The sequence below is a fragment of the Psychrobacter sp. AOP7-B1-25 genome, from assembly GCF_052376195.1.
Taxonomy (GTDB): domain Bacteria; phylum Pseudomonadota; class Gammaproteobacteria; order Pseudomonadales; family Moraxellaceae; genus Psychrobacter.
In genome coordinates this window covers 115343-230685 of sequence record NZ_JBQSVK010000003.1, presented here as the reverse complement: position 1 = coordinate 230685, position 115343 = coordinate 115343, and the positions used below count along the sequence as shown (strand labels likewise).

At 42.0% G+C, this 115343-nt stretch carries 102 protein-coding genes, 1 tRNA gene and 2 pseudogenes (2 of these 105 running past the window's edge); 59 read left to right on the top strand and 46 right to left on the bottom strand.

The window, feature by feature from the left end; translation table 11 throughout:
- A protein-coding gene (locus ACT3QR_RS05050) for an NUDIX hydrolase (protein ID WP_444520295.1) crosses the window boundary here: on the bottom strand, nucleotides 1–171 show its start. Its footprint begins 393 nt before the window's first position; 171 of the gene's 564 nt are visible here — the first part of the coding sequence; its start codon is at nucleotides 169–171; the stop codon falls past the left edge of the window.
- Between the two features lie 587 nt (nucleotides 172–758).
- On the opposite strand from ACT3QR_RS05050, the gene ACT3QR_RS05045 reads away from it, so the two are divergent.
- The gene (locus ACT3QR_RS05045) at nucleotides 759–1493 is read left to right on the top strand and encodes an NUDIX hydrolase (RefSeq protein ID WP_444520294.1); all 735 of its coding nucleotides are present in this window, start codon (nucleotides 759–761) and stop codon (nucleotides 1491–1493) included.
- A gap of 27 nt (nucleotides 1494–1520) precedes the next feature.
- Here the strand turns inward: ACT3QR_RS05045 and ACT3QR_RS05040 are convergent, their stop codons facing one another.
- From ACT3QR_RS05040 to nhaA, 3 genes are all read right to left on the bottom strand, one after another.
- A complete protein-coding gene (locus ACT3QR_RS05040; protein WP_444520293.1) occupies nucleotides 1521–2888 on the bottom strand; it encodes an oxygenase MpaB family protein in 1368 nt (455 codons plus the stop codon).
- A 77-nt stretch (nucleotides 2889–2965) separates the two neighbouring features.
- Nucleotides 2966–3568, bottom strand: a complete 603-nt coding sequence (locus tag ACT3QR_RS05035) for a DUF2799 domain-containing protein (RefSeq protein WP_444520292.1) — start codon at nucleotides 3566–3568, stop codon at nucleotides 2966–2968.
- Between the two features lie 191 nt (nucleotides 3569–3759).
- Nucleotides 3760–4962 carry a Na+/H+ antiporter NhaA gene (gene nhaA, locus ACT3QR_RS05030; RefSeq protein ID WP_444520291.1) on the bottom strand — a complete coding sequence of 401 codons (1203 nt, stop codon included), beginning with the start codon at nucleotides 4960–4962 and terminating at the stop codon, nucleotides 3760–3762.
- Nucleotides 4963–5426: 464 nt separating this feature from the next.
- Between nhaA and ACT3QR_RS05025 the strand changes: the two genes are divergently transcribed.
- A complete protein-coding gene (locus ACT3QR_RS05025) occupies nucleotides 5427–6182 on the top strand; it encodes a TSUP family transporter (protein ID WP_444520290.1) in 756 nt (251 codons plus the stop codon).
- 139 nt (nucleotides 6183–6321) lie between these two features.
- Here the strand turns inward: ACT3QR_RS05025 and ACT3QR_RS05020 are convergent, their stop codons facing one another.
- From ACT3QR_RS05020 to radC, 3 genes are all read right to left on the bottom strand, one after another.
- Nucleotides 6322–7698: a dicarboxylate/amino acid:cation symporter gene (locus ACT3QR_RS05020; protein ID WP_444520289.1), complete on the bottom strand. Its 1377-nt coding sequence runs from the start codon at nucleotides 7696–7698 to the stop codon at nucleotides 6322–6324.
- A gap of 523 nt (nucleotides 7699–8221) precedes the next feature.
- A complete protein-coding gene (locus tag ACT3QR_RS05015; protein ID WP_444520288.1) occupies nucleotides 8222–11137 on the bottom strand; it encodes an acyl-CoA dehydrogenase in 2916 nt (971 codons plus the stop codon).
- 365 nt (nucleotides 11138–11502) lie between these two features.
- Nucleotides 11503–12186 (bottom strand): RadC family protein, encoded by a 684-nt coding sequence (gene radC, locus ACT3QR_RS05010; RefSeq protein ID WP_444520287.1) that lies wholly within the window; start codon nucleotides 12184–12186, stop codon nucleotides 11503–11505.
- A 127-nt stretch (nucleotides 12187–12313) separates the two neighbouring features.
- Here radC and coaBC point away from each other — a divergent pair, with 127 nt between their 5' ends.
- Together coaBC and ACT3QR_RS05000 are read left to right on the top strand one after the other, a co-directional pair.
- Nucleotides 12314–13720, top strand: a complete 1407-nt coding sequence (coaBC, locus tag ACT3QR_RS05005; protein WP_444520286.1) for a bifunctional phosphopantothenoylcysteine decarboxylase/phosphopantothenate--cysteine ligase CoaBC — start codon at nucleotides 12314–12316, stop codon at nucleotides 13718–13720.
- Nucleotides 13721–13772: 52 nt separating this feature from the next.
- The gene (locus ACT3QR_RS05000) at nucleotides 13773–14555 is read left to right on the top strand and encodes a TSUP family transporter (RefSeq protein WP_444520285.1); all 783 of its coding nucleotides are present in this window, start codon (nucleotides 13773–13775) and stop codon (nucleotides 14553–14555) included.
- Nucleotides 14556–14614: 59 nt separating this feature from the next.
- On the opposite strand, the gene ACT3QR_RS04995 is transcribed toward ACT3QR_RS05000, so the two are convergent.
- From ACT3QR_RS04995 to ACT3QR_RS04985, 3 genes are all read right to left on the bottom strand, one after another.
- Nucleotides 14615–15529 carry a histone deacetylase family protein gene (locus ACT3QR_RS04995; RefSeq protein ID WP_444520284.1) on the bottom strand — a complete coding sequence of 305 codons (915 nt, stop codon included), beginning with the start codon at nucleotides 15527–15529 and terminating at the stop codon, nucleotides 14615–14617.
- A gap of 111 nt (nucleotides 15530–15640) precedes the next feature.
- Nucleotides 15641–16468 (bottom strand): hypothetical protein, encoded by an 828-nt coding sequence (locus ACT3QR_RS04990; RefSeq protein ID WP_444520283.1) that lies wholly within the window; start codon nucleotides 16466–16468, stop codon nucleotides 15641–15643.
- 30 nt (nucleotides 16469–16498) lie between these two features.
- Nucleotides 16499–17593: a hypothetical protein gene (locus ACT3QR_RS04985; protein ID WP_444520282.1), complete on the bottom strand. Its 1095-nt coding sequence runs from the start codon at nucleotides 17591–17593 to the stop codon at nucleotides 16499–16501.
- Between the two features lie 178 nt (nucleotides 17594–17771).
- Here ACT3QR_RS04985 and ccmA point away from each other — a divergent pair, with 178 nt between their 5' ends.
- The 5 genes from ccmA to ccmE all read left to right on the top strand — a co-directional run bounded on the left by ccmA (nucleotide 17772) and on the right by ccmE (nucleotide 21222).
- Nucleotides 17772–18401 (top strand): heme ABC exporter ATP-binding protein CcmA, encoded by a 630-nt coding sequence (gene ccmA, locus ACT3QR_RS04980; RefSeq protein ID WP_444520281.1) that lies wholly within the window; start codon nucleotides 17772–17774, stop codon nucleotides 18399–18401.
- A gap of 135 nt (nucleotides 18402–18536) precedes the next feature.
- Complete coding sequence (locus ACT3QR_RS04975) at nucleotides 18537–19193, top strand: heme exporter protein CcmB (RefSeq protein WP_444520358.1); 657 nt, start codon at nucleotides 18537–18539, stop codon at nucleotides 19191–19193.
- Nucleotides 19194–19450: 257 nt separating this feature from the next.
- Nucleotides 19451–20239 carry a heme ABC transporter permease CcmC gene (gene ccmC, locus ACT3QR_RS04970; protein WP_444520280.1) on the top strand — a complete coding sequence of 263 codons (789 nt, stop codon included), beginning with the start codon at nucleotides 19451–19453 and terminating at the stop codon, nucleotides 20237–20239.
- Nucleotides 20240–20255: 16 nt separating this feature from the next.
- The gene (ccmD, locus tag ACT3QR_RS04965; protein ID WP_444520279.1) at nucleotides 20256–20477 is read left to right on the top strand and encodes a heme exporter protein CcmD; all 222 of its coding nucleotides are present in this window, start codon (nucleotides 20256–20258) and stop codon (nucleotides 20475–20477) included.
- 244 nt (nucleotides 20478–20721) lie between these two features.
- Nucleotides 20722–21222 carry a cytochrome c maturation protein CcmE gene (ccmE, locus tag ACT3QR_RS04960; RefSeq protein ID WP_444520278.1) on the top strand — a complete coding sequence of 167 codons (501 nt, stop codon included), beginning with the start codon at nucleotides 20722–20724 and terminating at the stop codon, nucleotides 21220–21222.
- A 94-nt stretch (nucleotides 21223–21316) separates the two neighbouring features.
- Here ccmE and ACT3QR_RS04955 read toward each other — a convergent pair whose 3' ends face one another.
- The 7 genes from ACT3QR_RS04955 to ACT3QR_RS04925 all read right to left on the bottom strand — a co-directional run bounded on the left by ACT3QR_RS04955 (nucleotide 21317) and on the right by ACT3QR_RS04925 (nucleotide 29785).
- Nucleotides 21317–22165 (bottom strand): aldo/keto reductase, encoded by an 849-nt coding sequence (locus tag ACT3QR_RS04955; RefSeq protein WP_444520277.1) that lies wholly within the window; start codon nucleotides 22163–22165, stop codon nucleotides 21317–21319.
- Nucleotides 22166–22491: 326 nt separating this feature from the next.
- Nucleotides 22492–23469 carry a MetQ/NlpA family ABC transporter substrate-binding protein gene (locus ACT3QR_RS04950; protein WP_444520276.1) on the bottom strand — a complete coding sequence of 326 codons (978 nt, stop codon included), beginning with the start codon at nucleotides 23467–23469 and terminating at the stop codon, nucleotides 22492–22494.
- A gap of 169 nt (nucleotides 23470–23638) precedes the next feature.
- Entirely contained in the window at nucleotides 23639–24325 is a 687-nt protein-coding gene (locus tag ACT3QR_RS04945; protein WP_444520275.1) for a methionine ABC transporter permease, read from the bottom strand.
- A gap of 19 nt (nucleotides 24326–24344) precedes the next feature.
- The gene (locus ACT3QR_RS04940) at nucleotides 24345–25115 is read right to left on the bottom strand and encodes a methionine ABC transporter ATP-binding protein (protein ID WP_444520274.1); all 771 of its coding nucleotides are present in this window, start codon (nucleotides 25113–25115) and stop codon (nucleotides 24345–24347) included.
- Nucleotides 25116–25371: 256 nt separating this feature from the next.
- A complete protein-coding gene (locus ACT3QR_RS04935) occupies nucleotides 25372–27501 on the bottom strand; it encodes an ATP-binding protein (protein WP_444520273.1) in 2130 nt (709 codons plus the stop codon).
- Nucleotides 27502–27586: 85 nt separating this feature from the next.
- On the bottom strand, nucleotides 27587–28309 hold the full coding sequence (locus ACT3QR_RS04930) for a response regulator transcription factor (RefSeq protein WP_444520272.1): 723 nt from the start codon (nucleotides 28307–28309) through the stop codon (nucleotides 27587–27589).
- 243 nt (nucleotides 28310–28552) lie between these two features.
- Complete coding sequence (locus ACT3QR_RS04925; RefSeq protein ID WP_444520271.1) at nucleotides 28553–29785, bottom strand: efflux RND transporter periplasmic adaptor subunit; 1233 nt, start codon at nucleotides 29783–29785, stop codon at nucleotides 28553–28555.
- A gap of 696 nt (nucleotides 29786–30481) precedes the next feature.
- On the opposite strand from ACT3QR_RS04925, the gene pilG reads away from it, so the two are divergent.
- The 9 genes and pseudogenes from pilG (at nucleotide 30482) to ACT3QR_RS04880 (ending at nucleotide 43621) form a co-directional block, all read left to right on the top strand.
- Nucleotides 30482–30859 carry a twitching motility response regulator PilG gene (gene pilG, locus ACT3QR_RS04920; protein WP_444520270.1) on the top strand — a complete coding sequence of 126 codons (378 nt, stop codon included), beginning with the start codon at nucleotides 30482–30484 and terminating at the stop codon, nucleotides 30857–30859.
- Nucleotides 30860–31038: 179 nt separating this feature from the next.
- Entirely contained in the window at nucleotides 31039–31401 is a 363-nt protein-coding gene (locus ACT3QR_RS04915; protein WP_444520269.1) for a response regulator, read from the top strand.
- A gap of 3 nt (nucleotides 31402–31404) precedes the next feature.
- Entirely contained in the window at nucleotides 31405–31935 is a 531-nt protein-coding gene (locus ACT3QR_RS04910; RefSeq protein ID WP_444520268.1) for a chemotaxis protein CheW, read from the top strand.
- Nucleotides 31936–32214: 279 nt separating this feature from the next.
- Nucleotides 32215–33501: pseudogene (locus ACT3QR_RS04905) on the top strand (methyl-accepting chemotaxis protein); the annotation flags it as partial.
- 183 nt (nucleotides 33502–33684) lie between these two features.
- Complete coding sequence (locus ACT3QR_RS04900; protein WP_444520267.1) at nucleotides 33685–34542, top strand: CheR family methyltransferase; 858 nt, start codon at nucleotides 33685–33687, stop codon at nucleotides 34540–34542.
- A 30-nt stretch (nucleotides 34543–34572) separates the two neighbouring features.
- A complete protein-coding gene (locus ACT3QR_RS04895; RefSeq protein WP_444520266.1) occupies nucleotides 34573–41451 on the top strand; it encodes an Hpt domain-containing protein in 6879 nt (2292 codons plus the stop codon).
- Nucleotides 41444–42439, top strand: a complete 996-nt coding sequence (locus ACT3QR_RS04890) for a chemotaxis protein CheB (RefSeq protein WP_444520265.1) — start codon at nucleotides 41444–41446, stop codon at nucleotides 42437–42439. Before ACT3QR_RS04895 ends, ACT3QR_RS04890 begins: the two co-directional genes overlap by 8 nt.
- A gap of 17 nt (nucleotides 42440–42456) precedes the next feature.
- Entirely contained in the window at nucleotides 42457–42954 is a 498-nt protein-coding gene (locus tag ACT3QR_RS04885) for a hypothetical protein (protein ID WP_444520264.1), read from the top strand.
- 139 nt (nucleotides 42955–43093) lie between these two features.
- Nucleotides 43094–43621: a cytochrome b gene (locus ACT3QR_RS04880; RefSeq protein ID WP_444520263.1), complete on the top strand. Its 528-nt coding sequence runs from the start codon at nucleotides 43094–43096 to the stop codon at nucleotides 43619–43621.
- Nucleotides 43622–43718: 97 nt separating this feature from the next.
- On the opposite strand, the gene minE is transcribed toward ACT3QR_RS04880, so the two are convergent.
- The 5 genes from minE to ACT3QR_RS04855 all read right to left on the bottom strand — a co-directional run bounded on the left by minE (nucleotide 43719) and on the right by ACT3QR_RS04855 (nucleotide 48462).
- On the bottom strand, nucleotides 43719–44009 hold the full coding sequence (minE, locus tag ACT3QR_RS04875; protein ID WP_444520357.1) for a cell division topological specificity factor MinE: 291 nt from the start codon (nucleotides 44007–44009) through the stop codon (nucleotides 43719–43721).
- Between the two features lie 2 nt (nucleotides 44010–44011).
- Entirely contained in the window at nucleotides 44012–44824 is an 813-nt protein-coding gene (gene minD / locus ACT3QR_RS04870) for a septum site-determining protein MinD (protein ID WP_444520262.1), read from the bottom strand.
- Between the two features lie 292 nt (nucleotides 44825–45116).
- Nucleotides 45117–45935, bottom strand: a complete 819-nt coding sequence (gene minC, locus ACT3QR_RS04865; RefSeq protein WP_444520261.1) for a septum site-determining protein MinC — start codon at nucleotides 45933–45935, stop codon at nucleotides 45117–45119.
- A gap of 71 nt (nucleotides 45936–46006) precedes the next feature.
- On the bottom strand, nucleotides 46007–47098 hold the full coding sequence (locus ACT3QR_RS04860; protein WP_444520260.1) for a hypothetical protein: 1092 nt from the start codon (nucleotides 47096–47098) through the stop codon (nucleotides 46007–46009).
- 401 nt (nucleotides 47099–47499) lie between these two features.
- Nucleotides 47500–48462, bottom strand: coding sequence for an acyltransferase (locus tag ACT3QR_RS04855; RefSeq protein ID WP_444520259.1), 963 nt, complete (start codon nucleotides 48460–48462; stop codon nucleotides 47500–47502).
- Between the two features lie 533 nt (nucleotides 48463–48995).
- Between ACT3QR_RS04855 and ACT3QR_RS04850 the strand changes: the two genes are divergently transcribed.
- From ACT3QR_RS04850 to ACT3QR_RS04820, 7 genes are all read left to right on the top strand, one after another.
- Complete coding sequence (locus tag ACT3QR_RS04850) at nucleotides 48996–49652, top strand: OmpA family protein (RefSeq protein WP_444520258.1); 657 nt, start codon at nucleotides 48996–48998, stop codon at nucleotides 49650–49652.
- 339 nt (nucleotides 49653–49991) lie between these two features.
- Nucleotides 49992–51452 (top strand): imelysin family protein, encoded by a 1461-nt coding sequence (locus ACT3QR_RS04845; protein WP_444520257.1) that lies wholly within the window; start codon nucleotides 49992–49994, stop codon nucleotides 51450–51452.
- A 285-nt stretch (nucleotides 51453–51737) separates the two neighbouring features.
- The gene (locus ACT3QR_RS04840) at nucleotides 51738–53414 is read left to right on the top strand and encodes a di-heme oxidoreductase family protein (protein ID WP_444520256.1); all 1677 of its coding nucleotides are present in this window, start codon (nucleotides 51738–51740) and stop codon (nucleotides 53412–53414) included.
- Between the two features lie 54 nt (nucleotides 53415–53468).
- Nucleotides 53469–54620, top strand: a complete 1152-nt coding sequence (locus ACT3QR_RS04835) for an imelysin family protein (protein WP_444520255.1) — start codon at nucleotides 53469–53471, stop codon at nucleotides 54618–54620.
- A 3-nt stretch (nucleotides 54621–54623) separates the two neighbouring features.
- On the top strand, nucleotides 54624–56183 hold the full coding sequence (locus tag ACT3QR_RS04830; protein WP_444520254.1) for a DUF1513 domain-containing protein: 1560 nt from the start codon (nucleotides 54624–54626) through the stop codon (nucleotides 56181–56183).
- Nucleotides 56184–56414: 231 nt separating this feature from the next.
- Nucleotides 56415–56933, top strand: a complete 519-nt coding sequence (locus ACT3QR_RS04825; protein WP_444520253.1) for a M48 family metallopeptidase — start codon at nucleotides 56415–56417, stop codon at nucleotides 56931–56933.
- Nucleotides 56934–57145: 212 nt separating this feature from the next.
- Nucleotides 57146–57760 (top strand): methyltransferase domain-containing protein, encoded by a 615-nt coding sequence (locus ACT3QR_RS04820; RefSeq protein ID WP_444520252.1) that lies wholly within the window; start codon nucleotides 57146–57148, stop codon nucleotides 57758–57760.
- Here ACT3QR_RS04820 and ACT3QR_RS04815 read toward each other — a convergent pair.
- Together ACT3QR_RS04815 and ACT3QR_RS04810 are read right to left on the bottom strand one after the other, a co-directional pair.
- Nucleotides 57726–58397: an HD domain-containing protein gene (locus tag ACT3QR_RS04815; RefSeq protein ID WP_444520251.1), complete on the bottom strand. Its 672-nt coding sequence runs from the start codon at nucleotides 58395–58397 to the stop codon at nucleotides 57726–57728. The two genes, ACT3QR_RS04820 and ACT3QR_RS04815, sit on opposite strands and share 35 nt — an antisense overlap.
- A 39-nt stretch (nucleotides 58398–58436) precedes the next feature.
- Entirely contained in the window at nucleotides 58437–59348 is a 912-nt protein-coding gene (locus ACT3QR_RS04810; RefSeq protein ID WP_444520250.1) for a hydrogen peroxide-inducible genes activator, read from the bottom strand.
- Between the two features lie 267 nt (nucleotides 59349–59615).
- Between ACT3QR_RS04810 and ahpC the strand changes: the two genes are divergently transcribed.
- On the top strand, nucleotides 59616–60182 hold the full coding sequence (gene ahpC, locus ACT3QR_RS04805) for an alkyl hydroperoxide reductase subunit C (protein ID WP_444520249.1): 567 nt from the start codon (nucleotides 59616–59618) through the stop codon (nucleotides 60180–60182).
- Nucleotides 60183–60352: 170 nt separating this feature from the next.
- Here the strand turns inward: ahpC and ACT3QR_RS04800 are convergent, their stop codons facing one another.
- Entirely contained in the window at nucleotides 60353–60601 is a 249-nt protein-coding gene (locus tag ACT3QR_RS04800) for a YdcH family protein (protein WP_444520248.1), read from the bottom strand.
- Nucleotides 60602–61036: 435 nt separating this feature from the next.
- Here ACT3QR_RS04800 and ahpF point away from each other — a divergent pair, with 435 nt between their 5' ends.
- Nucleotides 61037–62614, top strand: a complete 1578-nt coding sequence (gene ahpF / locus ACT3QR_RS04795; protein ID WP_444520247.1) for an alkyl hydroperoxide reductase subunit F — start codon at nucleotides 61037–61039, stop codon at nucleotides 62612–62614.
- 259 nt (nucleotides 62615–62873) lie between these two features.
- Nucleotides 62874–64322 carry an alanine/glycine:cation symporter family protein gene (locus ACT3QR_RS04790; protein WP_444520246.1) on the top strand — a complete coding sequence of 483 codons (1449 nt, stop codon included), beginning with the start codon at nucleotides 62874–62876 and terminating at the stop codon, nucleotides 64320–64322.
- A 98-nt stretch (nucleotides 64323–64420) separates the two neighbouring features.
- Here ACT3QR_RS04790 and ACT3QR_RS04785 read toward each other — a convergent pair whose 3' ends face one another.
- The 5 genes from ACT3QR_RS04785 to ACT3QR_RS04765 form a co-directional block, all read right to left on the bottom strand.
- Complete coding sequence (locus ACT3QR_RS04785; RefSeq protein WP_444520245.1) at nucleotides 64421–65278, bottom strand: bile acid:sodium symporter family protein; 858 nt, start codon at nucleotides 65276–65278, stop codon at nucleotides 64421–64423.
- A gap of 371 nt (nucleotides 65279–65649) precedes the next feature.
- Nucleotides 65650–65982 carry a TIGR01244 family sulfur transferase gene (locus tag ACT3QR_RS04780; protein WP_057761521.1) on the bottom strand — a complete coding sequence of 111 codons (333 nt, stop codon included), beginning with the start codon at nucleotides 65980–65982 and terminating at the stop codon, nucleotides 65650–65652.
- A gap of 62 nt (nucleotides 65983–66044) precedes the next feature.
- Nucleotides 66045–66371, bottom strand: coding sequence for a beta-lactamase hydrolase domain-containing protein (locus ACT3QR_RS04775; protein ID WP_444520244.1), 327 nt, complete (start codon nucleotides 66369–66371; stop codon nucleotides 66045–66047).
- Between the two features lie 237 nt (nucleotides 66372–66608).
- Entirely contained in the window at nucleotides 66609–68312 is a 1704-nt protein-coding gene (locus ACT3QR_RS04770) for a SulP family inorganic anion transporter (RefSeq protein ID WP_444520243.1), read from the bottom strand.
- Between the two features lie 50 nt (nucleotides 68313–68362).
- On the bottom strand, nucleotides 68363–68650 hold the full coding sequence (locus ACT3QR_RS04765; RefSeq protein WP_444520242.1) for an ArsR/SmtB family transcription factor: 288 nt from the start codon (nucleotides 68648–68650) through the stop codon (nucleotides 68363–68365).
- A 364-nt stretch (nucleotides 68651–69014) separates the two neighbouring features.
- Between ACT3QR_RS04765 and ACT3QR_RS04760 the strand changes: the two genes are divergently transcribed.
- From ACT3QR_RS04760 to trxC, 4 genes and pseudogenes are all read left to right on the top strand, one after another.
- On the top strand, nucleotides 69015–69881 hold the full coding sequence (locus tag ACT3QR_RS04760; RefSeq protein ID WP_444520241.1) for an MBL fold metallo-hydrolase: 867 nt from the start codon (nucleotides 69015–69017) through the stop codon (nucleotides 69879–69881).
- Between the two features lie 115 nt (nucleotides 69882–69996).
- Nucleotides 69997–70185 (top strand): annotated as a pseudogene (locus ACT3QR_RS04755) (YgaP family membrane protein).
- A gap of 75 nt (nucleotides 70186–70260) precedes the next feature.
- Complete coding sequence (locus ACT3QR_RS04750; RefSeq protein WP_444520240.1) at nucleotides 70261–70881, top strand: class I SAM-dependent methyltransferase; 621 nt, start codon at nucleotides 70261–70263, stop codon at nucleotides 70879–70881.
- Between the two features lie 166 nt (nucleotides 70882–71047).
- Nucleotides 71048–71485, top strand: a complete 438-nt coding sequence (gene trxC, locus ACT3QR_RS04745; protein WP_444520239.1) for a thioredoxin TrxC — start codon at nucleotides 71048–71050, stop codon at nucleotides 71483–71485.
- Between the two features lie 148 nt (nucleotides 71486–71633).
- Here the strand turns inward: trxC and ACT3QR_RS04740 are convergent, their stop codons facing one another.
- The 4 genes from ACT3QR_RS04740 to ACT3QR_RS04725 all read right to left on the bottom strand — a co-directional run bounded on the left by ACT3QR_RS04740 (nucleotide 71634) and on the right by ACT3QR_RS04725 (nucleotide 74023).
- Nucleotides 71634–72029, bottom strand: coding sequence for a hypothetical protein (locus ACT3QR_RS04740; RefSeq protein WP_444520238.1), 396 nt, complete (start codon nucleotides 72027–72029; stop codon nucleotides 71634–71636).
- A 166-nt stretch (nucleotides 72030–72195) separates the two neighbouring features.
- Nucleotides 72196–72555 carry a SirB2 family protein gene (locus ACT3QR_RS04735; RefSeq protein ID WP_444520237.1) on the bottom strand — a complete coding sequence of 120 codons (360 nt, stop codon included), beginning with the start codon at nucleotides 72553–72555 and terminating at the stop codon, nucleotides 72196–72198.
- Nucleotides 72556–72629: 74 nt separating this feature from the next.
- On the bottom strand, nucleotides 72630–72950 hold the full coding sequence (locus ACT3QR_RS04730) for a BolA family protein (RefSeq protein WP_444520236.1): 321 nt from the start codon (nucleotides 72948–72950) through the stop codon (nucleotides 72630–72632).
- 260 nt (nucleotides 72951–73210) lie between these two features.
- Entirely contained in the window at nucleotides 73211–74023 is an 813-nt protein-coding gene (locus tag ACT3QR_RS04725) for a M48 family metallopeptidase (RefSeq protein ID WP_444520235.1), read from the bottom strand.
- Between the two features lie 526 nt (nucleotides 74024–74549).
- On the opposite strand from ACT3QR_RS04725, the gene ACT3QR_RS04720 reads away from it, so the two are divergent.
- From ACT3QR_RS04720 to ACT3QR_RS04695, 6 genes are all read left to right on the top strand, one after another.
- A tRNA-Gly gene (locus tag ACT3QR_RS04720) sits at nucleotides 74550–74624 on the top strand.
- A gap of 211 nt (nucleotides 74625–74835) precedes the next feature.
- Nucleotides 74836–76239: a Na+/H+ antiporter NhaC family protein gene (locus ACT3QR_RS04715; protein ID WP_444520234.1), complete on the top strand. Its 1404-nt coding sequence runs from the start codon at nucleotides 74836–74838 to the stop codon at nucleotides 76237–76239.
- A gap of 769 nt (nucleotides 76240–77008) precedes the next feature.
- Entirely contained in the window at nucleotides 77009–77368 is a 360-nt protein-coding gene (locus ACT3QR_RS04710) for a roadblock/LC7 domain-containing protein (protein WP_444520233.1), read from the top strand.
- A 182-nt stretch (nucleotides 77369–77550) separates the two neighbouring features.
- Nucleotides 77551–78279: a BLUF domain-containing protein gene (locus ACT3QR_RS04705; RefSeq protein WP_444520232.1), complete on the top strand. Its 729-nt coding sequence runs from the start codon at nucleotides 77551–77553 to the stop codon at nucleotides 78277–78279.
- Nucleotides 78280–78283: 4 nt separating this feature from the next.
- Nucleotides 78284–78817, top strand: a complete 534-nt coding sequence (locus ACT3QR_RS04700; protein ID WP_444520231.1) for a GTP-binding protein — start codon at nucleotides 78284–78286, stop codon at nucleotides 78815–78817.
- Between the two features lie 8 nt (nucleotides 78818–78825).
- Nucleotides 78826–79230: a roadblock/LC7 domain-containing protein gene (locus ACT3QR_RS04695; RefSeq protein WP_444520230.1), complete on the top strand. Its 405-nt coding sequence runs from the start codon at nucleotides 78826–78828 to the stop codon at nucleotides 79228–79230.
- Nucleotides 79231–79336: 106 nt separating this feature from the next.
- On the opposite strand, the gene ACT3QR_RS04690 is transcribed toward ACT3QR_RS04695, so the two are convergent.
- Nucleotides 79337–80242, bottom strand: a complete 906-nt coding sequence (locus ACT3QR_RS04690; protein WP_444520229.1) for a LysR family transcriptional regulator — start codon at nucleotides 80240–80242, stop codon at nucleotides 79337–79339.
- 497 nt (nucleotides 80243–80739) lie between these two features.
- On the opposite strand from ACT3QR_RS04690, the gene ACT3QR_RS04685 reads away from it, so the two are divergent.
- The gene (locus ACT3QR_RS04685; RefSeq protein ID WP_444520228.1) at nucleotides 80740–81453 is read left to right on the top strand and encodes a pirin family protein; all 714 of its coding nucleotides are present in this window, start codon (nucleotides 80740–80742) and stop codon (nucleotides 81451–81453) included.
- 110 nt (nucleotides 81454–81563) lie between these two features.
- The gene (locus tag ACT3QR_RS04680; RefSeq protein ID WP_444520227.1) at nucleotides 81564–82175 is read left to right on the top strand and encodes a nitroreductase family protein; all 612 of its coding nucleotides are present in this window, start codon (nucleotides 81564–81566) and stop codon (nucleotides 82173–82175) included.
- Between the two features lie 199 nt (nucleotides 82176–82374).
- Here ACT3QR_RS04680 and ACT3QR_RS04675 read toward each other — a convergent pair whose 3' ends face one another.
- From ACT3QR_RS04675 to nadR, 3 genes are all read right to left on the bottom strand, one after another.
- Nucleotides 82375–82809 (bottom strand): Mpo1 family 2-hydroxy fatty acid dioxygenase, encoded by a 435-nt coding sequence (locus ACT3QR_RS04675; protein WP_444520226.1) that lies wholly within the window; start codon nucleotides 82807–82809, stop codon nucleotides 82375–82377.
- Between the two features lie 214 nt (nucleotides 82810–83023).
- The gene (pnuC, locus tag ACT3QR_RS04670) at nucleotides 83024–83755 is read right to left on the bottom strand and encodes a nicotinamide riboside transporter PnuC (protein WP_444520225.1); all 732 of its coding nucleotides are present in this window, start codon (nucleotides 83753–83755) and stop codon (nucleotides 83024–83026) included.
- A 108-nt stretch (nucleotides 83756–83863) separates the two neighbouring features.
- Nucleotides 83864–84922: a multifunctional transcriptional regulator/nicotinamide-nucleotide adenylyltransferase/ribosylnicotinamide kinase NadR gene (gene nadR / locus ACT3QR_RS04665; protein WP_444520224.1), complete on the bottom strand. Its 1059-nt coding sequence runs from the start codon at nucleotides 84920–84922 to the stop codon at nucleotides 83864–83866.
- Between the two features lie 725 nt (nucleotides 84923–85647).
- Here nadR and ACT3QR_RS04660 point away from each other — a divergent pair.
- The 4 genes from ACT3QR_RS04660 to ACT3QR_RS04645 all read left to right on the top strand — a co-directional run bounded on the left by ACT3QR_RS04660 (nucleotide 85648) and on the right by ACT3QR_RS04645 (nucleotide 89999).
- Nucleotides 85648–85860: a PspC domain-containing protein gene (locus ACT3QR_RS04660; protein ID WP_444520223.1), complete on the top strand. Its 213-nt coding sequence runs from the start codon at nucleotides 85648–85650 to the stop codon at nucleotides 85858–85860.
- 461 nt (nucleotides 85861–86321) lie between these two features.
- Nucleotides 86322–87308: a glycine--tRNA ligase subunit alpha gene (gene glyQ / locus ACT3QR_RS04655; RefSeq protein ID WP_444520356.1), complete on the top strand. Its 987-nt coding sequence runs from the start codon at nucleotides 86322–86324 to the stop codon at nucleotides 87306–87308.
- A 9-nt stretch (nucleotides 87309–87317) separates the two neighbouring features.
- Nucleotides 87318–89411, top strand: a complete 2094-nt coding sequence (gene glyS / locus ACT3QR_RS04650) for a glycine--tRNA ligase subunit beta (RefSeq protein ID WP_444520222.1) — start codon at nucleotides 87318–87320, stop codon at nucleotides 89409–89411.
- Between the two features lie 339 nt (nucleotides 89412–89750).
- The gene (locus ACT3QR_RS04645) at nucleotides 89751–89999 is read left to right on the top strand and encodes a hypothetical protein (RefSeq protein WP_444520355.1); all 249 of its coding nucleotides are present in this window, start codon (nucleotides 89751–89753) and stop codon (nucleotides 89997–89999) included.
- 78 nt (nucleotides 90000–90077) lie between these two features.
- On the opposite strand, the gene ACT3QR_RS04640 is transcribed toward ACT3QR_RS04645, so the two are convergent.
- Together ACT3QR_RS04640 and ACT3QR_RS04635 are read right to left on the bottom strand one after the other, a co-directional pair.
- Nucleotides 90078–90515, bottom strand: coding sequence for a cell division protein ZapA (locus ACT3QR_RS04640; protein ID WP_444520221.1), 438 nt, complete (start codon nucleotides 90513–90515; stop codon nucleotides 90078–90080).
- Between the two features lie 105 nt (nucleotides 90516–90620).
- The gene (locus tag ACT3QR_RS04635; RefSeq protein WP_444520220.1) at nucleotides 90621–91061 is read right to left on the bottom strand and encodes a hypothetical protein; all 441 of its coding nucleotides are present in this window, start codon (nucleotides 91059–91061) and stop codon (nucleotides 90621–90623) included.
- Nucleotides 91062–91273: 212 nt separating this feature from the next.
- Between ACT3QR_RS04635 and ACT3QR_RS04630 the strand changes: the two genes are divergently transcribed.
- The 7 genes from ACT3QR_RS04630 (at nucleotide 91274) to ACT3QR_RS04600 (ending at nucleotide 98511) form a co-directional block, all read left to right on the top strand.
- Nucleotides 91274–91927 (top strand): UPF0149 family protein, encoded by a 654-nt coding sequence (locus ACT3QR_RS04630; protein WP_444520219.1) that lies wholly within the window; start codon nucleotides 91274–91276, stop codon nucleotides 91925–91927.
- A 49-nt stretch (nucleotides 91928–91976) separates the two neighbouring features.
- A complete protein-coding gene (argE, locus tag ACT3QR_RS04625; RefSeq protein ID WP_444520218.1) occupies nucleotides 91977–93245 on the top strand; it encodes an acetylornithine deacetylase in 1269 nt (422 codons plus the stop codon).
- Between the two features lie 164 nt (nucleotides 93246–93409).
- Nucleotides 93410–94135 carry a LysE family translocator gene (locus ACT3QR_RS04620; RefSeq protein ID WP_444520217.1) on the top strand — a complete coding sequence of 242 codons (726 nt, stop codon included), beginning with the start codon at nucleotides 93410–93412 and terminating at the stop codon, nucleotides 94133–94135.
- 773 nt (nucleotides 94136–94908) lie between these two features.
- Nucleotides 94909–96123, top strand: coding sequence for an RtcB family protein (locus tag ACT3QR_RS04615; protein ID WP_444520216.1), 1215 nt, complete (start codon nucleotides 94909–94911; stop codon nucleotides 96121–96123).
- Between the two features lie 73 nt (nucleotides 96124–96196).
- The gene (locus ACT3QR_RS04610) at nucleotides 96197–96748 is read left to right on the top strand and encodes a DUF6756 family protein (protein WP_444520215.1); all 552 of its coding nucleotides are present in this window, start codon (nucleotides 96197–96199) and stop codon (nucleotides 96746–96748) included.
- Nucleotides 96749–96752: 4 nt separating this feature from the next.
- The gene (locus ACT3QR_RS04605; protein WP_444520214.1) at nucleotides 96753–96989 is read left to right on the top strand and encodes a hypothetical protein; all 237 of its coding nucleotides are present in this window, start codon (nucleotides 96753–96755) and stop codon (nucleotides 96987–96989) included.
- Between the two features lie 229 nt (nucleotides 96990–97218).
- Nucleotides 97219–98511 (top strand): DUF711 family protein, encoded by a 1293-nt coding sequence (locus ACT3QR_RS04600; protein ID WP_444520213.1) that lies wholly within the window; start codon nucleotides 97219–97221, stop codon nucleotides 98509–98511.
- 174 nt (nucleotides 98512–98685) lie between these two features.
- Here ACT3QR_RS04600 and miaB read toward each other — a convergent pair whose 3' ends face one another.
- Nucleotides 98686–100179, bottom strand: a complete 1494-nt coding sequence (miaB, locus tag ACT3QR_RS04595) for a tRNA (N6-isopentenyl adenosine(37)-C2)-methylthiotransferase MiaB (protein ID WP_444520212.1) — start codon at nucleotides 100177–100179, stop codon at nucleotides 98686–98688.
- Between the two features lie 348 nt (nucleotides 100180–100527).
- On the opposite strand from miaB, the gene ACT3QR_RS04590 reads away from it, so the two are divergent.
- The 4 genes from ACT3QR_RS04590 to ACT3QR_RS04575 all read left to right on the top strand — a co-directional run bounded on the left by ACT3QR_RS04590 (nucleotide 100528) and on the right by ACT3QR_RS04575 (nucleotide 105680).
- Nucleotides 100528–102660 carry a transglycosylase SLT domain-containing protein gene (locus ACT3QR_RS04590; RefSeq protein WP_444520211.1) on the top strand — a complete coding sequence of 711 codons (2133 nt, stop codon included), beginning with the start codon at nucleotides 100528–100530 and terminating at the stop codon, nucleotides 102658–102660.
- Nucleotides 102661–103102: 442 nt separating this feature from the next.
- A complete protein-coding gene (locus ACT3QR_RS04585; RefSeq protein WP_444520210.1) occupies nucleotides 103103–103807 on the top strand; it encodes a ribonuclease T2 in 705 nt (234 codons plus the stop codon).
- Nucleotides 103808–104173: 366 nt separating this feature from the next.
- Complete coding sequence (locus tag ACT3QR_RS04580) at nucleotides 104174–105163, top strand: malate dehydrogenase (protein WP_444520209.1); 990 nt, start codon at nucleotides 104174–104176, stop codon at nucleotides 105161–105163.
- Nucleotides 105164–105440: 277 nt separating this feature from the next.
- Nucleotides 105441–105680 (top strand): DUF2789 domain-containing protein, encoded by a 240-nt coding sequence (locus ACT3QR_RS04575; protein WP_444520208.1) that lies wholly within the window; start codon nucleotides 105441–105443, stop codon nucleotides 105678–105680.
- A gap of 77 nt (nucleotides 105681–105757) precedes the next feature.
- On the opposite strand, the gene ribF is transcribed toward ACT3QR_RS04575, so the two are convergent.
- Nucleotides 105758–106852, bottom strand: a complete 1095-nt coding sequence (gene ribF / locus ACT3QR_RS04570; RefSeq protein ID WP_444520207.1) for a riboflavin biosynthesis protein RibF — start codon at nucleotides 106850–106852, stop codon at nucleotides 105758–105760.
- Nucleotides 106853–107009: 157 nt separating this feature from the next.
- Here ribF and ACT3QR_RS04565 point away from each other — a divergent pair, with 157 nt between their 5' ends.
- Entirely contained in the window at nucleotides 107010–107675 is a 666-nt protein-coding gene (locus ACT3QR_RS04565; RefSeq protein ID WP_444520206.1) for a GNAT family N-acetyltransferase, read from the top strand.
- On the opposite strand, the gene ACT3QR_RS04560 is transcribed toward ACT3QR_RS04565, so the two are convergent.
- The 4 genes from ACT3QR_RS04560 to ampD form a co-directional block, all read right to left on the bottom strand.
- On the bottom strand, nucleotides 107672–108295 hold the full coding sequence (locus tag ACT3QR_RS04560; RefSeq protein WP_444520205.1) for a hypothetical protein: 624 nt from the start codon (nucleotides 108293–108295) through the stop codon (nucleotides 107672–107674). The two genes, ACT3QR_RS04565 and ACT3QR_RS04560, sit on opposite strands and share 4 nt — an antisense overlap.
- Nucleotides 108296–108425: 130 nt before the next feature.
- A complete protein-coding gene (gene murJ, locus ACT3QR_RS04555) occupies nucleotides 108426–109976 on the bottom strand; it encodes a murein biosynthesis integral membrane protein MurJ (RefSeq protein ID WP_444520204.1) in 1551 nt (516 codons plus the stop codon).
- A gap of 142 nt (nucleotides 109977–110118) precedes the next feature.
- A complete protein-coding gene (locus ACT3QR_RS04550; protein ID WP_444520203.1) occupies nucleotides 110119–110637 on the bottom strand; it encodes a hypothetical protein in 519 nt (172 codons plus the stop codon).
- Nucleotides 110638–110673: 36 nt separating this feature from the next.
- Nucleotides 110674–111282 carry a 1,6-anhydro-N-acetylmuramyl-L-alanine amidase AmpD gene (gene ampD, locus ACT3QR_RS04545; RefSeq protein ID WP_444520202.1) on the bottom strand — a complete coding sequence of 203 codons (609 nt, stop codon included), beginning with the start codon at nucleotides 111280–111282 and terminating at the stop codon, nucleotides 110674–110676.
- A gap of 151 nt (nucleotides 111283–111433) precedes the next feature.
- Here ampD and ACT3QR_RS04540 point away from each other — a divergent pair, with 151 nt between their 5' ends.
- From ACT3QR_RS04540 to ACT3QR_RS04530, 3 genes are all read left to right on the top strand, one after another.
- A complete protein-coding gene (locus tag ACT3QR_RS04540) occupies nucleotides 111434–113575 on the top strand; it encodes an Lnb N-terminal periplasmic domain-containing protein (RefSeq protein WP_444520201.1) in 2142 nt (713 codons plus the stop codon).
- A gap of 87 nt (nucleotides 113576–113662) precedes the next feature.
- The gene (locus ACT3QR_RS04535) at nucleotides 113663–114502 is read left to right on the top strand and encodes an SDR family oxidoreductase (protein WP_444520200.1); all 840 of its coding nucleotides are present in this window, start codon (nucleotides 113663–113665) and stop codon (nucleotides 114500–114502) included.
- A gap of 87 nt (nucleotides 114503–114589) precedes the next feature.
- Nucleotides 114590–115343 carry the 5' portion of a hypothetical protein gene (locus ACT3QR_RS04530; RefSeq protein WP_444520199.1) on the top strand. It continues 269 nt past the right edge of the window, so only the first 754 of its 1023 coding nucleotides appear in the window; the start codon lies at nucleotides 114590–114592; the stop codon falls past the right edge of the window.

Below are 115343 nucleotides of genomic sequence, written 5' to 3'. Positions count from 1 at the left end.
AGCACGGCGACAGAGTAATACTTTATTTTCATGGACGACTAGCGATCCACAGATAACTTTTGGGTTTTCGTAGTGAATATAGTTGCAATTTGGACATACCAAACGCGGCATATTATCCGTAGGTGGGATTTTTCGTTCTGCTTCATGACCGCATTGGAGGCAATAGTGCATATTAACTACCTTGTTATAAAAGTTATTGTGTATGATGTTTTTTATAGACTATAAGACCTATATTTTGAGGTGTCAGTGTCGTTGTTTTAGGTTAAGTCAGATTTAAGAGTGATGAAACAAATACTGTACGCAGTAGATTAATCAAACCTGACAATGTAACTCATTTAAACATGCCTAATTTAAACGTATCTAATGTAGATGTACCTGACTTATATGAGCTCAACTATATAATATATTATTCTAAAAAACAGCCATCGTCTTAAGATAGCACATATTATCGACGGACAGAATCACGATAACAGTAACGTATCATTTTACAGAGAGGCTGGCTATAATTTATTAAAAGTGCCGTTATTGAGCATTGATAAGCAATGAGTCAGTCACATAAATAGCATGCAGCTACTATTATATTGCGCTAGTCTAGTGAGTGGTCAGTAGTTATTGAGACCATAGCTACTAAAAAATCATATAGCTAAGAAAGATAGATATATCGTTGATTTTGTTTGGTAGTCGTATTTTTAATGAACAAAGACAAGAACGATGCTATTGATACCATTTAATAATGATAAAAACATAGGGCAATTATAATGTTATCCCCTTCGGAGGCTGTGAGTTTCGATAATCTATCAGTCGCTGTACCTAGTTTTATTCGACATCCGACGCTTCGTCAGTTAGCTGAACGAGTGCAACATGAGACTCTAAATACGCTGACCAGTCCAGCGATGTATGAGGCCCGGAACACCTCTCATAGTAGCCGTGTTTTAGACAGTCTGTATCAGACACCGATTGCCGATGCCTCAATATTAGTCGCCATTACCCATGAGCGTAGGCCTAAACTACTACTGACACGCCGCGCCGCCCATATGAACAGTCATGCTGGCGAGGTATCTTGTGCTGGTGGTAAGTATGAGATAGGGGATGGCAATAACGTCGTGACTGCATTGCGTGAAGCCTGTGAGGAGACAGCGTTACCACCTAACAAAGTCCAATTACTTGGTCAATTGCCTATTCAAACTTCAAAAAGTGGTTTGAGCGTACGTCCAATCGTGGCACTCATCGCTCCTGGTCTAATACTCGTACCTGAAGTTGGAGAAATATCACGTATTTTTTGGGCTGATTTTGAGTCACTAGTTACTCAACCAACTGTAGAGTATGAAGTTGAGTATAAAATGCAAGAAGAAATCGCGACCCTCCTAACACCTAGCTGGCAGGTCGAGGGTGAGACGGTTTGGGGACTAACAGGACGTGTGATTGCAAACCTACTAGAAACAGGCTTTGATCGACAGCTAGAGTGGTATTACCGCGTAGCAAATAAACGCTGATAGATGTTATCTACTTAACACCGTTATCTACTTATAATAATCATCATTTTTCTTAAGCCACCAGTTCATATTATCTTGGCGTCTGGCGCGGAATGCCTCTAGCTTATGAGCAACGGACGCATTACGCTGACGTGCAGTATCGAGCGCAAAAAGAATTGGCACTGAGGACAACACACCAAAGCGTATCTTTGATTTTGGTAAGTCTAGCCCATCGCCAATATCATCACCGACCAAGGTGCGAGTGACACTTGCGTTGACCATTTCCACAAAACGCCCACGGCGATTGTCTTCACCCATTAGCTGGCGAGGTAAATCATGCAATGCTTTTGCCAATGGTTGACCCATCTTAAAATCTAGCTGCTGTATTGATAGATACGTATAGAGCCACTCCCAACACGCGGCTTCATTTTTTGGTAAACGATCTAGATCAACACCCATCCAATAACTGGCAAGATTCCATAGGTGTAAGATACCTTCGGCTTCTTCTGTACTAATACGCGCGCCTAGCAATCGTAGGCCACGCATAATCAGTAATGAGAATTGCAAATGGGTGGCAATCATATCGGTTTGATTGATAGGGATGCCCCAATAGTCGGTATTCCAACTACCGTCAGGGTTATGATGTTGCTCGGCATTTGGTATCACGCCTGTAGCAGCATTACCCTTTCCTTTGAGTAGTTTTTGCCGTACTAAGGTGTGTATCTGACGCACCTGAATAGATTGACGCCAGCCCTCAGAACCGATAGCTAGCACTTGCTCGATAGGTTTGTGTTGGTTACGTGTGTTTGTATCGGATGAAGGGTGTTCAGACACGGCTAAGATATAGGCATAAGTACGCATCAATCGAGGTAGTGCATCGTGCATCAGTGCGCCCGTCTGAATGAGCGGTAGAGAAAGAGCAGGAATGCTATAGCCTGCCATCAGGGCCACATTACGCAGTAGCCAAATGAGCATTAATGGATAGCGGCGGTAGGCAACCGCGCCTATCTGAGCAAGCTTGGGGTCGAACCAGTCGGGATGGCTGCTAAATTGCTCAGTGAGCGCGCTAAATGAGAGATTGGTTATAAGGTCGTTATTTAGACTATTACTTAAATTGTCACTTAAACGGTTACCGAGAATATTATGTTGTAAAGGCTTTGCAAATTTTATATTTTGAGCAGCTAACGCGTCTGCGAGTGGGTCACCAGTATCATAACCTGCCACGATTTCATCAAGTAGAGCAGGTGAGATCGTAAAGTCTTTTGGTAATAGATAACGCTTAATTCGCTTTAAAACTTGTAAGTCGCTATGGTCATTGATATCAGTGGTACGTCCATGACGCTGATAGGCATTCGATGACTGGAGGTCAGGTTTGTCAGTTGGAGTACTTGCCGTATTGATGATTTTTTTATCCATAGTTATCAAGTACCATTTTCAGAGTGAAAGCGCGCTTTAGAGTGTAAAACTTGCATTACTATAGCTGTTCATCATAATCATTCATAAAAATTATTGGACTGATTCAACAAGTTCAATTGCTGTCGCGTCGCTTGAATACGGCGTTTAGTATTACGAATCTCATCAGACAGCGATAGTAGCCTTGCACGGGCTTCTTTTTCATTAGTAAAATCGAGCATTTCGCCATTTTCTAACTTATCGAATTCTGATTGATAAGTATCTAAAAGGCGATTATCTTCGTCCAACTGACTGTCTAAAGCGTAGTAATCTAGACCTTTTCGATTAGCTGATCGTAATGTATCGACCATAGTGATTGGGCAAACGTTGTTTAACTGACGACCACGTCTGCCAATATTGTAGGCATTACTGATAGTACAGTATTGCTGTAGACCAAGCTTGCGACCACGTTCCCACGCTTGATAGTTAGGTGTGACACTGGCTTTAGCGCAGGCTTTGGTATGGGACGCTAAGCGGTCCGAATGGTAACCTGCGACGCCATCGTTATAACCGATAGTTTGCCAGTCACCGACGAGACATTCTTGCTTTGATAGTGTTGCGCAGCCTGCTAACAGATAAATGCTACCGAAAACAGACAATCCTAATGCCAGATGACGTACAACGCGGTGTATAGGTCGGTACACGATCAGCTCCGATAGCTATGACAATTATGAACGCAAATAAATGATGCTAGCAATCAACTACATTATGCAGCTTTGTGATTGATTGCTAAGTCACTTGTAGATATCTCGATAACGCACACATGAACAAAATAAAGTAACTTATAAGCGGTATTGCGATTCAGCAGTACTACTATAAGCTACTCTCAACTCCATTAATGCGGACGAGTCAAATCGACTGATGTACTGCTAATATTGTCTTTCAAGCTTACTTTCAGCATGATGTAACCCGCGATACCAGAGACGATTGAACCCATGATAATGCCCAAGCGCTCATCAAACATAGTGGTTTCGCCAGCGAAAGCCAAGCCACCGATGAACAAACTCATGGTGAAACCAACACCGCATAATAATGCTGCGCCATATATTTGCTTATAGTCCATCCCTTTTGGCATAGTAGATAGACCAAGTTTAAAGATTAACCAGCACATGACCATAACGCCTACCTGTTTACCGATGAATAGGCCTGCAGCGATACCTAGCGGAACTGAGTGGAATAGCTCGGCAAGCCCTGCACCTTCAAGTGAGATACCCGAATTGGCAAAAGCAAATATTGGTAAAATACCAAAGGCGACAGAGTTATGGAGATCGTGCTCTAGCTCCTCTAGCGGAGAGTGCTCAGGATCAGTGCGGTCAAACATAGGAATAAATAATGCTAATACCACACCTGCCAATGTTGCATGGATACCTGATTTGAGTACCGCAATCCACATGACGATACCGATCAGCAGATAAGGCGTGATATTGGTCACATTGCGACGATTGAGCAGGTATAAGAATGGCAGACATAGACCAGCTACTGCTAACGATTCTAATGACAACTCACTGGTATAAAATAGAGCAATGATCAAAATCGCACCAATATCATCAAAAATAGCGATAGAGACCAAGAAGACTTTTAGGGAGTTGGGTACGCGGCTACCTAACAGGCTTAAAATACCAAGTGCGAAGGCGATATCGGTTGCAGCAGGAATTGCCCAGCCCTTCCAATACTCAGGCTCATTGAGATTAAAAAGTATATATACAATCGCTGGCATAATCATGCCGCCCAATGCTGCACCAGCTGGTAGGATGATTTGTTTGACGTTGGACAGCTCACCAATTAATACTTCGCGCTTAAGCTCTAATCCAACCAAGAAAAAGAACACTGCCATCAGACCATCATTGATCCAGTGGTGAGCATCTTTGGCAATAGCAAAGTCACCAATCTGAATCGCAACTGGTGCGTGGATAAAACTTTCGTACCACACATTAAGAGGGGAGTTGGCAATGATCATTGCAGCAACGGCAGCCAATGCTAAGACGATTCCGCCTGCTGCCTCAAATTCAAAAAATGCCTTAATCCTTCGTATTGCCATATCATCCTCATTCGCTAAGTGCAATTTACTAAATAACCTCAAATATCCATCAATGTCTGCGCTACCTATAATGTGAAGGTAGCAAATAGACAGAAACAGTTTCTCATACTCTTATCAATATAGACAACAAAATACGTCGAGCCAGTGCCAACGGTCTACTTTTTTATATTCACAATAGCAATATTATAAAGAGGATTTGACGAGCACAATAGTTGTAAGTCGTTACATCTTTTTAATAAGTCGCTATTTGACTGAGCATATTCGGAACGTTATTAGACAAATTTAGCAGACTTTGTTACGTTTTTGGCTTTTTTTACGGTTTTATCTTTATAATGAGCAGCGCTGTGCGACGTGTCATTATTTCTTTTGCTAGCACTGGTAAGCTGTCAGCTTATCGATAACGATATTTTAGCCTTATCTTAAAACGCCTTTTCTCTTCTTATCATATTTTGCAGGTCAGTGTCATGGACTTAACTTTCTCGTTAGAGATTATTTTAATGCTTACTGCGGTAGCTGCATTGGCAGGATTTATTGATGCTATTGCGGGCGGCGGCGGGCTATTGACCATCCCTGCCATGCTACTGGCCAATATTCCACCAGTATTGACATTAGGAACTAATAAGCTGCAAGCTGCATCAGGCGCGCTAGCTGCGTCTGTCACTATGATTAGAAAAGGGGTGGTCAAACCACAACGTATCAAAGTAGCTATCATTGCCGCTTTTATTGGTTCCGTTATCGGCACTATTGCTGTACAGATGTCACCACCTGACTTGCTCGAAAAAGTGATTCCATTTTTGATCGCGGCTATCGGTATCTATACATTATTTGCTCCTAGATTGGGTGAAGTAGAAGCAGCGCCGCGTATCACAGAGAGTAAATGGCAAAAAGTAGTAGCGCCATTGATTGGTTTTTATGATGGTTATATTGGTCCAGGTACTGGTATGTTCTTTGCGCTTGGTAATGTAGCATTACGTGGTCGTCAAATTATCGAAGCGACAGGCGCAGCTAAAGTATTGAATTTATCGACCAACATTGGCTCGTTAATTTTCTTTATTTTAGGCGGTAATGTACTGTGGAAAGTGGGGCTGGCGATGATGGTTGGACAAACCATCGGTGCTTATTTTGGCTCACATATGGTAGTCAAAGGCGGTAGCAAATTGATTCGCCCAGTGATTGTATTGGTCTGTTTGGCGATGCTGACTAAGTATGTGTTTGGCTAATTGGCTGTTAGCTAAATAGTATCAACTATTACTATTTGCTGATTATTGATTATTGATTATTGATTATTGACCATAAAAAAACCTCAGCCAATTTGACTGAGGTTTTTTATTTTATGCACTTTCATCTAGTAAGATTGGATTAGTGGCGACGATCAACATCATCGTATTCACTACCCATGATGCCATCACTAAAGACTTCAGAGAATTCACGTCCATTGTCTTCATCGATGTGACCATCAAATACGTCTTTTGCACCAGCGTTAGGATCGTTGTAAATAGCCAGATCCATTTTGTTTTCTGATTTTGCCACGATAGTGGTAACAGCAGCGTCACCGCCCACGTTTACAGCAGTACGTAACATATCAAGAATACGATCCACACCCAAGATTAGACCGATACCTTCGATTGGTAGACCTACTTGAGCAAATACCATAGACAGCATGATGAGACCAACACCAGGCACACCAGCCGTACCAACAGAGGCCAGTACTGACATCAAGATAACGGTTAAGTATTCGGTTATGCCCAAATCAATACCATAAATATTGGCAATAAAGATGGTCGCAGTACCCTGCATAATGGCCGTACCATCCATGTTAATGGTCGCACCAAAAGGAACAGTGAACGACGCAACTGAGTTATTTACACCCATACGCTTGGTCACAGTACGCAACGTAATAGGAATCGTCGCGTTCGAGCTTGACGTACTAAAAGCAAAGATCTGTACTTCACGCATTTTTGCCAGGAACGTCTTGATAGATAGTCCTGATGCGATCTTAAGTACAATCATCATGGTAATAAAGAAGTGGAAGGCCAATGAACCGACCAATACCGCGACATAGCCAAGTAGTGACCAGATCAGGTCTAAACCTAACTCTGCCATTGCTTTGGTCAATAGAGCAAATACACCATATGGTGCAAGGTTCATGATGATCGTCACCATCTTTAAGATGACTTCATTGATCAACTCTAGACTTTGCACTAAGCCTTTAGCAGGTTTACCTACCATCAAGATACTGACACCGATCAAGATAGCAAAGAAGATGATCGACAACATATCGCCATTTGCCATCGCGCTGATGGGGTTCGATGGGACAATGTTAGAGAACACATCAAGTAGAGGCGGCGCTGACGCTGCTTCAAACTCAGCTTCAGATGCGATATTCATGCCTTTACCGATACCGAATAGCGAACCAAGGCCAATCGCAGTTGCAATAGCAAGCGCAGTAGTGAACATATAAATAATGAATGTTTTGGTACCAATACGTCCAAGTAAGCGAATATCACCAATACCGCATACACCGCAAATCAGTGAGATAAGCACCAAAGGTACGACCAACATTTTTAGCGAGTTGACAAATAGCTTACCGATAATGGCGAGGAAGCCATTAGTAATATAGGTATCAACAAAACTACCTTCGCCGTTTAGTCCTGAGTAGTTTAGAAATAGGCCCAGTCCAATACCGAGCACCATGGCAACAATGATCTTGCCCGTCAGTCCCAAATTCTTCCACATAATTCATATCCTTTGTGTGCACAACAGCTTTATAGTAAGTATTTATTAGCCAACGTGATTTTACTTATCAGCCTTACTGCAAAGCTTGTTATGGCTATTAAGTTCCTGTGATTGTCGCTCGATGTCACATTTTCGTGGACAATATAAAAGAATAGCTAAGGGCACTGCAAGATTTTTTTCTCATTTTATTCTAAATGTACATTTCTCGTTATAACTATGTGCCCATAATACAGTTAATATTTATTCTAAACGGTTTGTTTTCCATATGAAACAAAATATTTATGAAAGAGCGCTTAGGATAAGTGAATATATTAAACTACTGATATAGAGCCATTAATTTTAGATTATTAAAATGGAAAGAGAAGTGTAGTATTTATACGATTGATTGGGTCCAATCTTTTGGTAGAACTAAAAAAGCCAGACTATCGTTTATAGATAGTCTGGCTGATAGGTAGTGAAAATCTTACTACAAGTTATAATCAAACTCAGTGTTTAATCATAATATTAAAAACAGAGTAGACCATTAAATCTTATCATCCTCTTCACGCGCCGAAGGTGACTGACGCTCTAATGGTTTAATGTCATTATCACTCGCTTCAGTATTCATTTCGTCAGATGGTGCAATGTGACGGTTATGATTGTTACCCATGCGCTCGTTAAGATGTGATTCAGCATCACGATGGCGATGATCTAGCGCCTCTACTTCAGGTTTTGATTCTTCAAAATCTGTCTGAGAATTGACTTCTTCGACAGTATCTTGTTCACTGACCAACTCTACATCGCCATCACTCTCGTAACCATGAGTAGGATTGGCGTCGCCAGTATGGTTGTCTGCATCTACAGTACTGCCTATCTTATTAGTGGCTAGTTCATCAACGGCAGATGCATCGCTATCCGCAGCGATACCGTTTCTGCTCTGAGCTTGTCTTTTTAGCTCTGCATAGTCAGTCAATTGGTGAACTGCATTTTCAAGAGCATGTGGATTGTCACGTTCTAGCGCTTCTGATAGGTGCGCATCAAATGTATCAGTCAATAATGAATCAAAACGCATGGCATTATATTGAATGAGCACTTCTGCTTCTTCTTCGGTAATGCCACCATTTTGACTGGCGTGTACCACGTGGTCTTCAAAGGTTAACCCTTCAAAGCTGTCTTTATGCTCCGCCTTTTTAAACTTCTGCCATAATGGTTCAATCTCGACTAGAGTCTGATAAGCATGTTCCATACGACCAGTCACGTCATCTACATCAGTATTGTAATGAACCATGGTTTTGAGGTAGTCGCGGAACGGATTGGCTGCAAAGTCATCCATGAAAGTATCACCCAATTGGCGTTTGAGCTCATCGCTTGCAGGGGTAAAGATACGTCCACTTGGGAAAGTTACGAAGCTAACCACATTGGCTGCCATACGATTAGGAAAATTGGCAAAGAAAGAAACAAAGGCTTCTTGAATCGTATATAAGCTAGTCTGTAGCGCAACTTCAGCATGCAAGCGTTCAGATTCAGACTTGCTGCCGTGCTCATAGAATTGCAAAATAGCAGTCGCAATAAACAGATGGCTGTGGATATCTGCTAAACGACCAGAGAGCATTTCTTTACGCTTTAAATCGCCTGCTAATAGACCTAATGCCATATCAGCAGTCAAGGCAAAGCTCGCGCTTAATCGGTTAATGTGTTTGTAGTAAGGACGGGTAAATGCATCAGCGAAATTTGGTGCATCATTACTACCACCAACGTAACCTGCTACAAATGCTTTTGCCCCACGGTTAAATGTGTAACCTAAATGCTTAAAGAAAAGGGTATCGAATTTTTTAGTAGCAGCAGCCTTATCTTCGCTTTGTAGTAATTGAAGCTCGTCAAACAGGTAAGGGTGGCAACGCATCGCACCTTGACCAAATATCATGAGTGAGCGCGTCAGAATATTTGCGCCTTCAACGGTGATAGAGACAGGAATCGCTTGATAAGGCGTGGCCAAGAAGTTGCGTGGACCCATTTGTACAGCACGTCCGCCAACCACATCCATACCATCGTTAACAACGCTACGCATGGTTTCAGTCGCGTAGTATTTTGCCATGGCCGTCATCACAGATGGCGTACCACCTTGATTCAGTCCGCAAGTGACTAAATGACGGAACGCCTCTAACATATAGGTGTTACTCGCCATACGGCTAGTGGCGCCTTTTACACCTTCAAACTTACCTACTGATATCTTGAACTGTTCACGAACTTTTGCAAATGCACCGACAGACAGATAGGTCATTTCACTGGCTGATGTTGACAGAGCGGGTAAAGAAATACCTCGGCCAACGCCTAAGCATTCCATCAGCATACGCCAACCGCGACCAGCGTTTTCAACGCCACCAATGATGTAATCTAATGGGATGAAGACATCCTTACCATCGACCGTACCATTCATAAATGGCGAACCGATTGGGTTGTGACGCGGCCCTGTTATGACGCCTTCATGATCAGCGGGAACAAGGGCACAAGTAATGCCATAGTCGGTTTTTTCAGGATTCCCAAGCAAACCTTCTGGATCGTGCATTTTGAATGCTAAACCAACGACAGTAGCGATAGGGGCCAAAGTAATCCAACGCTTTGAGAAATTCATACGTAGGCCGAGCACTTGCTCGCCTTCATGCACACCGTAGCAGACTACACCTGTATCAGGAATTGCACCTGCATCAGAGCCAGCTTCGGGCCCGGTCAAACCAAAACAGGGCACTTCATCACCCTTTGCAAGACCTGGTAACCAGCGCTGTTTTTGCTCTTCTGTGCCATAGTGCATCAATAGCTCACCAGGACCGAGCGAGTTGGGAACCATGCAGGTTACAGCAGCCGTTGGCGAGCGCGAAGCAATCTTGCTCATTACACGACTTTGCGCATAAGAGCTAAACTCTAAGCCGCCAAACTCTTTTGGAATGATTAAACCTAAGAAACCATTACTCTTGATAAATTGCCATGCCTCAGGCGATAGATCTTTATCTTTATGTTGAATCTGCCACTCATCAAGCATGACACATAAGGTTTCTACTTCGTTATCAATGAAACTTTGCTCTTCTTCTGAAAGCTGCGGATAAGGATAGTTAGCAAAGGTATCCCAGTTCGGCGCGCCCATGAACAGCTCTTTTTCCCACCAACTAGTACCCGCATCAAGCGCTTCACGCTCCGTATCACTCATACTCGGCATCGCGCCGCCCAATGCCTTATAGACAGGCTTAGTAATCAGTGATTGACGCAACGGTGATATCAGTAGCACTAAGCACAGTAGTGCTAGTGGTATACCCAAAATGAGCGACCATGGACTGATCATTGCGGTGACGATAACCGTAACTAGGGCGACGATGCTACCCGTGACCCGTGATAAGGACAACAAAAAGATGGCCAAGACCACGGCTAACTGTATGACGACTGCCAAAATAAATAAGCCAATTGCCATGACTATCTCCTTTAAAATGCTGAATAAAAACTGCGAAAAGTAAGTGAGTGAAAAGCTAACTATAATTATTTTGCGTCTTGCCACTCACTGTCTTATAAGTATGTCGAATGATTTGTTAATCACTAAAGGTTCAATTCTACGCCTTTTGAGTACTAGTATTAACGGTCTAGCAAGTAATTGACAAATAAATGACAAGAATGGCTACTAATATGAAACAGTTGTCTATAACTATCAAGAGCCAAAATGCTACGCTCTGTCGATGATATGTATCAAACATGATGGTTTGAAGGTTTGACAAGCAGCTACGTAGATTACATAGCCAGCTGTCATCTATAACTAGCCATTATCTATAATTAACCAATAAGCTAGCCAAAAGGGGCAGTACAGCTTTCGGCATAAGACAAAGTGTCGTTACGGCCAACGATAATGTGATCGACAAGCGAGATATCTAACAAATCACAGGCCTTTTTTAATTCATAGGTCAGTAAGTTATCTGCCGTCGACGGCTTGGCATCGGTATGAGGATGATTGTGGGCGATAATAAGTTGGCTAGCAGCGTGACTTAATGCATGGCGCAGTACGTGCTTGATACAGACTGAACATGATGAGATGCCACCAGTAAATAGTATTTCAAAGTTTAAAAGGTTGAGAGCGTTATCCAGACAGAGTACCGCGAATACTTCACGACGCTCACCCCGCAGCTGGGTACTGATATAATCTTTGACCGCTTGTGAGCGGCCGAGCGACTGCCCAGTTTTGAGTTGACTGTCTAGATAGCGCGTACCCATCTCAAGGGAGGCTAATATTTGGGCATATTTTGCAGGGCCAATACCATGGCAGGCAAGTACTGTCTTTTGAGGGGCGGCCAATAGTTCGGCCAAGCTACCAAACTGATCGATCAAATGCCGCGCTAACTCAATCGCTGACTGTGACCGCGTACCTGTACGTAAAAATATGGCCAGTATCTCTGCATCAGACAAATGAGCTGCACCAAATTTTAAAAGTTTTTCGCGTGGCCTGTCATCCTCATGCCAGTCTTTGATCGCCATTGTCACTCCTTGAAAATGGGTTGATACTCGTTATCGAGATAGATACGGAAAATCTTACCCAATTTATCTCATAATTGTTACTATAAGCGCAATTTTATCTTTTTACTTTTTTATTGAAGTCACGCTTATGTCCAATATTGTGCTTGCTATTACTGGCGGTATCGCCGCTTATAAATCTGCTATATTTGCCCGCTTGTTAGTTAAGGCAGGCTTTGATGTGCGCGTTATCATGACGAAAGGTGCACAAGCATTTATTACACCACTGACGCTACAAGCATTGACGGGTAACGAGGTGCATGTCTCATTGCTCGATGAGCAGGCAGAGGCAGGTATGGGGCATATTGAGCTGGCTAAGTGGGCCGATTTAATCGTGATTGCACCTGCATCTGCCAATACGCTTGCGCGTCTGGCTATGGGTATGGCTGATGATCTATTGACCACAGTGTGCCTTGCTACTACTGCGCCTATTATTATCGCTCCTGCTATGAACCAGCAGATGTGGGCGCATCCAGCAGTTGACCTAAACGTGCAAACATTGCGCGATATGAATTATCAAATTATCCAGCCAGCTAGCGGTGAGCAAGCGTGCGGTGATGTCGGAGCAGGGCGCTTGCCTGAGCCTGAGCAATTGTTGGATGAGGTATTACTGTTCATCGCGATGAATACAACGCCGCAACTGCTGGCAGGCAAAAGAGTGGTCATTACCGCAGGTCCAACAGTAGAAGCGATTGACCCTGTACGTTATTTGTCTAACCACTCTTCGGGGAAAATGGGCTTTGCATTGGCGCGTGCCTGTGTCGCTGCTGGTGCAGACGTTGTCTTAATCGCTGGTGGTAAAGTTGCATTGCCTACACCGCTTAATGTCACACGGATCGACGTATTGTCTGCCGAAGATATGCTGACAGCGGCGCAGCAATGTGTGGATGGCACGCATAGCGAGCTGCAATTGGTCTATGAAGATGAGCACAATCATTCTCATCCCCATGAACACCATCATGGCGACTGTGGTTGCGGTGATGACGATGTAAACGACCATAACAGCAACCATGACTCATTACAGCCTCATGATGACAGCCAATATGTGAAAGCAGATATCTTTATTGCGACCGCAGCCGTGGCAGATTATCGTACGGAAGAAGCCGCACCGCAAAAAATCAAAAAAACACAAGATGCCATGACGCTCAGTCTGGTTAAAAACCCTGATATTCTAGCGACGATTTCTCTTGCACATCCAAAATTGTTTGTTGTCGGTTTTGCAGCAGAGACACAAGATGTCGAGCGTTATGCTCGTGGTAAGTTGGTCGCAAAAGATTTAGATATGATTGCCTGTAATGATGTCTCACGTGCAGATATTGGTTTTGCCAGTGATGACAATGCTATGCAGGTGTTTTTCTCTGAGTGCTACGAGCGTGACGCGGTAGCACTTGAAAAGACCAGTAAAGACAAAATTGCTGAGCAGTTAGCTAGCATCATCGGTGAAACAATCGGTCAACGTAAAAATATTAAAGATACAGGCGCTAAGTCTGATAGCTAGCATGTAGATAGTGTATAGATACAGACGCTGAGCCTGAAATGGTGTGACCGATATGATGAATATAGCTGGTAACGATAGCACTCAGATGCTAGTGCTGACGGTCATTTTTGCGCTTGCCTCACTGCTACACGGTATTAGTGGACTGGGTGCAACGCTAGTGACGACCACTGCGCTTGCTAGCATGTACCCACTACAACACTCCATTGTATTAGTAATTTTCCCTTCGCTAGTAGTCAATGCCATGACTTGGCTAGTCGGCGGTGAGCGCACCATTTGGCAAAACTTTATCTACTACGGCAGACGCTATTGGTTACTTGCGCTTACCAGCTTACTAGGTAGCATTTTAGGTGCGAAGCTGTTGCTATGGGTCGATAGCGCTTATATTCTCTTGTTGTTGGCCGCGGTCATTGCCTTCTACGTTGTGAGTAGCTTACTGGGCAAGCAAATCCGTTTACCAAATACTAAGCCTATGTTGATAGCCGTTGGCTTTGGTGCAGGTGTTATTGGCGGCTCGACCAACGCCATGTCGACGATATTGATGATGTATCTGCTGTCTGCCAGTGACGATAAAAACACCATCGCCAAAGTTGGCAATATGTGCTACTTTTTAGGAAAGACTGCCCAAATTATGGTGTTACGTGAGCCCATCATGGCATTGAGCAGTGGTGAGTGGCAGCTGATTGCCTTTTTGAGTGTGCTGTCTATAGTCACACTGCTAGTTGGAATCCGCTTGCGTCGCTATTTACCACAAGCACGTTTCCGTCAGCTTATTTTATTAATCTTGATCGTGCTTGGGATACGCGTTGGCTGGCAAGGTATTACCGCATTGTTATAGATAAACTATACAAGCCATTTCAGTTCAGAAATCATCTTTACCTTGTCAGCGATATTTTATTAGACCAATTCTTCAAAAAATATCTGCTGTGCCAAACGAAAGGTATTGCAGTGCGCTTCGACCACATCTTCGATATCTTCTGAGTAGCCGCCGCCCATCACGATAGCAACAGGAATATTAGCGGCTTTTGCTTGCTGCAGGACATATTCATCACGTGCCTTACAACCTGCTTGTGTCAAGCCAAGTTTGCCTAGCTTGTCGGTCGCGAGTACGTCGACAGCAGATTGATAAAAAATTATATCTGGTACAACTTCAGAGATTAATCGTGGCAGCGTATCTTCTAATATCTGTAAATACTCAGCATCGCCTGTATCATTGTCTAGCTCAATATCTAAGTCTGATACTTGTTTACGAAACGGATAGTTCTTTGCACCATGCATGCTAAAGACAAAGACGCGTGGCTCATCTGTCATAATGCTGGCGTTGCCGTTGCCCTGATGAACATCCAAATCGATAACTAAAATCTTTTGTGCTTGTCCACGATTTAATAGTAGATTGCTAGCGATACAGACATCATTGAAAACGCAAAAACCTTCTCCATGACCAGCAAAAGAGTGATGCGTACCGCCTGCGACATTCATGGCCACGCCATACTGCTGAGCATATAGCGCGCACTCATACGTTGCATGGGCAATATAACGTCCGCGCTCGACCAATTGAGGCGTCATCTCAAATCCGATCGTACGAGCAGCCTTGCGTGGTAATGTTTGGGTTTTAAGCTGATGCCAGTACTCGGCGGTATGAGTGGTCAAAATCTCATCTTCGCTTAAGCGAGCAGGAGCAAAGAAGTTATCTTGGCTGATAGTCCCTTCTGCTACTAGACGCTCAGGAATCATGATGTACTTTTGCATGGGAAAGCGGTGCTTTTCTGGTACGGAGTAGCGAAAGACGTCAGAGTAGGCAATTTTTAGCATAAGAATTCTAGCTTAGTATTGATGATGTTTTGGATAGAAAAGTAAAGAGATAAGTATCAGCTATCGCGGATTATGGCTTGATTAAAAAAGCAGTTTATCGAACAAACTGAGTTATTGAACAAACTGAGTCGGCAAAAAGAATGTCCGTGCGTCTGTCTGTTGGCGTAACTCCAAGAGTAGCGTCTGCATATCTTCAGCAGGATCTTGATTATTAATCAAATCCACAAACAGCTCGTTGGCGACAGTGGTCATCGCAACCACGCTTTGTAGTAAATGCTCGATAATCTCATTATCAATGCCAACTGCTTCGACATCGATAGCATTTTTGTAGCGTATCTCACCATCGTTGACATCCATCTCTAGATTGCCGATTAGCATGTCATAGTTGATTTGGGTAATGAGCAGCATCGCGGCACTTTGATGACTTTCTGGTATTAAAAATGGCAAGATACCGTAGACGGCCAGTAGCTTATTTTTTTCTTGCACTCGAAACAGATAACTACAGTTTATTTGCTTATGACGCATTTTCAGGGATAAATGATGAGATTGTTGGCTGTCGTTAGTTTTTGGTCGATAATGCGTATAGTGCCACTGTTTGTCATTGAAGTATTGTTTTAAGCAGTCGACGATAGGGGTGTGACTTTGGTTTTGGGGTTCTGCATCTGCGCTATCGGTTTCTAAGCTATCGGTTTTGAGTTGAGATGCATTTGCTTGAGCGTTATGCTGTTCGCTGCCTTGCTTTGCCTCTAATTCATGAGAGATATTAGAGACAGTACTATCAGTAGCTTGAGAACTGATATTAGCTGTATTATCGGTCACGTCCTCAGCAAGTGATGCACGCCCTTGCTCGCTTGCACTATCGCCGACTGAATGCTGTGCGGAAGCAGTCAGTAACCGTTTGATCTTTTGCCATAAGCTGAGTTTATTGCGTTGACTCATAATAGTATGCTGACAAATAGGGGTTATAAATTAATCGTGATTAAATGCTAAACCTTCTTTGATAGCAGGCTGTGCATAAAACGCTTCTAGCATTTCACGGATATGAGCTGTCAACCAAGGCGTCTCAAGAACATCGTACATTATAGGCAGTAGAGCAGTACTACACTGTTTCATAGCTGCGTCATCAATGTGCAAACTCGCAGCGATGGTCGCCATCGTGTCAGACTGATGATTGGCATACCAAGTGTCGATGCTTGATGTTACTAAGCTATGCAGATACGGTGACAGTCGCAGACGGTTGTAGCTTTGCTGGATACTGGCTTCGATATGGTCAATGTTACTGTTGCCAGGCTCATCGCTTAAGTAGGTTTGTAGTTCACTGATCGGTTGATCTTTGATGCGATCCCAGCCCATGACCATCAAGCGTGCAACTTCTTCGTTGGATAGGTGCTCTTGTGCATTAGCTTCAGCTTTGCGCGTCAAATCTTTGATATTGCGATGCAGGTACGTTTGTAGTTTCTCATCAAGGTTTCTGTTGGTCGCCTTTTCAAAAGAGCTACGACCAAGCTTCATCAATTTACCAACGCCACCTGCTTTATCAAGCGTACTTTCCATAAAATCATTGATAGCGTGATAGAGTGTTTGGGTCAATAAATCTGCAAAGGTTTCGTTACCGACCAGCGTATGAATCAGTATGTTACGCTGCTGCTCATGGCTGCCGACATAGTTGGCCAAAGTTTCAACTTGAGTATCGTCGACCAGTTCAGACAAAGGTACGTTGTCATTGACTGGATGATAAATAATAGTGTGCAAAATATCACGGATATCAGTACGCATTACTTCAGTCATTGGCTGACTTAACAGCCAGTCCTTCACCAGCTGCTGTAAGTGATCGCAGGTGATATATTTGCTAAAAGGCTGTGCACCAAACCATTGCCAAGCCTTCATCGCTAGTGGCTCAGCTTGATTGTGCAGCCACTGCTGTATAAAGTTGACTTGAGCATCGATTAAGCTATCAACTGTTAAACGACTGCTTAATAGTTCTTTCGACAAGCTGGGGTCTGCGTTGTCATTTTTAGTTTCTGCAGCAGTATGAGGTTTTTGGCTATCTAGTGAAGTCGGCATAGGTTTTGAAATCATATTTTAAAGTTGTATTTTTTTTGAGGTCGTACTTTTTGAAGTCAGAGTAATCGACAATTTGTTATACTGTGTGTTTGTAGCGAGCATAGGGTATTATGCCACGAACATTGCCTTTTTTTGTGATGAATATTGATTGCTGCTTAATAAATAGCCAGAGGTTTTGATGACGGTTTGGGATACGCCTTTACTTACACTTGATGAGCTGACGGTTCAGCGCGGTGAGATACCGCTGTGTGAAGGAGTTACGTTGCAGCTATCTGCTGGTAGTGTTTGCCATCTAATCGGGGCAAATGGGACGGGAAAGACCACACTGCTGATGCAGTTGGCAGGACTGTTACCTGTTTTGTCAGGTAAGGTTACTTATCAAGGACAGTCGGGTTTGCCAGTTCAGCCTTTATATGTCTCGCATCAGTTAGGTATTCATCCGAATCTGACAGTGGCGCAAAACCTGACATTTCTACTGAATTTATATGGTATCACGCCAAGCGCTACCGATATTGATGACGCACTCACATGGGTTGGGCTACAAGGGTTTGAAACGATTAGCTCAAGCCATCTGTCTGCTGGTCAAACGCGGCGTATTACACTGGCGCGATTGTACCTACTAACTCCTGATGTGACACCAATCTGGTTACTTGATGAGCCTTTCACGGCGTTAGATGTCGATATGGTGGCACGTATGGAAGAGCGGTTATGCGAGTTTGCACAGGCTGGTGGGTCGATACTAATGACCAGTCATCAGGCAGTCGGTGTTGCCAATCAAGTGCTCGATTTGTCAGATCACATGGTATGAGTTTGCTTGCTATCAGTACCATTAGTATATGTGCAAGGACAAATGATGACAGACAGACCAATACAAGTAGGATCAGTAGCCGCTATGAATGAAAAACCAAATGCTATTGCCACAGTGCCTCGCAGTATTGGGTTTATGCAGCTCTGGCGCCGTGAATGGCAAGTTAAGCAGCAAGGAGCGGTGCAATGGTTGTATCCATTGGTTCTGTTCTTAGTGATTATTACTTTGTTTCCGCTAGCAGTCGGTAGTGAGCCTGCGCTATTGCAGCGTCTGGGCGTATCAGCAGTGTGGATTGCTGCGTTGCTGTCACTGGTAATGGGCGTTGATGGATTATTCAAACCTGCGCTTGATAATGGTACGCTGGCGCAATTGGTCGTGGCTAAAGCGTCACTACCGTTATGGGTGCTGATTAGACTGGTCATTCATTGGGTTTTTAGTAGTGGTATTGTGGCTGCCCTTAGCTTGCTTGCCGTGCCGTTATTTCAGCTCAGTTGGTTTGAAGCATGGATATTGATGGCCTCTATCGTGACAGGTAGTCCAATGCTTCTAATGCTATCCGCAGTCGCAAGTAGCTTGACGCTATCGTTAAAGAATGGGGCAGTATTGGTGCCTTTGATTGCTTTACCGATGCAGTTGCCAGTATTAATTTTTGCTACGGGTGCGGTTGATTTATTTGCCTCTGGGCTTAATGGTTTACCTATTTTAGCCTTATTGCTAGCAGGAAGTATTGTTTCTGTTTTGGTCATGCCTTGGGTGATTGCTACCACTTTAAAGATGTCATGGCTGAATTAAATGATTTGCTTACTGTAATCCTAAAGTTCAGTTATCGAGATTCGATTATCTAAACTTAGCCATCTAAATCTAGTTATCTAAACCCATGTATTAACACCGTGGTGAAAACTGGCAATTTTGCTATAATAGTCAATTGAATACGTAAACAGCTCTTTGTAGATTATATCCAGTGTTTAACGCCAGCAGGTGAGTTGATCGTGGTGCTTGTGTAGACCGCATTATTTATCGCCAGTAAGCTGTGTAATAGGTTTTTTCCCATGCCCAACCTGAATAACGTCTCATCCCCTAACCTGTGGCAGCGCATTTGGCAGGGTTTCTTGACCACTGTGGGTACCAAGCAGTTTTTTCGTATCTTTAGCCCTTGGGTTAAGTGGTTAGCGATATTGGCCAGTCTTTGTTTGCTCATTGGTAGCGTATGGGGCCTTGCTTTTGCGCCGCCTGATTATCTTCAGGGCAATAGCTATCGCATTATCTTTATCCATGTTCCAGCGGCTAGTATTGCCATTTCTATCTATTTTGCCCTTGCTGTCTTAGGGATGATTTATTTGGTATGGAAGATCAAGACGGCCAGTTTGGTCGCGCAGGCACTTGCCCCGATGGGGTTTTTACTATGTGTCATCAGTTTGCTTACAGGTTCTATTTGGGCAAAGCCAACATGGGGTACTTACTGGGTATGGGACGCACGCCTTACGTCAATGCTGATATTGGCGTTTCTATACGCAGGCGTGATGGCACTGTTTGCCGCTTTTGAGCATACGGCCAATCGTGGTAAAGCGGCAGCTATTTTATCTATCGTGGGTGCAGTGAATCTGCCTATTATCAAGTACTCAGTAGAGTGGTGGAATACGTTGCACCAAGGCGCAACCTTTAGTTTGACCGCAGCACCGAAGATGTCGGCAGATATGTGGATGCCTTTGCTATTGATGATTATCGGCAGCTATTTACTGGTTGCGACATTAGCGATTTATCGTACCAACACGCTAATTCTATACCGTGATCAAGGCAAAGCGTGGGTTAAAGAATACATTCGTGGTCAACACAAATAACGGCTAGGAAAATACTATGCAGCCTTACTTTTATAGCGTATCTGAGTTCATCGCCATGGGTAAGCATGGGGTTTTTGTATGGTCATGCTGGGCGATAACGATCGGAGTGATGTTGGCATTTATTATTTATAGCCGCAAACAACGACAGTCACTCATCAAACAGCTGACTATCCAGCAAGCGCGTCAAGCACAGCGAACCACTAAAACCTCAACACCTGTGACCAAACAAGCTAAATGAAAAATCATTTTAATATCATAGTTTTAGCGTAAGAAACTGTATCCTTACACCGACAAAAATATGACTTTGCAGGTAGCGATGGTGCTTATTGGGTTGTCTGAAAAATGCTACCATATAGCGATTAGAAGAGTACGATTAGAAAGACATTTTTAGAACGTTTTTCTAATGGTAGTTTCTTCAAAATTTTCTGTTTTGTAAATGGATTATGGTTTATAAGACAGTGACTCATTAATGGGGTAGTGGTATGAATGCAGTTCGTCGGAAAAAACTGACGTGGGTTATGTTTACGCTGGTAGGTGCGGCAGTAGCAGTAATGTTGGTTATCTATGCCATCGGGCAGCAAACTGATTACTACTTTGATGCAACCGCTATTGCTCAAGGTGAAGCGCCTCAAGACAAACGTATTCGTGCTGGTGGTATGGTGGTCTCAGGTAGTGTACAGCGTGCAGCAGATAATCCATTGAATGTTGAATTTGCGATTACTGATTTTCAATCAACAGTGCCAGTGACATACCAAGGTATTCTGCCAGACTTATTTGCTGAAAATTCAGGCGTTGTTGCCACAGGTAAAATGCAGGGCGATACTTTTGTCGCAGGTGAAGTGTTGGCTAAGCATGACGAAAACTATATGCCACCTGAAGTCGCTAAATCTATGAAAGAAAACAATCGCAGCGGTGCAATACCGTCTTCTGAACAGTATAATCCTGCTGAAAAGGTTCATGAGACTGAAACGCTACAACAATAAACATCATGAGTTTTCCTACCATATAAAAAAGCCACCGACTATCGGTGGCTTTTTATTGAACTGTGATTAGCTAATCAACTATTTATTAACTCTATTAGTCATCCCATACTGGGCTATAGTCAGGATGCTCAATTTTACGACCATCAGAGCTTGCTAAATTACTGATTTTTTCTAACTCATCTGCAGTTAGCTCGACCTTAGTAGCATCTAGATTACCTTGCAGATGGTCAGGGTTAGATGTCTTTGGAATAGCCACACGATGCTTGTCTGATAAGATCCATGCCAGTGAGATTTGTGCTGGCGTTACGTCGTGTTTATCTGCAATCTCTTTGATCACCTCATTGTCAAACACATCGCCACGCGCTAATGGCGAGTATGCTTCTAGTAAAATGTGATGATTATTCAAAAATGTCTGTAACGTATTTTGCTTGATAAGCGGATGAAACTCTACTTGGTTAACGACGATAGGTACATCAGCATATTTCTTAGCTTCAGTGATATTAGCAATGTTGAAGTTCGAGACACCAATATGACGAGTCAAACCTTGTTTTTGAAGCTCACACAATGCAGGAATGGTTTCAGATAATGGTACGCGATCATCAGGCCAGTGTAGTAGCAACAGATCAACATAATCTGTACCCAAATTTTCCAAAGAACGCTTCGCTGCTGCGACCAATTTTTCTGGCTCAAACTTCATATCATCTGGGAAAATCTTGGTAGTCAAAAAGAACTTGTCACGAGCGACGCCTGATTGTCTGATACCTTCGCCAACTTCTTTTTCGTTATCATAAGCTTGAGCAGTATCGATATGCTCATAACCCATCTCTAATGCTTTTTTGACTACGTCCACACAGTCTTGTCCAGTTGACTGCCAAGTACCTAGACCTAGTATTGGAATATTTGCTTGTCCAGCAGTACGAATATTATAGTTTTTAGCACTCATATTATTATCCTTATTGTTTGTATCTTATAATTTTCATTACTCTTAAATGTCATGAATAGTAAGACTTAGCTAACAATTCAACATTAAGCTTGTCCACTATAAGAAAAACAAAAGATAAGTGGAAGAGTGAGTGACGGTTTCCTACAAAGGGCAAACAGGCTGTAACGTGATTTTTATTGGTTATTCAATAGTTAGTAAGCGCTCTATTGACTATCTAGAAGGCTATACTCCTAAAATCAAAGCCAAAAAAACGCCCATCACTGTCAAGTAATGGGCATTTATATTAATCATCACACCTTAAAACTAGGTATTTCTGACCTAAAGTCTTACTGAGCAGCTGCTTCTGTAGTTTCTGAAGCGTCAACACTTTCAGTTTCAGCAGCAGTCTCCATGTGTGCGCTATGATCAGTACCCCAGATTTTTGGGTATTTGTAGCCAGGGAACGTTTCATGAGCGTATTTTTTGAAAGATTCTGAGTTATAAGCGTTAGTTACATCTTCAACCCATTTCTTACCAGTATCAGCAGATTTGATTGCTGACCAGTTTACGTAAGCAAAGCTTGGCTCTTGGAACAACGCTTCGGTCAACTCGATACCAGAGTCGGTAGCATAGTTACCGTTGATTACTGCGAAGTCAACTTCATCACGCGCGCGTGGCAATTGAGCTGCCTCTAGTTCAACGATTTCGATATCGTATTTGCTGTTGTCAGCGATATCCGCTTTTGATGCGTTCAATGGATCGATGTCGTCTTTTAGCTTAATCCAGCCAAGATCATCCATCATCACCAAAGCACGAGCAAAGTTACTTGGGTCGTTTGGTGCAGAAACACTCATACCTTTGAATGCAGCGTCAAGGCTAGTCTTCTTACCTGAGTAGATGCCAAGTGGTGCAGTTGGTACTTGGAATACTTCAACCAAATCAAGGTTGTTTTCTTTTTTGAAGGTATCAAGATAAGGCTTATGCTGGAAAATATTGATATCCAAATCACCTTCAGCCAATGCAAGGTTGGGGCGGACATAGTCAGTAAAAGCAATCAACTCAACTTCATAACCTTGATCTTCAAGCGTACCTTTTACTTGGTTACGAACCATATCAGCAAAATCACCTTCAGTCGTACCGATAACGATTTTGGTATGATCAGGATCGATATCGCTAGCAGCAGTTTCTGCAGTTGCACCTTCAGTTACTGGCTCTTGAGATGCTTCTGGCGCTGATGAATTGCTGCAACCAACTAAGACTAGACCTGATACACCAACGGCAGCAAATGCGCTGGCTAACTGACGGCTGATATCTGTTAATTTCATAATATGTCCTTAATAATGAATGGGATTGAGTAAAACGTTTATCGTCTGAACATTAAAAAAGCAACATTATAAATAGTAATGCTGCTTTTGTGTAAGGGCTGAGATAAGGGTTAGGTATTGCCAAAAATAAACCTAGTCGCTCGTAAAGTCAAGTATTCTCTAAAGCGGTTTAACGTTTGTCTAAACGATTGGCGAGCCAGTTACCAGAGGCTTGAATCGAGATGACCATGAGCGATAGGACAATCACGATAAAAATCATTACCTCGGTTTGATAGCGGTAGTAGCCATAACGAATAGCTAAATCGCCCAAACCGCCGCCACCAATCATACCAGCCGCTGCTGAATAAGAGAGCAAGCTGATACAAAGAATAGTGACTGACAATACCAAACCTGAGCGAGCTTCATTGAGTAATACTTTAATAATGGTAAAAGGTCGTGCACCCATCGACTCCGTTGCTTCGATAATACCGCGCGGTACTTCACGCAGATTTTGCTCGACCAAACGTGCAAAATAAAATGAACCAGCGATAGCAAGTACGAGTGATGCCGCGATCGGTCCAATACCTGTACCAACGATGGCTTTGGTAAATGGGCTCATCGCAATCATCAAAATCACAAAAGGAAAAGCACGCATAAAGTTGGTAATACCGCCAAGCACAGCGTACAGTGTTTTGTTTTGCAAAAACTGCCGATCGCTAGACAAAAACAAAAATACGCCAAATAGCCCACCGATGACAATTGCTACCGTGGTTGAAATACCGAGCATTACAAACGTATCAATAAACGCGCTCACGATCTCTTTGCGTAACACAAGTAGCTTATCTATAGAGGCGGATAATTCAGTACCAGTTAACATATCTATTTCTCCTGCCTCATTAGTCCTCGACGACTAGGCCTTTACCAATCGGGGTGGTTGCTTGAATTAGACCATCTCGCACATCTGCAACTTCTAACAGTTGTCCTTGATGTAATAACGCTGCGCGATCACAAAGTCTACGAATAACACTCATCTCATGGGTCACGATGACGATAGTTACGCCAAGTTGTTCATTGATATCACGCAGACAAGTTAGCAAGCTGCGGGTCGTTGCAGGATCAAGTGCACTGGTTGGCTCATCGGCCAACAATACTTTTGGACTAGGAGCAATCGCGCGAGCAATACCCACACGCTGTTTTTGCCCACCTGATAACTGTGCAGGATAATGACCAGCACGATCGGTCAAATCAACAATCGCAAGACAATCCATGACACGTTTATGAATGTCGCGACTTGGATAACCAGAGATTTTCAAGTTAAATGCCACGTTATCAAAAACAGTTTGATTAGACATCAAATTAAATTGCTGAAAAATCATACCGATATTATGGCGGGCAATACGTAGGTTACTGGCAGACAACGTGGTTAAGTCAGTACCATCTATCACGACTTGCCCCGAATCTGGACGCTCAAGCATATTAATTAGGCGCAATAAGGTAGATTTACCTGCGCCTGAATAACCCATTAAACCAAAGATTTCGCCTTGTTTGATAGTTAGAGATGTCGGCTCAACAGCGGTAAACCAATGTGGTTTGCCGTCTTTGTCTTTGATTGATCGGTCGCTTAAAAAACTTTTGGTCACATCGTTTAAGACAATCATGTCATTCATGGAGGGCTCAAAATTTAATAAATTTTTTAATGGTTAGAATTACGTCATCAGGCCTCTTTCAATATTTAAGAAGCTCGTCAAAGTGACAACAGTCAATAACCGTATAATAAGGGGCGGTAATATAGCATATTATCAGATACTTTGGATATGCACATACGTGTACTGCTTATGATTAATAGCTATTAATCATAAGCAGTTAAAACGGTAAATATGAGAGCGATAGCGCAATAGCTATCTGTATAAGGATGGGAGTGAGTTACTCATGATAGTTGTAATGAGGGTCGTGATGAACTGGGATGGTCACTAAGAATCTAGTATGGCCATTTAGCGTATCTGTAATAATGCGTCCTTGATGTGCGGTAACGATTTGTGAGACTAAAGATAACCCTAATCCGGAGCCTTTATTTTTCTGCTGTAAACGTACAAAGGGGCTAAAGACTTCTTCTCGTTTGCCTTCAGGGATACCAGTTCCTTCATCGATTACGGCTAGTACAACATATTTTGGCAAAGGACATTCAGGTTCAGTTTTGGCTTTTTTCATATGCTTAGCAAACAAGCCTTCTTTACGCACTACTGCGCCTGAGTTCTCATCGTTTGAGCTGTTAGATTTACCGTCAACTTTTGTATTGCTTGAACTATTATTTTTTATAGCTTTATCAGTAATAGGTTGATCGGAATTTTCAACATCACCATTCTTAATAGTGTCAGCACGATCGCTATCTATGTTGTTTGTAGAATTTTTTGACGCTACTTCAGCTAAGCTAGCGTGGTTAGTATTATCAGTGTCGTTGGCAGGTTCCATAGAGTCTGGAACAGCCTTCCAAATAACCTTCTTGATTTTGTCGGTTACCTCACTGGTAAAGCGATAATAATCAGCAAGTAGTGATGACTCAATAGTAGTAGATTGGGGCTTGCTAGCACTGTCTATTGTGCTTCCATCTGCAAGACCGCTATCAATACTGGCATCATCGTTGCTCTCGTCATTTTCATTGTTGGCAGCCATGTCTTCCCCGTTTCTATAGATAGTCGGTGTCGGTAGCTTTACTGTAGAGTCGGTCGTTGCTGTTTTGCTTTTATCAGTCGAACTCGTCACGTCGTTTCTAGCAGCTTGGTGCTCAACTACCTTGGCATCAGTGTTTTCTTCATAATCGTCGAAGTCTAAACAGTTGTAATCAACAAAACTACTGCATAGCACTGTTTGTAGTAAATAGTCAGGCACAGTTCCAGCTTCTTCTAAGCTCTGAACACCATATAGTAGTACAGTCACAGGTGGCACGCCATGTAGCATCGCATTATTGAGTAAATTACGAATTAAATGAGTCAGCATTGATGACTGACCATCTATCACAATGTGTTCACCAATCAACGTGGCTTCAGGGTAATGCTGACGTTCTTGGTTTACTAAATCATATAGATCTAAGGTTTCAACTTGCTGTAAGGCATGACCTGCATCCAACCTACTAACCAACAATATGCTTTCTACTAAGTCGTTAAGGCCTGATAAGTCTCGGTTAATAGCTTGTGCACGTTTGTCAAATTTTGCTTTAGTATCAGTTGGCAGCGAACCAGCTAGCATATCCATCATCTCAATCTGCAGACGAATGCGCGTAATAGGTGTACGTAGCTCATGAGAGGCATGTGCTAGTAGCAAATTATTGGCATCAATTAAGTGCTCAATTTTTTGTGCTGCCTGATTGAATCCACGTGCTAGTGCGGCGATTTCATCATTACCCCGCGCATTCACTCGGACAGTAAAATCCCCGTCACCCAATTGAGTCATTTGCTGACTTAACTGGTCAATACGCCATGTCATCGTCCGTGCAATCAGCCACAGCACACCTGCCATAATGAACAAGAGTAGCAAAGTACCAGTGAACAAGTTCAGTGCCGCAGATAAAACAGGCTTTTTGGGCGTCAAACGTGACTCGTACAGCAATGTATAACCTGTACTGCTATATACTTGAGCTTGTTTGGTAGGTGATGTATCGGCAAGCGACGGGAAAACACGCGAAAACAAAGACGGGGTAGGAGGCAGTTCTAAGGGCAGATCGCTGTTGTCAGTTTGCATGAGCAGTCGACCCTCACTGTCATACAACCCCATTTTTGCTTGTAATGATTCATCAAAAATATCGAAGCTTTTTTTAACGACAGCTAGCATAAAGCGTGACTGTAAACGATTATCCTTGCTGATAGAGATATTTAATTCATGTAAAAATGGATCGATTTGCCCTAAGATCTGCGTCGCTAATATCTCTGATCGAATACCTGCGTCTTTATCATGGACAAGTTGGGTCAACAGCACCATTGCCACAGCGAATAAAGTAAGTGCCAGCATAACGCTGGCAAATAGCTTAGCAAATACGGAACGAAAACCCAATTGCTGCATTAAACGATCTCTATTATTAAGCGCTTGTATCGACCCATAGTATAGAGTTTACACTATGAGCCAGCTAACTAGGTATCCTTTACGATTAGACCTGATCAGTAGCAAACTGATAGCCGACGCCGCGTACGGTAATAATGCGTTTTGGTTGGCGTGGATTATCCTCAATCAAAGCACGTAGACGTGAAATATGTACATCAATCGCACGGTCAATATTGTCTGAACTGTCATCGTTTGGCATTGCTTGCCACAGTTGCTCACGGTTCAAAACCTTGCCAGAATGAGTGGCAAAGTAATGTAGTAACTGAAATTGGTGCGTGGTTAGACGTACCGGCTGATCATCAATAGTGACTTCATGGCTATCAGGGAATACACTTAAACGACCGAAAGTTAAGCTATCTGATTGACTATCGGCCTGATTTGGTTGCTCGTGACGGCGGATAACAGCACGAATACGTGCTAGAAGCTCACGTGGCTCAAAAGGCTTGGCAATATAGTCATCAGCACCCATTTCTAGACCCAACACACGATCAGTTGTATCACCTTTTGCGGTCAGCATGATGATAGGTACTTTGTTGGTCATGTTGTTTTTGTTACCACGAATCTTTTGACACACTTGCATACCGTCCATATCAGGTAGCATAAGATCCAACACAACCAAGTCGATATCACGGTCTTTTGTATCTAAGAGATCGAGTCCTTCTTGGCCAAGGCCAGCGTGATGTACATCGTAATAATTCATAGTCAAATAGTCGCTGATCAGCTCAGCTAAATCTGGATCATCTTCAATCAATAAAATTTGCTTACTCATGGAATTTCCTTTAATTGTTGTTATGGTCTATAAAAAGTATAACGTTTTCAGTAATGACAAATAATTAAACTGTTGAGCCTCTACATTTTCAAATATACAGAATAGCGCATAATTAGATATAGATAGTATCTTAATACTCGGTTAGTGCTATATATAATAGGTCCATATTGCCTAATTTTGCTGTTACAAAACAAGAGAAGCTTTGTTAATGTTTCTACGCAATGTAACTGTCAACATAAGCGATTATGACACAATTACCTTTTTACCTTTAGAATCAATAGGTAAGTCAGCCAAACAAATCAAGCTATCATTGCTCACACCTGCTATCAAATACTGCTGCGTGGTAGGATTGTACTCGACTACCTCGATAGGTTGGCGTGTCAAACGTTGATCTTGCCCAATTATCCAAACATTTGCAGTCAATGGTTGAAGTGGCATATAAGGAGGTGTTTGTAGTTCTGTCAGATCAACATCATGTAGCGCGCGCTCAGGTACGATAGTACCTACATCTATTTGACCATAATTGACGCGCCCTGTGACTTTCATATTTGGCTTTAATGTATCGCGACTAGCTTCGTTATCGATTACATTAACATAGACCAAGAGCTTTTTAGGCTGACTGGTCGACACCAGCTTGCTGACTTGTCCTGTAAATTTATCCGAGAGACCTTCTACAGTAAAGTTAACGGTTTGACCTACTGAAAGCTGCGGTTTTGCCTGTATAGGAAGAGTGGCCATAAAATGTAGTTTGGTCTCATCACTGATTTGTAGTAGGGAGTCGCGAGCCGCTAATTTTTGTCCTGCAATAGCGGATAAACTCTCTACTCGACCTGAGAAGCTAGCATGAATGGTAATCAAATTATACTGTGCATCCTGCTTAACGGTATTAATATCTATATTCTGATTAGTAGGGTTCTTGCTATCCGTATCTATCGCAGAGTTTGATTCTGACGCTTTGTCATTAACATCATCAGTCTTTCTAACAACCGCAATATCTGTGTTTGGCGCAGCTTGTGCGGCTAGAGCAGGGGGTTTAGCATCGGGATTTTCTGAGTTGATTTGATTAGCACCCTCTGATTCTAGAATCTCTTGCGTAGATTTTTTCAATTCTTCAACTTTACTGGCAGTACCCACACGCCTAAAAGTAACTAATGGGCTCCCTTTTTCTACCCACTGACCTTCACTAACCAATGTCTCTTCTATCGTAATTGGATGTACCGCAACAAATGTGGTCTGCTGGATAGGTTCGATATTACCTTGTAATCCAAGGCTTGGTTGATATCTTGAAGTTTTAATACTTAGTATGTGTTCAGGCGTCATTGTGACGCTGTCACTTGTGATAACAAGTGGCGTATCAGCACTCTCTTCTTTAGCATCCGTAACTACTGATTCATTTACAGGTGACGGCTGACAGGCAGCAACAAATAGCATGCTGAATAAGTAGAGGCTTTTTCTTAAATATCGAGAAGCTATCATAGCAGTCACCATTGTAGTCGTCATATCATTATATAGTGAATTGCAACGCGGTGAAATGACAGTAAGACATTTGCTAACTTCGAGAGAACTGCCTATTAAGACATAAAAAATTTAAAATTATGCTTTTAGATAATAAGTACAGCTGTTTGTAATACCGATGAGTTTGGATATAGTTTTGTTATTCACTGGAAAAGAAATAATAGCTATGCTAAAACAAACACTATAAAATATATTGATACACTTTTATTACAAATGAAAATTATCCAGTAAGGTTTTCATTGAATATATACAATAGGCAAGCATAAGAAGAGCTTCTTTCTTCAAACTAAGCTCCCCTTTATATAAAAACTAATATATTTGCAGTAGTCTTAGCAAGATTTGAATAAATATCATATATGTATTATTTCATTATATATTTGAAGGGTAAGTCAGCCAATTAAGAGTATTCAAATAACGTTAGATTCCATGAGACTAATAACTACAAAATGCGTATAGTACGCTATATTGATACCGAAATTGGTTGATAAGTATCAATCTGCAAAGAGTCGCTATCAACACAAATTTCAACGTAAACAATGCAAGCGTAGGCAATTATATCTATCTGACAATGAATGATATAAAAGCTAAAATAGCCAAGAAAATTTTGTATTGCTAGATAGCGTTACGAACAAATAGTCGTTTTATAGGATAATGAGAATGGAAAATGATTTTAATGGTTTAAAAGTAATGGTAATTGATGACTCAAAAACCATCCGCCGTACGGCAGAGACTTTATTACAAAAAGTGGGCTGTGAAGTAGTGACCGCTATAGATGGCTTTGATGCATTAGCCAAGATTGTAGATAACAATCCAGATATTATTTTTGTCGACATTATGATGCCACGTTTAGATGGTTATCAGACCTGTGCGTTGATAAAAAACAACCCTGATTATGCGAACACGCCTGTGATCATGTTGTCATCTAAAGATGGCCTATTTGACAAGGCACGCGGTCGTATTGTGGGCTCTGATGAATATCTGACTAAACCATTTAGCAAAGATGAGCTTTTTGATGCTATCAATCAGTACCGTTAATCGAATAAATATAGACTTAAAGTTAGTGGTTGATATTATCGCACCAGAATATTCAATACAGAATGATCACGATTGAAAAATTGTTACCAATAGATTTATCCGTAACATTTTTATTCATTTTATCTGAACCATAGATCAATATATTTTCATAGATATTTTAGAACATAAAGGAATTTGCTATGACTACTGTTTTAGTCATTGACGACTCGCCATCAGAAATGGCGAAATTTCGCGATATGCTTGCCAAAAACAACTTTCAAGTGTTGGAAGCGTCCAATGGTGAGCAAGGCTGCCAAATGGCAGCTGAACATCTACCAGATGTAATTTTAATGGATGTGGTAATGCCTGAAATGAATGGTTTTCAGGCCACACGTAAGATTACACGCGGTAAAACCACTGCGCACATTCCTATCATCATGATTAGTACCAAAAACCAAGAGACAGATAGAGTGTGGGGCAAGCGCCAAGGTGCCAAAGAATATATGAACAAACCAGTTGATGAAAGTGGGTTGGTCAATATGATTCGTAAAGTGATGGAGTAATTTGTGGCTTCTAGAGGATTTATCGAGCTTCTGCGTTTAGCAGATTTGGCACGTGCGCGCAAAAGTGGTCGCCGCGGTGGTCAAGAGTTTGATTGGCAAGGTGTGGTATTTGAAGTCGGTGGGCAGCGATTGGTTGCCCCTATGGGTCAGGTATCAGAGGTGTTGTCTATGCCAGAGTACACTAGCCTACCTCTAGTAAAGCCATGGATGCTAGGTATTGCTAATGTTCGAGGGCGATTGTTGCCTTTAACAGATTTGTCACATTTTTTGCAAGTACCAAGTCGTGTAACACAAATGAGCCAACGAAAAGTGATTGTCATTGATTATGATAAGAATTTTTCAGGATTATTAGTCGATCAAGTGCTTGGCATCGAACAGTTCACGCAAGAACAATATCGTCCAGAGGCCATTGACCCAGAGTCGCCATTTGCGCCTTACAACCATGGTAAGTTTTTTAAAAGCGAGCAAGACTGGTATGTGTTTATGCCAAGCTTGCTCGCACAGGACCCTCAGTATTCAGATGCTGCGATATAGCTATTAATTATATGACACCTGCCTGTCGAGTAATGACAGAATAATAGCGGCTGGCATAATAAAGCTTGATGTCAGCAATTATACAGGCTTTGCTAATCATTGTTTAGATAACAATAAGATTGTCAAAGTCAGCCACAATTAGACTTTGATGACTGTTTGAAAGGAAGACGCAAGATGAGTGATGTTATAAAAAAACCTGTAGATGGCAAAAATGCTGATAATACTTGGAAGCTTTTATTGGGGTTTTTTGTTCTATTAAGTTTGGCTTGTCTGATTTGGCTAGTTAACTCGCTATCATTGGTAAGTCAATATTTTGATAGTTTTAACCAATCGGTTGTTTTACCGGCAGCTGTATTTGCAATCGGAGCATTAGGAATCCTGTTTGCCTTGTATCAGCTACTGAAACAACGTGGTGGATCAGAGCGATTGCTTATTGAAAAAGAAACCTTGCGTCGCCGTCAAGAAGCAGAGGCTGAATCCGAGCGAGCTCGTCAAATTCAAGAAGAAAATGAACGTAACCAGATCGCTATCTTACGTTTACTTGATGAGTTGGGTGATTTGGCAGAGGGTGACTTGACTGTCAATGCGACTGTATCAGAAGATTTTACAGGGGCGATTGCTGACTCAGTCAACTTTGCAATTGACCAATTAAGACAGTTGGTACTTGTTATTAACAGTACTGCTGACCGAGTATCGCAGTCTTCAGATCAAACGCAGATGAATGCTGTTGAATTAGCCGAAGCTTCCGAACACCAAGCACAAGAAATTGCTGGTGTATCAGCGGCTATTAATGAAATGACAGTTTCAATTGACCAAGTCTCGAACAATGCTGCAGAATCTGCAACGGTTGCCCAGCGTTCAGTTGCTATCTCTCACAATGGAGCAGAAGTCGTACAACGCTCTATTGAAGGTATGAACGTTATTCGTGATCAGATTCAAGAAACATCAAAACGTATCAAACGCCTTGGTGAGTCTTCTCAAGAGATTGGTGATATCGTTGGACTGATTAACGATATTGCTGACCAAACTAACGTTTTGGCATTGAATGCCGCTATTCAGGCATCGATGGCAGGGGAAGCGGGTCGAGGTTTCGCGGTTGTTGCTGATGAGGTTCAGCGTCTGGCTGAGCGCTCAGCGAATGCTACTAAGCAGATTGAAACATTGGTAAAGACTATTCAGACCGATACTAACGAAGCGGTTATGTCAATGGAATCAACAACTTCTGAAGTTGTACGCGGGGCACGCTTGGCAAAAGATGCAGGTGAAGCACTAGAAGAAGTACAGAGCGTTTCTAACACCTTAGCCGATTTGATTCAAAACATCTCAAACGCTGCATTACAGCAGGCTGAGTCCGCGGGTCACATCTCTCATACCATGAATATCATTCAGGATATTACCTCACAAACTTCTTCTGGAACGATGGCAACGGCCCGTTCTATTGGTGAGCTAAGTGAAATGGCAGCAGCCCTTCAAGAATCGGTAACTGGTTTTAAAGTAACTAACGATGATGAACTATTAGATTATGAAGCGTTGGATGCTGACAGTGCTTTAAGAGAAAGTGTTTAATAAGTAGCTATTATTTTCGAACCAGACTGGCAGCATGTATGATTTTTCATATGTAACAAAGTTGCTGTCGTGAGAGTGATCGAAGAAGCTGTATTTATAGTAGGTGGTATATTTAGCTCAGATAATATTAGTGAGTTAAATTATCTACTTAATATAGCTAGGCTGATGTTAGGTAATATTTTGATGAAAGTTGATAGTTTAGATGTACATCGATGGCAAAGGTACATAGAGCAAGAGACTGGATTTGTGCTGCCAGATATACAACTGCAGTGGTTGGCTAATGCAGTCGACTGTACAGCATTATCAAATGGATTGAGCATTCAGCAATTATGGTATCGATTATCAGAAAATGATGAGTTGCGTCAGCAAGTATTAGATAAAGTGCTCATTCATGAGAGTCGTTTTTTTCGACACAAGCCCTCTATCGACTTTATCGCAGATTATGCATTGCAACATCATAAAACGGACAAAGTTGATAGTTTGTTTCGTATTTGGAGTGTTGGTTGCGCAAGTGGACAAGAAGCTTGGTCATTGGCTATGAGCTTAGCAGCACAGCACTGTCGAGACTATACAATATTAGGGACAGATGTCAGCGAAGAGGCTATTAAAAGCGCGCGGCTAGGGCAGTACGATAACAGGCAGCAGTCCTTGATCCCGCAATCGTGTCAACCATTTATTCAGTCGCTGCCAGCTAAAAGTGCGTTAAGCAGATTAAACGCTGCCGCGTCAAAAATGGCTAATAAGATACAAGATAATTGGCAAATAGCTCCTATATTGCAGCCACATGTCAATTTTTCTGTACATAACATTTTGGAAAAAAAACCACCCACTACGCACCTTCAGCACGTTATTATTTGCCAAAACATGCTGCTATATTTTAGAAAATTTGATCAGCGTGATATTTTGGCACGGTTATCAGAGCAGTGTGCGTTAGAGGGATATATTATATTGGCTCCAGGTGAGGCGTTGTTCTGGCGTCCTTCAAATATGCGCCGTATTGCGCACCCACAGGTTAATGTGTGGCAAAAAATTAGTGCCTAAATTAGTGCATAGAAGAGTTAGGATAAACCTATGAAAAACCAGCCCAATGACATAGTGACGTTTGAGTGGTTGCTACCATTATTCAATCAGCAGTTATCACAGGTAACTGACGGTTGGCAATTAGGTGAATCTAGCATCGATTATGAGCAGCTAACATCAAGCTATCATCAGATTAGTGGTGCGCTCACCATGCTCAACTTGCCGTTGCTAGCAAGTATTGCTAGCAAATTGAGTCAACTTGCAGAAGTAGAAAGTTACGATGAGTTTTCTACTAAAGAGCGCCGTATAGGTCAATTAGCTCATCGATTGTTAAAACGTGAGATTAATCAGTATGCGCGTACAGACATCTATCATATAGAGCTAATAAGTAGGGTAGTTGATGAGCTGGCCCAAGCCCTGTCTCAACGAGGAATAGAAACTGAAACTCTTATCAACGTTAGTGATATTCAGCATGAGTACGTAGATGATCATGCTAATTACGAAAATATCATCAATAGTATTAGAGCGGCTGTTCCGTCAAATCCAGCAACTACTAACCTAACGAGCGAACAGTGCCAGCAGTTGTTACTCGTATGGCGCCAGCAAGTGCAAGCATTACTGAGCACCAATAAAAACCAGCCATCAGTACTCAGTACCTTGGAGAAAGCTAGCCAGTATTTATGGCAAACAACACAAGATAGTGACTTACAAAAACTATGGTACTTGACCAAATTACTGCTCAGCGACTTGGCCCATAACGAGACGCCGCTTCCTGAGCGTTATGCAACACTATTAGGTCAGCTTGATCAAGTTATAGAGTCTTGTGCCCAGTCAAATAGAGTGCCTTCAAATATCGTTGTAAAATTGACCATAGCAATCTATGTCGAATTAAGTTATCTAGCACACAGTAGCAAACGTACCCAGTCTATTTTAGATGAGGTATTGCAGAGCACCACGATAGCGCCACGTTTTTTATCGCAATTATTAACTCAGCTTGAGGCGCTTATCTTTAAGCTAGATGAGCCTGATACTTTGGTAGCACCTTTACAACATATCAAAGAACAACTTAGAAACCGAGGCTGGACTTATTATGTGTCTCAAGTGGAATCAATCCTTACAGATCTAAAGCAGTCTCTTATATCAGAAACAAGCTTTACACAGGCACAATGGCAAATTGAGCGCAAGCTGCAAGTGCTATATAACGCTATTTATAGTACTGAGCAGACCATTTCACTTAAAATTGGTGATGCGACTTCTTTCGCTACTATGCCTGAAGTGACTGGTAGTCACGAGACAGAGTTGACAGGTAAGCATGAAACTATTCCTACCGATGACGGTCTACGTGAGCTGCGAATAGCAGTAGAATGGATAAAGCAAAGTTTCAACGAGTATATACAACACCAAGATATTGGATTGTTGCCAGCGACTACTGATTTTACCAGTGTTGGTCAAGCCTTTGATGATATGGAGTTGCCAGAAATTCGTCATACAGTGGATGATATAGGTAGCCTGTTTGCGCAGTTAACTACTCGTAATATCACCACTCCAAGCTGGAGTTTGGTGCAAGCGTTGGCTGAGAGCTTAACCTCTGTTGAGCTGTTACTTGATTATCTTGCACAGCAGGTTTTTGATCAGCAGTTGCTCACTTTAGCAAACGAACATACGGCCAGAGCAACGCAACTTCTTAATACTTATATCACATCACCAGAAATGACTAACGAGACTGCAGTCACCCAGAAATTAGCTGCGACAAATGTTGTACGTTACGATGATAGTGGCGAAATTAGCCCTGTTATCAATATAGGCGATGAAAGTGTAGTTGAACAAGATAGTGTGAGTCTGTCCAATAATACTGAAAGTGATGCACTAAAGCAGGCTCGTGAACACGTAAAGCCTGATAATTTTGACAACTTTGAGACGGATGAAGATGTACACGATGTCTTTATCGAAGAAGTGACAGAAATTATTACTGATCTTGAGGCTTTTCTTCCTATTTGGGCACAAGACTCGCAGGATCTAACACCGTTGACTGAAGTGCGTAGAGGTTTTCACACCCTAAAGGGCTCAGGCCGTATGGTTGGCGCCTTTAGTATCAGCGAGATAGCATGGTCAATCGAAAACCTACTCAATCGTTTATTAGATAAAACATTGTCAGTAACAGATGGTGTTGTAAATCTAGTGGTTGAGACAACAAAAATTCTACCAGCATTGGTAGCAGATTTTTCAGCGCAGCGCCTACCAAGCTTTGATCCTGCGATTGTTATCTTACAAAGTAGCAATCTTATGAGTCAGCAGCCGGTCAACACTGGACTGACGCTAGCTGAACTTGCTCCCAAAGAAGTTATTTCAGATGATGCAGAATTAGAAAAATCGCTACTAGAAATTGATGATGCTGATAACGATTCTAATAACGATAGTACCGAGTTGGTTACTGACTCAAATAACAAGGAAGTGAATATCAATGAATATCTATCTACATTGGATATTCCAGATAGTCTTGCACCTTTTATTAAAGATACTAATCAACTACCAGTTGATGCTAATGACGCAGACCCTGACATCAGAGAGATATTTATAGAAGAAGCCAATGAAGTACTGGCAGAAATCGTGCCTTTATATGAAAGCTGGCAGAAAGCACCGACCGACTTAGAAGGCCTAAAAGAGATTCGCCGTGGATTTCATACTTTAAAAGGTTCAGGCCGTATGGTAGGCGCTAACTATACAGCTGAACTGGCATGGTCTATAGAAAACATGCTTAACCGCGTTTTAGATAGTAGTATCGTTATTTCAGCTGATATGCGTCAACTGATTACAGATGTACTAGCGGCTTATCCTAAAATGCTAACAGCATTTGAATTTAATACTCAAGACTATCCAGCTATTGTCCCAATGTGGATTGCGTGTGCTAATGCGTATAGTAAACAGAAGGGTAATGAATTTAGCTATGTTGATTTGTTTGCACAATCAGTAGATAGTCCTACAAATGAGATAAATGAAGAGGCGACATCGTGGCCTGATATGGTTGAGACTGGCGCTGCTTATGATGATAGTGAAGCAATAGACTCGACCTTGCAGACTTTTCATTCAGTCAATGAAAGAATGGCAGAAGCAACGATTGTCCTTAGCCCTCAAACTGAGGAAGAGAAAGCATTTTGTAAGATATTTATTGATGAAGCAGAAGAGCTGCTTGATTGTATCGAGCAGTTTGTCAAAGATAATAGAAACCAAAATCATATAGAAATCACAGATGAAATCGTACGCGCATTCCATACTTTGCGCGGCGCTTCTGGCTCTAGTGCTTTGGCTGCTATCAGTGAGGTCAGCGCAACCATCGAGCATAGCTTAGAGCTCTTGCAACAACAAGACAGAGGGATGAATGCTCAACACTTGGAAGCATTAGCTCAGTCAGCCACATTAATAAATGGCTATCTAAATAACTACAAGCAAAATATAGAACGGCATAATGACTTGGTAGAGAATAATGGTTCGCAGAGTCAAAGTGATATAGCGTCATTGCAAGCCATGCTTGGTGAGCAACACGTGGTTGATGACACTACCACTATGACGAATAAGCAACCGACGATAGAAGAGTTATTAGACAGTAATATTGATACGTTGCTTGATGCTGAGTGGGAATTAGATGATGCATTGAATCATACTGATGTAGAGCATGTCCAAGATTATATAGATCAGCAAGTGTCACAAATAACTTCCCTCATGGAGAGGGCGCAAGCATTTCCAAAGTTTGCCAAAATTCTTGATGAACTTGGCAATGCGTACGGTTATTTGAGCAATAATCTTGATAAAGCCCAAGACAAAGATATTCAAGCAATACTGCATGCAGGTCATGCTCAACTGATAGGTTTGTTTGATGCTTTAGCTGGAAGTACGTCTTTAAAAGTAGATAAACAAGTCATCGACGAGCTACAGAGTATCTATCAAGAAAGTGACGATAACGAAGACGTTGGTTTCGTTGTTAGAGCGGTTCCAGCACCTGACCTACAGTTTGAGACCATTGACACTGATGCTGAGTTATTAGAAATATTTTTAGAAGAGGCGCAAGAGCTTGATACTGCACTAGATGAAAGCTTCAATAAATGGCGTGTCGATATCACAAATATAAATGCATTGAAGGTTTTACAGCGTCACCTGCACACAATTAAAGGTGGTGCACGGATGGCGGGTATTCGTAGCATTGGTGATTTGACCCATGAAGCAGAAAGTGTCTATGAAGCATTTGTCGAGAATCGAAGAGTACCAACAGCGCAGTGGCTTGAAATCATGCAAATGGTGCAAGACACGATGTCACAGCAAATAATGCATATTGTGAATCATAAACAATCTTTCTTTACTCCAGAGCTTATTGAGCAGTTGCAAAAGTTTGAAAAAACGAAAACGTTGCCAGAGGCGATTAATTTAGTCATACCAGTACCGAAAAGTCATTTCGAACCTACAGAGAGTAGCCTTGCGAACGATATTGCTGACAAGAGCAATGAGTTATTGAGTACCCTAAGTCTAGATAGCATGATTAAACAATCGTGGGCTAATGGATTGCCTGACCCTGACATATTAGCGGTATTTTTAGAAGAAGCAGAAGAGCTTACCAATCGTAATAAGTATCTGCAATTGTTCTTGAAAGACACAGGTAATACCACAGCATTACAAGCACTCCAGCGTGATTTGCACACCATAAAAGGTGGGGCGCGAATGGTTACTGCCTCCGGTATTGCTGACTTGGCGCATGAGATAGAGTCAGTCTACACTGATTTTGTCAGTAATCGACGTCCAGCTACCAAAAAAGCATTAGAGTTGCTGGTTGCAAGTCATGACTGGCTAGCTGACGCGGTATTTATTCTTCAACAACAGGTTAATCCGCCGACACCGACGTTATTGATTGAGGCATTAGAGCAGTTTAGCAAAAATCCTGATAGTCTAAAAACCATACCTAAAGAGTCCTTACAAACGCAGCGTGAAGCAGTCTTAATTGCCAAAGCAAACCAAGACTCACAGTATCTTGCAAAAGATATCAGTGAAATGCCATCTATGCTTAGAGATACTCACGAAGAAGAACAGAGCACTAGTAGTAATGAAATGATTCGTATCTCAGGTGGTTTGATCGAGCATATGATTAATCTATCTGGTGAGTCAGCGATTAACCGTGCTCGTATTGATATGGGTATCAGTAGTTTGACAAACAGTATTGAAGAGATGGGTACAACGGTACAGCGTTTGGCAGATCAGTTACGTCGTATGGAAACTGAACTAGAAGCACAGATTTTGTCTCAAATAGATGATGAGCTCATTCATAACGAAGACTTTGACCCTCTAGAAATGGATCAATATTCTTCCTTGAATCAGTTATCCAAGTCATTGACAGAATCGGCCTCAGATTTGGTTGATATTAACCATACATTGTTAGAAAAGACACGCGACAGTGAGAGTTTGCTACTACAGTTGTCTCGTACCCAGACTGAACTGCAAGATGGGCTGATGAACTCACGTATGGTGCCATTTACGCGATTGACACCACGTCTTGAACGTATCGTACGTCAAACAGCCAATGAGCTTAATAAGTCTGTTGACTTGACTATCATCAATGCTGACGACGAGATGGATAGAACCATTCTAGAGCGAATTACTTCACCACTTGAGCATATGTTACGTAATGCTGTTGATCATGGTATTGAAACCACGTCAACCCGTCTGAAGTCAGGCAAAGAGCGTAGTGGACGTATTACTCTTGAGGTAAATCGTGAAGGTAGTGAAATCATCATCAAGCTAACAGATGACGGCCGTGGTATTGACGTTGAGGCAGTACGTAGTAAGGCCGTCTCTCAAGGTCTGATTGATGAAGACGATGATAGTTTGTCAGACCTTGATATTATGCAATATGTCTTTAATGCTGGATTAAGTACTAGTCAACAAGTGACTCAGATTTCTGGACGCGGCGTTGGTATGGACGTTGTTATTAGTGAAATTCGTCAGCTAGGTGGGGCGGCATCTGTTGTTTCAGAATCTGGCAAAGGCTCAAGTTTCACAATGCGTCTACCATTAACGGTAGCTGTGTCTGATGCATTGGTAGTTCGTGCTGCAGATCGCTACTATGCAATTCCATTGGTACAGATTGAGCGTGTGGTTCGGGTTAATCCAGAGAAACTTTATGACTATTATCAATCAAATGATGCCACGCTAAATATTGAAGATACTGAGTATCGAGTACGCTATCTAAATGAGATTCTATCAGGTAATAAATTAAATGAGTTGGTTGTAAATACCAATACTAGCTTACCGCTTATCATTATTAAAAACCGAACTGGACAGAATATTGCTTTGCAAGTGGATCAGATTGCAGGCTCGCGCATAGAAGTCGTCGTCAAACCTTTAGGTCAGCAATTATCAAATATTCCAGGGGTTTCAGCTGCTACTATTATGGGCGATGGCTCAGTGATGCTCATTTTAGATTTGATTGCTCTCATGCGTAATGCGCAGTTGGTCAAAAACATTACGAAAGCTGTTGACACCAAAAAAGGGCGCATAGAGTCCAAACCTAATATTCTAGTCGTCGATGACTCCGTGACGGTGCGTAAAGTAACCTCACGTTTCTTAGAGCGTCAAGGGTTCAATGTGGCAGTCGCTAAAGACGGTATTGATGCGATCGAGATACTGCAAGACGTCACTCCAGATATGATATTACTTGATATCGAGATGCCTCGTATGGATGGCTTCGAAGTGGCGACTCAAGTCAGACATAGTAGTCGTCTGAAACAAATTCCAATTATTATGATAACGTCACGTACTGGTGAAAAGCATCGTGAGCGTGCCCTAGAGATTGGCGTAAATGATTATATGGGCAAACCATTCCAAGAAAAAGAGTTGCTTAATAAAATGCAAAAATTACTAGGTGAAGGGGTTAGCCTGACTAATGAATGATAATGCACGTGTTTTAGCGCTGCGAAAAAAAAATAAAAACGATATTAAGGTGATGGTGGTGGCAGAAGATCACCGCCAGCGCATGGCTTTTTCAGATACGGTACGTGGTTTTGGTTTTACGCTGGTCGGCTGCGTTTCACGAGCACAGTGGCAGGAGACACATGCATTGTCTCATGAAGCTATTGATATTTGGCTAATAGACAGTGATTATGATGACAATGTGGCAGTCGCGACTGTAGCATCCAGACCAGCAGCAGTATTGGTAGGCTTCAGTCCGGCTCCATATCTAAATGAATCCCATGAATACGCAAAATGGCAACGTAAATTGAAGCGTAAGTTTGCCCAATTGCTTGACTTGCCAATATTGGCAGATGCTCCAGTTTATAAGAGCAATGATAATGATTGGTGTTATGTCGTATTCTTGGGCGCCTCTATGGGTGGTCCTAGTGCGGTAAAAGAGTTTTTAGATAATGTACCAGCCACATTACCAGTATGTATTTTATTGGCACATCACTTCAATCAGGCTATGATTGGTACGTTACCCCGTATACTTAACCGCCATAATGACTGGTGCTGTAAAGTGATTGCCTCTTCACAGCGATTGCGAGCAGGGCAGTGTTTGATAGTCCCTATTGATAAGCAGGTTGTCTGTGATTCGACAGGTCGCGTGATACTATTGGATCAAGAGTGGCGTGGTGAATACAAACCTGCAATTGGACAATTACTCAAAAATACCAGTGATGTTCATGGTAGCGAGCTTATCAATATTATATTCTCAGGTATGGGTAACGACGGCTCTCAGTATTTAGATTTAGTCCAAGACAATAATAGTCAATTGTGGGCGCAAGATCCAAGCTTGAGTGCATGTCCAAGTCAACCTCAGGCTATTATTGATTCAGGGTACTGTAGCTTTGTTGGCAGCCCTACTGAATTAGCAAGAAAACTAATCGATTACATTAGTGAAAGGGCAGCTAGCCATTTACATTAACTCGTTGCGAGCGACGTATGAAACAAATTTCGAAACATTCGTTTGAAGCTGTCAGTCTGTTGACTACCAACAACGGTATGCTTGATGTCACCATTGTTCCAGCAGTTAATCAACCAGACTGGATCATTCCGAGTGCTCTAATTTTGAGTGTGAATGAGTGTCAACAGCAGGTCTCTAGTCACAACTGGCAACAGCAAGATTTGGCGGTTTTTCATTTGTTATCACAAGATCAAGTACCAAATAAAATAATTATCTTGGAAGGTAATACGACCGAGCACCGTTTTGCGTTACAGACAGCGGGTGATTTACGTCAGATACAAGCACGTATTGCTGAAGTGAAAGATGTAGAGACACCTGAACAGTTTCGTGGGACTAATTTTGGAGAGGGGGAAGAGTATTTTAATAAAAACGACGTCTCATCTTACCTATATCAAACAGTAATGATTGATGATGAAATCTATTTAGTGCCAGATTTAGATAAAATTGCCTACCACCTGATTGATTTGGATGGCTAGATTCTTATCTGTATTTCAGGTATTCTCCATTCTATGAATAGTCAGCCAATAATATTAATGATTTTATCTATTAAATAGTTATTAGCGGGCTTATAAAATTGTTTAGAGATAATTCCTGACAGAGGTAGTAGAGTCGCTCATGAATAATGCCAACTCGAATGTATCAAAGTGGTCAGCTAGCAGCCGTATCTTTCATTGGATCAGTGCAGTTTTGCTATTGGTAACATGGATAATGATATTGTTGCACCAAAATCTAGATAGCAATTCGTACATTGGGTTTCATAAAGCATTTGGCGTAAGTTTATTGTTTTGGATGATTGCCCGTGTCATCAATCGTGTCTTTACTAAAGCGCCACCAGCATTGCCTATGCCAAAGTGGCAGATGCTAATATCCCAGCTTTCCCATTTTGCGCTTTATGCCATATTGATTGCTATGCCTTTGGTCGGTTTATTGATGACAGTGTATGGCGGGCGACCGGTTGATATCTTTGGTATTTTTCAGATTCCAGTATTTGTTGACACAGATAGAAGTTTGGCACGTTTTTATAACAACTTGCATACTGAGATTATTTGGCCAATGATTATTGGCTTTACCGTCTTGCATATAGCTGCAACGTTGTATCATCAGTTTGTCAAAAAAGACAATCTTATTGCCCGTATGAAATAATCTATAAACATAAAAAAGCCCCAAGTATTAAACTTGGGGCTTTTTTATGTTTATTATGAAAATACGTACAGTTGGAAGGTTGGTTTTTATGAGAAGGTTATTTTTGATGCTCAGGCAAATTGATATTCATCTCTAATACATCTAAGCTATCTTCAGAACGATGGTTGATATTGACGTCATCAATTTGTACACCGTTAACGTATTTGTTCACCACTTCCAAGATTTCACGCTTCATTTTTTCGATACGATCTACCGTTAAGCGATTATTCAATCTGTTTTCGCTAGCAACAATAACTTTTAAACGTTCAGTTGCTAAATTTGCACTACCTGCGTTACTGTTATCGTCAGTACCAAATAGGCTGCTCCAAAATCCTTTTTTCTTAGTCATCATTAACCCCCAAACCAGCGCTGTAGTAGACTCTTTTTCTTCACATTAATATGACGTAGTGGACGCTCTTCACCCAAGAAACGGGCGACAATGTCGTCATAACATTGACCAGCAACAGAGTCGTTATAATGAATAACTGGTTCGCCATGGTTAGACGCTTCAAGCACTGAATGGCTCTCAGGAACAACGCCAAGTAGTGGAACTTTTAGAATGTCGTTAGAGATAGTGTCAATATCCATCATCTCATTCGCAGCCGCACGCTCAGGATTATAACGAGTAATAATCAAATGCTCACGAACGCTGCCTTGGCTCTCTTCTACTTTTTTTGTCTGACTTTGTAAGATACCGATGATTCTATCTGAGTCGCGTACTGAAGAAATCTCAGGATTGGTAACAATAATCGCTTCATCAGCATGATACATCGCTAGCTGTGCACCGCGCTCGATACCGGCAGGTGAGTCGCAAATGATGTAGTCAAATTGCTTAGAGAGTTCAGCCATGACCTCTGATACCCCTTCGTCTGTCAGCGCGTCTTTATCACGCGTCTGACTGGCTGGTAGTATATATAGGTTTTCAAGTTGCTTATCTTTGACAAGTGCTTGCGACAAACGCGCGTTTCCAGTGATGACGTCAACGAAGTCATAAACGATTCTATTTTCGCAACCCATGATCAAGTCTAGATTACGTAGACCTACATCAAAGTCGATAACAACCGTTTTATAGCCACGTAACGCCAAACCAGCGGCAAAAGAAGCGCTTGTCGTGGTTTTACCCACACCGCCTTTACCTGAAGTGATTACAACTATCTTCGCCACAATGGCACACTCCTATGAATCAATGGGATATCTTTTATATAGTAAATAGCAAAACAACATGTTATTTATCTAACATATATACACTATCTTCGAAGCTAGCCTAGCATAAATAAATAAAAATTTATAGCAGCTCGATACTAAAGCGGAAAAACAACCTATTTATCGCTCAATTAGCCTCTCTACGTGGCATTGGTAGAGTCATAATCATACTTTTTGGCTAAATGAATAGGTAAGCTTAACTACCTTAGTTTTCTATAAAGTCACTTCAACGTGTATTATTTTTAATAGCGTCTTAAGTTTCGTCCATTACCGTGAATACTAAGCCTTCGCCTTCTACAAATTTTACTTGTACAGATTTGTCGATGACATGTTCAGGTAAGTTGTCTCGTAAGCAGTATGTTCCTGCTACTGATACCAGTGAAGGATTGAAAACTTGGCAGAATATACGGGCATCTTTATCACCTGTTGCGCCTGCAACCAAGCGCCCTTGTGCACGGCCATATACATGTAAGCTATTGTCAGTAATCGCTTCAGCACCGCTATTAATACTGTTGGTCAAAATTAAGTCGCCACCAACATGATTGAGGCTTTGTCCTGAACGTAGCATTTGATCATAGATTAAGCTAGTAATATGCTGAGTACTTACCAATGTCTCGGTGGGCATACTAGACAGTGTCGTTTCAGTAGCAGTCTCGCTTGTGGTAGAGGTGCTATCGTCGCTGTTAGCATCAACTGCTTCGGTATTATTGTTTTCTGCTACTTGTTGGGTAGGAGGCTTTTTGCTTGGTAATATGCGTTCGATACGTTTACCATCGGCTGGAAATATCGCCAAGCGCTGCTCACGTGCTTGCGCATCAAGCATACCTGTCACCACGCCAATAGGCTGTAATCCCCATGCCCATAATAGCTCTACCAATGCTGATAAATCCTGCTCAACGTCACTATCAATAAGGATAGGGATATTACTCGATTTATTGCTGAGCGTTTCAGTTAGCTGAGCCTCTATAACTGCTAAATCGTTTGTACTAAACTGTACGCGTGAAAACGTCAGCATTTTGCCATAGAAAGCTAGCGCTGGTACAGTCTGGTTATCGTTAGCTGAAACTGTCATATACAAACCCTTAAAAATAATTCTGTCACGGTATTATATCTCTTATTGCATCGTGCTATCGGATATCTAAATTATAGATTTAGCATATCTTGGTGCTTCCATTGCTGCACTTTTACTTGCGCTTCAAACGCAGTTAAACTGTCCTCAATGATACTAGAAATTAAAGTATCTAGCGCTGTATTATTGGTATCTATTTGCGCAATACCGCTAGCAATTTCTATCATCAGTATATCTAAGCGCTTAGGGTCTAAGAGTCGTTTGTTCAACGCATTGACGACGTTCTCACCGATATTATGCCCGACATGGTGTAGCTGTGATTCAATCAGGCTGCCCGCGATAGGGATCATGCGTAGATAGCGGCGCAACTCAGGTGTGTTTGCCAAGCCTTCTTCAATCGCATTGCCCATCTCACTAGCCAACATACTGCCACCACCTGATGAGGCTGTGAGTTCTTGCAACTTTGGTGCAAGCTCTGTGCGTAGTACAGACAATACCGCTGTTTCAATCTCATTGCGGTTTTTTGCAATCGTCGACTCGATGAATGATTTATGAGTATCTGAACTGGTTAGTTCTTGTCGAAAGTTTTGTATCGCCGTCAGAATAACGCGATCGGATAGCTCTTCTAGCAGTAGGTCAATGTAGAATTTGATTCGATTGATCCATGCTTGCGGCAGAACTTGGTAACCCAGCTGATATAGACGTCTTCCAATAACGACCGCTCGCAGCAGTCGCAAAGCACGTAGCTGAGGAAAACAGCCCAATACTTCGTACCAATGAACGAAGGGGAAAAAGAACCAGCGATAATAGACTTTTTGTTTGATGGCAATCGCCCAACGCAGCAACAACTCAACGACCAGAAAGATGGTAAAAAACCCTCCAGCAGTGCGTAGAGGATCATGTAGCGTTGCCTGATACCAATTAAGTGCTTCACTGACAGTTAACCATTCTGCAGCATTACTACTGAAACTGCTCATCAAAATAGCATCGATACTGATCAACAGTAGATCAATACTGATGGCAATAATCATGACGATATCATAAGTGAGCTTAAGGCGACTTGGCTTTGGATGGTTGTGTTTTGGTGGCTCATCACTTGGTGAATAAAGAGGCTGACTCGAAACAGGTTCGGTAGCTAACGGCGAGCTAGTAGTAGAGGTGGACACAGTCATACCTTATAAGTAATAAATGGCACAAAGAATGGGTAAGAAATCGATATATACTGTCATTTATTCTTAGCGTAGACATCGAAAATCTATGAGTTTATGACTAGTCACATTATCAATGAATAAGGCTAAAAAACAACCCATATTCGACTAAAATTTACTTATGAGGACTTACTGTTTTAACAGTAAACATCATAAGTAAGATATGTGTATGGTGATACTCGTACCCGTAGCTTTGTTCCCCAACAATTTTTTATTTCGTTATTGGTGTTTACTACATCAATGTTTGTTGTATCGATATTTTTACTTAGTACGCTTGTATAGACTGTGCTTGGTATCTGACAAGACTTAACGATAAGCCAGTTTAGTATTGCTGAACAGCTTAGTATTGATAATCGTCGTTAGATAGCTTGTGTTTGAGGGTCTGTTCCAAAATCTGCCAACATAGTGCTAATACGTTCATCTTTTTGGCGCCATACTTGCTCAACCCAGTCGAACATTTGTGCCTTCGTGTCCTCGTCATTTTCGTAACCCCCTTGTTTGATACTTTCGAACAAGGCATCTGGCATGTCGATATAGCGCAAGTCAACGCCCAAGCGTTTAATATTGCCTTTCCAAAGATCTCCATAGCTTGGCACGCCATCAGGGTATACGATAGTCATGTCTAGTATGCCATCGATATCTTCACCTAATGCGCTGATAGCCAATGATAAACCGCCTGCACGTGGTTTTAATAAATGCGTATAAGGTGACTTTTGCTGAGCTTGCTTGGCTTTCGTGAAACGAGTACCTTCTAAATAGTTTAATAAAGTGAAAGGTTTGTCTTTTAGCAGCGCACAGGCACGTTTGGCTTCTTCTATGTCTTTACCTTTTAGCGCAGGGTTTTTGGCGATGGCTTCTTTTGAATGTCGGCGCATCATTGGAAAGTCTAAAAAGTAAAAAGCTTGACCAACGATAGGGATGTAAATCAGCTCAAACTTGGTAAAAAATCGCGTGAGTGGCAAGCGTTTTTCGCCAATATACTGCACGATGCTGGTATCGACCCATGATTGGTGGTTGCTAACCAATAGGTACTTACCATTGGTATGAATGTCATCTGGTAGGTTGATACGCCAATCTTTGTGAGGCAACATATTATCTATTAAAGCACTGTTGCTACTGATCCAGTGAGTAGCAATTTTGATGACAGCTTTGTCCGCAACCGAGGCGCCAGTAATCACTTTGCCGACACCCATCAGCCACAAAGGAATACTACCGCCGAAGCTATTGGCGGCGATGACACCAGTGGCTGTTGCAAACGAAACAGCTCTGCCCAACTTAGGCGAACGTTTATGTAGTTTTCGAATGGTAGATGTCAAGCGCATGCTCAATCCTTCTCAGTGTGTCTGATTAATAATAAGTCATATGTCGCTGAAGCTAATGTGCTAATCCACTATGAAATAGTAATCAAGCTAACCTTACTTGAAGTATCGCGATCATTTGTTTATCTTAACTTTGTTAGAACGGTTGTCTATCAAAATCGTCAAACAACGGTTTGTTTAGCTTCCAGTAAATGTGATATTGCAGCTTAAAATGAATAGGCTAGTAACAATATAATGTAAATGCGAAGGTTGTTTATGTTCAATAATGGCAAGTTTAGCTACATAATTTTAGCAGAAACCAGTTGCGGTGTAAGGTTATAAAGCTGACTCGTAGTAGCAAAAGGGAAATGGTTGTGAGAGGTTAAAATTCGGATATTAGGATGTTAGCAATATAACCTGCACTTCTCATACATAGGTGTGACAAAATATTACACATATTTAGAGTGTAGTTGCCATAATAATAGCGATAAGCAATTAGAAGATTAATGGACAATCTTTGTAAAAAGCACAATTTTTTAAACTTAAGAGGAAATATTATGCGTAATACTTTAATGGTCGCAGCAGTTGCATCAGGTTTAGCCCTTAGTGGTTGTGTTACTGATCCAAATACAGGGCAACAGAGTTTAAATAAAACAACGCTCGGCGGTCTAGCTGGTGCACTTGGTGGTGCAGCTATCTCTAAGGCTACTGGTGGTGACGAGACTGGTCGTGATGCTGCAATTGGCGCAGCATTAGGTGCTGGTGTTGGTTACTATATGGATCGTCAAGCTAAGCAGCTTGAGCAGCAAATGGCTGGTACTGGTGTAACTGTTGAACAAAACCCGTCGACAGGTAACATTGATCTAGTAATGCCAGGTAGCATCACGTTCTCTTTTGATAACGCAACGCTAAACTCATCTTTCAAGCCTACACTTGATAAGCTTGCTACTACTATGAACCAGTACAACCAAAACACGATCACTATTGCAGGTCATACTGATAGCCAAGGTTCAGCATCTTACAACATGGGTCTATCACGTGATCGTGCTTATTCAGTTGCAAACTATCTAACGGCTCGCGGTGTTGCTTCAAACCGCATCAACGTTGTGGCTTATGGTGAGTCACGTCCTGTTGCAGATAACAGCACTGATTATGGCCGCCAGCAGAACCGCCGCGTTGAGCTAACCGTTAATGCACCACAGAGCGTAAACTAATCAATAGCTATATATAGCTATTAAATACATACTAAATATTTGAGTACATATTTTCAAAGAAGAGTCAGCATTATGCTGGCTCTTTTTTTGCATTTTTTATATGGCCAAAACAACGACTATGCATAGATATAGTTAATATTAAATTAAATATTGATAATGATTATCAATAACACTATAATTTGTCAATGTTTGCTATTGATACAATACTGAAAGTCTTATTATGTGCATTGTGACTCAACGTGCATCGCTGAGATAGCCTGCTGTAACATGGCTTGATTATCAAGATAATTGAGGCTACCTAACCAAAACGAATTTTTTGCTATATTTTTGAGGATATGTATGACAATTTCTACCGTAACAAGCCGTAAGCTTATACCAACTACCTTAGCTGTTGCACTTGCAGGAGTATTAATGGTGTCGGGCTGTACAAAGCAAGCCGATGAAGACACCGTTGCAGCGACAGAGACGCAAACAGAAGTAGCAAACACAGAGACGGCTGATAATACAGATATGACAGCTGCCGAAAAAGCACATATTGATAGACTAGTTATCAGTTATGCAAACATGGCACATGCTGCTTATAAAGACTCGTTGGACACAGCCAAATTACTGCAAACTGTGGTAGAGACCTACGTAGCTACTCCAACACAAGAAAATCTTGATGCAGCAAAAGCTGCCTATAAAGAGGCGCGCCAGCCATATTCTCAAACTGAAATTTTCCGTTTTGATGAAGGTTTTGTGACGGCTAATGATGAACGCGCCATCAACAGCGTCGATAGTTGGGAAGGTCAGATCAACGCTTGGCCGCTTGATGAGGCACTGATTGATTATGTTGGTGACGACTACGAAGGCGAATATAACAGTCAAGAAAATATCATCAATAGTGATAGCATTACTGTGGGTAGCATTGAGCAAGATACCAGTACGATTACACCTGAGCTACTTGCAGAAATGAATGAAATCGGTGGTAGCGAAGCCAACGTAACAACTGGCTATCATGCCATTGAGTTTATGCTGTGGGGTCAAGACAACAATGGTGTAAGAGAAGGCGCAGGTAATCGTCCAGTTACTGACTATGCAACTGAAGCTGGACAGTGTACTAGTGGTGATACCGCCAACGAAGATGCCAACATCTGTGAACGCCGCGGTGAATTCTTAACTGCTGCAACTCAACTATTGGTTGATGACTTAACCGCGATGGAAGCCCAGTGGCAGCCTGAAACCGAGAATACTTTACGTAGTGATTTGATAGCGCGCAAATATGATAATGGTCTGCGCCAAATTATGTATCAAATGGGTAGCCTAGCACTAGGTGAGCTTGCTTCTGAGCGTATGCAGGTTGCTTTCGTTACTGGTTCTACCGAAGATGAGCACGAATGCTTTAGTGATTTGACGCATCTAAGTTATGCCAATAATGCTCGCGGTATTCAAAACGTCTTTAATGGTAGCTATACAACAGTCGCTGGTAAGACAGTAGGCGGTTATGGCATCCAAGACTATTTGACGGATAACGGACACACAGAAGCTGCTGATAAGTTGGCTGCTGAATTTGATAAAGTAGAAAGCGCGTTCGACGTTATCGTTGAAAAAGGCGAAGAAGACGGTATCAAAATTGATCAGATGATTGCAACTGTCGGTCAAGCAAGCCAAGAAGGTATCTCTGCTGAAGAACAAAACGTTCGTCGTGGTTGGGTTGAAGCAGGTATCACTAGCTTACAAGAGCTGACTGCCAGTATCGAAAACGCTGCAAAAGCAGTTGGAATCGATAACCTAGACGCAGATGCAGGGTCACAGTTTTAAGAAAAAATTAAGCTAGCGACCCTTATTTAAAAGCCTCTAATTGGCTTTATGACGTTTTATTAGTCGTTATAGGTCAGTAATCGCTGTTTATTAGATACTTAGATTGGATATAATACGTGCGTTGTCAGCCACCGTTGGCAGCGCATTTTTATGAGCATTAAATAAGCCAATTGGCCTCTATACCACCTCATTATATGTCTCCGCAATCATTGTTCATCGACATATAATGAGGTGGTATGGCAAAACTTTAATGGTTCTACTCTAGCGCTAAGGCACTTAATTTCTATGAACGTTAATCATGCTAACCCCTCTGACTCTCCTTCTGTTACTCAAACCCTACGACATACACCCTCTAAGCTTGCTCTAATTCTCGCGAGTGTAGTAGCTATCAGTGCATGTCAACCATCCGATAGCGCTTCTGACGACGCTACTGACAATGTTTCTGATGATACTGCCGATCAGGTCTCAAGTACTGAGAGTAGCAGTAAAAACAGCCAATCGTTGTCGTCTAAACACGCCAAAAATATAGAGTCACTGGCGGGTGTGCCGATGCAGCAGTTGGTGAGCTTTGACCCTCAAGAGATTAAGCAGGGCGGTGACTCTGGTATTAGTATTAGCAGTGCTGAAAGCTACTCAAAGCCTTCATCGAACTTAGCAGCTTCTCGCAAAGGATCGTTCTTTATTGGTAATGCATTCTTTAAGCAGCCATGGGTTGTTGCTCCTGCTAGTACTGATAGCCGTGACGGGCTTGGCGCATTATTTAATGTGGCAGCTTGCCAGTCTTGTCATGTCAAAGATGGGCGAGGTCATGCACCGATGACTGCTGATGACGATGCCGATAGCTTATTAATTCGTCTGTCTATGCCAGCGACCACCGATGAGCAGCGTCAGCAGTTAAAGGACTCGCTGATTGAAAAGGTGGTTCATCCTATGTATGGTGGGCAGTTACAAGACCGCGGTATTCAAGGTGTGCCTGCTGAAGCGAGAATTGCGGTGCAGTGGACAGACAAACCAGTTAGCTTTGCTGACGGGTATGTTGAAACGTTACGTGCGCCAACGTTTAATCTGACCAAACCTGGCTATGGCGCTTTTGACGATAACATGATGGTATCGCCGCGTGTGGCGCTACCGATGATTGGGCTTGGGCTGTTAGAGCAAATACCTGACGATGACATTAAAAAACAAGCCAGCGATAGTAATGATAGCGATATCAGTGGTAAATTTAACTGGGTAATGGATCCTCAAACAGGCAAGCATGCGCTCGGCCGATTTGGTTGGAAAGCTGGTCAAACCAAGCTGATTACCCAAAACCAAAGTGCCTTTAATGAAGATATGGGTCTAACGTCAAACATCCGTCCTAACGAATCCTGTATGCCAACGCAGACCGCTTGTCTAAATGCAGCGACTGGTGCGGATGAACAAGGTAGCGGTAAATCACCTGTTGAAGTTAACGACGAGGTTGCTAAATTTGTAGAATTTTATACCCGCAATCTAGCAGTGCCTCATCGCCGCAATGCAGGTGATACGCTCGTGCTGGCTGGCAAAAAGCGTTTTTATGACATGGGCTGTCAAAGCTGCCATACACCAAGATACCAGTTGCCAAAAACCGACGATGATCATCTTGAGCAGCATGGCCAAGTAATTTATCCTTACACAGATTTGTTATTACACGATATGGGCGATGATCTCGCTGATCGTACGATTGCTGGCAAGCTACCGCCAAAAGATGCCCAAGTTGAATTTTTAGCCAACTCTTATGAGTGGCGTACGCCAGCACTTTGGGGCGTAGGACTTGCTCAAACTGTGGATTCTCAAGCAACGTTTTTGCATGATGGTCGTGCCCGCACGTTGATGGAAGCGGTTTTATGGCATGGCGGAGAAGCTGAAAAGCAAAAGCAACAAGTATTAGAGTTAGACAAGCAAGGTCGCGCGGAGCTCAATGCGTTCTTAAAGTCGCTATAATATAGTCAATGTAAAACGCTATACATTATTACTTATAACATTACTGAGAAACCTATGAAAATAAACCACGCTTTGGCAATGGCGCTATCTGCGTTGAGTGCTGGACTGCTGATCAGTTGTGTCAAACCTGCCGATGACAACCAAGCTACAGATGTAGATAGCCAAGAAGTTGTGCAAGATAGTGCAGTTACTGACAGTTCAGCAAAAGGTAACGAAGAAAGCACGGAGCAAATCGTTGCGGTAGATATCAGTCCTGAGACTGCGGAAACGTACTTGACACATGTGGCAGACGATATCGTGATTCCTGCGTATGCCGATGCAGCAAAGCAAAGCGACCTCTTAAATGAATTGGCGCAGCAGCACTGTACACAAGCTCCGGTCAGTGGTGATGAGCTACAAGAATTACGTGCGCAGTGGCTGGTATTGGCACAAGCTTGGTCGAGTGCTGAGATGATTAACTTTGGTCCTGCAACGGCTAGCATGAGCAATTTATACATTAACTACTACCCTGACGAGCGCGGACTCGTACATAGTGGTGTGGCTGATTTAATCGCTGCCAATCCACAACTAACACCAGAGCAGCTTGCTAACGAGAGTGCTATCGTACAGGGTGTTCCAGGGCTGGAAGAAGCTTTGTTTGCCAATGACAGTTTAGACGCTGGTCAGTGTGCTTATGTCATTAGTGCCAGTAGTGCGTTGAGCACACGTCTAAAAGACATCGAGACAAACTGGCAGAAAAATGCGACCGATTTATTGGCAATAGATCAAACAGCAGAAAGTGATCAAGGGCTGAACCAGTGGTTTAATTCTCTACTGTCATTGATTGAGACCATGAAATCTAATGCTATCGATCAACCACTCGGTCTGACGGGTAAAGCGAAAGGCCATTTGCCTGCTGCTACTGCTGGTCAAAGCCGCGCTATTATCAATGCTAAGTTAGATACAATCAATAAAGCCATGACTGACCCTGTATTGACGGCTATTCTTGGTAGCAATGATGAAAACAAAATTTCGGATAATCTATCGACTACACTTGCTGATACGACCGCATTATTAGCACAAATGCCAGAAGATTTATCAGAGGCTAGTAAGGACGATCAGCAAGCGTTATATGATCATCTGACTGATGTTACTCGCTTGATTAAACGCCAGTTAATCCCAGCACTTGGTATCCGTGTGGGCTTTAACAGCACTGATGGCGATTAGACAATGTCTACTATCGAAGCGAGTACAGCTGTGCCAGACGTCCAGACTTCTGACCAGATGGATAGATTGAATGATGCTGGCATAAATTCAACAGGTCATGAGCTTTTGACGACGTCAGTGCTGACAGCAGTTGGTACAGCGGCGCTGGTCGGTATTCATCATCGTTATCGTAAGCAGCAGCATCCAGATGCCAGTTTGCAAGATTATGTTGACGGTATTCGTACACAGTTTCAGGCATTACGCGGCACTTCTGATTCAATACCGAAGCTTTCGCGCTTACGTCATGCTTGTGAGCAAGCAGCGGTAACATGGAAGCGGGCTTATCATGCGATAGATGATGATAAACGTGATGTGCCTGACTTTGGTGCTGTGCATACGACAACGATGCTAGCGCGACCAGTCAGCTGGGTCAGTGGCGTCGCATCTATGCCAAAAGATCAAACCTCATCGAGCCAAAATGAGCATGATTTTGGTGTGATAGGTATTGATGCCGACAGACAAATCGTTTGGCAGACGACTATGCCTGAGCGTGTCCACGACATCGTTGTTCAACCTGTACATGTACTTGAAAATAAAGCTCAGCATAGCAATGCGGATCAAAGACGTGATGTCGTCGTAATGGGTCGTCGTCCAAGCGAAAGGTTTTGGGTACTTAATACATCAAATGGGCAGGTAATGTATGCGATCACAGCTGACTCAAACCGTCACTTTTATGGTCATGCTTGCTATAGTTTAGATGGTAGCTTGCTCTACGTCACTGAGAATGACATCGTGAGTTTGGTAGGAAAAATTGGTATTTATGATGCCAATGATGCTTATCAAAAAGTAGCAGAATTTGACTCATATGGTATCGGCCCGCATGAGCTGATTATGCATCCTGATAGCGAAACGCTAGTCATTGCAAATGGTGGTATCAAGACTGAACAGGCCTCACGTGAAGAGCTCAATCTAGATACCATGCGACCATCATTAGTCTATTTAAATCGTCATGACGGTACACTGCTTGAGCAAATAACTCCCGAACATAATCAGATGAGTGTACGCCACTTAGCCATGCACGACGATGGCACAGTGATGATCGGTATTCAGTTCCAAGGTGAAAAACATATCAATGTACCATTGGTATTGACTCATAAACGTGGTGATGCCAGCTTCACGCCTTTAACCATGCCAAACAATCAATGGCAACGCTTCCACCAGTATATTGCTAGCGTAGCGGTTGATAGTGAGCGCAACTTACTGTGTGTGACCACACCAATTGGTGGCTGTGCCGCGATTTACGACTTACATACTCGCAAGCTGATTGATGATGTAAGTCTGCCAGATTGTGCAGGAGCTTCAGTTTTAGTTAATTCTAATGCTTCAATGAGTAAAGTTGATAAACAAGCCGAGCCGACAGGCTTCATAGTCAGTGATGGTCAAGGGCAGTTAACAGCGCTAAGAGTACATGCTTTGCCAGAGATAAAGCCGGATACAGAAGACGATGTTGGACGCTATGGGCGGATTGTCAAAGACAGTCAACTGCATATGATGTCATTTGACAACCATTTACAAGCGCTGTGATACGTTTCATTCAATAAGAGTGATAGATGAATAGGCGCGGCTGTTAACAATGACTATTACTAGAATAATAATAATAGTCAGCCAAGGAGGTAGAGCATTAGCTTAGACACTAATTTAGATACTGTCAGGCAGCAGCTTACAGAGGCAGGCATCGATTTACATATCAGTAAAAAGCGTGTTAAAAATATCAATTTTCGCCTAAAGCCTCATACGTTGATGGTCTCTATACCGATGCATGTCAATAAGTCTCAAATGTTGCATGCTGTGGCTAAGCGGGTGCCGTGGGCTATTGAACATCACCCGCAAGTGTTAGAGCAGTACAGACGTAGGCAGAGTACGTCATCTCACCCTTTAGCTTCTAATAATTCAGTTGTACTATGGGGTATGGAGCAATCGTTTACGCTCAGTCCCGATAAAAAAACCACCTATTATCGGCAACAACTCTCCGAAGTCGCACCTGCACTATTTGAAAAATGGCAACCAATCGTTGGCGCTTATGCCAATGAGATACGGTTGAAAAAAATGCATACGCGCTGGGGCAGCTGCAACACGCGTGCAAAGCGAATTTGGTTATCAGTCTATCTTCCTGCCTATCCTATCGAGTGCACTGAATACGTAATCGTTCATGAGCTGTGCCACTTGCATCATGCCAATCATAGCCGTGCGTTTTGGCAAACGGTTGCCACAGCAATGCCAGATTATCTGCAATGGCATAACGTCTTAGCGGGCAAGACAGGCCAGCTGGATTAAACCTATCACCTAACTATCTGAGTATCCAACTATCTAAGTAGTCCAAGTAAACACTTTGATATCGTCTGCGCAAGTTTCATTATGCAGAGCACCTAGTCCTATTTTTATCATCATTTTTAAAATAGGGACATGCTTGAATAAGCCTGATATGATAAGGAATAACGGTACAAATCATGTCGTTTAAATAACGGGTTTATATACAGGGATGTCATATGGGGAACGTTAATCAAGCTGAGTTTTGGCAGCAGCGTTACGAAAAAAACAGCATCGGCTGGGATATGGGTCAGGTATCACCACCGCTGAAAGCTTATATTGACCAATTACCTGATAGCGCAAAAAATCAGGCGATACTAGTGCCAGGTGCAGGTAACGCCTATGAAGTGGGCTATCTATATGAGCAAGGCTTTACCAATGTCACGCTGGTTGATTTTGCCACTGCACCGATTGAGGCGTTTGCAGAGTGCTATCCTAGTTTTCCCTCTGAACATTTAATTTGTGCGGACTTTTTCAGTTTATCAGCTGAGCAGTATCAATTTGACTGGATACTTGAGCAGACATTTTTTTGTGCAATCAATCCATCGCGCCGCGATGAATACGTACAGCAGATGGCAAGGTTGTTGAAGCCACAAGGTAAATTGATTGGGTTGTTATTCGATACGGATTTTGGACGGGAAGAGCCACCGTTTGGTGGTACCAAAGAAGAATACCAACAGCGTTTTCAAAGTCATTTTGATATCGATATCATGGAGCCTAGCTATAATTCACATCCAGCACGGCAGGGTAGTGAGCTATTTATAAAGCTGCAAGCGAAGTCAGCTCGCGTTTGAGGTTGTCACGAGCTTGCGTTTCTAATTGATCATAGTAGTGGTCGGTCAGATAGAGTTTGGGATGTGCTAGTAATCCTTTTAACACTGCAGTGCGCCCATCACGGTAGTTGTTATCTAGAACGTGTGCGTATTCTTGGCGTACTTCGTTTGCATACTGCTGATAGGTAGACCAAGGCGCACCCAAAATACTTAAGTCCATATCTAACAAGTATGCTGCATCGTTATATTTGTCATTGTCTATCAATGCATCTATCTGATGATTGGCAGTCATCATGATGAGAGCATAGATCTGTTGGCAATGCTTTGAGCTTAGATAAGGGTTCAAAGCATCTGTTGCAAATTCTGCGCTCTTTAATTCGTTGTCGGAACGTGTTGGGTCGTATATCACATCATGATAGTACAGTGCCAATGCAATGATATGAGGCTCAGTCAGATGGTGTTTGATGCTCTCAAACTGTAGCAATAGCTGCTCGATATGATCGAGCGTATGATAAGCACGTTGTGGTTCACCATAGCGTATAGCGATATCCTGCCAAAGCCTATCTATTTGCTTTGGTGAGATATCGCTGGTCATAGCTGACACATTCTGTGCAAAGTGTACGCTGAGATCATCATGCTTATTCGAGCTGTTTTTCATCCATCATTTTTCACTATGATCGTGGTAAAAATGGTCTAATTATTCTTTGTTGACCACTGCGTCTTTAAACGCTTTATTGAACACTTCTCCAAGCAAGCTAACATCGTCGACACGTGCATAGTTCAAACGGGTGACAAAGGCAATATGGCGATGCGGACCTTCTTCAGCCAAAGGAACAGCGACAGCATTTTGGTTTTGTAGATGTAGCTGATCAAGCGCCATTTCAGGAACTAGCGTTGTACCCATGTTGGCAAGCGCCATTTGAATCAGAGTATTTAGACTGGCATCTGAAAAGCTTGATTTCATCTGTGTACGGTCAAAATGACAGACAGACAGCGTCTGGTCGGTTAGACAGTGCCCTTCACCAAGCAACATCAAGTTGGCCGTTGCGAGTTCGTCAGCATTGATGGTCTCCAGCTTGGCATGTACATCATCTTTTGGAAACACAGCAAAGAAGTCTTCACTCCAAAATTCAAAACTATGGAGTCCATCTACCGCATACGGCAGCGCAATGATAGCTGTATCGATATGACCATAGCGGACTTGCTCAAGCAAACGCTCTGTTTGTTGCTCAACGATGGTCATGCGGAACTCTGGATATTGAGCACGCAGTGCAGGCAGTACTTTTGGCAGCAAGTAAGGCGCAATTGTTGGAATGATACCGACAGTCATAGGATAGGCGAGCGGTGTCTGATGGCTATGGGCACGTGTGGTCAGATCACTCACTTCAGAAAATACTCGCTGCGCTCGTGTGAGAATGTCTTGACCGATAGGGGTGATGAGTACCTGTTTATTATTACGCTCAAAAATCTGTGTATCTAGCTGTTTTTCTAGCTCTGCGATGCCTAGACTCAATGCAGACTGCGAAATATTGCAATCTTCAGCGGCGCGTTTAAAGTGACGATGTTTGGCTACGGCTAGGGCAAACTCAAGTTGTCGTAAAGTAATCATAAAACCTCTCTTTTGGTGGGTTTTTAATGCAATTTATTATGTTTGCTCAACCTTTATAAGGTAGCAAATTACCAATTAAGCACCAATGATAAAATGTAGAGATAATAGTTTAACAAGTTTAATAAAACAAAACATCACATTAAAAACTTTTAACTAGATTAACCATAGAATTCGCGTATAGTTTATCAGGTAGCCCAGAGAGCTAGCGGGCTAATTGAAAAACCATATAAATAATTTTTAATTCAATTAACTATAGAGGAGCCAACCATGGCGTCTATCATCAATCAAGAAATCCCAGAATTTTCAGCAGATGCATATGTAAACGGTGAGTTCAAAACCATCACTTCAGAAGACGTAAAAGGCAACTGGGCAATTTTCCTATTTTACCCAGCTGATTTCACGTTTGTTTGCCCAACTGAGCTAGAAGACATGGCTGCTCATTATGACGAGCTAAAAGGTCTAGGTGTTGAAGTGTATTCAGTATCTACTGACACGCATTTCACGCACAAAGCATGGCATGATTCTTCAGATGCTATCGGTAAAGTACAATATCCAATGATCGGTGATCCTACTGGTAAAATCACTCGTGGCTTTAACGTTATGATTGAAGAAGCAGGTTTGGCTGAGCGTGGTACTTTCTTAGTAGATCCTGATGGATTGATCCAAGTAGCTGAAATCCATGCTGGCGGTATCGGCCGTAGTGCAAAAGATATGCTACGTAAAGTAAAAGCAGCACAGTACGTTCGTGAAAACGACGGCGAAGTTTGCCCAGCAGCTTGGGAACAAGGCGGCGACACATTGAAGCCAAGTCTTGACCTAGTTGGTAAAATCTAAGTAGGTACTTTGTACTTAGATAAAAGTAGCGTTGTATCTTAAACATTTGATTTAAATCAATGCTACAAAAAAAGACCCCATTAACTTATGTTAATGGGGTCTTTTTACGTTTTAAGCATAGGAGCCGTTAGTATTATTTTTTAAGCATCTCTCTAAACCTAGACGCAATATTAAGCATAAGACTGGGCTTTGTTTTTATCAATGATTTTATAAATCTCGTCTTTGAGCTGTAGCTTTCGTCGTTTCATTTGTTCGATTTCTTCTTCACGACTGGCATGCTTTATTGGGTCTTTTTCAAGGCGATTAATTTGCTGATCTAGTTGTGTATGCTCATCAAAAATACTGGCAAAGTGGCTGTCTTTTTGCTTAAGTTCAGCGATAACTTCTTTATTATCTTGCAATGTGTCAGTCTTTCTCATCTGGTCATCCTTGATATCAAGTACAGAACTGTTTGTAAACAGTCGTACGTTATGGTTAAGGTTTTTTAAGATTTTGAGACATCAATCGATACTAAATTGTTAAGTCCATATATTCATGAAATACGCGATGAATGATTGATATTTATATCGACTTGATTTGATTGTAGCGAATAATTCGCTCCGGTTCTATGGCTGTTATATCCTCATTGATTTAAATTTAATTTATTATATTTATTTATGATTAGTTTTATAAAACTTAAGGTTTGAGTTTCTCAGCTTGCTGAAGTTAGCTAAACGCTTGATAATAGACACATCAAAGGGCAAGAGCCTAATATATATAATCTTTTATACAAAATTATTAACATCAACTATTCCATATTTAGACGCGTAGCATGACAGCTACCGTTACATATTTAGTCATAATGAGGAACAAACATGATAGATCAGAATTTATTAGATGCCGTTAAGAGCTACAGTGAAAATATGACACGTCCTATTACTTTTGTATTAGGTAATGGAACGCACACAAAGCGCGCAGAATTGATCGATTTTTTGACCAAGATTGCTGGAACAACAGACAAAATCAATTTCGATGCAGAAGCAACTGATGATAGTTTGCCGAGTGCAATCAGCTTTAAAGTAGTCAGTCACATCGATGGCGCATCAAACGATACAGGCATCGTATTTAGCGGTATCCCAGGTGGCCATGAGTTTACTTCGTTGATTTTGGCGATTTTGCAGGCAGGTGGTCATACGCTAAAATTAGATGAAGGTATTCAAAAGCTGGTTAAGCGTTTCAACAAGCCACTACAGTTCCAAACCTATGTGTCATTGTCGTGCCACAGCTGTCCAGAGGTCGTTCAAGCGTTGAATCAATTCGCGCTATTAAACGATGGTATTAGCAATGAGATGATTGACGGTGCTTTGTTTCAAGAGCAAGTAGAAGCGAACAAAATCCAAGGGGTGCCAGCAGTATTTTTGAACGGTAAGCCATTTGCTAACGGCCTAATTGACACTGCTAAATTGATCGGAAAATTACAAGAGCAGTTTCCAGACCTCTTATCAGAAGTAGAAGACGATGCTGAGCAATTAGAGCAACAAGACGTTACTATCATCGGTGCTGGTCCTGCAGGTGTGGCTGCTGCCATTTACACAGCGCGTAAAGGTCTAAAGGTCACAATGGTCGCTGATCGTATTGGTGGGCAGGTAAAAGACACGCAAGATATCGAAAACCTGATCTCAGTGCCACTAACCAATGGTACAGATCTGTCGGCTAACTTTGTTAAGCATGTGTCTGAATATAACATCACACTAAAAGAGCATGTGAGCGTTAAAGATATCGAAGAGACTGAAGAAGAGAACTATAGTATCCACCTAAATACTGGTGAGAAGTTCGAAACTCGTAGTATTATCTTGGCGACAGGTGCTCAGTGGAGAAAGCTTGGTGTGCCGGGCGAAGAAGAAAATATCGGTAAAGGCGTGGCGTTCTGTGCACATTGTGATGGCCCGTTCTTTAAAGGTAAAGACATCTCAGTGATTGGCGGTGGTAACTCAGGTGTTGAGGCTGCATTAGATTTAGCAGGTATCGTTAATCACGTTACTGTATTAGAGTTCGCTGATGAGCTAAAAGCTGACCAAGTGCTTATTAATAAAGCCAAAGAAAAAGCTAATATCGAATTCGTTACTGGTGCAGCGACGCAAGAAATCAAAGCGACTGATGGTAAAGTATCTTCTATTGTCTATCAAGATCGCAGCACAGGTGAGACTCATGAGCGTGATTTGTCAGGGGTGTTTGTACAGATTGGTTTAGTACCAAACACTGAATTCATCAAAGGCTTCGTTGATCTAAACCGCTTCGGTGAGATTGAAATCGATGAGCGCTGCCGTACAGATCGTAAAGGTATTTTTGCTTGTGGTGATGTAACCACTGTTCCATTTAAGCAGATTAACATTGCGATGGGTGAGGGCAGTAAAGCGGCGTTGTCAGCGTTTGAATACTTGGTCATGCAGTAAGTTGTTTAGTATTAGTTTAAGTATCAAGGACCACCTTAGTTGAGGTGGTTTTTTTATGCCACCGTATAAGTACTTCTCTATAGAATAAGTTCTAATATTTAGAAAGTAGATGTTTATTTGAACCAATAAAGTGATTTTCTTAGGAAATACCAGTATCTACTTTACATAGTCGTAATTTGAATTACAAATTCATGTTGTTGGTGCAATAATGAGTTCAATAAAACTTATCATAGCATCATGAACTATAAGGAAAATCGGCGTGGAATATATTGAAGCTTTTTTCGCTCAAGTTGGAGATCTGACTTGGGGCTGGGCACTCATCCCTATGCTGATTATTTTCGGTCTGTTATTTACCATTGTGGGCAAGTTTGCGCAGTTTAGATACTTCAAACGTATGTTCCGCGTATTTAAGACAGATGAGGTAGGAGACGACGGAATTTCTGCGCGTCAGGCTTTGCTCGTTTCTATCGGTGGACGTGTTGGTGGTGGTAACATTGCTGGTGTTGCTGTTGCAATCTCTCTAGGGGGTCCAGGTGCCGTATTCTGGATGTGGGTTGTGGCCTTAATTGGGATGATGACGAGCATTGTTGAGTGTAGCTTAGCCCAGCTTTACAAGCGTAGAGATGCCGAAGGTAATTTTCGCGGTGGTCCTGCGACCTATATCTTACATGGCTTAGGTAAGGACTATCGCTGGCTTGCTGTTATTTATGCTATTTCTCTACTATTGTCGTTCTCTATCGGGTTTGTGGCATTCCAAGGCAATACGGTAGCAGGTTCTGCTCTCGAAAGTTTTGGAATCGATCGTTGGATATCAGGTTTGGTACTGGTGATTGCAGGTGGGTTTATTGTCTTTGGTGGTATTCAGCGTATTGCCAAAGTAGCTGACGTTTTCATTCCTGTTATGGCGTTAATTTATATCGGTATGGCGCTTATGATTATCGCGTTTAACTTCACAGAATTGCCTGCATTAGTAGTGATGATTGTCAAAAATGCTTTTGGTATTGAATCTGTCGTGGGCGGTGGTATTGGTGTGGCGATTGAGCAAGGTATGAAACGTGGTTTGTTTTCTAATGAAGCAGGTCTGGGTTCTGCACCGAATGTTGCCGCTACCGCTTACGCCACTCATCCTGTTAGTCAGGGTATCTCGCAGTCATTATCTGTGTTTATCGATACGATGATCGTATGTAGTGCCACAGCATTTATGATTTTACTTAGTGGCGTGTACCAACCAGGTGCCGAAGTCGATGGTATTGTACTGGCCCAGCAAGCGCTAACGACCCAGCTTGGGGATTGGGCGCAGTATATCTTGACCACATCGATATTGCTATTTGCCTTGAGCTCTATCATGTATAACTATTATATGGGTGAAAATGCAATCAACTTTTTGGTCAAAAAGAATATTAAAATGGCGACCTTGATATTACGTATTGTGGTGATTGCGGTATTATTTTTAGGTGCAGTAGCTCCTGCAGCTACTACGGTATTCTTCTTCGCTGATCCGCTGATGGGCGTACTAGCATTAGCAAACTTATTGGCACTGATGATGTTATTTCCGCGGGCCAAGCGTCTATTGGACGATTTTGCAAGCCAATTAAAATCAGGGGTTAAGGAGCCGTTATTTGATGCGCAAGAGTATGAAAGGCTGGATCTCGATCTGAGTGCATGGGGTAAAAAAGCGGTAAAAGAAGCGTTAGATCAAAAACAGTAGAACGCATACACTTCATTTCTTATCAAAGAAATTGTATTGCAAAAAAGCGCCTGTCCAGATACTGGATGGGCGCTTTTTATTTCTCGTACTTACTATAATCAGTTTTTGTTTTTGATCAAAAAGATAACGGGCAGCGCAACAACATACATCAGCACACCATATACAGCAGCAGGTAGCGCAATAACGGGTAGTGTGCTCACGCCCATAATGATAGGAGCTAAAGTAATAGCCGTCGTACTATTTTGGATACTGGTTTCTATTGAGATGGTTTTGGTGTCGAACCAGCTGAGTTTTAGAACTCTAGAAGTCAAGATGCTAATAGCGAATAGAATAGCAATGATAAAGATAAGTTCTAGACCAATTTGAGTGAACTGTGATTGTAATAATTGCCAGTTGGAGGCAATAGCAGCAAAGACAATCAAGACGAAAAATACACTAGCCAATCCGTTCAAAAGACTGCTACGACGCACCATAAAGTTAGTAAATTTATGCCGAGCAAGCATACCAAGAGACACGGGCAATGTGGTCAATAAGAACATGACTAGGCCAATCTTTATGGCACTAATAGAGTTTGCCTGATCTTTCATAAAATGATCGAAAGCCAATGTAATTAAAATAGGCAATGTAACTACTGATAATATACTGACCACACCTGTCAATGCGATAGAAAGCGCGACATTTCCTTTGGCATAATAGGTCAACATATTGCTCGTGACGCCGCCTGGACAAAAACTGATCAGCATAATTCCAAAAGCAATCGCTGGTGGCGGAGCCGCTACTAGCACGACTGCGAGCGCCACCAATGGTACTAGCACAACTTGATTGAGTAAGCCGACAAAGAACGCTTTGGGATATTTGGCAATGATTTTAAAATCACTAGGTTTTAGTCCTGCGCCTAGGGTGAACATAATGTAGGCAAGTGCTAGTGGCAGTAATGCTAGCGCGGTATTATTCATCAAACATTCCTTGTAAAGCTAAAATGCCATAAAAAGATGGCGTTTTAAAAGTAAATAGCAGCGTGGCACTTTTGAAGTAGCTGCTCACATTCCATGTGTTTAGGCATTTAATTATCTAGTTAACTAAGTGTTTCAACCATTGAATTAGGTCAAGCATATCAAATGATAATAGCGGTATTACGCTCGCTTAGTAACCCATTTGTCGTGACTATTGAGATTTTTGGGAGACTATCGGGAAGTGATTAGGCAGTGATTGAGCTATTTACATCTAATGAAACTTTGAGCTTGATAATAAGCGCAGTAAAAAGCCCACAAGATTTTGTGAGCTAAATATTTTAAATACTTCAAATGTTTAGTCGGTTTGTGCTGAACTAGTCATCTAGCAAATCCATCTGCTTGGCTGCTTCATAGATACCGTTTGAGCGGTTACCTGTACGGCAAAAAATTAACATTGGTTGTTCAGCTTGATTAAAGAAATCTGCAAATGTTTCGACGTGAGTTTGGTTTAGCTCGTTACCTGCAAAAGAAATCTCTTTATAAGCAAGTCCGGCTTCTTTAGCTGCTGCTTCGATTTCAGCACTGGTTGGCTGATTTGGTTCTTCACCATCAGGACGGTTATTGATAATGGTTTTGAAACCATTTTCGGCAATCATAGGCACTTGGTCAGGCGTGATTTGTCCGGTAAAGCTAACTTCATGGCTCATAAGAGCTCCTTTTTTATTGGTGTTGTTGGTTTTATAAAACGCGTTAGTTCGAGCTATAGTTGTTACAACAGGCCTTGCATCAATGCACTTTGGTATAGCAGTTTGGCGCGTGCACCAGTACCGCAAAACATTAATATGGGCTTGGGCATTGAATGATAGAAATCGGCAAACTGCTCGACTGTCAGCATACTTAGACGTTCATCATCAAATGGCAGATATTGATACGCTAGGTTTGCCTTTTTGGTAGCAGTCGCCAAGTCACAGCTATTAGGCTGTGTTTCTATTTCAGCATCTGGGCGAACATTAAGCACTGAGCGATAGCCAAGCTCGGCAATCTTAACGCATTGGCTTGGGTATATTTGCTTGTAAATCGTTAAATTATCGGTCATAAAATAGGTTCAGTTATATCTGTTAATATATATTTATTATTGAAGGTTTGGCAAAGGACATCAAAGGACTATAATTCAGTATTTTTGAGGCCGATTTCTAGGCCAATTGATTCCCTATTCAATAGGTCTAGCATAACACAGGCGCTATCATAGCGATATTGCGTTGTAGACGACAATAGTAATTGAGGGCGAGAAAAAACTAGTATTATGGCGATTCTGGGGCGGTCAAACTATAGATTACTTTAACGCATCGACAGCATCTAAAGTACTTAGATATACTTGCCCTGATAGCTCGCTAATTAATGAAGTGTGACCAATGATGTCCATCACAGGACCTTTGATAAAGCTAAAATGTAAGCGCTTGTTCTGTAGCGCTAACTCGTGGTTTAAAGTGCAAAGCATTTCTTGAGCGGTCAGATCTATGTGATTGACGGCGGCCATAATCAATATGATTTCATTGGCGTTAGGGTATTGCTGCATGGCATTGAGAATGCGTCGATGTACAGATTCACTATTACCAAAAAACAAACTCTCATCGATACGCAACATCAATAAGTTGTCAAAAGTCACTACATCATGGCGATTGATATTTCGAAAATGCCCTGTACCACCCAACTGCCCAACGATAGCCACGTGCGGCTTACTCGATTGCCAGATAAGACTGGCGAATGACACCATCAGACCGATGACTAGACCAGTATTTAGCCCAAATATAAGCACACCGACAAACGCTGCCAAAAAGCTAGCGCCATCTAAGCGATCACGCTGCCATGCAGACTTTAAGGTCGCAATATCTATCAATCCAATAATAGAAGCCATGATGGTTGCGCCCAGCAGTGCATAGGGTAGTGGAGCAAGCGCACTGCTAAAGGCTATTAGTGCGGCAATCATCACCAGTACGGTGACAAAACTGGCAAGTGGTGTCTTAGCACCTGAGTCGGCATTGATAGCAGTACGCGAAAAACCTCCTGCGACTGCGAAACTCTGGAACAGTCCACCAGACAGATTGGCCAGTCCAAGTCCAGTCAGTTCACGATTGGCATCAAAGCTCTCACCACGTAAGCGAGCATAGGTATTGGCAACGGAACTGCTCGAAACAAATACGATAAGCGCCATCAATCCTGCAGTTGGCAAAAGCTTCAGCGCCTCTTGTAGGTCTGAAATATGCGGCAACGTAAAGCTAGGCAGTCCTTGTGGAATACGTCCAATAGTCGCGACACCATGTGCGCTCCAATGCAGTGCCATACTAAGTACGATAGCGACGCCGAGTAAGATAAGCGGAAACAAGCGCTCTGCCCATTTGGCATACGACGATGATAGCCACGACTGCCATATCCATTCACTTGCATAGCGATTGGCAGCCAGCAGTGCAAATGCGGTAATACCAATCGCTAAGGTCAGTGGGTGCAGCTGGTTAGCATAGCGCTGTATGGTAGACAAATACCCAATTAAACTATTACCAGTGATTGGAATGTCTGTCAGATATTTGAGCTGACTTACAAATATAAGAACAGCTGCACCGCTTACAAACCCTGCGGACACACCGCGACTGATAAACTGCATGATCCAGCCGAGTCTTAACCTTCCTGCAATCCACAGTAAGGCACCTACCATCAGTGCCAATAGACTTGCCATCAGTGCATATTGCTCTGATCCTTGTTCAGCATAGGGCAGTAGACCACTGGCTGTCATAATGGCGGTGATGGCAACTGGGCCTACGGCTTGTACGTTGCTAGAGCCGAGCCAAGCGTAGACGAGTACAGGTACAATTGCTGCATATAAACCATAGACAGGTGGCAGTCCTGCCAATACGGCGTAACCTAGGCTCTGCGGTATTACTAACACGCCCACTACTATGCCAGCGACGAGATCAGCCGGTAACGCTGTGAGCTGGTATTGACGCAGCCAAGATGGAATCAGACGAGCGACGATAGAGGACATATCAATCAATCACCGTAGTAAATAGCAGAAGTAGTTAAATGAAAGCGGTACTATTCTGCTTTGGCACAAAAACGTTGATACAGCAGATCAAGTACCGCTAGTGCATCTTCGCTTGCGATACTATAGTAAATTTGCTTGCCTTCACGGCGTGTGGCGACCAGCTCGTCTTTACGCAATATACCCAATTGCTGCGATAAGCTTGGCTGCCCAACCCCGACCAACTCTTCAAGCTCACCAACGCAATATTCACCTTGGGTCAATTGACAGAGAAGCAGTAGGCGATCAGGGTGCGATAGCGACTTTAATAGTTGGCTGGCTTGTAGCGATGCTTGCTGCATTTGCTTTGCAAGATCGGCAGGTACTAAATCTGCAATGTCAGATGATACGTCGTCAGTGGCACTGCGAGCAGGTGTACCTTCGGCTGAAATAGAAGTAGTCAGAACGAATTCCTTACATTAGATGGCAGTAAATGTCATGAGGTCTTAAACAATATATATTTGATTATCAATGATATCACGCTGTATAGAAAGTTATCATTAATTACATTATATAAATTGATAAATTGTAAACTGGTTGTTATATTATAGACATCAGATAAGTCGTAGGAACACATTATATACGACTGACTACCATACTTAAGGGTCAATTAAAGATAAAAAATCCCTGTGATCGAAATATATATAAATAATTAAAGAGGCCACCATGCAAGTCCATTCTTTTTTAGATAGCGATACAGAAACCTATACCCACGTACTTGCTGATACCGAGCAGAAACTTTGCGCCATTGTCGATCCTGTATTGAACTTTAATGCTAAGTCAGGTAGAACCAATACAAGTAGTGTGGATGAAGTGATCGAGTTTGTGCGTGAGCAGGATTGGACGCTCAAGTACATCATCGAGACGCATGCCCATGCAGATCATTTATCGGCAGCCATTCATGTGAAAGAAAGCCTTGGTGGACAGTTAGTCATCGGTCAGCATATCACCGAAGTACAAAAAATCTTTAAGCAAATTTTTAACTTTGATACCAGTTTTCACACTGATGCCAGTCAGTTTGATATTTTGACAGACGAGGGCGAGATCTTAGAGCTTGGCAACATTACGATCACCGCGATGTATGTACCCGGTCATACACGTGCCGATATGGCCTATCTGGCTGCTGACGATGAAAAAACCGTCGTATTCGTTGGAGATACGTTATTTGCGCCTGACGTGGGAACTGCTCGCTGTGATTTCCCTGGTGGTGATGCCAAAACGCTTTATCAGTCTATCCAAAAGCTGTTAGCACTCCCTGAAGATACCGTCATGTATCTGTGTCATGATTATCCGAGCAAAGGTCGTCAGCATTGCCCAACGACAACAGTAGCTGCGCAAAAGCTAGAAAACATCCATGTCAAAGACAGTATAAACGAAGCAGAGTTTGTGCAGATGCGTGAGCGCCGTGATGCGACTTTAGACATGCCTCGCCTTATCATTCCTGCTGTACAAATCAATATCGATGCGGGAAATCTTCCAGAGGCAGAAGACAACGGTACGCGTTATTTGAAAGTACCTATTAACGCTTTGTAGTCGAGCTGCTACAAAAACCGCAAAACTATGATTAATCAACTATGAGTCAATAGTCGTTAACTTGATAGGGTTTGACCTCAAATATTATTGCTTTTATTACTTCAAGGAATTTATTATGAAAGTTAATGTAGGTCGTACCGATAGGACACTACGTGTTGTGGCTGGTCTCATAATCATTGCTTTAGGTCTTTATTATCAAAGCTTATGAGGTGTCGTTGGCTTAATTCCTTTGTTTACTGGTTTATTCCGCTCATGCGCACTTTATTCGTTACTCGGTATCAATACGTGTAAGCGTCAGTCGTAAGCGTATTCATCTACTGTGTTTTTGTACAATCAATAGTAGACTAAAGGCAACGTTGAATATAGTGATGAGAGGTATATGAACCTTTATCAGCAGTATGTGCTGCCAAAAACGATCGATATCGCTTGCGGTAACGGTAGCGTGATGAAAGCGCGGTCCACAATCGTCCCGCAAGCATTGGGCAATGTGTTAGAGATTGGTATTGGTAGCGGTCTGAATTTACAGTTTTATGATGCCAAAAAAGTCTCTTCTATTATCGGTGTTGATCCAGCGGCTCAGATGCAGTCGCTCGCACGTAAGCGGGCAGCTGACACTGGCATTCCAGTTGAAGTGATAGCTGTCGATGTTGAAGGTATTCATGCTGATACTAACCAATTTGATACGATTGTGATGACTTTTACTTTGTGTAGTATTGATGATCCAGTAGCCGCGCTTCGAGAAATGGTGCGTGTGTTAAAACCTAATGGACGTTTACTATTTTGTGAGCATGGACTGGCACCAGATTCTTCAGTTGAGCGCTGGCAGCATCGATTGACGCCTTTTTGGAAGCCTATAGCGGGAGGATGTCATTTGGATCGCGATATTCCAGCACTTATCAAAAAAGGTGGTTTTGTCGTCGATGAGTTGAGCGAAGCGTATTTGCCCGGTCCACGACCGATGAGCTATGTATATAGTGGCGTGGCACAGCAATTGACATAAAAGATGAGCATAATTAACTGTGCTAGAATCATTCATATAATTAATCAACGTGATCAATCAATGCGACAATGCCTATAATTACGGCAATCAACGTAAATAGTTTTCAGACAAAAGCGTTCATCAAGAGTGTTTAAGATAACAAAATAATTAGAATAGGAACTAAATAATGAGCGAGCAAAGTTTTCATTTAGTATGCCCACATTGCCAAGCAACCAACCGTGTACCTGCTGCACGATTGAGTGCTGCGCCAAAATGCGGTAAATGTGGTCAGCCATTATTGACTGCCAGTCCGCATGAGCTAAATGCACAAACAGCTAACAAGGTTATCCAAAAAAACGATGTATTGACTGTCGTGGATTTTTGGGCGAGCTGGTGTCAGCCTTGTATTATGATGGCGCCAGAGTTTAAAACTGCTGCTAGCCAATTGCCGCAAGTCGTCTTCGCTAAAGTCCAAACGGATAAATACGAGCAGGCGGCCGCTCCTTATAATATTCGAAGTCTACCAACGATGGTTGCTTTTAGAAATGGTAAAGAAGTCGCGCGACAATCAGGCGCGTTACCAAGTCATCAAATCATCCAGTGGGTACAAAGCTTGCAGGTGTAGGGCTTAGTAAAGTAGTATTCGTCAGATTAGGATGATACTTATCAAAGCTATAACACAATAAAAAAGCCAATATGCGATCTGCATATTGGCTTTTTTATTGTGTTACGCACTGTCTTAGTTGTTTAAATCTTTTTGCGCTTGCTTCAACTTATTCACCATAGATCTTGATGCCATTGGCAAAGCTACAACGCTGAATGCGTGCCGATTGGATAATGGCATCACGCTCACCATAGAGACGCGATAATTTTGCATCACGCGCTTTGGTATTGTTGCTTTTGCCTAGACCAAAGCTGATATTAGGCGAGATGCCCCAGCGTCCTGCAGAAACGCCAACACCGACGCCTGATGCCGATAGCGTAGATTGTTCATTGCGAGCCGCTTCCACATAGCGGTTGATGCGAGTGTACTCTTGGCTAAGTGCTTGGCAATTATAATTTTGATAAGTACTTGGCGGTACATATTGTGGGGTGATGCTACCAGTAGAGGCACAGCCTGAGAGCGCAAAAATGCCAGCTAGTAGTGTCGCTGTCGTAAACGTTTTCATAATGGCTCCAATAGGCTAATTGATTTTATTTACATCTATTTAAGATAGCAAAAATAGTGCGATTAAGATATTTAAAATCTATCGATGATTAAAAATTTTCGTATCCTTTCACCAAAACATCGACAGCATTCTAAGACAGTTGCTTATTAAAATAAAAGAACGCTTATTAAAATAAGTTTGCTGGTTTGGCAAAGGCAAGTATCACAATACCGATATAAGCAACGGCAGCGATAAGGATACCTGTTTTTCTTTGCCCAGGTGTCGCATCAACCTTAAACGCTTTGATACTTGAGCTAATAGCAGCGATAAGTAAAATGATTTTGGCAAATACCCACTGTACAGGAGCATTGGCACCCATCAACTGCATTAGCATCGTCGCACCTGACAAGATAAGCAGGGCATAAATGATATGAGTGGCTATTTTGACCACACGTGGTGCGCGTCTATCTGCGCTGAGTACTAAATAGCTTTGATATAAAAATAGCACAACAGTCAGTGCTGCCATCAGCATATGTAGATGTTTCATTGAATATTGCTCCCTCTAAAACTGCAGTATATAGGCTAACTTGAAATATGTAGTTGCGATCCAGACGTGGTCTACTATTTGTTTTGACCAGCACATAGCGGACTTGCAGGGCTTTGACCTTGCCATTCTGTCGGAGTATAGGCATGGATAGCTAGGGCATGTACTTGACCGCCTTGTGAGGTGAGCAAAGGTGTGACTAAGCCATAGATAAGCTGGTGACGCCCGACCAATCGCTTGCCTTCAAAAGCATCGCTAACGATAGTAAGTTTAAAGTGGCTTTCTTTACCTTCAAAGTAACCTGCATGAGACATCGACTCATTGATCAGTTCGATATGCTGTGGCTTTAGCGCCTGTAATTCGGCATGAAGTGCGTCGGCAGTAGGTGTGGTACTCATAACAATCCTTCAATGTATTTTGTGCAATTATATCGGGCAATTTGCAAATAATATTTATTGGTATTATAGCAGACACAGTAAACGGTATAGAGTGCGATTACTCAGTCGACTAATTGTAAACTCCACTAATTATCAGGCTTACCAATTATAGAAACTACAATGTTTGGCTATAACTAAAAAAGCAAAGCACAACGCTTTGGTTGTACTTTGCTTATATGATATCTAAATGCGTACTGCTAAAGCATAAGAGTAGCTACTTATTAGCGGCGCGACTGTTGGTATAAAGGCGTAACTTTTGGCATCAATGACTGTAGCTCAGAAATACGATTGCTGCTTGACGGGTGAGTACTTAGGAATTGAGGTGGCTCACCTTGGCTTGCCTTTTGCATTTTTTGCCACAGAGTAATAGCGGCTTGAGGGTTGTATCCTGCACGTGCCATCAGCTCAAGACCGATCTGGTCGGCTTCGCTTTCTTGAGTGCGACTGTGGGGTAAGCTCAAGCCTAAATTACCAGCAGTACCTGCTAACTCAGCCTGTCCTTGCGATAAGCCAAATATACTAGCGGCAACACCAATGCCTGTCTGAGTAGCATATTCACGTGAGAGGCGTTCGCGTGAATGCTCACGTAAAGCATGAGAGATTTCATGCCCCATGATGGCAGCAATCTCATCATCAGTGAGGTTCAGACGATCAATGATGCCTGAATAAAACATTATTTTACCACCAGGCATAACAAATGCATTTAGCTCATCAGACTTAATAGTATGTACTTCCCACTGCCATTGGGCAGCGTCTGCACGATAAACCCCGACTTGACCAACCAAACGATTGGCAATATTTTTTAGACGATTTAGCTGAGCAGTGTTGGTATCTAACAAGCCCTTTGATTTGGCATCTTGTAATGTTTGAGCATAGCTTTGGGCAGATAGCTGTAATACTTGCTCGCTGGAGACTAGTAGTAGCTGCTGACGATCGACACCAAGTGCACCTGTACTGGTCGTGCTACTACAGCCAGTCAAGGTCAGTGCTGACAGTGAGGCAGCCATTACTGTCGTGGTTAATAACTTTTTCATAAAAATATCCTCTCTATAAAATGGAAAAACTCAAAATCAGACAAATTGAAAAATGGTACAGCAGATGGTGAAGGCATGTTTGTTAATTTTTTAGTAGTACTCATTCATCTGCTTAAACAGTAAAAGTTTACCTTAACTGTCATTAGACATAAGTATAATAATGTTAAGCACTTAAAGCCAAGATAGAAAAAGTAACAATAAAGCGCATGATTGTAAGTGCAGTATATTGTGTTGAGAAAAAATAGTGATTTTTTCTTAAATGAGTGTCTTATGACTATAATAAAGCTAAGAGGAGTGAAGCCTAGACTTAAAGCTCTACAATTAATGTGAAATATTTTAATTTAGTTAAAATTAATTCCTGTTTTTAAATCAATTGCTTATGTTGAACCACCTTATAAAAAAGGTGTTTAGCTAAAAATATTAGGAACAAATTTTAAAAAAGGTGTTGACACCCACAGAATATTTGCTAAAATAGCCAGCCTATCGAGACGGAGTAGTTGTTAACAACGCTACGAATTGATAATAAGCGGGAATAGCTCAGTGGTAGAGCATAACCTTGCCAAGGTTGGGGTCGAGAGTTCGAATCTCTTTTCCCGCTCCAAATATGGCTTGAAAAAGCTCAAAAAGCCTCACTTCACAGTGAGGCTTTTTTTTATGTGTAAAATCTGTCCTCAGTCAGATGATAGTGGAGATATAGAAAGTAATAATTAAAGCTAACTATAAGCAAGACAGAAATTATTAATATTGAAAAGAAGGTGCGCACACCTTAATACCTGAACGAATTAAACCTATCAGCAACATAAGGGCGTCCAATGCCACCAACCCCTCTCACCATAATCAGTGCCAAGCTTGCCTTTATCATATCTACCATCGTCATCGGTATCATGGGCATCACCATGATTGGTTTTGGCTGGGTGCCGCATCTGTCTCTTATCTTGGCTATCTGTGTGCTGCTGGCTATTGGTATGGTTAAAGGACTTAGCTTTGATGACATGCAAGCACAAATGGCCTCAGGTGTCATGCGCGGTATCGGTGCCATCTACCTGTTCTTCTTTATTGGACTGATGGTGGCAGCTCTCATGATGTCTGGCGCTATTCCCACGCTCATGCATGTAGGCTTCCAGTTCATCTCACCTGAGTATTACTATATCTCTGCCTTTATCTTAACCTCTATCATCGGTATTGCTTTAGGCAGTAGTCTGACCACTGCTGCAACGCTTGGTGTAGCCTTTATTGGTATGAGTAACGCCTTTGATGCCAATGTAGCAATAGCAGCAGGGGCAGTAGTATCAGGCGCGTTCTTCGGTGATAAGATGTCTCCCTTATCTGATACTTGTACTATTGCTTCCTCTGTAGTCGGTATCGATCTGTTTGAGCACATTCGCAATATGATGTACACGACAGTACCTGCATGGATACTGACCGTCATCTTATTTTGGATGTTTTCAGGACAGACGTCAGGCTCTGATCTTGGTCAAGTGACTGTATTACAAGGTCAGCTGATAGACAGTGGGTTGGTACATGGGTATTCGGTACTGCCTTTTGTGATATTGGTAGGATTAGCACTGTTTAGAGTTAATGCGATCTATACGATTATCTGTACGATTGCCGCGGCACTCATCATTACTTATGTACACAGCTCACCAAGTTTTGGTCAGTTAGGCGGCTATCTGTTTGCAGGCTATGCTCCTTCTGAATCACTAGAGCTGGGTGAGGTAGGTGGTATGCTGTCACGCGGCGGTGTACAGAGTATGTTCTTCACGCAAGCGATTGTGATATTGGCATTGAGTTTAGGTGGTCTATTAACGGCGCTAGGTATTCTGCCAGCACTGCTGTCTGGTATTAAGGATGCACTCACGACCTCAGGACGGGCTATCTTTGCCGCAGCGATGTCGGCACTGAGCATTAACGTGCTGATTGGTGAGCAGTATTTGAGTATTCTATTATCAGGTACGGCCTTTCGTTCGACGTTTGAGCGCTTGCATTTGCATCCTAAGAATTTGTCGCGGACGATTGAGGATGCAGGGACGGTGATTAATCCATTAGTACCGTGGAGTGTGTGCGGGGTGTTTATCAGTCAGGCGTTAGGGGTGCCGGTACTAGATTATTTGCCTTATGCGTTCTTCTGTTATTTGTCATTACTGCTGACGCTATTATTTGGGTTTACAGGGTTGACGATTAGTCGGGTTAAAGAAGGGAAGGTAGTCGAAGCGTGATAGATGATGATTGATAAAAAAGGTGGGGCTAATATTAGCTCCACCTTTTTTTGTTGCGAAATACGTATTTATTGATGTATTTACTTTTGATACGACGCGTATCTGTTAGGATTCTTAGATATATTGCTGTAATCGCACAGTATGCTTGCGTAAGTTTTGAAGAAGCATCTTCCAATGAGCAGTTGAGTGGTGTTTTTATCGTTCTAAACAGTACTCTGATTGATGGTATAACTTATAGTCTTTATGCTTTTATAAACCGAATTTTTCAATCAGCTATATTTTCGTGTGTCATATCAAAATGCTTATTAGAGAGGATTTAATCATTTCTATGCAAAAATTCTAAATTTTATCTTCTATGCTTCTAAATTAAATCTTCTTGTATCTTTATAAAACTCAAAGTCAAAAATATAAATTTCATGCTCTAAAGTATAATCATTATCGATTCGTGTTGCTTTTCATACTCAGTGGTCGTTATTTACCCCTGAGTGGTTAGGTGTAAATGTGTTTCTAGTTGTTATGTGGGATATAATAGATGTCACTATGGGAATCTGGCTTTATATAAAAGTACGCTATGATTTCTGTACCGAAAACACTTTTAATTATTTTATTAAATTATCACGAACTTATTAACTATTAATAAATGAATTTAAATTTTGCTAATAGTTAGATAGCAGATAAGCTTAATAAGTTTTGGTGCTATTGAATTGTATGAGTGTTCTCAAAAGAAAATTACCTCATCTAAACACAAACAAATGAATAGGAACAAAGTATGTCAAATATCAATGAGTCTTTAAAAGAACTAATGGATCTTGATGGTGCTATGGGTGCTTGTATCGTTGACTATATGTCAGGCATGGTACTGGGTATGACTGGTGGCGGTGTTGATTTGGAGTTGGCTGCAGCAGGTAACTCTCAGGTAGTAAAGGCAAAAGTAGCAACCATGAAGTCACTAGATATCAAAGGTGAAATTGAAGATATGCTGATTACACTAGAGTCTCAGCTACATATCATTCGCCCTACAGCTAGCCATGAAGATTTGTTTATTTATTTAGTACTTGATAAATCAAAAGCGAACCTTGCATTGGCGCGCCGCAAAGTACAATCAATAGAAAAGAAATTAGAAGTGTAAATTAGCTAAAATTAATTAAGCCAGTAGCTGGTTTATGTAATATTCTTTATTACTCAATATATTGGAAATATGAGTAGTATGATTAAATTCGTTATATATGTACGGTATATAACGAATTAATATTTTATGACGGTATATAAAATTTTAACGAAGTTTCAGATGTTCTATCAAGTGGTGGCAAAATGAAATGTGTTGCATATGTCAGCAGGGTGCCTATTCAAGACCGCAGTATTCGTATGCCTACTGGGTTATCAGATATTATTACAGTTTCTAGTAAGCATAATCCAGAATCACAAATCACTGGCATCATATCCTACCGTGAAGGGCAGTACCTTCAAGTGCTTGAAGGTCCTTCTGCTGAAGTAGACAAGTTAATGGCCAAGATAGCATCTGATCCTAGACATGAAGATATTTGGGTTTTTCTCGATCAAAATGTGACAGAGCGTAGTTTTAAGAACTGGGGTGTCAGCGTATTTGACTTTGTAGATCAAAGCACTTTTTTTGATACTTTTATCGAAAATAACAGCGCTCTTTTAAATGGCTTCAATGAACAGCACACAAAACGTATTCAACCCTTCTTTGACATAAAAAAATCTGACACCGTTCTCCAAAAGGATTATAAAGGCAGAAGTCTTAAGTTATTGGCTTGGCCTGATTTAAATCATGAGAGTAATCCTCAACTGATTATAGCTTTATGTGTCAAACTAACTAACAAGCCGTATCCATTTGATGCGCTAATAAGCAGTGGAGAGTTTGGCCCACTTGATCAAGTCACAAAAATGATATCAGGCTTTGAGCTATCAGGTATACTGGATGTGACAGATGTACAGCCATTAGATGAGAAAAAGGTTAGTGAAAAAAAGCCTAACAAATTTTATGGTGCGATCAAAAAATTCTTAGGAATGAGGTAAAAAATTGAATTATCAGAAGCTAGCTATCATTGGTGAAGTGGGCGCCGGAAAGACTCAAATGGTCAAGACTTTAAGTGAAATAACTCCTTTTGAGACAGAAGCAGAGTCTAGTATTGATATTGGTAAAGAGTACACCACAGTCGGTATTGATTATGGAAGAATAACCTTATCTGACGATATGGCATTGGGTATTTATGGGGTTCCAGGTCAAGAACGTTTTTCGTTTTTATGGGAGTTCGTAAATAACTCTTTGTGGGGCCTACTCATCTTGGTAAAGCATGGTGAAACACCTGATTATGCCAACTTAGACAAACTACTACACTTTTTTGCCCCAGCAAAAAAACAGACTACTTGTATCATTGGTATTACTCATTGTGAAGACGCTGATAAGCAAAGCGTGGCAGTGCTCGGACAAGAAATAAGAGTCATGCTGATGCAGCACGACATAGTTGCGCCAGTGATTAATACTGACCCTAGGAATAAAGAGTCCGCCGTGTCTCTATTATCATTATTTAATACCCTGAACAACCAAGGTTAATGCAAGATATGACCATACGAAACGATGAATCACCAGCAAAAATTGAACTCTTGAAGCACATGAAAGCAACGTGTGAGGCAAACAGAGAAATCATATTAGTTAGCCTTTGTACCACAGATGGCTTCCCTATCGGTTGCTTTTCGATCAACGAGTTAAGTAATCAGTCTGATAAGTTTGCTGCGATGAGTAGTACGTTATCAGCGTTGAGTGATTCATCCGCAAGTCAAATGAAACAAGGTAAGTGTAATATCACTATCGTTGAGGCTACTTCTGGAAATATATTGTTTGTCAAAACAGACTATATTGGAAAACCATGCGTGTTAACCGTGGTGGCACAAGATAAGATGGCATTAGCAGAAGCAAGGTATAAGACTAAGAAACTGAGAAGCAAAATCTCAGCTATCACTGAGTAATATGCTAAGAAGGCTAAGTACTTTATTTTTATAGCAGTAGACGTTCCTGCAAACTCAGTACGGTTGCATACTCTTCATAAGAATAAACTTGCTTAATAAGATTCCATTAAAAAGAATCCCAGTATGGATTATCACCGAACCGCTCTGCAATAAAATCGATCAAGTAGCGACAACGCTGCGATAAAAAACGATTTTTTGGATAAATCGCATACGCCTTCAAGGTAGGTAGTTGATACTGTTGTAAAACAGGTACGAGCTCACCCAATGCCAATTTTTTATAAGCAATAAAGGTCGGTAAAAAAGTAATGCCATGACCTTTGACTGCTAAATCAACTAAGAACTCACCATTAGTGGCTTTGACTTTGGCATCTATCGTACGGTAATGTCTTTTTCCTTGTGCATCCATCAACTCTATACTATTAGTTTGAGTAAGGCTGTATTGTAAAAACTCATGTCCTTCTAGATCCGCTAGCGTCTCAGGTGTACCAATTCTTGCCAGGTAATCGGGACTGGCGCAAATGACACAACGAATCAACGCAAGCTGCTTGGCTTGATAGCTAGAGTCACGCAACGCTCCAATTCGAATGGCTAATTCGTAGCCTTCTTCGATCAAATCGATACGCCGATCAGAAAAGTCTAACTCAAATTTTAAGTTAGGGTGCTCATGGGCATACTCATCAATTATATCGTTCAGATGCATAATCCCAAAAGATAATGGTGCTGTCATTTTTAGCGTGCCTTCGATACGCATGGGAGCATCAGTAGTATATTCATTGATAGCATCAACGGCGCTCAAGATATTAGTGACTTGTCGATAATACTGCTCACCAACTTGTGTCAATTTGGAGCGCCGAGTGGTACGGCTAATGAGTTGATTGCCCAAACGTTCCTCTAGCTCTTTAAGACGGCGACTAACAGCTGATTTTGCGATGTTTAACTGCTCAGCTGCTTTGGTAATACTGCCTGCCTCAACAACGCGTACAAACATTGCCATATCTTCTAATTGACCCATTATCGATACCTCATGATTGTTCTTAAACCAAGAACTTATATTTGTGAGTATTGCTGCTTGTCGTTTGTTAGTCAACGCCTATACTAGCGCTTTTATTTAATCGAATACTTCTTAAACACAGTTTTGGAGCATCATTACGAACAAGTTATAGCAATTGAGCACATTAACCGGTCGTTTACTTTCATCAGTCGTTTTTATTTTCGCAGATATTAGCAAGATGACAGATTATGTCGCTACTCAAGGCTATGTGGAATCAGTAGGTTTGCCTAGCATGCTGTAAACAAGTTAGGTTTCGCAGGCTTATAGAGAGCTGTCATAAAAAATTGGTCTTATAGGATATTAAAAGTACTCTGATTGTTCTCAAAAAGAGAATAGTTATTTGCATTTATCTTGGTTTATCTATGCAGGGTCAGTAATTATAATAGTTCCATTGTTTAAATATATTAATCAATAATAAATATATAGCTGGTTAATTTATCAATAGCTAAGGATAAATAATGAAAACAATTTATCATGCAGCAGATTCGCGTGGCGATGCCAATCATGGTTGGCTTAAAAGTAGGCATACCTTTAGTTTTGCCAATTACTATGATCCCGAGCGTATGAGCTTTGGTGTCTTACGCGTCATTAATGATGATTTCGTCATTGGCGGTAAAGGGTTTGGTAAACATTCGCACCGAAACATGGAAATTATCAGTATTCCTCTATCTGGTAAGCTCGCTCATGGCGATAGTATTGGTAATGAAGGAATTATAGAGACTGGTGAAATCCAAGTGATGTCAGCGGGTACAGGCATTACCCATAGTGAAATGAATGGAAGTAATGCAGATGCTGTGAGGTTTTTGCAAATTTGGGTGATACCAAACAAAACAGATGTCGCACCGCGTTATCAACAGGTACATATGAGCGACATTATGCGACCTAACGAGTTTAGCCAAGTGCTATCACCTAATGCTGATGATGCAGGGGTTTGGATACATCAAGATGCTTGGTTTAGCATGGGTGATTTTGACGAAGGCATATCAGAGGCTTATCAGTTAAATAATCCTAACAACGGTGTATATGTATTTGTCATCAGCGGTGAAGTCGTGATAAATGATAAAGTCCTATCTACTCGTGATGGCCTAGGCATTTGGGATATTCAGAGCTTTACGATGGATGTAGATTCACCTGCCCGTGTACTAGTGATGGAAGTGCCGTTATTTGTGTAGCTATTGAAGAGCAAATTGCCTTTATCAATTAGAATGTTAATACTAACAATCACTCATATTAAAAATTATTCTTATCAATAACTATTCTACTAACAACGTGGAGAAACACTATGTCAGATTTAACAACATTACAGCAGCTTGCAGAAAAACGTCGTTCTATCTATGCGCTAAGCAACCAACTGCCAGTAACTAATGATGAAATCGTAAAAATAGTTGAACATGCTATTTTGCACACGCCATCGTCGTTTAACTCGCAATCGACGCGTATCGTTGTATTGTTCGGCGACGACCATCGTAAATTGTGGGATATGACCGAAGATACGTTACGCGAAATCGTTAGTGACGAAGAGAAGTTTAAATCAACCAAAGAGCGTGTCAATGGTTTCCGTAACGGTGCTGGTACAGTGCTATTTTTTGAAGATCAAGCAGTTGTTAGAGGCATGCAAGAGGCTGCGCCACTATATGCTGACAACTTCCCAATCTGGGCAAGTCAAACCAGTGCCATGCATCAGTATGTTATCTGGACGGCACTAGCCAGTGTCGATGTTGGCGCAAACTTACAGCACTACAATCCAGTAATCGATCAAAAAGTAGCTAGCGCTTGGGATATCGATAAAGACTGGACGCTAAATGCACAATTGGTATTTGGAGCGATTGAGCAGCCAGCAGGCGAAAAGGCATTTAAGCCAGTTGAAGAGCGTATGAAAGTGTTTGGTGCATAAGATAGGGTAGTCTATTCTATATAGCCCTAAAATCTTAATAGCCCCAAAAGCTTACGTAAAACAAAAAGCGCCACTTAGTAATTGCTGAGTAGCGTTTTTTTTATTGGTGACATTTCTTATTGAGAGTAAAGATTGTAGAGGTTATTGACTAGCCTACAGCTAAGCTGAATTCCTGCAAAAATTACACAGAGATTGATGACTATTTACGCTGCATCAAACTGTTAGCCACCCATGCTGGACCGATTAACAAAAACTGTAAATCTTTAAAGAAAGAAGGTTTTTGGCCCTCGATTTTATGACCAATGAATTGGCCAATCCATGCAACGATAAATACCGCTGCCCAGGCTTTAAAGCCCCACGGCATCGCTGCCATTACTGACAAACAAATAAGAATAAACATTCCCATTGCTAAAAACAGTGGCGTAGATAAGCGCATATAAAACAATAACACTAATGCGCTTAGTACTAAGGTGAACCACACGGATAGCGACATGCCCATACCTAACAGGCTGACAAAGATGGTTGGCACACATAACCAATGAATTTTTTTATTGACCAAGTTTTGGTGACTGACAGAGTACTCACTAAGCCATTGCTCTAGCGTACGTTTGGACATTTTGGGTTGACGAGACATACTAACCTCCCTGTTAGTAAATAAGATAAATAACGGACACTCGCTACTGAACTCAATACGAAGATGATTGTTAACATCATTTGTAGCACTAATTGTGACTGTCTACCACGTTATCTGATAGACGGCACAGTCAAGTTCACTCGTACTATTGATGCCATATCGGCAAGATTTCATTCAAAATCCCAAGGGACTTTTTCTACAAGCAAAAGATGCGTTATCCTCGTTCGCTGCGGTGCCATTCATACAGGCCAATAAAGGCGTTTACTTGATACACCATAGTTTGAATAGCAAAGATATAGTTGCCAGACATTAGGTTCACGATGAGCCAAACGAAGTTAACGATAATCCATAACCACCAGTTAAATGAATAGCGCAAAATCATAGCTGCCTGAGCTGTGATGGACAGTACAAAAGCAATGACGTTGATCCAGAAGAAGGAAATGAACCCTAAAAACTTACTATTATCATCTTCTACAACCGCATAGCCATAGCTTGCTAGTAAATCATTTATCGTAGGAAAAAGAGCGAGACCAATGATAATAAATGTGGCTGTAATTAACCAAACTGCTTTGCTTGCTGATTTGGGTATCATGTCGCCATCAGGATCGGTATGCTTTGACCAATAAAAAATACCGTAAACATGGGTAAAAAAGTTAAATAATGGCGCAAGCATCAGACCAACTGCACCAGACGTTGCCTGAACGATGACTTCGCCAGCGGTTGCTCCCATACCAAAACCATTACCCATGACGTTTTTGCGGAATGACAGCGAGACCACGCAAACCAAACCAATGAATGAGACCGCTAAATAAAACCAATCAAGCCTGGTATGGTCTGTCGTGAACCAAAAACCTGCGGACAAGGCAAGAACACCACAAATAAACCAAGTGATAATCCATTGCATCGCCCATTTCCCGGTGATGTTGTCCAATAGCTGAATACGCATCGCTTTTTCCCCAAAGTAAATACTGATATCAATATATTGCTAACTGTCATGCGCTAGCTAAATAACATGTGCTAGTAAATAAATTATTATAAATACGCTCAGTGTACGTTATGATTTTTTGCTATAAATATACTGATCAATTAATAGTAACGCTTGTTGGTAGCGAGCGTCATAGTCAGGCTGATCAATCATATGTGGCGTAATATCGTGACGTGCAAAAATATCTATCAAACGCTGCTCGAAGCGTCCACGCGCTTCAGGCGTACCCAAAGAGCGCATGCCATCATCAACCCATGGCGTATTGTTGTCTAACATAATGGTGTAGTCTAAACGAAACTCGTCAATACAAGTGGCTACAAAAGGGTGCGTACGACCTTCATACTCTTCACAGAATGCTTGCGTAGTGACAAAGTCAGTATCAACGATGGTAATAGGGGCAGTCGCATTAGCTTTAGCCTCTCGTATCGCTTGAGCATGATCAAGACAAATAGGGCCATAATCACTGTACTGTAATCCGACCTCGCTACCACCTAAATCTGTACCGACATACAGACGCCCCATTTCTAGGGCAAAGCTGGCACCATAATAATTGGCAAGTTTGTGTACCAGCGTTGTCTTGCCTGAGCTTTCACCACCGACTATAGCGACGGTTTTGGTATAGTCGACACGTGCTTGTGGATGAAGTGCTGACCAATGTGCGACTGGATTACGAGCGATGGCATAAGAGTCAAAGTCAGGCTGTAGCGGTGTAGTAACGACTGGCAAAAGCAACTGGTCTTGTATGTCATTGCGAGTGAGTGGGTGATTGTCCGCCATAAACAACACAGTCTCTGCTGATAGTGATAATGCGTCCATCAAACGTTGCAATTTGGCATTACTAGCAGCGACATCGATACTAATATCATCGTTAGCACTATATAGATGTTCGTGTAGCGGTAGCTCGATTTCATGAGTCGTATGAATATGTATAAATGGCAAATCGGCACAGGCCATCTGTAGCCAGCGCGCTTTATCTTGTAAGGTGATGGTAAAATCTGGATGAGGCGATGGATGCGCTATAATAACGATGTGCAAGGTCTTAGCTTGTCCTGCTGCATCCAATATGCTGCGCATCTGCCCTAAATGTAGGGGCTCGAAATGTCCAATCATCAATCCAGTGTCGTACATAGTTATCCTTATTATTTTTTTATCCTAATCTTAGTGCTTTATGTCTATTCTAAAAATACGGTCAATGCTGTCTAAATCATATAGATTATCAAAAGTAGAAATCTATTAAGCCTCGTAATACCAACTACGTTGCTTACTTCTAATATGATTCGTAGAGGTATTTTTATCTAATAGTCGGGCTATGTCTCAGCTTTGACCATAGAACGTTTGAAAACCGAAGTTGTTTATCAGCATGGTATAAAGGTTTTAGATGATTTGCAGGTAGGTTATTGTAAAAATAAGGTATATCGAACGTACAAAGAATCGTATATTTTTTAATTTAGGGTTCTTTTGACTGAGACACATTGGTTAGCTAAGAAGTTGTTCAGCTTGTCAAAGGTTTGATTCAATTTTAGCGTTATAGAGCGAGTCTATCTCTTTGATTAAACTAAAAGTGACAAGATATATGAAAGTAAACTGCAAGGTTATAGCAACAAAGGTAGTTTTGAAACATTTTGAAATAAATATTTAAAATCAGGAGTTTGCATGGTGTTACGACAGATTAGGGTAAGCTTGAGTAGCATAAACTCACAAAGTACTGCTATACCTTCAACAGATAAATCCTAAATTATTGATATACTTATCGGTAAGTTAGCAAAGCAAAATGATATCTTGGCTGAATACGTAAGATAGTCAGAAAATAGAATAAAAAATAAACAAGAATAGAAAGCAGAGAGGTATTTGATTTGGCTAAATTAGCAAAATTACATCGCTCACCAAATAATCGCATGATAGCAGGTGTGATGGGTGGCATTGCAGAGTATGCTGGTTGGTCGCCAACATGGGTGAGAGTATTGTTTGTAGTAATTTCATCGTTAAGTGCAGCAGTACCAGGTATATTGATTTATATTATTTTATGGATAATTATGCCAAAAGCCAACAGCCGGTCTTATCAGTAATAGGAGTTTGATAGTCGCCCTTTAAAACAAGTTGCTCTAACATTAGTGAAGAAACAAGCTCAAGTTAAACGCAGTTGCTCAAAGTACTAGACCATTAAAAAATAAAAAGCCTGATCAATCAGGATGCCCGAGATACAATTTTCCTCCTGCCCGAATGCTAGCGCATTTGGGTATTTTTTTATCTATTGTATTCGTGCAACTTCTATGATGATTTTCCTGAAAATACGCTATACAACCGAATATTTATGCCTAGTATGCAAATTTAGTTGGCGTAAACATAGATAAAATAGTTAATTTTTAGTAAGGTGAGCAGGCAGATAGAGCCGTTGCCGAATAGACCGCGCGAGCGCTATCAGAGATTTATTTAATAATACTCATTTCACAGTGGCTTTACTATGAAAACCGAAACTATGACACCCCAAGTGACAACCCCGATGACACAAGATAAAGACTCTCAACCGATGACGTTTCAAGATTTAATTTTAACTTTGCAAAACTATTGGGCCGACAAAGGCTGTGTGGTATTGCAGCCTTACGATATGGAAGTCGGTGCAGGTACTTTTCATACCGCGACGTTTTTGCGCTCGTTAGGGCCTGAGCGATGGAATGCGGCCTATGTGCAGCCATCACGTCGTCCTACCGACGGACGCTATGGTGATAATCCTAACCGTTTGCAGCATTATTATCAATTCCAAGTCGTGTTAAAGCCGAACCCACCTAATATCCAAGAGCTGTATTTGGATTCACTACGAGCTATTGGTATTGATCCATTGGTGCATGATGTGCGTTTTGTAGAAGACAACTGGGAATCGCCAACGCTTGGTGCGTGGGGATTGGGCTGGGAGATTTGGCTAAACGGTATGGAAGTCACGCAGTTTACCTACTTCCAGCAAGTCGGTGGTATCGAATGTTTCCCAGTGACAGGCGAAATCACTTACGGACTTGAGCGCTTGGCCATGTATGTGCAGGGCGTCGATAGCGTTTATGATTTGGTGTGGGCAGATGGTGAGTTTGGCCGTGTCACGTATGGCGATGTCTTTCATCAAAACGAAGTCGAGCAGTCTACCTACAACTTTGAGCACGCTGATGTGCCAATGATGGGCGAGATGTTTGATTTTTATGAGCAACAAGCCGACAAGCTAGTCGATGCAGGATTGCCATTGCCAGCTTATGAGATGGTATTGAAAGCATCTCATGCATTTAACTTGCTTGATGCACGTGGCGCTATTTCAGTGACTGAGCGTCAGCGTTTCATCCTACGTGTGCGTACGCTTGCTCGTAAGGTTGCTTTTGGTTATGTTGAGGCTCGTGCCAAATTGGGCTTCCCATTGGCTGATGAAGAACATCGTCAAGCCGCGCTTGATAAGTATTTGCCAAAAGAAGACGTGGCAACAGACGGCATAGCAAAAGACACTACCGACACCAACCAATCTACTAACGATAAATAGGAGCATCCCATGAGTACTATTCTATTTGAACTGGGGTGTGAAGAGCTACCTCCAAAAAGCCTAAAACCACTACGTGATGCGCTACAAGCAAGTGTCACCGAGCAATTGACGGCAGCAGATATAACCTTTGATAGCATCAAAGCTTTTGCAGCGCCGCGTCGATTGGCAATTCAAATTCAAGGCATTAGCGATAAGCAGCCTGATCGCACTGAGCAAAAACGCGGACCAGCTATTAAAGCAGCGTTTGATAGCGATGGCAATCCAACACGTGCGGCGATGGGTTTTGCCAAAGGCTTAGGTATTGAGGCCAGCGAGCTGATAACAATTAACACCGATAAAGGTGATTATGTCGGTTATGAGCAAACCATTCATGGTCAAGCGACCACTGAATTGCTGCCAGCTATTTTCCAAACTGCGCTAGATAATTTGCCGATTGCTAAACGTATGCGCTCAGGCGCTAGCCGCAACGAGTTTGTGCGTCCAGTACAGTGGGTAGTATTGATGCAAAATGATACTGTCATTGATGCCACTATCCAAGGTCATCAGACTGGTACGCAAACGCGTGGTCATCGCTTCCATAGCCCTGACTATCATAATATCAAAAACGCTAATGACTATGAGCAATTGCTAGATGGTCTAAAAGTAGTGGCAGATTTTGATAAGCGTCAAATGCTGATAAATAATCAAGTCAAAGCATTAGCGGACGAGGTCAACTCAGATGCCATCGTACCGCAGGCATTGTTAGATGAAGTCACTGCACTGGTTGATTTTCCAATTGCACTACGCGCAAGCTTTGAAGCACGCTTCTTACAAGTACCGCAAGAAGCACTTATCTCAACCATGCAAGCGGATCAAAAGTACTTCTGCTTAACCGATAAAACTGGCAAGTTGCAGCCGTATTTCATCTTTATCACTAATATAGAATCAAAAGATCCAAACCAGATTATTGAAGGTAATGAAAAGGTTGTGCGTCCACGTTTGGCTGATGCAGAGTTTTTCTTCTTGCAAGATCAAAAGCAGCCATTGTTTGCACTCACAGAGAGCCTAAAAAATCGTGTATTCCAAGATAAATTGGGTACGATTTGGGAAAAGTCTGAGCGTATTGCTAAGCTTGCAGCATTTATCGCTACGTTGATGCAACAACAAGGCCACGATATTAATGTGGATGAAACCGTGCGCGCGGGCATTTTATCTAAAGCAGATTTGGCCAGCTCGCTCGTCGGCGAGTATCCTGAGCTACAAGGTATCGCAGGTACTTATTATGCGCGATTGAATGAAGAGCCTGAAGCGGTAGCGGCCAGTTTAGAAGAGCAGTATCTACCTAAGTTCAGCGGTGATGTATTACCGCAAACACCGATTGGTATTTGCTTAGCATTAGCTGATCGCTTGGATACATTGGTTGGAATTTTTGCGATTGACCAAGCACCAACGGGTTCAAAAGATCCGTTTAGCTTGCGCCGTTCTGCTATTGGTATTTTACGTATTTTGATTGAAAAGCAGTTACCGATTAATCTAGTAGCGTTGGTTGAGCAAGCGATTAAAGGCTATAGCGATGCTGAAGGTAGCAAGATTGCCAAAATGGGCGATACTTTTACTCAAGTTATGGCATTCTTAAATTCGCGCTATCGTGCGATGTATACAGAGCAGGGCGTTAGCGTCGATACGATTCAAGCAGTGCAAGCGATTAATCCGCATATGCCGCTTGATTTTGATCAGCGTATCCGTGCCGTGCAAGCATTTAGCGAGCTGTCACAAGCGTCGATGTTGGCTGACTCAAACAAACGTGTTGCTAATATATTGGCCAAGTCAGAAGTGAGCGTTGCTGATACCGTCAACGAAGCGCTACTATCTGAATCTGCTGAGCAAAACCTATATGCGAGCGTGAAGCAAGCACAGACAGTGGTACAACCATTGCTTGAGCAAGCTGACTATACGCAAGTATTGCAAACGCTTGCTAGCTTGGATGAGCCGTTGACACAGTTCTTTGATCAGGTCATGGTCAATAGTGAAGATGCTGCGCTTAAAAACAATCGCTTGGCATTGTTAAAGCAGGTTCGCGCCTTGTTCTTGACTGTGGCTGATATCAGCGAGCTACAGCTGTAATCCTGCTAAAATCTGATTATTACTTAAACTTGATTATCACTTTAACTTGACTGTTACTTTTGATGAAAACCTGGCTTACCATAGCCAGGTTTTTTGTTATCCAGTTGATTGATTTGCTCGTACAGCTATCCAATGGATCTAACTAGGCAGATAGTGCAATCAGGAATTAAACGGTAAAGGCATTGTATTGTCGCTATTATTGACGGTAAAATTTACGCTATCAAAACGCATTAAGTAATCTTAATTTAATAGATTTCGTTATTTTTTACGTTTACCCGTAATCGAAGGAGCACTACTGTGGCTGCTGTTATTATTGTAATCCTCATTATTTGGGCTTCAATGTGGGCTTTTTACAAGTTTATGTACCCGCGCCCACCCAAAAGTATGATGCCAAAAGAAGGTGATGTGATCACACCGCGTCAGTGTGATTTTTGTGGCAACAGTTTGGCTGAATATCGTGGTGTACTTGAAACCAAACCGAGCACAGTTACCGAGGGTGATGTTGAAGCGAATCAGGAGCTGTTCTTTTGCAACTATGAGCATCAGGCAGACTTTCATGCAGGAAAGACCTATAAGCCTTATGCGTAAACAGATAAATGATTGACTATAAAAAAGCGCCTAGCTTGATTGGCTGGGCGCTTATTCGTTCAATAAAGCATGATGCATTTACAAAATAGAATGTGCGTCTTTCATGATTTTATTAAGCAATGCCTCAGACTGTTTGTTTTTCTGCAAACGATCTTCATCACTTCTTTGATTGGCGTGGATTTTTTCATACAAATTTAAGCAACATAGTACCAGTATGCTTTCTTGGCTGAGGCTTGGAGAGTCTCTTTTTAGATCGAGCGCATAGTTATTGATATACGAAACCGCTGACAGCAGTTCTTCTTGCTCGTGTACGGGACAAAAGATTGGGTATGTAACCCCAGCAATCGCGATATCGACTTTTTTGATTTGTGGTTCAGGTGTTTTGGTATTAGATTGTGCCATAGTGCTGGATATGTTTGATTCTGTGGCTGTATTTTTTTTCGGTGGTAATGGTGAACTTGGCGCTTGAGCGTCTTTTGGTTTTTTGTCTATCGATTTACTTTTGTCATCGGTCATGATAAATCCTACAATGTTTGGTCAGTGAAATGAGTAATATCAGATTTTACAAATAGCATTTGGTAGTTCAATAAGCAGTATGTTGCTCTCTATTACAAGAACGCGTTAGCCTTCTGCTTGATCGATACGGGTTAGGCGTTGCAATACGACTTGCGTACGCTCAGCTGCCAGTTGATTCTTCTTTTGTAGTTCACTGTTCTGTTGTTTGGTGTCGCTATACTGCTGCTTTAGCTCATTATTTTCTTGTTGCAGCTCGCTATTTTGTTGTTGTAATTGGCTGATCTGTTTTTGCAGTTTGTCTTGCTCTTCACCGATCATATGATGCGCTTCTGCGAGACTCTGATAGCGCTGATCGAGGTCGTTCAGTTGTTTTTTGGCACCGTCACGTTCGCTATGGCTGTCATCCAGTTTGGTTTTTAGGGCGGCAAACTCTTTTGAATCAGTAACAGGGTGTTGTTTTAAGCTGCTAAGTTCAGCACTGACAAGCTGATACTGTTTTTTGATGTCGAGTACCATTTTTTCTAATATTCTAAGTTGATCATACATAGTCAGTTTTTATCCTTAACAAGTAAGCGTGAATGAATTTTGTTCGCTGCATTTAATAATGCCATAGGTGACCGCATGATATCTATATCAACAAAGTAATTACAAGCATCAGGCTTTATATTTTCACTTTTATTTATTGATGATTTGTCCCTGACATTTTATCGTGACTATCTTTATTTTATGAGCAGTAATCAATTACTAGGACATCTATTATGAATGATAATATCTCTGGCTGGAACACTTGGCTAACCGCGTTTGACGATTGGAATGACGTGTCTATCAGCGAAGTGCATGGCATGATGACAGGGCTTATGACGGCTTGTAATGCACCTGATAAAGCAACTTGGGCTAAGGTATTTGAAGAGCTAAGTTTTGCCTCATTACCAGAGCCTGCACTGACATTGCTGACAGAGGAGGCGGAAGACGTTGTGTTTCAGCTGAAAGACAACGATGATGCCTACGCGTATATGCCGCTCATCCCAGATGATGAACATGATTTATACGAGCGCGTGATAGCGTTGAAACAGTGGGCTAATGGTTTTATGACAGGTTTTGGTATTACCGATTGTGGTTTGACCAGTGAAGAAAATGAGATGCTGTCAGATCTGGCTAAGATTGGTGCAATCCGTCTAGAGGAAGAAGAAGATTTTGAAGGTGGGGAGGAGTCTTATCTTTATATCTATGAATTTGCTCGTATAGTACCAGTAAGTTTTGCCACGCGTAAACGCAAGGCTGTTAATGATATCGCGCTTATCGCTGGTTTGTCTATCGATGCCAAAACAACCAAAGAGCTACAGGCAGAAGGCAAGCTACCAAAACCAATGCCGCCAGTGGTCGATGTGATGAATCACAACAATCCATCGTAAGCCAGCTCTGACACACCAGAGTTCTGAAAAATTGTAGTAAGGATATTTTATGATCCAAGATAATAGCGATAACGTTGATGTTGATGTTGATAATAGCAACGATTTTCAACTGAAAAACGCTGAGCATCCTAACCAAAGTCTTGATTGGCTAACACGTCTTATTGCCTTTGATACCGTTAGTCGTGATTCTAATTTGGCTTTGATTAACGATGTAAAGTCGTACTGCGAGCAGTTAGGTTTGACGGTGGATTTGACCTTTAATGAGACTAAAACTAAGGCCAACCTGTTTGTGACTGTACCTGCTGGTGAAAACGCTAATATTATCAATAATGGTCTGGTTTTATCTGGTCATACTGACGTTGTGCCTGTTGATGGGCAGGCGTGGTCTTCAGATCCTTTTACAGCGACGATACGTGGTGACAAGCTGTATGGTCGCGGTGCTTGCGATATGAAGGGTTTTATCGCTTGTGCGCTAACGGTATTGCCACAAGCGGTACAGCTATCGAATAACGGTCAGCTACGTCGTCCATTGCATTTGGCGTTGTCGTTTGATGAAGAGGTTGGCTGTTTAGGTGCACCATTGATTTTGGCTGATCTAAAAGCACGTGGCATTACGCCTGATTACTGTATCGTCGGTGAGCCAACTAATATGGCGATGGTGGTCGCGCATAAAGGTATTGCTGTTTATCGTTGCCGTGTACATGGTAAGTCGGCGCATTCTTCGTTGACGGTGCAAGGTGTCAATGCTATTAGTTATGCTAGCCGTTTGGTAAATTATGTAGATGATTTGGCTCAAGAGTTGAGTGTGCGTGATGATGGAGATGTGCTGTTTGATGTGCCTTATTCAACGATATCTATTGGTACGATACAGGGTGGTACCGCGACCAATATCGTTCCCAATCTATGCGAGTTTACCTTTGACTATCGTAACCTGCCACACATGACGCAAGACGATATACTAGTGCCTATTAAGGCTAAAGTCGCTGAACTAAACGCACAAATGCAAGCGCGCGCGCCAGAGACTGGTATTGAGCTGATAAAATCAGTAGGTGTGCCGGCTATGACTGATAGTGATAGTGATGAACTACAATCGCTAATCGCTGCACTGACAGGTGATAATGAGCGTCACAAGGTGGCTTACGCGACTGAAGGTGGTCAGTTTACCAATGCAGGTATTCCAACGATTATCTGTGGTCCTGGTAGTATTGAGCAGGCTCACAAAGCGGATGAGTATGTAGCGCTTAGCGAAATTGAACGATGCGATGCGTTCTTGAAAAGACTGTTAGATAGCTGTACGACTCAGCCTTCTATGCAGTAGTTTAGTTATCACTCAGTATCGTGTACTTCATTTTTTTGACATTTTTTCATATATAGAGATAAGTTACACCGTCTTAATGGCGGTGTTTATTTTTTAATGGCTTATTTAAGTCGTATAGCGGTTTATATTAGAACTATTTACATATAACGAAGTAGGGGTGGTTAATGTCTTGGCATCTGTTTGCAGTATTTTTCGCAAGTACATTTTTTATATCAGCGACCCCTGGTCCGAACATGCTGCTAGCGTTTCAGTACGGCATGAACTATGGCGTTAAGCGAACTTTATGGACATTGGCAGGTTTAAGCCTTGGCTTGTTTGTATTATTGCTATCGACACTGCTTGGATTGGATGTCATCAGTCGCCAGTCACCTTGGCTGCTGACAATCATTAAAGCCGTGGGTGCAGTATATTTGATTTATCTGGGTATCAGTTCTTGGCGCGATGCTGGTGATGGTAGTTTGATGAGTGATGCCAAAGAGTTGAGTGCTGAGGTAGCGGCAGACTATACTGCTGATAGCACACCCAATACACCGCCGCCGCGTTCGCTCTCTAGTGCTGCTACCAAAATAGTTCCAGACAACGCAACCTTGTTTCGTACGGGTGTTTGGGTATCACTATCTAACCCGAAAGCTATTTTGTTTTTTGCGGCATTTTTTCCTAAGTTTATCAATTTCAGTGCGCCATTATGGCCGCAATATGTCCTATTAACCATCGGCTTGTTTTTGAGCGAGACGATTTGGCAAATTGTTTATACATTAGGCGGCAAAAAACTGGCAAGTTGGCTCGATGTGGGTAATCGTTTGGCTTGGCTCAATCGCGGTTGTGGAGTGATATTTATAATCATCGCTGCGGCTTTATTGGCTGAAGTTATAAATAGTTTTATGGTTTAAAAAATACCAATATATCTTTAAATTAAAGTGCTTAATTAAATGTACGCTCCCTATGTTTTTTCTATAAAAAATAAATTATTTATTGACTTTAATTTTTAAATCGTTATTATTACCTCATTGATTTATAGTGCTTGTCTTTACAAGCGATAAATTATCCTAATTAATCCGCTACTGTCGTCTATGACAGTTAGCCACAACTTATGGAGGAATCATCGTGTCCTATTTAACTATTAAGACGTTTTTAAAGATTGAATGTGTAAACTACCTGACAGCAGTGACGACTTCGCAAAGGTGTGGCTAAGCTTGTAAGTTAGTTGTATATTGGTTTTCTACCTATGATTATCAAATAACAACTTGCTATATCTGCCCGATCTTTCTCTTTTCTAAGTCTATTGTCCAAGATTGCTCTGCAAGCGATTTTGCGTCTACTGTTGTCTGTTTATCTAACATTCCTCTTTACCGTTGTTGCTAATAAAGTGACTCAGGCTATGATTTAGCTGTTGCTTTCCTATACGCAGAGTATTTACGCTGTGGCTGACGGTTTTGATCTATATCACCTTTCTTTAAAACGTCCATTATAAATAAACCATATATTTTTATTATTTTTTTAATTAATAAAAAACGGTATTTTATTGCCTAAATTTTATGAGTTATTAAATAATTTTCTTATTAAACGTTTTGTTTAATTGAGATAGGTAAGTAATGTCTAAAAATTATAATAGTCAAAAAAATACTATATGGTTATTAAAAAAATAAAATGGAAATAAAAAATTATGAGCATTCAATTAGTATTAAATGAAAACCGTAAACACGGCGTACCAGTCAAGATTTATACCTCGGATGTTGAGCAAGGGGCGATGCAGCAATTACGCAATTTGGCTCAGCTGGAGTTTGTACATTCGCATATTGCGGTGATGCCTGATGTACACGTTGGTAAAGGCGCCACAGTCGGCAGCGTGATTCCGACCAAATCGGCAATTATTCCTGCCGCGGTCGGTGTCGATATCGGCTGTGGTATGAACGCAGTACGTTTGTCCCTGACGGCGAGTGATCTACCTGATAGCTTGAAGTCATTACGTTCAGTCGTAGAGCAGCAAGTGCCTGTAGGATTCAATATGCACAAGCAAATTCAGGCTAAGAACTCAACGCTTGATCCATTAGGCAAGCGTCTAAAGCCAATTACTGATAAGCATCCGGGCTTGCTCAAAATGCTCAAAGGTTTTGAGCGGACGTGGGCAAAGCAGCTGGGAACACTAGGCGGTGGCAATCATTTCATTGAGCTGTGTTTGGATGAAAACAAAGATGTCTGGGTAATGCTACATTCGGGCAGTCGCGGTATTGGTAACTGTATCGGTCGCTATTTTATCAATCTGGCAAAAAAAGAACGTCAATCGCGTTTTGGTCATGTGCCTGATCGTGATTTGGCTTACTTTGCTGAAGGGTCTGATAGCTTTGCTGATTATGTCGAAGCGGTGGGCTGGGCACAGGATTACGCGCTAGAGAACCGCCGTGAGATGATGCGCTTAGTGATTAAGTCATTACAGTCACCACAAGCGGGGTTACCACGGTTTCAACTGACCAAAGAAGCTATCAATTGTCATCATAACTATGTCAATGAAGAAGTGCATTTTGGCGAGCAGGTCTATGTGACCCGTAAAGGGGCGATCAGTGCTTATGATGGTGAGCTCGGTATCATCCCAGGTTCTATGGGTGCAAAGTCTTTTATCGTACGTGGTCTTGGCGAGGCTGAGTCGTTTTGCTCATGCTCACATGGTGCAGGTCGCCAAATGAGCCGTGGCAAGGCTGTACGAGCATTTACTATCGATGAGTTAAAAGCACAGACTGATGGCGTTGAGTGCCGTAAAGACGAAGGTGTCATCGATGAAATACCTGGCGCTTATAAAGACATTGATGAAGTGATGGCCAATCAAGCTGATTTGGTCGAAGTGGTGCATACGCTGAAGCAAGTCATGTGTATTAAAGGCTAGGTTTTTTATATAAAACTTGATCTTGTTTTGACGGTTAGCAGCCATAAGACAGGATCAAATTGAGGAGATAATTATGAGAAGTTATCCTTATATCAATAAAAATGGTAAAAAAAGATCTCAATCAAAAGAGTGGGCTGATATACGAGCAGAGATGATGCGCTTGAAAACGGAGTTGAATCTAACGGATAAATCTTTTCGAGTTCTCACCCCTTACGATGATTATAAAGGTATAGAAGAGCGGATTTATCAAACCTTTTGCAAAATTGAAAATGGCAAAAGCCGTTCAGTTTGGTTATGGCAAAATTTGATACAAGAAACGTATTCAATGGAAGTCAAAGATTCTCTCAAGAGTTATCTGTTACGTTTGATTCAGCCCAATGAGAGTATCTGGTTTGCTATAACAGGAACGTTTAAGGAACGTTCTAAAATCTGGTTTTACGAGGGCAAAATTGAGGCAATAATAAAAATACTCGATGAAACTTGTTTCTTCGACGAGTGCTATTTTGTTTCTAAAAAGTATGACTGGCTCGTTTGTAGCAACCACCATGACGTTTTGATGGCTACAGGTAAAGATATGCCACAAAAATTAAAGGCTATAGAAGATATAGCAAAGAATAAAGGATAAGATAATGAGCTTAAAACAAACATTAAAAAAGGCCAAGCAAATCGAACGGCAGTTAGAGCAACAAGCTGAAACAGGCGTTCAGCAGTCGCTAGGTACTGTTAAGCCACGCAACTATTTGGCACTGGATCCGCTCTTAAAAAAAGGTGGTATTCACGAAAAGGAGGATATCGATATCGTCCGCAAAAAACGTCGCCGTGAGACTAAGCAGCAGTTACGGCAGACGGATTGGTTAGCTGAATAACTATACCAAAGCAGTCATTGCTCATTTTCCAAAAAGTTTTGGTGTCAAGTTTAGAACGGCGTATCATCAATGAGTGTAATGATAATACATGATGCGTTGCTTTTTATCGGCACGCTTGACATCATTTCGAAACAAACCCATTTTACTAGCAGTCCCTATGTATACTCATAATTGAATAAGTTTGTATGCTACGTATTATGGGTTTTTTCGTTCAAAAAATGGAGAGGTTATGATTGATAATAATAATGCTAAGACATCGTTGGATGTTGAAATGATAGAAAAACTAAAAGATAAAAAGCTGTGTAAGGTTCGGACAGTGACAACTTTTATCAATTTATATTCAGATATGGCAACGTGGCAAGCTGCATTGAAAGATGCTATTACACACTGTGAAAAAGTAGTCGCAAATCTAAATAGTAAAGGCTATACCGTGCAATCAATACGGATAGTGACTAACCCATACGGTGAATACTTAGATACTTCAAGTCTATCGACGGCTTCTACTGGATTGGCAACAATCACGTCTATTCTAGACGTACTTAATGAAGGCAAAAGTGGTCTGAGAGTGCGCTTTGCAATCGGTGAAGCCAAGACAGCACAGGAGATTGAGTTATTGCCCGAACTGATTGCGCAATATGGTGATTTATGCAACGCTTGTGTGAATGTGACTGCCAATGAGATAGGTATTTTAGATAATGCACTTATTGAACAATGCGCTGAGACAGTACAAGCTATCGCTAAACTGACACCCAGAGGTGAAGGGAATTTTAATTTCACTGTAAATTTTAACTGCGATGAGTTTATTCCTTATTTTCCAGCAAGCTATCATAGCGGCAAGACTGAAAAGGGTTTTGTTGTTGGTCTTGAAACTCCTGATTTGTTGGTAGAAACGTTGCAGTACATCCGTAAAGGGTCTCTCTTAGATGGTATGACTTATCAAAAAGACCAGCAGTTTATATTTGATGCTTTGAGCAAAGCCTTGCAGTACCATATCAATAGTATTGATAGCTGTGTGCAGCAGCTTAATTCAGCATCAGACTGGTGTTATCTCGGTATAGATACCTCACCAGCGCCTTCTAAAGATTGTCATTCTATGGTTGATGTCTACAAACTGCTTGGCGTGCCTTATTTTGGCGCTTCAGGTACAGTGGAGACCTCTGCTTTACTGACCAGAGTTTTTAAGTCAATCACAGACATCGATATGGTCGGTTTCTCAGGATTGATGCTGGCGGTTACTGAAGACAAAGGATTGGCGCAAGCCACGCTTGATAATGAGTTTGATATTCCTATGTTGTTGACCAACAGTGCCATCTGCGGTATCGGCCTTGATACAGTTCCTATTCCAGGTGATACATCCAAGGATAAATTATGTGCCTTGATGCGAGATACAGGTACCATGGCATATCGGTTAAATAAACCGCTGACTGTGAGAGTATTTCCTGTTCCAGAGCTTGATGCTGGTGATATTACTCAGTTTGAGAGTAGTGATTTGTGCAATTGTGCCGTATTAGCAGTGCCTTGATGGTAACATCTGTTATTTATCAGTGGCAGTCATTTTTATGTGATGATTTTTTGTCGATAATTGCAGTTCTATAAGTGATCAATACATATTGCTCAACCTAAAAACGATAAAAAAGCCGTTCACTATAATAGCGAACGGCTTTTTTTACTCTTACTCAAACTTATAATTTCACAGTTACGCCAATATTTCGATTAGCTCACCTTTGACCATGTGCGGGCTGACGAAATCAGTAATGCGTACGCTGACAAGCTTACCCAACATTTCATCCATTTGCTCAACATCATAAGGGAACATGACCGTACGAGTGTTATCTGCCGTGCCAATTAAGCAGTCAGGGTGGCGATTAGCGATTTGCTCAACCAATACGCGTGTCGTGGTACCGACCATTTCATGCGTTTTCGCTAGCGTTGAGTCAATAATGACTTTTTGGAATTCTGCCAAGCGTGCCTTTTTAGTGGTAAAGCTGACATCATCTGGTAACTCAGCCGCTGGCGTGCCTGGACGCTTAGAGTAGATAAAGCTATACGAGTGATCGAAGTTCAATTCTTTTGCTAAGTTTAACGTGTCTTGGAAATCTTGATCTGTTTCGCCAGGGAAGCCAATGATAAAGTCACTCGACAAGTGAATGTCTGGGCGAATGGCTTTAAGCTTATTAATCTGATTGATATAAACGTCGATCGTATGGTTGCGTTTCATCGCAGCCAAGATAGCATTGGAGCCACTTTGTACGGGTAGATGCAGGTGCGATACCAGCTCTGGCAATTGTGCATAAGCATCAATGATGTCATCCGTAAACTCTAGCGGATGACTGGTGGTATAGCGAATACGCTCCACACCATCGACATGCGAGACATAATGCAACAGCTCAGCGAAACGGCAGATGCTGCCGTCGTCTTTTTCACCGCGATAGCCGTTTACGTTTTGACCCAATAGATTAATTTCACGGATACCTTGAGCGGCAAGGCTGTCAATCTCAGCCAATACATCATCAAGTGGACGTGACAGTTCTTCACCGCGAGTATAAGGTACTACGCAGAATGAGCAATACTTCGAGCAGCCTTCCATAATAGATACGAAGGCTTTATAGCCTTCTACTCTTGGCTCTGGCAAAAAGTCAAATTTTTCAATGCTAGGGAATGACACATCAATCGTACCAATACGATTTTTTGGTGCGATTTCACGCTGTTCGTTTGACTGATCATAGAGATCTGGCAGGCGATGCAAGGTTTGCGGGCCAAATACCATGTCGACATAAGGCGCACGTTTTTGAATGTTGTCGCCTTCTTGAGAGGCCACACAGCCACCTACACCAATGACTAAGTCTGGGCGTTTTTCTTTTAGTTTGCGCCAGCGACCCAATTCCGAAAACACTTTTTCTTGTGCTTTTTCGCGAATAGAGCAAGTATTCATCAGTAGCACATCGGCTTCGTCGATATCGTGCGTAACTTCCATACCATGTGAGTCACCGAGGACGTCGAGCATTTTGTCAGAGTCATAAACATTCATCTGACAGCCTTGAGTGGTCACAAAGACCTTTTTCGTCACTGCTTTTTCGATGGGCGCTTGGGCTGAACTTGCTTCATTGAGTGCAGTGATAGCTGGCGCGTCAGCAGTTGTTTCAGTAACGGCAGCGTCATTGATGCGGGGGTTGAATACAGTAACACTCATAAGGATAAGTCCATGATTGACCAAAAATATAGCAAAGTCGATGATTAACAGGTGGCGTATTTTATCACAACCCTGTGCCAATGTGAAAAATTAGCACAAGCGATAGGTTGTCAATACGATAAATAATTCATAGCAGTATCAATTGTTTACTGTTATTCATACTGCTAATCATAAAAAATAGAAGCCTACTATCACTTCTATGTTACACCGTGCTGTCCTATTTATTAACAAAAGGTAAAGGAGATAGTTGAAAGCACAATGAGTATAGTATGATGATTAATATACCCTTGGCGGTACTTAACGAACCGTTGTTCACATATTTGTAGAGATATCATAAAGAGAGTCAGTATGACAAAGTTGCGTGTTGCGCACAGTATCAAGGACGACGAGTCTATCAGTCAAAAGCACGCGTCAAAGCGAATTACAGTAGGTACGCTACGGATGAGCGCGTTGAGCGTGGCAACAGCAGTCAGTGCACTTGGTGTGTCACAAGTCGCTTGTGCAGAGTTGACGTGGGGCGATGAGGAAAGCTACCAACAAGGAAGCAATTATCAGCAAGGTTACCAGCAAGACAGCAGTATCGACTCATTTATGTCAGCTGCTATCGCCGCAGATCGCGGTGATGTGAGTGCGCTTTATAACTATGAGCAGATGATGAGTGGCGGCCTGTTTGCGATGTATCCGGCTTATTGGCGTATGAATCTAGACCTTAATTCACAGAATTCAGCGGCTGTCTCTCAGTTTGTACGTCAGTACCCAGATACGGTTATGGCTGAGAAATTGGTAGCTGATTTTGCGGAGTCCAAAGCAGGGTCAAACGATTATGCCTCGGTGAGACAAGTGGCCAACTTGATTACCAATGCGGATGCCAGTGAACGATGTGCCGTCGCCCTTGGGTTCAATAATGGTGGTGACACCATGCGTGCTATGGCGGCTAAATCTGATGTTTGGCTAACCACCAAAAAGCAACCAGCGTTGTGTGATCAGTTAGCGATGGAGATGAATAATAATGCACTGATTAGTGATCAGGATCGTGCTGCTCGTCTCAAGCGTATGTTACGTAAAGGTAAAACAGGTGACATTATGGCGTTGTCATCACGCCTTGGTACACCTATTGCTTATTCTGCGCTCAGCGAAATTCAGCTAAATCCTTCGTCTTTCTTTAGCCGCTTTGGTCGTGAGCCTGCTAGCCAAACCAATCAATATCTATATATGTATGCAATCGGTCGTATGGCTGATAAGTCTTATCGTGAAGCAGCGTTACAGTTAGACTTCGACATCAAACAAGACAATCAGCGCTCCGTCAGGTTATTGAATGACGAAACCCGACGCTATGCTTACCGCACCCTTGGCGTACAGCGTATGAATCACAATACTGACGATGGCTTTAACGCTGAAGCAGTCGATTGGTTCCGCAACAGTTTGGATGATGACTTTAATTTTGAAGAAGCAGAAGACTACGCCATGGCGGCAATTCGCTTCAGTCGTTGGGATGATGTGGTAGAGGCCATCTCAAAAATGGATGGCGAAACGCAAAGAGAAGCCCAGTGGCAGTATTGGCTGGCTCGTGCTTATGAACAGTCAAGCGATAGCAGCAAGCGTAATACGTCTAAAAAAATGTATCAAAACCTAGCAAAAAGTAATGATTACTATGGCCTGATGGCAAAAGATAAAATAGGCCAGCGTTTTGATGCTAGCCGTTTAGGTGGTAGTAACTTGCCTAACGTAAGTACTGCTGACCGCGCTCGTGTCATGCAAGATGCCAACTTTGCTCGTGCGTTTGCGTTGTACAACTCTGATGCTAGCCGCGGTTATGCCAACCGCGAATGGAACTGGGCAGTTAAGCAAGCCCGCGACAATCGTGATGATAATTTGATCATCGCTGCTGCTCGTCAAGCCTATGATATGGGCTGGCTCGATCGAGCGATTTATGCGATTGATAATACCGATAGGGTGGATAGCTTAGCACTCTCGCATCCGATGCCACATCAAAGCGCGGTCGTGCGTTATAGTGAGTCAGCGGGTATTGATCCAGCGTGGGCATATGGCATTATGCGTCAGGAAAGCCGTTTTGTATCCTCTGCGCGCTCAAACGTAGGCGCGAGTGGATTAATGCAAGTTATGCCTGATACCGCAAAATATATCGCTCGTAACCTAGGTGAGACGTATAGTGCAAGCCGTGCTAATAGCGGTGATACTAATATTCGCTATGGGACATGGTATATGGGTGATATCTTGGGTAAGCTCAACTATCAGCCAGTATTAGCAACTGCAGGCTATAACGCTGGACCTAACAATGCCAAACGCTGGCAGCCAGTTTACGGATCACTTGCCGCAGATCAATATGTAGAATCTATTGCGTTTCCTGAGACACGCAACTATGTCAAACACGTGATGGAAAATGCCACTATTTATAGTAGCTTGTTAGGCCGTAATCAGCCGATCAGCCAGCGTATGGGTACGGTACCAACTGGATTTTAATCACTGAATGTATATTTAATAGACCACTAATGATTCATTGTTAGTGGTTTATCTTTATCTGCTGGTTTGTTCTGCTAAAGTATTGCTTAGCTGGATCAGGTAAATGGTACATTCGTTATTTTTCAGTATTTTACCAACATTTATCGATCTTACTAACGATGTCGTCAACGTTTACGTTTTTGCTATAGATTAAAGAAAACGTTTTGTTACCATTGCCTTAATGGAAAACCCTATTCTTTAGTCTTGTTCTTGGGTCAATGCGTGTTTTATATGTCGCGTCTAATGATTTAAGTTATAGCCTATGTCTTATCGTTGCTAATTAACTGCCTTCAGTCCTATGATCAAAAAATACTTTAGTCTTTCTATGTCGTTAAAAAGCAAATATTCGCTATTTAATCGGATATGCTCACTAACGAACGCAGAAGCAAATACAAAGACAAACGTGAGTAATAAGGCTGTTAACTCTATGGTGCGATTGCGTGCAACTTTAGCTAATCAACATAGCATAGGTAGTATCAAAGCAACGATGAGCTTCGGCGCTTTATTACTCATACAAGGTGTTGTTCTTTTGCCAGCACAGGCAGCTAGTACAGTTAAGAGTGGTCAGCGGGTATTGATGATCGAGATGACACCAGCATTATGTAGTATGCAGCCAACACGTGCCCGTATGCGCCAGTGTTTAGAAGGTTATTCATTGACCGTATCTGGTTTAGATATGGGGTATGGTGAACGCTGCGGCCGTGGTAGTGAGCCACGCCTTACACCGCTACAATTAAAGGTCGTCAACCGTATCATGCCTGATACAACGGTACGTAGCCAAGCGTGGCAGCGCTACGGAGCCTGTAGTCCACTTAGTGCCAGCAGTTACTTTCGCCAGATTACTAACTATGCAGGTGGATTAAAATTACCGAATGAGCTAAATACTGGCAACAGTTATACGGTTTCCAAATCACGATTTATCAGTCAAATGACTCGTCTTAATAGTGGTATGTCTTCCAATAGTGTGGATCTTATTTGTCAAAAGGGTAGCCGTCGTCAATCGATACTCACTGATATACACGTGTGTTATGAAGGTAATGATTTTGGCACTTGTCATGACGTTGTAGACAGCTGTGGTAGTCGATTTATCATTTCAGGTGGACGATAGTCTTTACTTGTCTGCTTAAACCTCTCTTTTAATATCATTTTCAGTATCCTTTGTTTGTATCTAGCAGTGTAGACTGCCTATTTTCACCATTGTAGCTACGTATAACGTGATCACAAGATGCTTTATCTTTCACGTCCTGCATCCCTCTAGCGCTTTATCTATAAGCGCTTAGCCTCTATAAGAATTCTCCCGTATAAAATGTAACAATATAATCCCTGACAGGTCTATGACTGTATCTAGACGGTCACTGCGATGAAGTGCTACACTAGCTCTCGGTTTATACATGCTGCTATGCGGCAAACAAGTCGATATCTAAAATGATAATCGTTCATTAGAATTATCTAATAATTAATTAGGGAGTATTCAATGTCAATGAAACAGCCTTTACGTGTTGCCGTCACTGGTGCCGCTGGTAATATCAGCTACGCGATGCTATTTCGTATTGCATCTGGCGAGATGCTAGGTAAAGATCAGCCAGTTATTTTGCAATTACTTGAAATTACGCCAGCTCTTGATGCCCTAAAGGGTGTGGTCATGGAACTAGAAGACTGTGCATTCCCATTGTTGGCTGGTATCGTCCAAACTGACGATGCTAATGTCGCATTTAAAGATATCGATTATGCTTTACTGGTTGGTGCACGTCCTCGTGGCCCAGGTATGGAGCGTAAAGATTTGCTAGAAGCCAACGCTGCGATCTTCTCAGCACAAGGTAAAGCATTGAACGAAGTTGCTAGCCGTGATGTAAAAGTATTGGTAGTTGGTAACCCTGCTAATACAAACGCACTTATCGCTCAGCGTAATGCACCAGATCTTGATCCACGCAACTTCACTGCAATGACTCGTCTTGACCACAACCGTGCTATGGCACAGTTAGCTGGTAAGACTGACAGCACTGTAAATGACGTGAAAAAAATGATCATCTGGGGTAACCACTCATCAACTCAGTACCCAGATCTAACCGCTTGTACTGTAAATGGTAAGCCTGCACTAGACTTAGTGGATCGTGACTGGTACGAAGCAACTTATATCCCAGAAGTACAACAGCGCGGTGCTGCGATCATTAAAGCTCGCGGTGCATCATCTGCGGCTTCCGCTGCCAACGCTGCTATCGCACACATGCGTACGTGGGCACTAGGTAGTGATGAAAATGATTGGGTATCAATGGGCGTTTACTCAAACGGCGAATACGGTATTGCTGAAGGTTTGATCTACTCATTCCCATGCACATGTACTAACGGCGACTGGTCTATCGTAGACGGTGTTGACGTATCATCAGATTTCTCTAAAGAGAAAATGGCTGCTACTGAGCAAGAGCTTAGTGAAGAGCGTGATGCAGTAGCACACCTGCTTCCATAAGTAGCTAATCTGCTAAAGCTGTTATATAAACAGCTTAGAAAAAGCCCTCTAATATAGAGGGCTTTTTTGTGCCTATGAGAAATAGGCAAATGAGAGCAGTCGAATTTACTCTATTAAATTGGCAAAAATAGTTTACCGTTAATACAATTGATAACGTTAGATAAACGTTGATTAACAGCTATTAAAGTAAAGCTTGTTACAATAAATGTATCAATTTAAAGAATAAGCACGTTAAACAAGAAATGCGATCATGTTCGTACTATTTAAGGAGAAAGTTATGTTGGGTGAACCAGAATATACAATGAATGAGCTATTTGCACAGCTGGGTCTAGATAGCTCAGATGAAGCAATCAATGCCTTTATTGAAAAAAACGCGTTAGCAAAAGAAGAAAAGCTTACAGAATCTGATATTTGGACAGACAACCAACGCATGTTCTTACAAGAAGAATGGCAAAAAGATGCAGCGTGGGTAGAAACTATCGATGAGTTAAACGTACGTCTACATCCTAGTGCATAAAGACTTATAACATTACACAAACCCCCGCGATACTAATGCTATCGCGGGGGTTTTTATGTCTAAGATATGACTAAATTTTAAATTTGCTTTTCGCGCCACTTAAGTAAATCAGCGACATCTTGATGAATGCCAGCTTTTAAGGCTTCTAACCCATCATAGCGACGCTCACCATGCAAAAAATGTAAAAAACGTACTTGTAGATTCAATCCGTACAAATCAGCTTGTAACTTTGGAAAATGAACTTCTAATCGCCAGTCACTACCTTTATCGACAGAGGGTCTTTTGCCAATATTAGCTGTGCCAAACAAACTATGCGCGCGTAACCCCGCAACACCTGCATGACCGTCAGTGGCAAGGGTAGTCAAGCCATCTGCTATTACATTGCCATCAGCGTCTAAGCTCACCACATCGACCGCAAAAATACCATGTAAGGCGGGCTTTATTCGTTGCAAATCGATATTTGCGGTAGGAAAATCTATCGTGCGACCTATCTGGTCACCGCGAACAACCACTCCTGTGATTGCATATGTACGACCAAGTAGCCTGTTAGCTGCCTGAAGCTCACCTGCCAATAGTAAATCGCGAACACGAGTAGAGCTAATGCGTGTAGCATTACTATTTATATCAGTAGTACAGTCATTAATTACGTTATGTTCGTCAATAATGCTGTTAGCATTGTCATCAGTGACCGTATGCAGATTGGTCACATGTAGCCCATAGTTACGCAAAAACTGACTGTCGCCAGTACGGTCATGACCGAAGCGGAAGTCATCGCCTAACACCAATGCTTTTACGTTCAGACGCTTGGCTAGTATATCGGCAAATGCTTGTGCTGATAGTGACCGAAACTCTGTATCAAAACCTGCTACGATCAATGTTTCAACACCATATTCTGCTAACAGTGCTTGCTTCTCTGCCAGATTAGTCAGACGTGCAGGTGCTTTGGCGGGTGCAAAAAACTCACGTGGCTGTGGCTCAAATATCATGACCGCTGCCCTCAAATTTTGGGTACGCGCAATCTCGCGAACTTGGGCTAGCATTGCCTGATGACCGAGGTGTACACCGTCAAAATTACCGATAGTGAGCACGCAAGATGCCAACTCTACTGGCACAGCGTCCGTAGATGAAGGGTTTGTTGACAAAATTAGTTGCTCAAGAAAATAGGTTTTCATAAATTTTCAGCTATGATGAGACCAAATAAAAAACGAAAAACACGTCTATGCTTAAAATTGATGTGTCTAAAACCAGCCATTATAAAGTAAAATAGCCACACTAACATCCTATAGTCTACGTGTAATGCAAGTATGACGCATAGGAAGTCTATTCTTTATGACCAATGTTTTTAATAACAATCCTAACGACGATGGAGATCTTATGACTGATGCTGCCTTGAACACTATACCAAATGAATTATCAACATATCAGCTTACTGATCAGTTCGTTGTACAGCGTGCGAGTAAAGAAGATTTGGCAGAAGTCTTAGATATTTATAATCAAAGCATACCGGGTAAGCAAGCAACAGCCAATCTTGCACTGGTTACGGTAGAGGAGCGTGCTGCTTGGTTTAACGAGCATCTAGATAGCGCAACCAGACCAATATATGTGGTCAAAGCATTACAATCAAATGATGTAAATCAAGCAAAGCTGCCAGTAGTTGCATGGGGCAGTTTTAGTGATTTATATGCGCGTACGGCCTATCATATCAGTACCGAGATTAGTATTTATTTGAATCAAGACTATCAGGGCAAAGGATTGGGAAGTTTGCTGACCCATTGGATGTTGACGCAAGCACCAAGCTTGGGTATTCGAAACATCATTGCACTCGTTTTTGCCCATAACCAGCCAAGTTTAGGATTGTTTCGTAAGCTTGGCTTTGAGCAATGGGGTTATATGCCAGAAGTTTGCGATATGGAAGGGTTTATCGCTGATGTTGTGATGCTTGGTAAAGCAGTGACATCAGATGAAACCTTAGATGATGCATCTGATACGCTTTAACCTAAAATCTTCCATTGACCTTCTATCTTCTGTAGCTGGTAGGTCAGTGGTGCAGGTTCGCTCTGTCCTTTTAGCATTAGCTCGCCAGTAATGGTGGCACGAGTTTTATCGTCATTGTACTTGGTATCAGTAATCGTAACGCCTTCAACAGTCTGCTGAAATGCTGATTGAGTATTGGCAAGCTCTTCTTCAAAGTTTGCCATATCTACTTGATAATACGACGCTGCATCTTTTACGTCACCATAATATAAGCTGTTTAATGCTTGCTTAACAGTATCCTCTGGTGTACCTGCTTGAGTAGGGTTGGTTACTAAGCTTTTTTGTTCGGTGGGGGCAGTTACTGGATTAATATTGTCACTATCAATTGCTATCTCATCTTCAGCGTCATCTGTAATTTCTTCTGTTTCGCTATCACTGTCAGCGATCTCTGTCTGGTCAGTTGCCTCGTTGTCTAATGTGACATCTTCTGAGGTATCAACGGTCTCCACCATATCTTCACTATCAGTAGCAGTTTCAGCCGACTCATTATTGCTACAGCCACTAATAAGTAGTCCAGTGCCTAACACACCAGTGGCTAGCAGAATTGGTAAGCGCTGGAAGATTGGCTGTTTCGTTGTCATATCAAAACCTCAGATTCTATGTATTTATTAGTGATATATTATGACAATGATCAGCAGCGAGCATTGTCATTTCTCATAACAGGCTTGTTTTGGTTTCGTAAGCCCATTATAAATTTACTTATAATTTAGACTAACCATGTTTTAGCTGGCGCGGGCGGAAACCAGTGGCTAGCAATACCACACCGTACACTAGCGCTCCGATGGCACACATAATAATTAGCGCAACGATACGTTGCCACTGGGCATCGTCTGTAGGGAAATAAGGTAGCATAAAATAGAGTACGCCAACCATAGAGCTAGTCGAAATAGCAAACTGTACAAATAGCTTTTTCCAATGTGAGCCAAAACGGAAGATATTACGTTTATGCAAGAAGTAATATAGCAAGCCTGCGTTTACAAAAGCAGCACCAGTCGTAGCCAATGCCAGACCACCATGCAGCGGTATCTCTAAAAAGTAAAATATTCCGATAAAAATAACACTGAAGATCATATTGGCAATGACAGAAATGATGCCGATTTTTACGGGAGTTTTGGTATCTTGACGCGCAAAGAAAGCGGGAGCAAATATCTTAATCAGCATGAATCCTAAGATGCCACCTGCCATACTACGCAGAGCCAATGAGCTCATCTGTGCATCACGTAAGGTGAATTCACCACGTAAAAACAGTGCTTGCATCAATACATCTGCCAGTACAAACAGCGCAGCCGAAGCGGGTATACCGACTAAGATAATAAGACGTGCTGCCCAGTCGATGGTTTTTTTGAAATTGACATCGTCTTTTTGAGCTTCACTTTTTGACAAACTGGGCAAAATAACTGTGCCAATTGCCACCCCAATCAGCCCCAATGGCAGCTCGCTCATACGTTCAGCTGCATAAAGCCAAGAGACCGACCCACCGATCATCAATGAAGCAAACACAGTATTGAGTAAGAGGTTAATTTGGGTGACAGATACACCAAAGATAGCAGGTAACATCAATTTTAAAATTCGACGAACGCCTTCGTGCTTGAAATCAACCTTTGGTGCGACAAGCAGTTTCTGTTGCCAAAGCTGTGGTAGTTGTATCAAGAACTGTAGCAAACCTGCGATAGCCACGGCATAGCCAAGCGCCATAATAGGCGTATCAAACATCGGTGCGAAAATCAGCGCACCACCAATCATACACAGATTCAATAGCACTGGTGCAAAGGCGGGTGCGGCAAAACGGCCGTAGCTTTGCAAAATACCACTCGCAAAAGCTGTCATAGAAATAAATAGTAAGTACGGAAAGGTAAGACGCAGCAGCTCAGCGGTAATGGCAAATTTATCAGGTTGATCGGCAAACCCAGGGGCAAACAATGTCACTACCCAAGGTGCAATTAGGATGACAACCACGGTAAGCATCGACAATACTAGCAACAATGCGCCGGAGGTGCGACTGACCAAAATCTGCACTTGTTGTAAGCTGTACTTTTCTTTGTACTCGGACAGTACAGGCACGAATGCTTGGCTGAACGCACCTTCCGCAAACAGTCTTCGTAAAAAATTTGGGATTTTGAAGGCGACTAAGAAGGCATCCATCAAACCACCTGCACCAAAAACCCCTAGCAATACAACATCACGTATCAAACCTAAAATACGCGATAACATGGTCATACTGCTGACCACCATGGTTGAACGAAATAACCGACTTTTTGCCATGAGAACCTATCTTGCCAAATTGTATATTGAATTATGTGCTGGTGTAATGTGGATGAAAAACTGACGAATTATATCACTTTCATAATTGAGATAAATGGATTGAGTGTGGAATATGATATGTGGAAAATTGAGACTTTTTACCTTAGATCGTTTTATAAATTTCGTTTAGTATTTGAAATAACTGAGCCCGCTTATCAATCATAGATTCTCTATAGCTAGCTGCGTCATTTTCATCAAAAGGTATATCTAAAGATGCTACTCTTTTTCTGAAGGCTATCACTGTTTCACCATATAATCTTAGTGAAACTGAAGCTTCGTTATAACCAAATAGCAATAATAAGGATTCTGCTGTAGTCAATTCACTAAAGCTATTGAATAGATCATGTTGAGCATCTAATAAAATTTTTGATTTGGGAACAGAGCTATCTAGTATTAACCTTCTACGCCAATCAGAATATAGTGACCAATACCTTAAAGCAACGTTGTTGAAAGACTCTGTTTTTTCTGCTACTTCTTTTAGCATCTCGAATTCGCGTGTAACTTTCGCCTTCTTGCGATCATTACGATGCTGAGTTGTAGACAGTACAAAAGCGATGATGCCTGTTATCAAGGCACCCAAGCCAATCTTAACTGCTGAATCAACCACCTCAATCCAAGTCATAAATTCTCCAGACAGTAATTCATATTAGACCACTTCCTACTTTAATAGGTTTGAGATACACTCACGCAATCTTGCCCACTCAAAGTAATCACCAGGGTCAGTCTTACGCCCAGGCGCGATATCACTGTGGCCAGTCAAGTGACGACGTGTTTTAGGATAAGCTTCATAGATAGCACTGACGACTTGTGCGAGCCTGTCATATTGCATGTCAGTGAAAGGCGTAAAATCTGACCCTTCAAGTTCGATGCCAATGCTATAATCATTACATTCAGGTCGGCCTAAGTAGCTAGACCGCCCAGCATGCCAAGCGCGTTCGTTGAAATTGACAAACTGAGTGATAGCACCATCACGTTCGATTAATAGGTGCGCTGATACTTCTGCACCCTTGATTGTTTGAAAATAAGGGTGAGCATCCCAGTCTAATTGATTGGTAAATAATGCTTTCACATAATGTGTGCCATTAGTGTCGCAGGCACCAAACTCATTCGGTGGTAGGCTAATGTTATGTACGACGATAGCGTCAAGGCTCAAACCTGTTGGTCTTACATTATAATTGGGTGAGGCTAACCAAGTGGCAGCTGATAGCAGTCCATCTTTGATGGTCATTGGCGACGTGGATGATGAGTTTGGTGATGATGCAGTCATAACACTCTCTTTTGATACTAGTATTGATAATGATGTGATAAGCAATCTATTTAAGTAGCTAAACGATAGCGGGCCATGTATTTGGTTTTTTAACCCAGCAACTTTAATAACACTGATAGCGTATGAACAATAACGTGCGAGATTTTACCTCATGTCTATAAAACTGATGTCCATACCTATCGATTGTACGCTAATGACCATTGGCCTGCGAGCAAGCCTACCGTTAGCTGTAGCAGGAATATTATTTTCGGCGCAAGCTCAGGCATTTTTACCAACGTCACTGTCCGTTCTTGAAACAGAGGCACTGTCACCTGACGCATCTAGCATAGCACCGATTTATTCTGATTCAGACGTATTGGCTGAGCCCAAAGATATTAATAGCACTGAACCTAATATTCAAGATAGTACTTTATTGGATTCAAGTGTGGCTACAAACCAGTTGCTATCGACATGGCGGCAACAAGTAAAAACAGACAATTTGGCACAGCATACAACATGGCGACGCTTATTGTATTTTTACGATGATAAAAACAGTGTATTTGGTAAAAAGAAAACCGTAAGTTTGGTCGATGATCCGAGCTTTTTTTTGAGTAAGAATGGTCAACAAGATTCAGACGCAGAATTAGATGCGATGCTCGTAGCACTTGCGCAAGAGTTAGCGTCATCATCAGAAACTGAGAACAATCAAGTTAAAACTGATAATAATAATTCTGTCTTATGTCGTTTTCCAGCGCGAGTGGCATGGTTGACAGAGATGCTAGCGATCGATGCTGCAAGTTTATCAACTGAGTGTCCTGAGTTAGATGAATGGATGTCGACATTGGCGCCTGAGCAGCTATCTATTATGTTTGCGCAGGAGTACTTAGACAATCCACTCTCTGCGTTTGCTCATACGTTGCTACGCATTGACTCAAAAGCGAGCATTGCCGATCCAAATAAAATCGATAAGGCTTATGCACTGAACTATACGGTAGACGGTGATCCAAATGACAGTTTTCCAGTCTATGCTACCAAGTCAATGATTGGTAGCTACAATAGCGCTATCGAAATTGATCCTTATCCAGAGATGCTAGCGAAATATCTGCAAGATGATGAGCGTGACGCGTGGACATATCAGTTGAGTTTGACGCCAGCAGAAGTTCAGCAAATTATGCGCCACGTTTGGGAAACTAAAGCGTTAAAGATGCCGTATTACTTTACCACGGACAACTGTGCTTCTGAGATTTTGCGTCTTATTGATGTGGTTCGTCCGCAGCAAAACTTATTGAGCCAATTGTCTTATGCTGTTGTGCCTTCTGATGTGATTCAGCTATTAAATAATGAACAGTTGCTGGCAAGTACCACTTATACGCCTGCTGATAATACCTTACGTCAAGCTCAGCTCAATGAGAGGAAACAACAGCGCGCGCAGTTGGGCTATCATAATAGCGCCAAACAAACCGTGAATGAGATCAAATCTGCGCAGCTTAACCCTGTATCGAGCATGTCAGGTGATGGGCAAACACTACTCAAGCGTCAAATCGACGTATCGGATAATAATCCAATAGATAGGCATCCGCTACAGTTGGGCACGATAGCTATAGGGCAGCGTGGGGACAATGACTATATGGATATTGGGTTTCGAGCGGGCTTTCATGATACGCTTGACCGCGCTTCAGGGTATCCACAGTTTTTTAACTTGGAGGGGCTAGCGGCAACATTGCGACTGTATGATACAGATGACGATACCAACCAGCCAGACAGTGTGGTCTTGCAAAACGTTACCTTAATTCGTGGCCGCTCTTTTAACCCTGTCAATACTGCCAAAAAGGGTAACACTTGGGGTGCTAGTATTGAAGCAACACGAGTAAATGATGGCTCGCAAGAAACAGGTACAGATCATTTGGTCGGTAGTGTTGGTTACGAGAAAGGCTGGTCGTGGGCATTTGGTACACCAGCCGCAGGTACTGGTGAGATGCCGCCGCAACTGTGTTATACGTTTTTGGCAGGTACGGGGCAAGTAGGACGCGGTATCAATAAAGGTTTTCGTCTAGGCGCAGGTATTAATGCTGGCTGCCGTTATCAGATTAACAATCAGTTACGCGCGCAAGCTGAATTGCAATTGCCATATTGGTATCATGGCAGCAGCGACGAACCCAGTGTCCGTGGTCATTATTGGCAACCAGTTTCAAGCCTAGGATTGCAATATGACATTGATAAAAAGCAAGCACTACGTATTAATGCCAATTATGAATGGCAAGAACGTATCGATGCCAATGATGATATACAGCTATCATATAGACGGTATTTTTAAACCTTGGTTTAGACACTGATTTAGGCATTAATTTAAACAAAATGGCTTCTAAGTGCTGTAATAGTTATACAAAGGGAAAGATGCTTTATGAGTACGCAAAATTTACTAATTATCGGACAAGGTGATATCGGTCTGCCAGTGACCAATAAACTTGCCCAAGATGGCTATTATGTGACTGGGCTTGCTCGTAGTGAGCGCCACCATTATGGTTTGGTAGATATCGCAAATTTTTTGCAGGCTGATGCGTTGACGCTGAAGGCTGCGCAGCTGCAAGAATTTACTCATATTGCGATTATTGTCACCCCTGACGAGTATTCGACCAGCGGTTATCAAGACAGTTATCTAGCGATTAGTCAGCATTTGGCAGCGCTTGCTCCACAGCTCACCAAACTTGAGCGTGTGGTATTCATCTCTTCTACTGGTGTCTACGGTCAGGACAATGGTGAGTGGATTGATGAGCATACGGCGCCTGTTACGCCTGCACGTGAAGCCTCGAAAGTCATATTGCAAGCAGAGCAAGCGCTGCAACAAGGATTTGATGATAAAGCCATTATTATTCGCCCTAGTGGTATCTATGGGCGCGAGCGTTTAATGCGTCTACGCAAGGCTCGTGAGCCAAATAAAGATCCAGTGCCAGCTGAGCATTGGAGCAATCGCATCATGGATCGCGACTTGGTCAATATCATCACTAAAGTGTTGATGATAGAAGTGCCGAAGCCTATCTATATAGCGACGGACTATCGACCTGTGACTACGTTTGAGCTAGGGGTTTGGCTAAGTGAGCAGGTTGGCGAGACACTTCCTACTATTGATAATACAAAAACCTCAGTGACAGGAAAACGCTTGCACAGCAACATTCCGTTAGCTTGGCTTGATTATGCTGACTGGCAGATAGGCTACCGCGATATTTTGAACCACCAAGAGTAAGTCTTTAAATATTAGCTCTAAAAAGTAAAATATCCTTTAGTGTAATCGTTTTTATTTGTTTTATATTTTATAGTCTATGGAGATTTCATGTCCCAGCCTTCTACTTCTGATGACCGTTTGTCTCATGCTAATCTGGCAACAGAAGGCGGGCAGCTAGCAGAAGGTAACGTCCAAAAAAAGGCTGAGCAATCGTCTATATTAGCTGATTCGCAGCAACCTGCGATCGTACATCCTAACTTTGATCCCAAACAATTTCCTCTTGATCCTGCTAGACCATTGAGTGATATTCCTGAGCCTGCTCGTCGCCTGAATGGTCAACTGCGCAGGCTTTATGGTAACTCGACTCGATTCTATCAGCCCAAGGAAGACAGCTTATCGAAATGGTCATTGATTGCTTCAGAAGCATTGGCTGAGCATTTATCACTGCTGGGTGCGGCACAGCTTATCGAATTACCTGATAGCTTTTATCAGAATCATAGTGAGCAGCCATTATTACCAGCACTGTCAGATATGACATTATTAGATATGTCAGATATTCAGCAGGCGATTCGTGCTTATCCAAAACTAAACCGTCATGGGTTTTTGCCTACTGATAGTTCTACAGTAGTTGAATCAGCTAGCGACTCAGATAATGACAACAGGGCTGAAAATTCTTCAGCATCTATGCGCGCATTGACTAAACGTTATAATCCTGATGAGCTACTTAACAGTCTGTATGCCGACGATTGGCAAGTGATATTGCAACCGCAGCAGTTTGAGACAGGCGAGGGCAGTTTGGCAACGGATATCATGGCATGTAGTGTGGCTGTCCATGCGCTAAAGCAATGTAGTACCCGTAAGA

Coding starts and splice junctions, on each gene's coding strand:
- ACT3QR_RS05045 (WP_444520294.1), top strand. CDS start 759: ATGTTATCCCCTTCGGAGGCTGTGAGTTTCGATAATCTATCAGTCGCT.
- ACT3QR_RS05040 (WP_444520293.1), bottom strand. CDS start 2,888: ATGGATAAAAAAATCATCAATACGGCAAGTACTCCAACTGACAAACCT.
- nhaA (WP_444520291.1), bottom strand. CDS start 4,962: ATGGCAATACGAAGGATTAAGGCATTTTTTGAATTTGAGGCAGCAGGC.
- ACT3QR_RS05025 (WP_444520290.1), top strand. CDS start 5,427: ATGGACTTAACTTTCTCGTTAGAGATTATTTTAATGCTTACTGCGGTA.
- ACT3QR_RS05020 (WP_444520289.1), bottom strand. CDS start 7,698: ATGTGGAAGAATTTGGGACTGACGGGCAAGATCATTGTTGCCATGGTG.
- ACT3QR_RS05015 (WP_444520288.1), bottom strand. CDS start 11,137: ATGGCAATTGGCTTATTTATTTTGGCAGTCGTCATACAGTTAGCCGTG.
- radC (WP_444520287.1), bottom strand. CDS start 12,186: ATGGCGATCAAAGACTGGCATGAGGATGACAGGCCACGCGAAAAACTT.
- coaBC (WP_444520286.1), top strand. CDS start 12,314: ATGTCCAATATTGTGCTTGCTATTACTGGCGGTATCGCCGCTTATAAA.
- ACT3QR_RS05000 (WP_444520285.1), top strand. CDS start 13,773: ATGATGAATATAGCTGGTAACGATAGCACTCAGATGCTAGTGCTGACG.
- ACT3QR_RS04995 (WP_444520284.1), bottom strand. CDS start 15,529: ATGCTAAAAATTGCCTACTCTGACGTCTTTCGCTACTCCGTACCAGAA.
- ACT3QR_RS04990 (WP_444520283.1), bottom strand. CDS start 16,468: ATGAGTCAACGCAATAAACTCAGCTTATGGCAAAAGATCAAACGGTTA.
- ACT3QR_RS04985 (WP_444520282.1), bottom strand. CDS start 17,593: ATGCCGACTTCACTAGATAGCCAAAAACCTCATACTGCTGCAGAAACT.
- ccmA (WP_444520281.1), top strand. CDS start 17,772: ATGACGGTTTGGGATACGCCTTTACTTACACTTGATGAGCTGACGGTT.
- ACT3QR_RS04975 (WP_444520358.1), top strand. CDS start 18,537: ATGCAGCTCTGGCGCCGTGAATGGCAAGTTAAGCAGCAAGGAGCGGTG.
- ccmC (WP_444520280.1), top strand. CDS start 19,451: ATGCCCAACCTGAATAACGTCTCATCCCCTAACCTGTGGCAGCGCATT.
- ccmD (WP_444520279.1), top strand. CDS start 20,256: ATGCAGCCTTACTTTTATAGCGTATCTGAGTTCATCGCCATGGGTAAG.
- ccmE (WP_444520278.1), top strand. CDS start 20,722: ATGAATGCAGTTCGTCGGAAAAAACTGACGTGGGTTATGTTTACGCTG.
- ACT3QR_RS04955 (WP_444520277.1), bottom strand. CDS start 22,165: ATGAGTGCTAAAAACTATAATATTCGTACTGCTGGACAAGCAAATATT.
- ACT3QR_RS04950 (WP_444520276.1), bottom strand. CDS start 23,469: ATGAAATTAACAGATATCAGCCGTCAGTTAGCCAGCGCATTTGCTGCC.
- ACT3QR_RS04945 (WP_444520275.1), bottom strand. CDS start 24,325: ATGTTAACTGGTACTGAATTATCCGCCTCTATAGATAAGCTACTTGTG.
- ACT3QR_RS04940 (WP_444520274.1), bottom strand. CDS start 25,115: ATGAATGACATGATTGTCTTAAACGATGTGACCAAAAGTTTTTTAAGC.
- ACT3QR_RS04935 (WP_444520273.1), bottom strand. CDS start 27,501: ATGCAGCAATTGGGTTTTCGTTCCGTATTTGCTAAGCTATTTGCCAGC.
- ACT3QR_RS04930 (WP_444520272.1), bottom strand. CDS start 28,309: ATGAGTAAGCAAATTTTATTGATTGAAGATGATCCAGATTTAGCTGAG.
- ACT3QR_RS04925 (WP_444520271.1), bottom strand. CDS start 29,785: ATGATAGCTTCTCGATATTTAAGAAAAAGCCTCTACTTATTCAGCATG.
- pilG (WP_444520270.1), top strand. CDS start 30,482: ATGGAAAATGATTTTAATGGTTTAAAAGTAATGGTAATTGATGACTCA.
- ACT3QR_RS04915 (WP_444520269.1), top strand. CDS start 31,039: ATGACTACTGTTTTAGTCATTGACGACTCGCCATCAGAAATGGCGAAA.
- ACT3QR_RS04900 (WP_444520267.1), top strand. CDS start 33,685: ATGAAAGTTGATAGTTTAGATGTACATCGATGGCAAAGGTACATAGAG.
- ACT3QR_RS04895 (WP_444520266.1), top strand. CDS start 34,573: ATGAAAAACCAGCCCAATGACATAGTGACGTTTGAGTGGTTGCTACCA.
- ACT3QR_RS04890 (WP_444520265.1), top strand. CDS start 41,444: ATGAATGATAATGCACGTGTTTTAGCGCTGCGAAAAAAAAATAAAAAC.
- ACT3QR_RS04885 (WP_444520264.1), top strand. CDS start 42,457: ATGAAACAAATTTCGAAACATTCGTTTGAAGCTGTCAGTCTGTTGACT.
- ACT3QR_RS04880 (WP_444520263.1), top strand. CDS start 43,094: ATGAATAATGCCAACTCGAATGTATCAAAGTGGTCAGCTAGCAGCCGT.
- minE (WP_444520357.1), bottom strand. CDS start 44,009: ATGACTAAGAAAAAAGGATTTTGGAGCAGCCTATTTGGTACTGACGAT.
- minC (WP_444520261.1), bottom strand. CDS start 45,935: ATGACAGTTTCAGCTAACGATAACCAGACTGTACCAGCGCTAGCTTTC.
- ACT3QR_RS04855 (WP_444520259.1), bottom strand. CDS start 48,462: ATGCGCTTGACATCTACCATTCGAAAACTACATAAACGTTCGCCTAAG.
- ACT3QR_RS04850 (WP_444520258.1), top strand. CDS start 48,996: ATGCGTAATACTTTAATGGTCGCAGCAGTTGCATCAGGTTTAGCCCTT.
- ACT3QR_RS04845 (WP_444520257.1), top strand. CDS start 49,992: ATGACAATTTCTACCGTAACAAGCCGTAAGCTTATACCAACTACCTTA.
- ACT3QR_RS04840 (WP_444520256.1), top strand. CDS start 51,738: ATGAACGTTAATCATGCTAACCCCTCTGACTCTCCTTCTGTTACTCAA.
- ACT3QR_RS04835 (WP_444520255.1), top strand. CDS start 53,469: ATGAAAATAAACCACGCTTTGGCAATGGCGCTATCTGCGTTGAGTGCT.
- ACT3QR_RS04830 (WP_444520254.1), top strand. CDS start 54,624: ATGTCTACTATCGAAGCGAGTACAGCTGTGCCAGACGTCCAGACTTCT.
- ACT3QR_RS04825 (WP_444520253.1), top strand. CDS start 56,415: ATGCATGTCAATAAGTCTCAAATGTTGCATGCTGTGGCTAAGCGGGTG.
- ACT3QR_RS04820 (WP_444520252.1), top strand. CDS start 57,146: ATGGGGAACGTTAATCAAGCTGAGTTTTGGCAGCAGCGTTACGAAAAA.
- ACT3QR_RS04815 (WP_444520251.1), bottom strand. CDS start 58,397: ATGAAAAACAGCTCGAATAAGCATGATGATCTCAGCGTACACTTTGCA.
- ACT3QR_RS04810 (WP_444520250.1), bottom strand. CDS start 59,348: ATGATTACTTTACGACAACTTGAGTTTGCCCTAGCCGTAGCCAAACAT.
- ahpC (WP_444520249.1), top strand. CDS start 59,616: ATGGCGTCTATCATCAATCAAGAAATCCCAGAATTTTCAGCAGATGCA.
- ACT3QR_RS04800 (WP_444520248.1), bottom strand. CDS start 60,601: ATGAGAAAGACTGACACATTGCAAGATAATAAAGAAGTTATCGCTGAA.
- ahpF (WP_444520247.1), top strand. CDS start 61,037: ATGATAGATCAGAATTTATTAGATGCCGTTAAGAGCTACAGTGAAAAT.
- ACT3QR_RS04785 (WP_444520245.1), bottom strand. CDS start 65,278: ATGAATAATACCGCGCTAGCATTACTGCCACTAGCACTTGCCTACATT.
- ACT3QR_RS04780 (WP_057761521.1), bottom strand. CDS start 65,982: ATGAGCCATGAAGTTAGCTTTACCGGACAAATCACGCCTGACCAAGTG.
- ACT3QR_RS04775 (WP_444520244.1), bottom strand. CDS start 66,371: ATGACCGATAATTTAACGATTTACAAGCAAATATACCCAAGCCAATGC.
- ACT3QR_RS04770 (WP_444520243.1), bottom strand. CDS start 68,312: ATGTCCTCTATCGTCGCTCGTCTGATTCCATCTTGGCTGCGTCAATAC.
- ACT3QR_RS04765 (WP_444520242.1), bottom strand. CDS start 68,650: ATGCAGCAAGCATCGCTACAAGCCAGCCAACTATTAAAGTCGCTATCG.
- ACT3QR_RS04760 (WP_444520241.1), top strand. CDS start 69,015: ATGCAAGTCCATTCTTTTTTAGATAGCGATACAGAAACCTATACCCAC.
- ACT3QR_RS04750 (WP_444520240.1), top strand. CDS start 70,261: ATGAACCTTTATCAGCAGTATGTGCTGCCAAAAACGATCGATATCGCT.
- trxC (WP_444520239.1), top strand. CDS start 71,048: ATGAGCGAGCAAAGTTTTCATTTAGTATGCCCACATTGCCAAGCAACC.
- ACT3QR_RS04740 (WP_444520238.1), bottom strand. CDS start 72,029: ATGAAAACGTTTACGACAGCGACACTACTAGCTGGCATTTTTGCGCTC.
- ACT3QR_RS04735 (WP_444520237.1), bottom strand. CDS start 72,555: ATGAAACATCTACATATGCTGATGGCAGCACTGACTGTTGTGCTATTT.
- ACT3QR_RS04730 (WP_444520236.1), bottom strand. CDS start 72,950: ATGAGTACCACACCTACTGCCGACGCACTTCATGCCGAATTACAGGCG.
- ACT3QR_RS04725 (WP_444520235.1), bottom strand. CDS start 74,023: ATGAAAAAGTTATTAACCACGACAGTAATGGCTGCCTCACTGTCAGCA.
- ACT3QR_RS04715 (WP_444520234.1), top strand. CDS start 74,836: ATGCCACCAACCCCTCTCACCATAATCAGTGCCAAGCTTGCCTTTATC.
- ACT3QR_RS04710 (WP_444520233.1), top strand. CDS start 77,009: ATGTCAAATATCAATGAGTCTTTAAAAGAACTAATGGATCTTGATGGT.
- ACT3QR_RS04705 (WP_444520232.1), top strand. CDS start 77,551: ATGAAATGTGTTGCATATGTCAGCAGGGTGCCTATTCAAGACCGCAGT.
- ACT3QR_RS04695 (WP_444520230.1), top strand. CDS start 78,826: ATGACCATACGAAACGATGAATCACCAGCAAAAATTGAACTCTTGAAG.
- ACT3QR_RS04690 (WP_444520229.1), bottom strand. CDS start 80,242: ATGGGTCAATTAGAAGATATGGCAATGTTTGTACGCGTTGTTGAGGCA.
- ACT3QR_RS04685 (WP_444520228.1), top strand. CDS start 80,740: ATGAAAACAATTTATCATGCAGCAGATTCGCGTGGCGATGCCAATCAT.
- ACT3QR_RS04680 (WP_444520227.1), top strand. CDS start 81,564: ATGTCAGATTTAACAACATTACAGCAGCTTGCAGAAAAACGTCGTTCT.
- ACT3QR_RS04675 (WP_444520226.1), bottom strand. CDS start 82,809: ATGTCTCGTCAACCCAAAATGTCCAAACGTACGCTAGAGCAATGGCTT.
- pnuC (WP_444520225.1), bottom strand. CDS start 83,755: ATGCGTATTCAGCTATTGGACAACATCACCGGGAAATGGGCGATGCAA.
- nadR (WP_444520224.1), bottom strand. CDS start 84,922: ATGTACGACACTGGATTGATGATTGGACATTTCGAGCCCCTACATTTA.
- glyQ (WP_444520356.1), top strand. CDS start 86,322: ATGACGTTTCAAGATTTAATTTTAACTTTGCAAAACTATTGGGCCGAC.
- glyS (WP_444520222.1), top strand. CDS start 87,318: ATGAGTACTATTCTATTTGAACTGGGGTGTGAAGAGCTACCTCCAAAA.
- ACT3QR_RS04645 (WP_444520355.1), top strand. CDS start 89,751: ATGTGGGCTTTTTACAAGTTTATGTACCCGCGCCCACCCAAAAGTATG.
- ACT3QR_RS04640 (WP_444520221.1), bottom strand. CDS start 90,515: ATGACCGATGACAAAAGTAAATCGATAGACAAAAAACCAAAAGACGCT.
- ACT3QR_RS04635 (WP_444520220.1), bottom strand. CDS start 91,061: ATGTATGATCAACTTAGAATATTAGAAAAAATGGTACTCGACATCAAA.
- ACT3QR_RS04630 (WP_444520219.1), top strand. CDS start 91,274: ATGAATGATAATATCTCTGGCTGGAACACTTGGCTAACCGCGTTTGAC.
- argE (WP_444520218.1), top strand. CDS start 91,977: ATGATCCAAGATAATAGCGATAACGTTGATGTTGATGTTGATAATAGC.
- ACT3QR_RS04620 (WP_444520217.1), top strand. CDS start 93,410: ATGTCTTGGCATCTGTTTGCAGTATTTTTCGCAAGTACATTTTTTATA.
- ACT3QR_RS04615 (WP_444520216.1), top strand. CDS start 94,909: ATGAGCATTCAATTAGTATTAAATGAAAACCGTAAACACGGCGTACCA.
- ACT3QR_RS04610 (WP_444520215.1), top strand. CDS start 96,197: ATGAGAAGTTATCCTTATATCAATAAAAATGGTAAAAAAAGATCTCAA.
- ACT3QR_RS04605 (WP_444520214.1), top strand. CDS start 96,753: ATGAGCTTAAAACAAACATTAAAAAAGGCCAAGCAAATCGAACGGCAG.
- ACT3QR_RS04600 (WP_444520213.1), top strand. CDS start 97,219: ATGATTGATAATAATAATGCTAAGACATCGTTGGATGTTGAAATGATA.
- miaB (WP_444520212.1), bottom strand. CDS start 100,179: ATGAGTGTTACTGTATTCAACCCCCGCATCAATGACGCTGCCGTTACT.
- ACT3QR_RS04590 (WP_444520211.1), top strand. CDS start 100,528: ATGACAAAGTTGCGTGTTGCGCACAGTATCAAGGACGACGAGTCTATC.
- ACT3QR_RS04580 (WP_444520209.1), top strand. CDS start 104,174: ATGTCAATGAAACAGCCTTTACGTGTTGCCGTCACTGGTGCCGCTGGT.
- ACT3QR_RS04575 (WP_444520208.1), top strand. CDS start 105,441: ATGTTGGGTGAACCAGAATATACAATGAATGAGCTATTTGCACAGCTG.
- ribF (WP_444520207.1), bottom strand. CDS start 106,852: ATGAAAACCTATTTTCTTGAGCAACTAATTTTGTCAACAAACCCTTCA.
- ACT3QR_RS04565 (WP_444520206.1), top strand. CDS start 107,010: ATGACCAATGTTTTTAATAACAATCCTAACGACGATGGAGATCTTATG.
- ACT3QR_RS04560 (WP_444520205.1), bottom strand. CDS start 108,295: ATGACAACGAAACAGCCAATCTTCCAGCGCTTACCAATTCTGCTAGCC.
- murJ (WP_444520204.1), bottom strand. CDS start 109,976: ATGGCAAAAAGTCGGTTATTTCGTTCAACCATGGTGGTCAGCAGTATG.
- ACT3QR_RS04550 (WP_444520203.1), bottom strand. CDS start 110,637: ATGACTTGGATTGAGGTGGTTGATTCAGCAGTTAAGATTGGCTTGGGT.
- ampD (WP_444520202.1), bottom strand. CDS start 111,282: ATGACTGCATCATCACCAAACTCATCATCCACGTCGCCAATGACCATC.
- ACT3QR_RS04540 (WP_444520201.1), top strand. CDS start 111,434: ATGTCTATAAAACTGATGTCCATACCTATCGATTGTACGCTAATGACC.
- ACT3QR_RS04535 (WP_444520200.1), top strand. CDS start 113,663: ATGAGTACGCAAAATTTACTAATTATCGGACAAGGTGATATCGGTCTG.